Below are 115,343 nucleotides of genomic sequence, written 5' to 3' on the forward strand. Positions count from 1 at the left end.
CCCCTCTCCACCGCACGATTATCATTTTCAATAAGACTATTTTGAGTATTTTAACTGATTGACAAAATGCACTTTATCTTAACCTCTCACTGATAAGTTATTCTCGTGACAACTCCTCAGCAAGTAGCTGTTGCAGATGTACGACGTAACATATATATGTTTCGCCAAGTCGGTGTTCCCGTCCTTGGCATCGTGGAAAATATGAGCTATTTAATTTGTGGTGATTGTGGCGCACGCACGCCAATTTTTGGCAGTGGTGGGGGCGAACAACTCGCAGCAGAATTACAAGCGCCACTCCTGGGGCAAATTCCCATTGATCCCAATATTTGTAGCGGTGGTGATACTGGAAATCCCATTGCAATCAGCGATCGCACTTCGCCTGCAAGTGAGGTTTTCATACAAATTGCCACTGCACTTGAGGCAACTTTTACTAAATAATTTCAAAGCTCTCCATTAATTTTACGCCTGATGATTTCCATCTGGACTTGCATATCATCTTGACAAACCCCTCCCTATACAGGCTAAGGCTTGCTCTGTTGTTGGCAAAATAAACGCCACTCACTACTAAATATAAATAAGGTGGGCATTGCCCACCCTACTACTACAACGGACGGTAGACGCGATAATTGATTTCGGGGAAGATATTATCCATTAACTCGACTTTTTCCAACCAACCACTGTCAATTTTGCCGATTTTCACGTCTTCATAGAGCTTATTAAACCGCATTAGGTGCGATCGCGTCCGTCTAACCGCATAGGGTACCATTGTTCCCGTTCGCATAATAAATGCCCAGTCAGAAGATTGTGCTAATAACAATTCCCGCGCTGCTTGGTTCAAGGCTTTCACCCCCAATTCATCCTCTGGTTCCAGGTGGGAAATTTCAATCATTCGTTCAGCAGCTTTGTGCAAATGCGGATAAATCCACGCGTTTGTTTCATTCAACCAATATTCGTGGAAACCCTTGAAACCCCAACTCGACTGCGAAGGACGACAGACTTGCTGAGTTGGCTGATCCCGCAAATAGTCTGCTAAATGGGTCATTTGATATGTTCCTTGGTCATACCACGACTTGCGGAATAAATAATCAATAAACCAAGGACCTTCATACCACCAATGTCCAAATAACTCTGCGTCATAAGGCGAAACGATAATTGGTGGTCGCTGCATTAGAGCATAAAGATTCTCAGATTGCCGCTCTCGGTTATACATAAAGTTAGCAGCGTGTTCTGCTGCCTTTTCCTTAGCCCAATACGGATCATACAGTGCTTTATCTGACAGCCCTAAGCCACGCCCCGTAATTTTGTGATACTTAATACCCGTATTTTTCCGTTGACCATTGGGCATAATATAGGGCTTGATGTACTCATATTCTGCTTCCCAGCCCAAATCTTTGTAAAATTCTCGATATTCCGCCGCCCCAGGATAGCCCACTTCCGAAGACCATACCTGTTGGGAAGATTCATGATCTCGACCAAAGACAGCAACACCTGTTTCGGTATAAATTGGGGCATAAGTGCCAAAACGCGGCCGAGGACGGGCGTAAAGAATGCCATGCCCATCAGTGAGGAAGTAACGTAACCCAGCATCGGCTAGCATCCGGTCTAAACCTTCGTAGTAGGCGCATTCCGGCAACCAAATGCCTCTGGGTGCTTGGCCAAAGTTTTGTTCGTAATGTTCGCAAGCTACCTGAATTTGCGCCCACACTGCTTCTGGATACATTTTCATCAACGGTAAATAGCCGTGGGTAGCGCCGCAAGTGATGATTTCCAGGTTGTTACTGTCTTGGAACTTCTTAAAAGCTGTCACCAAATCGCCGTCGTAGCTTTCCCATAGCTGACGCGCTTCGCTAAACTCAGTAGCGTAATGTTCGGCTAAATAACGAAGATGCCCATTATTGATATTATGTTTTGCTTCTAGTTGTATAAGTTCTTCTAGTTGGGCTAAGTGTGCTTCATAGCGTTTTTGAAGTAGAGGATCACGAAGCATCGACACTAGAGGTGGTGTCATACTCATCGTGATTTTAAAGTCGATACCGTCTCGCTTTAAGCCTTCAAATACTTTCAATAAGGGGATGTAGGTTTCTGTGATGGCTTCATAGAGCCATTCTTCCTCCAGCACGTAGTCACTTTCTGGGTGACGAACGAAGGGCAGATGTGCGTGGAGTACAAGCGCGACGTAGCCGATAGCCATAGTGATTTTTGGGGTGATACTTGTAAGTTGAAGGTCGAGAGTTTTGGCTGAAATTAACAATATTTTAAGACTTTATGGGGATCGTAAGAATAGTTTTCAATTGAGTTAAATTCAGTGCTTGTAGGGGCATAAGCATGTTCATTGGTGTCAAATTAACGTAGAAGTCAGGTAAGAGAAAGCGTTCCAGAGTTGTCCTCATCCCCTAACCCCGAATCCCAACATGGGATTCGGGGTTAGGGAATTTGCTCCCCTCTCCCATTTTGGGCAGAGCCGGGTGGTTTCATCCAAAGAAAGAAAAAACTGGCATTAATTCCTCTCACCATTTCAAAATCAGTGAACCTACAGTGAGGTTTAAGGGACTGACAAGAAATAAATTATCCATCTTGTGGGGGGGGGCAACATGAGCGCCCTAAATCTGGGACGGGTGGGGACACCCATCCCACAAGAAAATTTGGGATGTTTTTTTACTTGTCATATCAAAGCGGGATAATTAGTTATAATTCCCACAGTCATTGCACCCCGCCGGCGGGGTGGGGTTTTTCGGGTTTAGTAAGTATTCAAGCGGACATGATATCACGAAGAAGCGCCCAGACGCAGAGAGAAAGTTTATTCTTAAAAAATCCCCCCAACTTTCTGGAAACGACAGTTGGGAGGAGCAAGTTTTAACTAAACTGTATGGTTTTATGAAGAATAAGCATCCATTGGCAGACAAGAACAAACAAAATTCCGATCGCCAAAGGCTGCATCGATGCGGCCAACAGCCGGCCAGAATTTATACTCACGAGTCCAAGATGCAGGATAGGCAGCTTGTTCACGAGAATAAGAATGATGCCATTCTCCGGTGATGAGATTTTCAGCTGTGTGGGGTGCGTTCTTCAAAACATTATCTTGGATATCAACCTTACCAACTTCTATTTCGGCAATTTCTTGGCGAATAGAAATCAACGCATCACAGAAACGATCTAACTCTTGCTTAGATTCACTTTCTGTAGGTTCCACCATGATTGTACCCCCTACAGGCCAGGAGACAGTGGGCGCATGGAAACCATAATCTATGAGACGCTTGGCAACATCATCAATTTCGATCGCGGCTGATTTTTTTAGCGATCGCAAATCTAAAATACATTCATGGGCAACTAGACCATTTTTTCCCTGATACAAAACCGGATAGTACGATTCCAGTTTCTTGGCGATGTAGTTAGCGTTGAGAATCGCCACCTTAGTTGCATGGGTTAAACCATCTGCACCCATCATTGCAATGTACATCCAAGAAATCACCAAGATACTCGCACTACCCCAAGGCGCAGCCGCCACAGCACCAATATGCTGGGTACTAGGGATTAGGGATTGGGGATTGGGAATTTCCTCTTTCCTAGTCCCCAGTCCCCAGCGATGCACTGAGCTTGTCGTTGGCGCAGCCTCTCGTAGAGAAGTGTCCCCAGTCCCTACCACAGCATGTCCAGGTAGAAACGGCACAAGATGAGATGCAACGCCAATCGGTCCCATACCAGGACCACCGCCGCCATGAGGAATACAGAAGGTTTTGTGCAGATTCAAGTGACAGACATCGGCGCCAATATCTCCAGGACGGCAAATTCCCACTTGGGCGTTCATATTTGCCCCATCCATGTACACTTGTCCACCGTGACTATGAACAACAGCGCAGATTTCTTGAATTGGCTCCTCAAAGACACCGTGAGTTGAGGGATATGTCACCATTAAGGCGGCTAATTCATTACTATGTTTTTCTGCCTTACTCTTCAGGTCATCAACATCAATATTACCTTGTGAATCACAGGCAACAGCCACCACCTTCATCCCACACATCACCGCACTTGCCGGATTTGTCCCGTGTGCCGAAGTGGGAATCAAACAAACATTACGGTGTGCTTCACCCCGATTTTCGTGATATTGGCGAATCACCAAAAGTCCGGCGTATTCGCCCTGAGAACCAGCATTTGGTTGCAGAGAAATTCCGGCAAAACCAGTAATTTCAGCTAACCATGCTTCAAGTTGCTCAAACAGGATTTGATAACCTTGCGTTTGCGACGCTGGAGCAAATGGATGAATCTTGCCAAATTCCTCCCAACTCACCGGAATCATTTCAGCAGTTGCATTCAACTTCATTGTGCAAGAACCCAAGGGAATCATCGATGTAGTTAGCGACAAGTCCTTGCTTTCCAGCTTGTGCAAATATCGCAACAACTCAGTTTCTGAGTGATAGCGGTTAAATATAGGATGGGTGAGATAGGTACTGGTACGGACAAAGGTTGAGTTTTGTAGAGATGATTTGCGCCGTGCTGCAATTAAGTCGCCAATTTCTTTAAAACCGAAAAATAGACTATCAGGCGCTGCAAAAATCTCCAACAGCTCTATTAAATCATCTGCTGTAGTTGTTTCATCTAGAGAAATACCAACAGCAGTGTCATCAAAAATTCGGAGGTTAATATTCCTTGCTTGACAAGCTTCGAGAATTACTTCCAAGCTGCGTGTTCCCAACTCCACCCGCAGTGTATCAAAGAAATGTTCAAAACTAATTTTATAACCCAGATGCTTTAGTCCTGCTGCCAACATTAAAGTTAGCTGGTGGATATTCTCTGCAATTTGCTTCAGTCCAGCAGGCCCATGATACACGGCGTACATACTCGCCATTACCGCCAGTAGCACCTGTGCAGTACAGATATTACTAGTAGCTTTTTCGCGGCGGATATGCTGTTCGCGGGTTTGCAAAGCGAGACGCAATGCTGGCTTCCCTTGAGCATCTTTTGATACTCCCACAATTCGCCCTGGAACCAGCCGTTTATACTCTTCCTTCGTAGCGAAGTATGCTGCATGAGGTCCCCCAAACCCCAAGGGAATACCGAACCTCTGAGTGCTTCCTACAGCAATATCAGCGCCAAATTCCCCAGGAGGAGTTAGTAAAGTTAAACTTAAAGGGTCTGCTGCTACCGTCACCAATGCACCCTTAGCATGGGCTTTTTCGATAAAAGCGCGGTAGTCGTAAATGGTGCCATCACTTGCAGGGTATTGCAGAACAGCCCCAAAAATTGGTTGATCAAAATCAAATGTCTGATGATCGCCGACAATGATCTTAATCCCTAATGGTTTAGCGCGTGTTTGCAACACATCGATAGTTTGGGGATGGCAATTACCAGAGACAAAATAGGCATTTGCCTGATTTTTGGAGACACCATAGCTTAGGCTCATCGCTTCAGCTGCTGCTGTAGCTTCATCAAGTAAGGAAGCATTGGCAATTTCCAAACCTGTGAGGTCGATAATCAGGGTTTGAAAATTCAGCAACGCTTCTAGTCGTCCTTGGGCAATTTCTGGCTGATAAGGAGTGTAGGCAGTATACCAACCTGGATTTTCTAGGATGTTACGCCCAATCACAGGTGGGGTGATGCAGTCGTAATATCCCATACCAATGTATGAGCGGAAAACCTGATTTTTAGCAGCAACTTTTTTTAACGATGCCAGTGCTGCATACTCACTTTCTGCATCTGGTAACTTTAGTGGTTGCTTTAGCCGAATTGTCTGTGGAACTGTTTGGTCGATCAGGGCGTCCAGGCTGGGAAACCCCAAAACCTTAAGCATAAGGTGGATGTCATCGGAGTTGGGGCCAATGTGTCTTGGCACAAAACTACTTAATTTTTGACTTTTTTCGTCTAGCACTTGCTGCTCATTAGACTTAAGAATAGGGGCGTTCAATACCACAAATTACTCTCCAGATGGTAGTAATTAATATTCTGCAATAAATACTCTTAAACTGGGGGCTACTAGTCCACCAAGTCAACAATGCTTGGTTCGTAGTGAGCGCTAAAGCGCTCAAGTCAAGGACTAAAGTCCTTACTACGAACTTATTCATCCATCAAAGTTGGTCTGGTGGACTACTGGGAACTGGGGATTGGGAAGATATTGTTATAGGTGAACAAGAGTAATTGTTAGTTACCTCCCCCACTCACCTACTCCTCAGTATTCCCTACTCCCCTTCTACTTGGGCGCGATACTCATCTGCTGTCAAGGCATCCTCAACTTCCCCAGGGTCATTGATACGCACTTTCAAAAACCACCCTTCCCCGTAGGGGTCTTCTGACACTTCTTCGGGAGAACTAATTAAGGCTTCATTCCGTTCTATAACTGTGCCTGTTACTGGTGAATTCAGTTCCTCAACGGCTTTCACTGATTCAATTGTGCCAAAATTTTCTCCTCTAGTTAGAGCATCGCCAATTTCTGGTAGTTCCAAAAAGACGATATCACCCAATTCATGTACGGCAAATTCAGTAATGCCAATGGTGGCAATTTCACCATCGAGTCGCACGTATTCATGAGAATCCAAGTATCTGAAATCTTGAGGATATTCAAAAGACATATCACTTCCTCTCCCTTATTAAAAAAATCATTGCCCCAATAGTCATCCAAGCCATATCTGGTAATGAACCTGACTGTAGATTGAATAACTCACAACATATTATTCCTTAAAAACCTTGGCGCTTGTTAGTTGGCGACACGATTTTTTGACTGATAAAAGGGACGTTTAACTACAACTGCTGGATAAGCTTTGCCGCGAATTTCGACTTCTAGCTGCTGACCAACGCTTGCTAGCTGGCTGGGAACGTAGGCTAAGGCAACGGGATAACCCAGTGTAGGCGACAGGGTGCCACTGGTAACTTCTCCCACAAGTTTACCTGCGGATAATACTTGATAGCCGTGACGGGCAATGTTGCGTCCTTGGGTTTGCAAACCGACTAATCGGCGTTGCACTCCAGCAGCTTTTTGCTGTGCTAAAACGTCCCGTCCAATAAAATCGCCTTTGGTATCTAAGTGAACTAGCCACCCCAAACCCGCTTCTAAGGGGGTGGTGGTGTCATCAATATCTTGTCCGTAAAGTGCCATGGCGGCTTCTAGACGCAGGGTATCTCTGGCACCAAGTCCACAAGGGATGACACCAGCTTGATGGAGACTTCGCCACAATTCTACTCCTACATCTGGATCTACCATCACCTCAAAGCCATCTTCTCCGGTGTAACCTGTGCGGGCAAGGAAGGCAGGTTTGCCTAGTAGGGTTGCTTCCAAATGTCCAAAGGCTTTGATTGGTTGTAAGTCTTCTTGCACTAATGGCTGAAGATATTTAATCGCTTTTGGCCCTTGCACGGCAATTAAGGCTTTATCTGGTGAAAGGTCTTGGAATTGCAGGTTATCCAGGTCAAGGTGTTGCAATAGCCATGCTTTATCTTTATCGGAGGTTGCCGCATTGACTATGATGAATGCCTTCTGTATACCAGTGGTGTCTTCACTTTGGTAATAAACAATGATGTCGTCAATAATTCCGGCTTGGGGATTTAACAATACGGTGTATTGTGCTTGACCGGCTTGCAACCGACTCAAGTCGGAAGGTACTAGTGGCTGGAGTTGGGAAATGAGGTTTTTACCTTGGAGGGTAAATTTGCCCATGTGGGAAATATCGAACATTCCGGCTGTATTTCTGACAGCCTCGTGTTCGCGGCTAATTCCACTAAATTGCACGGGCATTTCCCAGCCGCCAAAGCTGGTAAAGCGGGCTTTGAGTTTTACACCGAGTTGATATAAAGGGGTTCGCGCCAAAGATTGGGCGTTGTCTTCTTGATTAGCCACAGATAATTATTTTGCGTAGATGCGGAGCAACTTGCCGTTAGGCATCGCACCTCAACATCTATCATCCTACGAGATGCTTTCTAGTTTTACAGTCCTGTGTGTCAAATTGGGGATTGGGGACTTGTACTGAGCGTAAGCAAGCTACGCGTAGCGTCTCGTAGAGAAGCCGAAGTATTGGGCATTGGGGATTAGTTATTCTTCCTCATCTCCTTTCTTCTCTTCTGTGAGGTTTAATGGTTAATGGTGGAATTGTTGAGATTTATTAAGAAGAGATTATGAAATATTGGCAACTGTTAGCTAGCTTTGTCTTAGCTATGGTTCTTTTTTTGTTTCCCCTATCGGCACAAGCTGCAAGTTCTTCCAGTATTACCCGTTCTGTGGGGAATGATGAACTTAAGGGTAAAGATTACTCTGGTCAAAGTTTAGTTGGGACTGAGTTTACCAATCTAAAATTAGAGAATGCTAATTTTAGCAATGCTGACTTACGTGGTGGCGTGTTTAACGGTACGTTATTGGAAGGAGTAAATCTGCATGGTGCTGATTTTAGTGAAGGTATAGCCTATCTCAGCAGGTTTAAGAATGCTGATTTAAGTGATGCTGTGTTGACTGATGCAATGATGCTGCGTTCTACTTTTGATGTCGTGGATATCACAGGTGCAGATTTTACGAATGCAATTTTAGATGGGATACAAGTGAAAAAGCTTTGTGTTAAGGCAAGTGGTGTGAATTCTAAAACTGGTGTGGATACTCGCAAGTCTTTAGGATGTAAGTAGACTCTCACCCCTTCTTCGCTGGTGGAGAGCAGGGTGGTTTCATACGAAAAAAGAAAAATACATAAGCCTTAATTTCTCATGTAAAACCATAGATTTTGACCCCTCTCCAAACCTCTCCCCCTGTGGGGGAGAGGCTTTGAAACTTTTTCTCTGGTTGTATGAAACCACCCTGCTTCTTCGCTGGTGGAGAGGGGGATCTAAAACGTTTTGCTACCAAGAAAAGGACTTTTCAAACAACCTCTAAGACGCAGCAGAGATTAACTGACCAATACCCTTGAGAATTTGCAAAACGGCGTACAATTCCTTCGCGGATACAAAGGGAGCAAACACCCTTGACAAATCGTACTGTGGTGTATTGGTTTGCGTCACTTTCACAAATAAAATATCGTCTCCATTCGTTACGATCCCAAACACAGGTTTACTGGGGTTGGGGTTAGCTATCATATAAGCTAGGGCTTGCGGTACAGCCGACCAAACTGACAGTGTGGTTTTTTTCGACTCCAACACCATTACCCATAACTGGTCTTGTAGCACTAAAACGTCAATCCGTCCGCGCAGTATCTCCTCGCCATCATCCAGCACGACTTCCACGGATGATTCAGCCTTAATTCTGAAAGGAGGATCGTAAAATCCTGAGAGTGCAAGTATTGGTGACACCAACAACAATATAACTGTCCCTTCTAGTAAATCACCTCCGGCACGGTGATAAAGATACCTACGCCGCACAACATCCACAGAGGCTTTTTCGGCTTCCGTAATTTCAGACAATCCCTCATACCACTCTGGGAAAAATTGCTCGTCTTCAACACGGACAAAACCGAATCGATTTTCTGCATCCTGAAGAGTGGTAATCGCCTCTGTGATTGCTGTCGTTTGTGTCATTGCTTCTAGGTAAAAATTGGTTTAATACATTATCAACATCAGCGCATCTTTATATCCCCAATTGACGCCATCGCATTCTATTATAGACATCTCCGAAAAAGAATTTGACGTAGCAGTGCTACGTCAAAACAAGGGTTATGGGTAACGCATATTTAATTTCTGGAGATGTCTTATGATCATAAAATTCTAAATTCCTCCTCAAGGACACTGCAAAAACACCCTTGGGAGGATGGCGCTATTGAGTAAATCAGTATCCAATATATCAGGGACTAAGCAACATCCCCTACAAGGAGACTGATTGGATGAATTTGCAAGCAATATGGAAGTTATTCCAAGAGACATTCAAAGAATGGAGTGAGGATAAAGCCTCACGGTTAGCGGCGGCGTTAGCTTATTACACGATTTTTTCGATTGCACCATTGCTAATTATTGTAATTGCGATCGCAGGTGCAGTATTTGGCGAAGAAGCCGCAAGGGGTCAAATCGTCGGACAAATTCAAGGTTTAGTCGGGATAGATGGCGCAAAGTTCCTGGAAACAGCCATCAAAAACGCTAACAAACCACAAACAGGTGCGATCGCTTCGATCATTAGTGTTGTAGTTCTGCTATTGGGTGCGACAGGCTTATTTACTGAGTTGCAAGATGCTATGAATACGATTTGGGAAGTCAAACCCAAACCCGGACGTAGCATAAATAACATGATTCGCCTACGCTTTTTGTCCTTTGCAATGGTAATCGGCATTGGCTTTTTACTTTTAGTTTCTCTAGTAATTAGTACAGCATTAGCAACATTAGTAACCTACTTTAGCAACTTGTTACCAGGTGTAGATTTCATCTGGCAAATTGTCAATTTCATCCTCTCTTTTGCTATAACCACACTGCTATTCGGACTAATTTTTAAAGTTCTACCAGATGTCAAAATTGCTTGGAGTGATGTTTTAGTTGGAGCAGCTCTCACCTCAGTTTTGTTTTCTATTGGGAGATTTTTATTAGGACAATATTTAGGTAATGGCAGTTTTGGATCAACCTATGGTGCTGCTGGTTCCCTCGTGGTAATTTTAGCTTGGGTTAACTATGCCGCACAGATTCTTTTCTTCGGTGCAGAGTTTACCCAAGTTTATGCCAGAAGGTATGGAAGCGGCATAGTCCCAACTAAAAATGCTATACCTTTATCTGATAACACAAAATATAATGGCAAGGCTCCAACGGGACAAGCATCCACTAATAAAAAGCCATATTCTCACTTTATTAATCGCTTTTTCCAGTATTTTAGGAAGCCCAAGCGCTTAAAACAGAGAAGAAAAAATCAGCGATTTTAATCCTTGATTATCTGTATTTAGAAATAATCTTATACTGGATTTTTTCTAGAATTATATGTAAAAAGCGAGAAAATCAGTGCTAATGGAAAAATGGTTTTTTATCAATTGGCAAGCAATTTTTGTTCCTAGCATCAGCATCTTTGAGTTGATTATCCGTGGAACGCTTGTCTACTTAGCGCTATTTTCAGTGCTACGCCTGCTTCCTAGCCGACAACTCGGAACACTAGGAATAACTGATTTACTCGTCGTTGTCCTATTTGCTGAAGCGGCTCAAAATGCTATGGCAAGTAATTACACATCGATTACTGAAGGCGCTATCCTGGTAGGAACAGTGATTTTTTGGAGTTACTTGCTGAACTGGTTGGGCTACAAACTTCCCCAGTTCCAACGTTTCCTGAATCCGCCACCTCTGCTATTGATAAAAAATGGTCGGATGATTGAGCGCCATCTGCAACGAGAGTTAATTACAGATGATGAGTTGATGAGCAAGTTACGTCAGCAAGGTGTAGAATTTTTAGCTGATGTGAAGTTGGCATATATGGAATCTGACGGCAGGATTAGTATCATCACGTCAGATTCAAAAACTCCTTCCGTCCCTGAGCAAAAAATAGCGTTAAAAAACGATCTACATTAATTAGACTGTAAAATATGACGGTTGTATTCTGTGCCTAATTGTGATTGAGCGCTATACTTTGCCCGAAATGGCTAACCTCTGGAGTGAAGCCTATAAACTAAAAACTTGGCTGGAAGTCGAAATTGCTGTTTGTGAGGCTCAAGCTGAACTTGGTTACATTCCATCTGAAGCCGTTGAAGAAATTAAAGCCAAGGCAGATTTTGACCCAAAGCGGGTACTGGAAATTGAGGCTGTAGTCCGCCATGATGTCATTGCTTTCTTGACAAATGTCAATGAATATGTAGGTGATGCCGGACGCTATATTCACCTGGGTTTAACTAGTTCGGATGTTTTGGATACGGCTTTAGCACTGCAATTAGTTGCCAGCCTAGATATATTATTGCAGCGTCTGGAAGATTTGATTGAGGTAATTCGCCAAAAAGCACGGGAACATCGTCATACAGTGATGGCTGGCCGATCACATGGTATTCACGCTGAACCGATTACTTTTGGTTTCAAACTAGCTGGTTGGTTAGCAGAAGTGTTGCGACACCAAGAACGCCTGATAATACTCCGCCAAACCATTGCTGTGGGTAAAATTTCTGGTGCTGTGGGAACCTATGCCAATGTTGAACCCCGTATAGAAGCGATCGCTTGCCAGAAACTTGGACTCAAACCCGATATAGCCTCAACCCAAGTTATTTCCCGCGATCGCCACGCCGACTACGTGCAACAATTAGCTTTGGTAGCGGCATCCATCGAACGCTTTGCTGTAGAAATTCGCAATCTCCAAAAAACAGACATTTTGGAAGTTGAAGAATTTTTCGCCAAAGGTCAAAAAGGCTCCTCAGCCATGCCACACAAGCGCAACCCCATCCGTTCGGAACGACTGACGGGAATGGCGCGACTCGTCAGAAGTCATGCCGGTGCAGCTTTAGAAGACGTTGCTTTATGGCACGAGCGGGATATTTCCCACAGTTCTGTAGAACGGGTGATTTTGCCAGATGCTTGCACTTTGACACATTTTATGTTAATAGAAATAACCGACTTGGTGAAAAACCTCTTGGTCTATCCTGAGAACATGAAACGGAATCTCAACTGTTATGGCGGCGTTGTTTTCAGCCAAAAAGTGCTACTGGCTTTAATCGACAAGGGAAGCAACCGAGAAGAAGCTTATGCGATCGTCCAAGAAAGCGCACACGCTGCTTGGAACAAGCCAGAAGGCAACTTCCAGGACTTAATTAGCAAAGACCCACGTGTTACCCAAAAGTTGTCTCCAGCAGAACTAGAGGTTTGTTTTGACCCCCAGCAACATCTCCGGCATTTAGAAGAAGTTTACCAAAGATTAGGAATTTAGGATTAATTTGCTTGTAGTGAGCGCTTGAGCGCTTACTACTAACTTGTTAACCAAAAAATACGCAGATATTATCAAAAAATATATATAAAGATACCAACAACATTTAGTATTGCATTGCTAAAGAGTAAATGTTTAATGCTGGAATTATTCTTTGCACTGGGTAGTATAAATAACAGATATCTACTTATTTATTAGCGCTGCGAGTGCTTTGATGATTGAAATCCTAGCCACACTTTCTGCATCTGCGGCAGCAGGAATGAGAATAGGCATACCTTTGCTGATTATTGGACTATTGCAGGGTAGTAACTTGTGGTCACAAGTTCCAATTTTATCCCACATTTCTCCACCAATATTATTAGGCTGCCTCACCAGTTGGTCGTTAATTGAATTATTCGGCTCAAAAAAGCTATGGGGGCAAAGATCGCTCCAACTAGTTCAGTTATTCATGTCTCCCATCGCGGGCGCAATTATGGGGTTAGCAGTAGCTAACGCAACAGCAACGCCAAACTGGTTGATTGCCTTAATTGGGGGTTTGTTAGCTTTGGTACTCCAGCTAGTCCAAGTTGGTTGGTTCTATCGGTTACGTGGCTTACCATTGTGGGCAGTCTTTCTTCAAGATACCTTATGCGTTGCTCTAGTACTTTTTGCCTTTGGCGCTCCCTGGCAAGGAGGATTAATTGCTTTAATACTGCTTTGGTTTGCAGTTCGTAGTGCTAAACAGTGGTATGACTGGTATCGAGGGTGATTGGGGACTGGGGATGAGGGACTGGGGACTGGGTACTGGGGACTAGAGATTGGGGACTAGGGATTGGGGATTTTCTTCCCTTACCTCTCCTGCTCCCTCTCCGTCTTTCCTAGTACCCAGTACCAGTAGCCAATCCCCAGTCCCCAGTACCCAGTACCCAGTACCCAGTACCCAGTACCCAGTACCCAGTACCCAGTACCCAGTAACCTTTATTGCAAAATTCCAATCATGTGCAAAAAGCCGTGACCGGTAATCAACTCGATAATTAAGGCAATAAAACCGAGCATAGCAATCCGACCATTCCAAACTTCAGCGCTAGTTGTCAGACCCCATTCCCAACGCTCTTGAGGGTACATTTTCACCCTTTTTTTCATTTGGGCAGCTTGCGAAAGCTCTAAACTGGGGTTTTTCAGCGCATCAATCACTAATTCGGCAAGGGCATTAATAAATACTGGATGGGTGTTGGGAGCAGGTACGCGGCGGAAGTTGTGAATTCCTGATTCTTCGGCTACTTCCCGATACTCAATATCAATTTCTTGTAGTGTCTCAATATGCTCTGAGACAAAACTGATTGGCACCACAACCAAATCTTTCACACCTTGTGCGCCTAGTTCTTTCAGGGCATCTTCAGTATAGGGTTGGAGCCATTCTACTGGACCAACACGACTTTGGTAAGCTAGGGTGTGAGCATTGGGTCGATTGAGGGTCTGCATAATCAGAGCAGTACATTCCTCAATTTCTTGCTGGTAAGGGTCGCCGGCTTCTTCAACGTAGCTTTTAGGAACGCCGTGAGCGCTGAAGAATATATGAACCTCATCGGGGTTAGGATACTGTCCAAGTTCCTGGGCTATGAGTTCCGCTATTGCTTGGAGGTAGCCTGGTTGTTTGTACCAAGAAGGAATGACAGTGTAATCAATAGGTTGAAGTTTTGGATTTTCTTGCCACAGCTTTTCTATCAGCCGAAAACTAGAGCCACTGGTACTGATGGAAAATTGGGGATATAGTGGTAGTATTACCAGGTGTTCGATATTATCTTGGGTAATCTGTGCGATCGCTTCTTCTGTATAGGGATGCCAATAACGCATTCCCACGTACATACTAGCTTCTTGCCCCAAATAAGCCAATTGTTCTTTTAAAGCTTCGCCTTGCGCTTCTGTAATCCGCCGCAGTGGAGAACCACCACCGATTTGCTTATAATTTTCTTGAGATGTTCTGGTTCGCCGCGTGGCAATAAACCAGGCTACGGGCTTTTGCAACCAGCGAAATGGTAGGCGAATAATTTCCGGATCGGAAAATAGATTGTACAAAAACAGCCCGACATCCTCTAGCTTATCGGGACCACCGAGATTGAGTAATAAGACGCCTACACGACCCATAGCAGTTACTTTCCCCCAATCTTTTCAGGTTTTTTACTAATGTTAACAATATATCTTTATTAAATATAAAGCTTAATAGCAAGGAAATATGCAATGGCAACAATTTTAAGGGATTGGAGTTACCGATATCAGTGGTTGTATGATGGTATCTCCCGTTTAGCAGCCTTAAGTGTAGGTGGTGAAGCCCGTTTTCGGCAACTTGCTTTACAAGGCTTAATAATTGACTCAGATACTCAAGTTTTAGATTTATGTTGCGGCAGTGGTCAAACGACAGAATTTTTGGTAAAGTCTTCACAAAATGTAACAGGATTAGATGCTTCACCCAAGTCTTTGCAACGGGCGCGGCAAAATGTACCATTAGCTTCTTATGTGGAAGCTTTTGCCGAAGATATGCCATTTGCAGATAATCTGTTTGATGTGGTGCATACAAGCGTTGCATTACACGAGATGCAGCCTCAGCAATTACGAAAAATTATTAATGAAGTTTATCGGGTGCTGAAGCCAGGAGGGGTATTTACACTGGTGGATTTTCACGCTCCGACAAATCCGATATTTTGGCCTGGGGTATCAGTATTTTTGTTGTTGTTTGAGACAGAAACAGCTTGGGAATTGTTGAAAACTGATTTGGCTAAGTTGTTAAGTGAGACTGGGTTTGAAGTGGTTAAGCCAACTTTATATGCAGGTGGTAGTTTGCAAGTGATACAGGCGAAGAAGTGAAGGATAATTTGGGGAGCATCTCAGTTTTGCAAATGTACCCTAAATCTACCCCCCTTAGTCCCCCTTTATAAAGGGGGGAAACCAGAAATCTAGTTCCCTCACGCCACTTATAAAGGTGTTTGGCTAGAAGCTGCCTTATAAAGGGGGGAAACCAGAAATCTAGTTCCCTCACACCACTTGCTACAACGGGGGGAACCCCCGCAACGCAGTGGCTCCCCAATATATCGGGGAGGGTTAGGGTGGGGTAAAACTTACGCCGAAACTGTGCAAGTGGTAATTGTTATATTGAAATAATAGCTGTTTGCAATGGAGTGAAGTACAGACTCTCGTAGGGATACAAGTATGCTGTGTCCTTATCTGTACACCTAATTCTAATGAAAAATACTAGAAGAAATGAAATTTTGAGGTTGATAGATATGACACAGGAATTAATAGACCTCAGAACTTGTATCCAGGAAGGACGTTATGCAGATGCCTTAGCAATTGTAGATGAATTAGAAGGCATGAGTAAACAAGCTATTCTGCGAAATATCCAAGCTTATTTAAAGATTCTGCTGATTCATTTGATTAAGAACCAAGTAGAACAACGATTAACTGGTTCATGGGCAAATTCTATTCGTAATTCCATCCGAGAAATTAAAAAGCTGAATATCAAAGATAATAAAACCTCTTATTATATTAATTTAGGCGAATGGCAAAATTTGATAGAAGAGGAAGTGATTGAAGATGCGATCGCAGATGCGAGTGAGGAAGCGATGAACGGCAAATTTACTCGCTCTCAGTTGTCGGCGATGCTAGATAAAAACCAGATTTTAACTACAGCAAGTAGTTTACTAGCTTTAACATATACTTATTCGCCAAAGGAATTACCAGCGATTATGGATGATTATCTTAGTCAGTTAGCTGGTGGAGAAGATTGGATAAATCGAGAAAAATAAAGCGATGGCTCAGAGACTTCCAAGTCTATTTTGCTATTTTAAATTTATAAGTAAAATACAATTTTACTTGAAGTTTGTCAATTGCCTAAAATAAAATATTTAGACAGTTTAAGGAGAAATTAAATAATTCGTAATTAAGTTTTGTAACGGTTTTAAATCCTGTGAAAAACTACTTTTAGATAGCGATCGCTCTTTCTCTACAGGCGAAAACTTAGGTAGCAAACAAAGCCAATATTGCAGTAAACTGATTGGTAAACCGTAGTATTCGCATTATAGTACTGTACGGATAAGCAACAATCAAGTCTTCGTCAATTTAAGGTAGAGATGATGCAAGAAGTAACTCGCCGCAAATTTATTGCAACAGCCAGTCTAGCGACGGGTTTTGCCCTCGCAGTACAACCAATTTCTGCCGAAGCGATCACCACCGATGCTAAGGGGTTAGTAGCTGGTGCGGTGAAAATTCCCGTCAAAGATGGCGAAATCCCTGCTTACAGAGCCGCACCTGCTCGTGGTGAGAACTTCCCCATCGTCCTGGTAATTCAAGAAATCTTTGGTGTACATGAGCATATTCAGGATATCACTCGTCGCTTTGCCCACTTGGGGTATTTAGCGATCGCACCCGAATTATTCATCCGTCAAGGCGATGTCTCAAAGTTAAGTAGCATAGACGAAATTCGCCCAATTGTTGCCAAAGTTCCTGATGCCCAGGTGTTATCTGATCTTGATGCTACAGTAAACTGGGCAAAGAAATCAGCTAAGGGTAATGGCAATAAGTTAGGAATTACAGGCTTTTGTTGGGGCGGTCGCATTACCTGGTTATATGCAGCACACAATCCCCACGTTAAAGCAGGTGTAGCCTGGTACGGGCGACTCGTGGGCGATGCTACCGAACTTCAGCCGAAGTATCCCATCGATATTGCATCAGCGCTGACAGTCCCGATTCTCGGACTCTATGGTGGCAAAGATACGGGGATTCCCGTAGATACAGTAGAACAGATGCGCGTAGGCTTAAAGTCCAGCAGCAGCAAATCTGAAATCATCGTCTACCCCGATGCACCCCACGCATTTTTTGCCGATTATCGCCCCTCCTACCGCGAAAAAGAAGCCAAAGAAGGTTGGAAACGTCTTTTGGCATGGTTTAAGCAGCATGGCGTGTAGTATGGGATGAGGCAAATACAGACCTAACCCCCAGCCCCTTCCCTACAAGGGAAGGGGAGTAAAATTCAAAACCTCTTTTCCTTTCTCTGTGTTCTCTGTGCCTCTGTGGTTCGTTTATTTGGATAATTTATTTCTTGGAAGTCCCATATATGCCAATACAGTTCAGTTAAGGCGAAAACTCTTTATCAAAGTCAATTTTTTTAACGAACCGCAGAGGCACAGAGGAAACAGAGAGAAGAAAAAAATGCTTAACTGAACCGTATTGCCATATATGCAAAACATAGAAAAGCCCCCCATAACGGGAGGCTGAAAATTTAGCGGAGAAAACTTGTGAGACTACGCCGTAATCACAGCGATCGCTCCTCCGAATGCTGAGAAAATCGCGGAGACGAATGCTGTGGCAAAGAGCCACCAAGCGGCTGTAGCTGCGGCTTTGCGGGTTTCTTCTGCTTGCCGTTGTGCCTGAATTTTCACCTCTTCTAGGCGGCGTTGGGCTTCGTGCTGTATGCGTTCTGCACGTTGCAATACTGTGTTGCGTGCCCGTTCAATTTGGTCGATGATCCGGTTGGCATCTTCCTCGGAGATGTCCTCACGAGAACTCATAATTGCCACTAGGGTATCACGATCAAAAGAGGAGAGGCGATCGCGTAGGGCATCAAACCCCGCCTGGGGATCGTCAAAAAATGTGCGAACATCACGCTTGATGTTGTCATAGTTGAGTTCTGGGCGATCCAGGGAGTTGAGATAGTTACGGATGCGGGCAAAAACCCCGTCAATTGCATCTTGAATGCCTCGTTGGATGCTCCGTACTTGTTCGACAAATTGATCCCTTACGGATACCATGTTATCGGCAATCCGCGCCGCTTCTTCATCAGAAATATCTTCCCGAATTTTCAGCAGGGCGATGATCGTAGAACGATCAAAATGGGAAAGGCGATCGCTAAAACTTTCTACGCCCACTCGCGGATCGTGCAACAATAATTGCAAGTCGCGTTTGATACCTTCGGGATTTAGTTCTTCCTTACCAGTTTGGCGCAAATACTCTTCTAGATAACCTTTAAATGTTTCCATTCTTTGCTGGGTACGGCTAGCTAGGCGACGAGGCGCACGTACAAAGTTACGAATGGAAGTTTGGGTGGAATCAATGATTTCATTGACTTGTTGTTCACTCAAGTCTTGACGTTGACTGAGTAATTTCACCAGTGTATCCCTGTCTACCTGGGACAACCGACGGCGCAGTGCGACGGCTCCCTCTTGGGGATTTTCAAACAATTTGGTCAAATCTCGTTGAATACCTTCTGGATTCAGTTCTTGTTTCCCAGTATTCCGCAGATAATCTGCGATCGTGGTGGTAACAGAGTCATATTGCTCTTTAGCTTTATCCACTACAGCTTGGGGTGTGTGGCGAATATTATGCCATGACTCCTCAGTAGCATTGATGATTTGATTAACTTGGTCTTCACTCAAATCTTCGCGCTGACTCAACAATTGCACCAAGGTATCACGGTCAAAGCGAGATAACCGCGCCCGAATTGAGCTAATTCCAGCTTGGGGATCTTCCAGTAACTTTTTGAAGTCGGCGCGGATGGCATCAGGATTCAATTCTGATTTTCCGGTGTTACGCAGATATGATTCTACATTCAACCACAGGGTTTCTGCTTGATATTGTGCTTGTTCAGCTAGTCCTTTGGATTCTACCAAGACGCGATCGCGTTGTTTTTCCAATTCGTCGAGAATGCTGTCTACTTCATATAGCTGGACATCATTACGTTGCAGCAATATCTCCCGAATTTCCTGACGTTCAATGTGCGCCAATCGCAATGTCAGGGTTTCATAATCTGCGTCTGAGTCTTGCAACAGTGGTTTAAAATTCTTCTCAATGCCTTCGGCTGTCAAATCTGCCTTGGAAGTCACCAGCAAATAACTTTCTACAGCGCGTTGCAAGTCTTGGACTATCTCTCTTTCTTCGATCGCTCTCACTGTCACCAGCACTTCTTGGCGGACAAGTTCTAGCTGATTTGCAATGCGCTCAATTTGACCTTGAGTAAGCAATCCTCGTTGTTGCAAAATTTTGGCGAAATCATTGCGGGATAGGCGTTCTAGTTCCCTGCGGACGATTCCAGGGTCGGCGGCTGGGTCGTAGATGACATCATGAAATTCATCGGCAATTTTTTCTGTACTCAGTTGCCAAGCATAAGTATTGTACAGGTAGTTTTCCACATCAGCCCGAATTGGACTATAGGGTTGTGATGGTGTTGGCAACCCTAGCTTATCTGCTTGTTCGGTGACTTTATCTTTAGCGGTGGTGAGACTACCCAAGATTTTTTCCACATCCAAATCAGACAAATCTGTGCGTCCCAACACAATGCCGGTTAAGGCAGATAATCCCTGCTGGAGTGTACTTTGAATTGGCCCGGTAGCTGGCTTTTGGTCAGAACCTTTAGAATCACGCTTTTCTGCTAATAACCGCTCCAGCTTGGCGTTGAGTTCATCTGTTTTGTTTTGTCCGGGTGGGAGTGATTTGAGATAATCCATTAACTCACCCAAACGATCTTCCGTGGGTGGTTGTTGACTTACTACTTGCTGCCAAACTTTATACAAGGTATCAGCAATGCGGGTAACGTCTTTTTTGGAAAGATCGGTACGACTGCTGACTAACTCGATGAACTTCTGGCGATCGATGTTGCGGATATCTGGAGTCCCAGCGATCGCTTTTAATTGCGGATCGTTGAGTAAATTTTCAAAATCACTCCGAATTTTCGACACATCTAACTCTGGAGGACGGATTTTTTCTAAGTAATCTTCAATGTTCTCCCGGATACTCCCAGGGTCGATGGCGCTTCCTAGTTCTCGACGGATAGCGGCGGCGGCGGCTTCAGCTGTGGCGACTACTTGGTTATTGACAGCTTTCGCGCCGAGGGCGGCGGTAGCAGTCCCCATAATCGCCTGAAAGCCGGATGTTGCCGTATTGACGACTGAGCCAACTAAGGAGCCGACTGTGGTGGAACTTACCCAAACGAGGAGCAAAAAGTAAGCACCCCAAATCACCAAACCGAGAATTGCTCCTTTCCCTGGATCTGAAAATAACAGGCTTAATTTTACTGCGAGGAAAGTGGCGATTAAAAGTGCGATCGTCACCGTGACTAATGTCCAAATTCCTACTGCTGTGCCGATTTTGCGAATCGTACCGCCGAAACTTTCGACTTCCCCATTATCTGAATTCGAGTCAGATGAATGCCCCAGATAGGAAATACCGGCTGCAAGGGAGAGATTAGTTAGAACTAATTGGAAAGCAAAGGCTAGAATCACACCGGAGATTAAAGCCACAAAAAAGCGCGGCCCGGAAGTGAGAACCGATGCCTGTGCTGGTGTGATGTTTGAGGCATCTACTTGAGTCTGTGCCACCCACAATAGGGGTTTGTATAGTCCCAGCATGATTTCCGTACTTTGGAACATTGGATTTCCTTCTACTAAGTTTAAATTTGGGGGAATTAAGAATTTCTTGAGAAGCAACTCTTAGTATTTATGTTTTTACCTATGGCAATACCTAACCGTTTAGATCAGAATCGTAGAATTTACCTGTTTAAAGCATCTCTCCAAAGGCTGAAACCCTGATATGCGGAAGATATAACTTTTACTATCTTTTGGTGAAAAGCTTAATTAAATTGATACTTAAGATTAAGTCTGTACCCTTTATTTTTAATTTTTAATTGCTTGTTTATAGCGATTTATCAAAACTTAATTTCATATAGGAATCCTATTTTATTTTCGGGAGCATCCCAATTTTGCCAAAAGGCATAAGACTAGCAGAAAAACCCTGTACCAACCTCTTTCCTTGGCGGTTCGTTATTTCATTATTGGCCTAAGCCAAAATCCCGGATAAAAATAAACTTGCACATTTGGGATGCTCCCCAATACGGTTCAGTTACAGCAGTTTTCATGTATTTGAACCACATCTGTCGTAAGGGCACAGCATTGCTGTGCCCCTACCGCGTGGTCTATTTACCTGAAAATAGCTGTAAGCATTTTTTTCTTCTCTCTGTTCCCTCTGTGCCTCTGCGGTACCCTGCGGGAAGCCGTTCGCGTAGCGTCTCGTAGAGAAGCGTCTACGTTAAAAAATTTGACTTTGATAAAGAGTTTTAGCCTTAACTGAACCGTATTGGGATGCTCCCTTATTTTCTCTTTACCGAGAGGCTTAGATCCCCGACTTCTTGAAGAAGTCGGGGATCTTTTTGTTCATAGCTCATTTAGGTTAGTGGCTAAAAAAGCCACCTAGTTTTAGGTGACTGAATCTATGATCAAAATTTGACAAAAATTACTGAAATTTTAAACAGCGATTATTCATCAATACAACTGGGAATACCCAAAACGGCACAGGGGAAATTAGAACCTAGTGCTTCAATCATCGGATGATTGACAGAGTTGCAACCTAAAAATAGGATATCGGCAGATTCTAATGCAACAACTTTGTGAAGTTCTGTGGAAATGCAGCCAAACCGCAAATGAGATTTGAAAGAACCCTGCCATTCTTCAGCCAGACTTCGGGCTTGCCAGAGAATTCTATCTGCTTGTTGTAGGGGAGTTACCACAGTCTGCAATTTGGGTTGAGTTAATACCAGTGTGACAGACTTTGATACTTCACTAACCTGACATTCTAATGGCGGCTGTTGTTGTGGAAAGCTCAAGATATTTGGATACTGACTGCTTTGATTATCTTCTAGCACATAAACGGCTTGAACTGTAACTTGGGCATTAGTAGCTAAACGGGTTTGATGGGCAATCCAGAAAGCAATATCTAATGCCGTATGACTGTTAGGAGATGCGTTGTATGCAACAATTAAGTTAACTGCTTTTGAGCTTTGAGGTTTTTTAGAAAAAGGTTTTTTTGGTTCTGGCAGCAGTACCATTTGGTCAATTAAGTCATTTCGACCTGTGGCACTTTGCAGACGTGCTAACATTGGTTTGATTTGCACAGCTTTACTTCTCCCAATTAAATGAGTTAGCAATGAGAAGCTGGGGGACAAATTTTAGATTTTGGACTTCGGCTTACCTTGGCTCCGGCTCCATCGAGCGAAGTCGAGATGCTCGGCACAAGTCGCTCAGTCGAAGGATTTTGGATTTTAGATTGAGTGACGATAACCAAAATCTCAAATCTTAAATCGGTCAAGGAAACCCCAATAATAACTGTATTACAGCCAAAATCTTGGGGGTTCCTTCCATTGCCTACGGAGTTAGCTGACGGGCTAAGACTGGAAGGTGTCTCTCGTAAGATTAGCCCCAAACATTGGTTCCTCCGTTCCAAATCCAGCTTTCATGAATTTGAATTAGGCTACCCACTAAAAAAAATGATAATCTAATTTACTCGTCTTGGGCAAAATATCGGTCAAGGAAATTCAGGGCGTGGTTGCGGAGTTCAAAATATTCTTTTGAATTTCGCATGGCGGCGCGATCGCGTGGATGCTCAAAAGGAACTTCTAAAATCTCTCCTATACTAGCAGATGGGCCATTGGTCATCAAGACGATGCGATCGGACATATAAATCGCTTCATCTACATCGTGGGTAATCATCATCACTGCTTGACGATTATTTTCCCAAATATCCAATACCTGGCGCTGCAATTTACCGCGAGTTAGCGCATCTAATGCCCCAAAAGGTTCATCCATCAGCAACATTTTCGGACGAATTGCTAAAGCTCTGGCAATACCTACTCGTTGTTTCATCCCTCCAGAAATTTCATCAGGATATTTGTCAGCCGCCGCCGTCAAGTTTACCATTGCTAAGTGTTGATTGACAATGCTAATTTTCTCAGCCTTATTAGCATTTTTTAGCACTTCATCCACAGCTAAACGGATATTTTCTCGCGCTGTTAACCAAGGTAACAGCGAATAGTTTTGAAATACCATCATCCTTTCGGCTCCCGGCTGACGAATTTCTTTTCCATCTAGCCTGACTGAGCCGGAAGTAGCTTTTTCTAAACCAGCTACTATCTTTAGTAGGGTTGATTTCCCACAACCTGAGTGACCAATTACAGAAATATATTCATCTTCACCAATGGTGAGATTAACCCCATCTAAAACGACAAAGTTATCTTTATCAGGTGTCGGATAAGACTTGACTAAATTTTCAATTTCTAAAAATCCGGTGCGGGGCAGAACTTCGGTCTGGGTATTAATTGGTAATGAGGTATATTCCATCATCAAATGCTCCGCAAATAATTAAGGCATCAATCAATATTTGAACTTAGGATTTAAGACATGAAAAAGCGAGTCGGTGCGTTAGCCCTGATGGGAAAACTATTCAGATAGCCTACCGGATCGCTAGGGTCGAAGCCTTTCTTATCTATAAATACTTCTGGTGGTTCGACCTTGTAATCATCCTTAGGACATTGGATGCCCATTTCTGATGCTATCTGCCGATATAAATCTGTTCTCCACCCTTGTTCTGCTACTTTCTCGGCATTTTTGGGGAATTTATGAATTTGTCCCCAACGCGCTGCTTGTGTCATTAACCAGATACTTCTCGATCTCCATAAAAATGTTGAGTGTTCTCCTGGCTGTTGGGGAATGTTGTTAGGGATATCGAAGAAAATTGTGGTGTCAGCAGCTTTGATGGTGCGATCTTTGCCGTCAAAGCCGCCATAGTTGTAGTTACCGAGAATTCCCGGACTTGTAAACTTTGCAATTGGGGCATCTTTCTTTTTTGGTCTAGCACCTGTAAAAGAACGCTCTGTAAGCAGTTCGGCTACTTCTTGGCGATTTTCTACTTTGCTGCAATATTGACAAGCTTCAATCATTGCTTTGACTAGAGAACGATAGGTTTTGGGATATTTGTTGATGAAAGATTCCATCACTCCCAAGAGTCGATCTGGATGTCCCAACCAGACTTCTTTACCTTGGGCGAAGGTAAAGCCGATGTTTTCGTTACCTGTTATTGCTCGTGTATTCCAAGGTTCTGCAACCATGTAAGCTTGCATTGCACCAATCCGCACGTTTGTCACCATTTGGGGTGGCGGAACAATAATGATCCGAAACTCCTTAAGCGGATCAACACCTGCGGCGGCGGACACATAACGGACAAAGTATTCGTAAATGGCGGAACTGAGAACAACCGCCCAAACTTTGCCTTCTGGCGGCTGCTTGTCAAAGTAGCCTCGGAAATCGCGCCCAAAGGCTTCTAAAGCACCATCGCCATATTTTTCTTGATACTCATACCACGGACGTAGCCCAAAATCCCACATGGCTTTGTTCATGGTCATGGCATTACCGTGGCGGTGGATGGTCATGGCTGCACACAAGGGGGCGTGGCGTGCGCCTTCGGCACCAATTCTGGCGTTGGTGACGGCACCGGATACTACGGGTGAAGCATCTAGACGACCAAATATTAAACCGTCGCGGGAGGTGGCCCAACTAGCTTCGCGGTTGAGTGTGACGTTTAAACCGTATTTGCGGAAGAAGCCTTTTTTCCAGGCGATCGCAAATGGCGCACAATCATTAACGGGAACGTAACCAACGGTAATATCTGATTTTTCTAAATCTTGGGATCTAATTACTGGTTGTACAGCTAAGGCTTCTTCAGTTAGTCCTTTGGCGGATCGATCTCCTGAAATCGCACAAGAGGACAACGCTATGCCTGTTGTGGATGCTCCTATTCCTTTGATAAAATCTCGTCGAGTCCAGTTATTATCACCCATTTTTGTTGCTCCATTGGTGATTAATTACTCCTGCTTCCGGTGCAGAGTCTGATTAAATCTTGCTGTTTTGATAGCAGCCAAATTTTGTTAGTTGGAAGTTTTAGGGCGATGGGTGACTAATTCTTGGATTTTGCCCACGGCGTAATCTAGAATTAACCCAGTTAAGCCAATTACAAACACAGCTAAAAACACTGAACTCAGGTTTAAACGACTCCATTCATCCCAAACAAAAAAGCCGATACCAATACCGCCGGTGAGCATTTCTACGGCAACGATTACTAGCCAAGCTATGCCTAAACTAATTCGTAAACCTGTAAAAATATACGGTAAACTTGCAGGCCAAATGATTTTTGTAATTCGTCTCCAACGTGGCATTTCCAGCACTCGTGCCACATCTAAATAATCTTGGGGAACGCTAGAAACTCCTAATGCGGTATTAATAATTGTCGGCCATAAGGAGGTAATAAAAATCACAAAAATGGCGGAAGGTTCTGCTAAATTGAAAATTGCTAAGGCGATGGGTAGCCAAGCTAGGGGCGATACAGGTTTAAAAATTTGAATGATCGGATTGAGCGCTAGCATTGCCGATCTAGACATCCCAATGAGAAACCCCAGAGGAATCGCTACTACCGCCCCTAGTAAAAACCCCAGTAATACCCGGCGCAGACTTGCGATCAACAACCAACCAATTCCTAAATTGCCTGGGCCTCTTTGGTAGAAGGGATTTAAGATATAGTCTAGATTAGCAATGAGCGCTTCTGGTGGGGTGGGCATCAATTCATGGTTGGCAAGTGCAATAATCCACCACAACACAATTATTCCCAAGAAGCCCAATACAGGTAGAATGAAGACATCTCTAAGGATGACAGGTTTTGCCTTTTTCCAAGTGGCTTGCCCAGCGATCGCTGCGATCGCTGCTAAATTTAGTTGAAATATCATTTAAAACCTCAACAGATTTAAGTGCAGGTACAAAAAACTTGAGCAGTACCAGCCTTGGACAAGACTTAGCAATTCACTGTCAAAGTACAACTGTCCCAAAGCTGACCGCATCTTTATGTAAACATTCCCTTTGGGAAAAGCAGCCCAATTCGTGCTGTTTCTTCTGGTATTACCCATAGTTGCGTTGGATGGAGTGTCATAATTTTTGCCTCAACCTGCTACTTCTTTTCTGCCCACTCTCACGATCATTTCAATAACTGCACACTGTTCTCAAACTTAATTGACCATCTAGTTGTGGGTGTGACCCCTGACTAATTCCCCAAAACACCATAAATTTAGGGTATAAATTTAGGGTATTTAATTAAGGATACCGTATTTCTTGACGGCAGTTGCTACAAGTCTGGAAACCCGACGCCAGCCAGTAGCTTATGGGGGAAACCACCCTAGGTGCAACAAGAGTGGCGCCCCTTAAAAAGAGGGATTTTGATCCGGTTCCCCCCTTTTTCAGCTACGGTGTACACACATCTCTGTACAAAACCAAAATCGTCGTAGATCCCCCTAAATTCCCCGATAAATTGGGGGACTTTGATTCTAGTCCCTCCCTTTTTTAAGGGGAGCCAGCGCGGTCTTGGGGTCTCCCCAAGTAGAGCGACTGGCGTGGGTTAGGGGGGATCTAAAGCTGTGGGGCAACTTTAAAAGACTTGTGTGTACACCGTAGCCTTTTTAAAACATCCTCTTAGGTCGCTGTTAAAAAAGTGGCAGAGGGCAAAAAATATATTTTCTTCCTCCTGCCCTCTCCCTTTCTTCGGTAATTATTCTTTATTAATTATTTTTAATATTTTAATTATCTGCTTAACAGTCTTAACTGTCTACTTAAGTGTCTTAACAGTCTTAACTGTCTACTCAAGTGATTTAAATGCCCACTTAAATATTTACTTAACTGTCTTATCCGCTATTGCATTTTCTTCATAAAGCTGAGATTATTTGAAAGATAAGTTAAGCACGTTGGTTCTAAAAAAGCTAGCTTCTTTTTTAATCGAAAAATTAACTTTTGGTTATAACAAATAGATTAATACATTTATATCTATTGCATTTATTAATTACGAATTATCTTATTTGGAGATTAAAACCTCGTGACAAACCAGGTATATAGCCAATCAGTTCTGACATTTGATGGTCAAAATGATTACATAGATTTTGGCAAAAATGATTTTGCTGGTGTTTTTGCCCAGGGAAGTTCAGCCTTTACAATTTCAGGATGGGTGAATCCTCATAAACTAACAAATAAAGCCAGTACTTATGGCACGCGCAATGTTTTTTTCGCGCGTTCTTCAGATCGATATAGTGATAATTTTGAGTTCGGCATTAGTGAATCAGGGAGCCTAGATGTATACATTGATGAAACTGTTGAAAAGAAAATTAAAAGTTTTGGCAATGGAGAATTAACTGTCGGACAATGGCACTTCTTTGCCATTGTTTTTAATAAAGGTCAAGTGAGTATATATCTTGATGACCATGAGTATTTTGGTTATTTTACAGGTGACTCTTTAAACAAAGCAACTAGTTCTGTGACTCTGGGCGCGACTTTACACAACAACATATATTTCACAGGTCAATTAGCTAACATTAGCATCTGGAATTACCCCTGTCCCCCAGTGGAAATCCAGAGCCATCGCTATCAGCCTCTAGTGGGAAATGAACAAGGATTAGTCGCTTACTGGGCATTAAACGAAGGACAAGGAACAACTGTAAAAGACCAGACTGTAAATGGCCATGATGGAAACTTGCGTGGCAATCCTAATTGGGATTTAGCACAAATTCCATTTGGAATTACACAATCATCGAACGACAGTGAGAGACAAGATCGGGCAGCGAGTAGTTCTGAGAATGGAGATTCTACGGAAACTTTGGTGCTGGTGGAAGAGAGTCAGTTGATTCCAGAAGTTCTCCCCGTTGAAGTAATTGCTGTCAGTGAAGCCGAGTTGCAGCAAATATCTGTTGAGGTTCCCCCAATTGTAGAAACTGGCATCCCAACCCAGACGAAAACTGTGGTAGGAGTAGCGAGGGACGAGCGTCACCCAAAGACAAAAAAAGGGACAACAAGACAGAGCGAAAAAGCTGCGAACATTCAAACTACCCAACCAAAAGAGGAGAAATCTGAAACAGCCAAAATTAGCCAAAGTCAAGTTGCAGTCAATACCCAAGAGCAAACATTAACTCAGGAGCGATCGCAAAAAACTATGAATACTAAAGCCAATCCCAAATATAAAATACTTGCCATTGATGGAGGCGGTATTCGAGGCATTATCCCAGCCATGATATTAGCAGAAATTGAAAAGCGGACACAAAAGCAGATTTTTAGTTTGTTCGATTTAATTTCTGGCACTTCCAGTGGTGGAATTCTAGCACTCGGATTAACCAAACCCCGATTAAATTTAGACTTAGACGCAACTGATAGTTCGCCCGTCGCCCAATACAGCGCTGACAATCTCCTCCAAATATATCTTGAGTATGGGGCTGAGATATTTTACGAGCCATTCTGGGAACAAATACTTGGTCAACTAGAGGATATATTCGTCCAACCAAAATATTCTTCTGAAGGCAGAGAAGAAATTATCAGGCAATATTTTGGCGACACTCCTCTAGAAAATAATCTCAAAGAAGTTTTCGTAACTAGCTACGACATCGAGCAGCGAATTCCCATATTCTTTACTAACAAACTCGAAAAGCAACAGACAGAATCGAAAAGGTTTCGCAAGTTATGCTCAGGTTTTACCCTCACAGATGCGGCATTGGCAACTAGTGCAACTCCGACTTATTTTGCTCCCTATCGCGTTGGTAGCTCCCATAATACCAACGGCTTCTATACTTTAGTCGATGGCGGAGTAGTCGCTAATAATCCAGCTAATTTGGCTATTTTAGAAGCGCAAATTAGTAGGCAAGAAAACCAACAAGTTCTGAATATAGAGGATATCTTAGTAGTATCCTTGGGTGCCGGTTCCCTAACTAGTGTCTACCCTTATGAAGAAGTTAAAAAATGGGGGCTATTGCAATGGGCAAAACCTCTGTTAGATATTGTGCTTGACGGTGGCAGTGAAGTAGTAGCTGGACAATTAGAACGGTTGTTTGAGGCTAATAATAAAGGTAATAAAAGTTCTTATTATCGATTTCAAACATTCTTAAAAAGTGAACTCGAAACCATAGATAATGCCAAGCCAGAAAATGTCCGGCAGTTACAAGCTTTAGCTAACACACTGATTCAAGAAAAAAGTCAAGAAATCGATGAATTGTGTAGTATTTTATCAACCTAAATCTGAGAGGATGTTTGAAAAGTGTTTTGCGGTTACTTTAGGTACTTTTAGATCCCCCCTAACCCCCCTTAAAAAGGGGGGAACCGGAATCAAAGTCCCCCTTTTTAAGGGGGATTTAGGGGGATCTAAAACTTTTGATACCGACAATAAGACTTTTCAAATATCCTTTGAGCTTTTCTTAATCAGAACGGAGTGGAGCCAGTAATTTTCAATAGGTCGAAATGGGGTCTTTAAGTAAGGCATCTTATCGGATCGTCGCCATTCCTGGGGAAGGGATTGGGCTAGAAGTTGTGGAAGCTTCCTTAAAAATTCTGCAACACGTCGCTAAAATTGAAGGGTTTACTTTGCAGGTAGACTATGGCTGGCTTGGTCCAACTGCCTTTGAGCAACTGGGTAGTTATTTCCCTCAAGCCACCGTCGAACTGTGCGATGGAGCCGATGGAATTGTATTTGGTGCGGTTACTCAAGGCGGACTGCTAGAACTCCGAAAACACTTCGACTTTTTTTGCAATCTTCGTCCAATCCGTAGCTTTAAAAGTCTCCTGCATAAATCTAGCCTTCGACCAGAGAAAATTCAAGGACTCGATATTCTCATCGTTCGAGAACTAGTTAGTGGGATTTATTTTGGACCATCTGGACGATGCTCAGACGATCAAGGAGCTTATGGGTATCATACGATGCGCTATTACGATGAAGAGATTCGTCGAATTGCTCGCAAAGCCTTAGAGCAAGCCCAAGCCCGCCGGGGGTTACTCACCGTAGCCCACAAAGAAAACGCCTTGCCTCATTTGCCTTGGACTCGTTTAGTTCAAGAAGAAGCTACACAGTTTTCTGGGGTTGTGGTTGAAGCCATACTCGTAGATAACTTAGCTATGCTTATGGTTCTCAATCCCCAGAGGTTTGATGTAATTTTGGCGGGGAATCTATTTGGAGATATTCTGAGCGATATTGGCGGTGCATTAGTTGGCTCAATTGGCTTGTTAGGATCAGCGAGTCTTAATGCTAATGGATTTGGGCTGTACGAAGGGATTCACGGTACAGCCCCAGACATTGCAGGTTTAGGAATTGCTAATCCTCTTGGCACCCTTGGAGCCTGTATTTTAATGCTTCAACAATGGGGAGAAATACAGGCTGCCCAACGGATGATTGGAGCGCAAGACCGAATTTTAGCTCAGGGATACCGAACAGCTGATTTGTTTACCGAAGGAGAAGAAATTTTAGTTAACACTGCAACCTTAGTTGACCTTTTCCTTGAAGAACTTTCAGTTGTGGAATATTGTCAATTAGGAGTGCTTCATGAGTCACAGAAATAACATTTTGCATCTGGGAGATGATATCAATACCGATGATATTATTCCGGCAAATCGGGCGACAAGAGATGACCCTGATAACTTAAAACACTATGCTTTAGAACATATTATTGGTGCAGGTGAACTGTTAAAATACAATGTGATTGAAGCAGGAGAAAATTTCGGCTGTGGTTCCAGTCGAGAAATTGCCCCCATTGCCCTCCAAGCGGCTGGAATTGAAAAGATTCGGGCGCGATCGTTTGCGGAGATTTTTTATCGTAATAGCATCAATATTGGACTGTCCCTAGAAATTTTGGGGGAAAAACAGGAGAATCCTGTAGTTGATGCGATCGCAGCCGCCGGTGGGCTAATGTCTTTTAATCAGCTGCGTCGTCAGGGACAGATTACCATTCCTCCCAGCCTGACCCCAACCCGACCGATGACTTTAGTCGAAAAACTCTTGGCCAAAGCCTCCGGCAATTCCTACGTCCAGCCGGGAGAAGTGGTTTTTGCCCAGGTCGATTTAGCATTATCACATGATGCTGTGGCCGCGCCTGTGGCGAAGACATTTTATCAAGAGTATGGAGAAGGTGCAAAGTTATGGGACTCTCAAAAGCTGGTTTTAGTAGCAGATCACTTTATCCAAGTCAACGACATCCGTGCTGATGACAAAGCTCATGTCATGTATGAACAGATGGTTGAGTTTGCTAAAGTTCAAGGATGCCACTTATTTGATGTGGTTTCCCCAGGGGAAGCAGCAGGCATCTGTCACGTTTTACTCCCAGAAAAAGGCTTTATCCGACCAGGAATGGTGATTGCTGGTACAGATTCCCATACCTGCACCTACGGGGCATTGGGAGCCTTTTCCACGGGGGTAGGAACCACCGATATGGCTAATATTTATGCTACTGGAGATATGTGGATTCGTGTTCCTCCAACTCTAGTATTTGAGTTGTCTGGAACCTTGCCAGCTAAAATCAGTGCCAAAGATATTATCCTATTTATCCTGGGAAAAATCGGCTGTGCTGGTGCTAGCAGTAAGGTAATGGAGTTTAGAGGGTCAATCCTTGCACAACTGCCCTTTGATGAACGGTTGACTTTAGCCAATATGTCTGTAGAGTGTGGTGCAATCTGTGGCTTGATTGTTCCTGATGAAGTGACCCGTGACTATTTAAAAAACCGAGTTTCCCAAGAATTTGCAGAGATATTCGGCGATGCTGATGCTGAGTACGAAATGATTTATCAATTTGACCTCAGTGATTTAGAAGCGCAAGTCGCACGTCCCCCGAAACCGGATCAAGTAGTTGCCATTAGTCAATTAGAAGACATTCCAATTACTAAAGCTTTTATTGGCTCTTGTACTGGGGGTAAACTCTACGACTTGGCTCAGGCAGCCGAAGTTTTGCACGGTCGCCACCTGGCAGACGGTGTAAACTTATTTATTGTACCTGCAACTATTGAAATCCGAGAACAAGCCCAAGAGTTAGGCTATCTCGACATTTTTGAACAAGCAGGGGCACAGATTCTCAAGACAGGTTGTGGGGCTTGTATCAATTCTGGACTTGGGGTTTTGGCAAAAGAAGAAACAGGGATTTATGCAACCAATCGCAATTTTAAAGGACGCAGTGGCGATCCAACGGGCAAAAATTATTTGGCCTCACCAAGAACAGTGGCTATATCTGCTGTAAATGGAAAAATTAGCGATCGCTTTGATTGAATTGAGCATTGGGGATTGGAACCCCAACCAAATCTAATTATCATATCGGGGTAAATAGATATCGAACTCAAAAAATATTAACCCAATCTGAGCGCGAATGACTCTTATTTAGTTTAGTCTAGTTTTGAGATCGGTTTCTTTATTTACAAAGACTCCATTCTCGTACCTTTAGTAATGTTTTAACCAACAAAGGATTTTAGGTAATTCAAATGGACGAAATCGTTAAGAAACTTGCTGGTCTAGGTCTTCCTGGCGTAATTCTCGTGATTCTAACAGTCATGTCAGGGGGAAGTTCCGCCGCCGTTGCAGCTGCTATCACAGCTTTAGGAGGGCCATTTGGCATCGTCGGAGGTATAGCAATACTTGGTCTAATAACGGTTGTTGGGGATACTGTAGCCGGATACGGAATTGAAGCTGTTCTCAAGGCCATTTATACGGAACGTAGTAAAACCGAATCGGTAAGATTCCTCCTCAAAGAAATTAAAGATTTACCCATTTCAGAGGAGCTAAAACTAAAACTGAAAAATGAACTTAGCCCAGAAATCAATATTGATGCGGAAGAGGTTCAGCCGCCAAAAATAATTGAAATTGTCGAAGAATAGTTTCAATTTTACTGAGTTGAAGTTCCAGGCAAAATACGACATAAATTAAGCGCGATCGCGCTTAATTTATGTCAAATCATCAAATGGCCTCTGAGTCCGGTTTCACCGGATTAACCCCTCAAAGGCCATCATTAGAATGGCACTAAGAAAACCCCAAAAGCTCGTGTCCCCTCGTTCCCAGCCTCCAGGCTGGGAATGTATTCTGAATGGGCTACTGCCTCTGGTCAAGTCACTGGAGGCGGCAGCCCTCCCAGAATGGGTTCCCAGCCTCTAGGCTGGGAAGCAGTGAGGACAAGCGTTGTATCTTAACTTAGTGCCATTTGTCCATCATTCCCAATCATCCATTCTAGAGTACGGGCAGTTCTCCTCTTCCCTTCTGCTCTCTGCAAGAATTGCCTTCATTGATCAAATTACTTTATAAAATCTTTATTCCTTAACTACTAATAACTTTATTGATGAAAAAAACCATTATCACTAACTCTACTCAGTCTCTTGATGATTCTTCTGTTTTAACTGAGCAGGAGCTACATCAAATATTATTTGAATGGAATGATACAAGGGCAGATTATCCTCAGCATCTATGTATACATCAGTTATTTGAAGCACAAGTAGAAAAAACTCCAGACAGTATTGCTGTTGTCTTCAAGGAAGAACAATTAACTTACCAAGAGTTGAACTACCGAGCCAACCAAATAGCACATTATCTACAAAGCTTAGGTGTAAAACCAGAGGTGCTGGTAGGAATTTGCGTTGAGCGTTCGTCGGAGGCATCGCTAGAGATGATCGTAGGACTGCTGGGAATTCTGAAAGCTGGTGGCGCTTATGTACCGCTAGACCCAGCCTATCCCAAAGAGCGTCTCAACTTCATGCTGTCAGATTCACAAGTGCCGGTGCTGTTGACACAGCAAAAGTTCGTTGAAGGGTTTGCTGCAAGCGGGGCGAAGTTGGTTTGTCTGGATAGTGACTGGGAATCAGTTAACCAACACAGCCAAGAGAATTCTACTAGCAACGTCACGGCTGAAAATCTGGCTTACGTTATCTACACCTCCGGTTCTACAGGAACACCAAAAGGGGTTGCCATACCACATCGGGCTGTCAATCGGCTAGTATGCAACAGCAACTACATCAAGTTTGCGTCGAGCGATTGCGTTGCTCAAACTTCAAATACTTCATTTGATGCAGCTACTTTCGAGATATGGGGATCTCTCTTGCACGGGGCTAGGCTGGTGATAATTCCTCAAAATGTTGTGCTTTCGCCCCAGTATTTCGCAGCGTACATCTGCGAGCAAAAGATTAGTGTATTATTTTTGACACCAGCCTTATTTAATCAGTTAGCCAGCATTGTCCCTGAAGCATTTAAAGACTTGCATCACTTACTAATTGGAGGCGATGTTCTTGATGTCAAGTCTGTTAAAGCAGTTTTTAAGAATGGTTCGCCACGGCGATTGCTGAATGCTTATGGCCCCACTGAGAGTACAACATTTGCTTGTTGGTATCTAGTCCAGGATATTCCCGAAGGGGCTACAAACATACCCATTGGTCGCCCGCTTTCCAATACACAAATCTATATACTGGACTCCCAACTTCAACCTGTTCCCATTGGTACTGCTGGTGAATTATATATTGGCGGCGACGGTCTAGCACGAGGCTACTTAAACCGTCCAGAATTAACTGAGTCAAAATTTATCCCTAATCCCTTTGAGGAAGGGGGCACGAAGCTGTACAAAACTGGTGACTTAGCCCATTATCTACCTGACGGCAACATTGAGTTTATTGGGCGAGTCGATCATCAGGTGAAGATTCGGGGCTTCCGCATTGAATTAGGAGAAATTGAGGCGCTTTTAAGTCAACATTCAGATGTCCGGGAGGCAGTGGTGATTGCCCGTGAAGATATCCCCGGCGATCAGCGCCTTGTGGCTTATATTGTCCCTAACCAAAATGATGCAAGTGCCACTACTTTAAAACACTTCCTTGAAGAAAAATTGCCCCACTACATGGTGCCAGCAGCATTTGTATTTCTCGACTCGCTGCCACTCACTCCTAATGGTAAAGTGGATCGTCGGCATCTTCCAGCTTGCGATCGCACCCGCCCCGATCTCCAAGAAACCTTTGTCGCACCTTGTAACCCAACTGAAGAGACTTTAGCAGTTATCTGGACTGAGTTACTGGCACTTGAGCAAATTGGAGTCAATGATAATTTTTTCTATCTAGGTGGTCATTCCCTCATCGCCACTCAGATCCTTTCTCGTGTACGCGAAGTTTTTCAAGTCGAGTTGTCCTTTCACCACATCTTTGAAAAACCTACCATAGCTGGTTTAGCTGAACTAATCCAACAGCACAGCCGCCTAAAACAGAATTTGCCGGTTAACTCCATCCAAAAAATTCTGCGTGAAGGACTCTTGCCAGTTTCCTTTGCTCAAGAGCGAGTGTACTTCATCCAACAATTGGCTCCTGAAAGTAGTGCCTACCAATTCCAGGCAACTATGAGATTTAAAGGTCAACTCAATGTGGCGATATTACAACAGTCCCTCAACGAAATTGTGCTACGTCATGAAATCTTTCGCACGACTTATCCGGCGGTGAATGGACGGCTATTTCAGGTAATCCACCCAGCCCAACCAATCAGCTTCAGAGTAGTTGACCTCCAGACACTCCCTAAATCTGAGCGGGAAGTAGAGGTGCAGCAACTAATTGAGGCAGAAGTGCAAAAGCCCTTTGATCTGAATCAATTACCTTTGGTTAGATGGGTTTTGTTCAGGTTGAGCGACCAAGAAAATTTGTTGATCCACGTTGAGCATCACATAACTCATGATGGTTGGTCATTCAATCTATTCCTGGGTGAACTGTTGCAACTTTATCAAGCATTCTCACTCGGAGATCCTTCCCCGCTTAGTCAACCACTGCTTCAGTTGGTGGATTTTGCCCATTGGCAGCGACAGTGGGTTAAAAGCCAGGAAGCCCAGCGACAATTAGCCTATTGGCAGCAGAAGTTATCTGGTAGTTCACCGTTGTTGGAATTACCCAGCGTTCGCCCACGACCGACAGAGCAAACTTACAATGGCGATCAAATTAGGGTGGAACTTCCCATCCACTTGTGCGAATCTCTGCGAGTTCTGAGTCGTCAAGAGGGTGTCACCTTATTTATGACGATGCTGGGAGCAATGCTAGTAATATTACACCGATATACTGGGCAGGATGACTTGAGCGTAGGCACTGCTGTTGCTAATCGGCGGATGCACGAAGTAGAAAAGTTAATTGGCATGATTGTCAATAACTTGGTTCTACGCACTGATTTATCTGGCAATCCCACATTTAGAGAATTACTTGGCCGTGTGCGCCAAGTGACTTTGGAAGCATACACCAACGAAGATTTACCCTTCGATCAGGTGGTGGAGGTTCTCAAACCAATACGGAATTTGAGTTACAATCCCCTATTTCAAGTGATGTTTAGCTTCCATGATTCTCCCATGCCAGACTTGAGTCTGTCAGGTTTGGATATCAGCTTGCGTGAACCGATCAGTAATAAATCAGCAAAGTTTGATTTAGATTTCCTGGTTATCCCACGTTCTGAGCAACGTGTGCAGAACGGTTGTAAAACGGGAGCGAAGGGAATCACCCTAGTCTTAGAATACAACAGCGATCTCTTCGATGTTGCCACAATTCAAGGAATGCTAGAGCAGTATCAAACTGTACTAGAGGGGATTGTTGCTAACCCACAGCAGCGAGTTTCGGAATTACCACTGCTAACGCAGACTCAGCAGCAATTATTGCTGGAGTGGAATCAGACTCAGAAAGAGTATCTAAATAAAGAGTGTATCCAGAAGTTATTTGCAGATCAGGTGGACTTAACTCCCGATGCTGTAGCTGTTCAGCAAGAAGGTCAACAGCTAACTTACCGCGAATTGAGCGATCGCGCCAATCAACTTGCACATTATTTGCAAAGTTTGGGAGTCAAACCAGAAACCCTAGTTGGTATCTGCATTGACCGTTCCTTAGAGATGATTGTCGCCTTACTCGGCATTCTCAAAGCCGGGGGTGCATACATTCCCCTTGACCCTACCTATCCTCAAGAGCGGTTGGCTGATATTCTCGAAGATACCCAACTGAGCATTTTGCTGACTCAAGAAAGATTCCAATCTAAAGTACCAGATTATGTTGGAAAAACAATCTGTTTAGATCGAGACTGGTTACAAATTGCTCAACACAGTCCAGCCAACCCGATTAGCGAAGTTCAGCCCCATAACCTCGCCTACATTATTTACACCTCTGGTTCCACGGGTAAACCCAAAGGGGTGATGATTGAAGTGCGATCGCTGATCAATTTTATCATCACCGCCACCCACGAATATGGAATTAAGGCTGGCGACAAGATTCTGCAATTTGCATCTATCTGTTTTGATACATCTGTTGAAGAAATCTTACCTTGTCTTTCAGTCGGTGCAACATTAGTGTTACGAACCGAAGAAATGTTGCACTCCAGCGATGAATTTTGGCGGTGTTGCCGAGAATGGCAGTTAACTGTTTTGGATCTTCCCACAGCCTACTGGCATCACTTAGTTGCCGAACTTAGCCCTGAAGACTCCCGAATTCCCAAAAGTCTGAGAATGGTGATTATTGGCGGCGAAGAAGCTCAACTTGAAAAAGTGAAGCGCTGGCACACTAGTATGGCTCATCTCTCCCATCCACCCCAATTAATTAATAGTTACGGGCCAACGGAAGCAACGGTTATAACCACCTTACACCGCTTAACCCCAGCAGCCAACTCTGTGGCGATCGGACGACCAATAAGCAATGCTCAGGTTTATATTCTGGATCAATATCTGCAACCAGTGCCTATAGGAGTTCCCGCAGAACTGCACATTGGCGGAGCCGGATTAGCTAGAGGGTATTGGCAACGTCCAGAGTTAACCGAGTCAAAATTCATCTCCAATCCCTTTGAGGATAGCGCAGCGTTAGCGAGTCCGCGTTCCCATAGCGTCTCACAGAGAGCGTCGGCAGGAGGCGGGAGACTGTACAAAACTGGCGACTTAGGCCGTTATCTACTTGATGGCAACATTGAGTTGATGGGGCGAATCGATAATCAGGTGAAGATTCGGGGCTTCCGCATCGAGTTGGGAGAAATCGAGATGGTCTTGAGTCAACATCCGCAGGTTTTGCAAGCTGTCGTTATTGCTTGTGAAGATATTCCCGGACAAAAACGGCTAGTGGCTTATGTTGTACCTAAAGAGTCACAACCAAGCATTGATGAATTGCGGCATTTTCTCAAGCAAAAGCTGCCTAATTATATGCTTCCCTCGGCTTTTGTACTGCTGAAAGCACTACCAATGACTCCGAACCAGAAGGTAGATTATCGCGCCCTCCCAGCCACCCAATTCTTCCGCAGTGTAGAAGATAACTTTGTTGCACCGCAAACCCCTACAGAAGAGAGATTAGCGGCGATTTGGTCGGAAATCTTAAAATTAAAACAAGTCGGCATCCACGATAACTTCTTTGAATTGGGCGGCGACTCCATCCTCAGCATTCAGGTAATTTCCAGAGCCAATCAAGCGGGTATCCAAATTGCCCCTAAACAGCTATTTCAATACCAAACCATTGCTGAATTAGCTGCCGTGGCTGGCATCACTCGCCAAGTTACAGCCGAACAAGGGTTAGTGACTGGCAAGGTGGTGCTGACACCCATCCAACAGTGGTTTTTTGAGCAGAATTTGTCCGAACCTGATTACTTTAACCAGTCAGTAATGCTAGAAGTACCGCCAGACTTGCAACCAGAGCGATTACAGCAAGTTGTACAAGAATTGTTACTCCATCATGATGCTTTGCGATCGCGCTTTGCACATCTCCCAAAGGGAGAATCGCAGATTAACGCTCTAGAAAACCTCTCTCCAAACCTCTCCCCTTCAAGGGGAGAGGCTTTGAATTCTCCCCCTTCCCTTGTAGGGAAGGAGGCTGGGGGGTTAGGTTTTCCACACGACATGAAAAGTCAGATCCAGGAACCTGTACCATTTAGCATTATTGATTTGTCGCACCTATCGGCAGAAGAACAACAAACAGCAATAAAAGCGGTGGATGCTGAACTTCAGGCTAGTTTAAATCTGTCTACTGGAGCGATGGCTACGCCCAACCCAGGCATCGCACGAGTAGCACTGTTTCAATTAGGCAATAATCAACCTGGTCGGTTACTGTTCATCATCCATCACTTAGCAGTAGATGGCATTTCGTGGCGGATTTTGCTTGAAGATTTGGCTACTGGTTATCAGCAAATCAGCCGTGGCGAAGCTATTAAATTACCACCTAAGACAACTTCTTGGCAATATTGGGGCGATCGCCTGACAGAATACGCCCAATCATCAGATGAGTTGAATTACTGGCTAAGTGAGTCTAATTTGAAAGTTACCGCCTTACCAGTAGATGATCCTTCAGGTCAAGAAAATAACACTATAGCCTCAACAGATTCTGTCTCACTTTCTTTAACTGAAGAACATACCCGCGCCCTCTTGCAGGATGTACCCTCGGTCTACAACACTCAAATTAACGATGTGCTGTTGACTGCTTTAGTGCAAAGCTTTGCCCAATGGACGGGAGAACGTTCCCTACTCATTGATTTAGAGGGACATGGACGGGAAGACTTATTTGAAGATGTGGATTTGTCGCGGACTGTGGGCTGGTTTACCACCTTATTCCCCGTTCATTTACAGCTAGAAGTAGAAGAGGTTGCTCATCCAGGAGAGGTTTTAAAGTTAATTAAAGAACAACTGCGGCGCATCCCCAACCGGGGCATCGGCTATGGACTATTGCGATATTTGCACCAGGATCACACAATCCGCACGAAACTACAAGCGCTACCCCAAGCGGAAGTAAGTTTTAACTACCTTGGTCAGTTCGATCAGGTGCTTCAGGCATCTGCTGTGTTGGGTTTGGCTGAAGAATTTAAAGCTGAACAGAGTTTACTGAATAGACGCAGCCACCTATTAGGGGTAAGCGGATTCATTCATGCCGAAAGGCTGGAAATGACTTGGACTTACAGCGAGAAAGTTCATAAACGAGACACCATTGAGGGTTTAGCCTTTGGGTTTATGGAGGCATTGCGATCGCTCATTACCCACTGTCAATCCCCTGATGCTGGAGGTCATACACCCTCAGACTTCTCAGCAGCCAGACTCAGCCAAAAACAGCTTGACAAATTCCTAGCCAAAATCAAAACGAAGTAGTCATTGGTCATTGGTTATTCTCTTTGTCTCCCCAATCCCCAATCCCCAATACTTCGGCTTACCTCGGCTTCGCCCTTCTCCTATCGGAGACGCTGCGCGAACGGCTACGCTCAGGACAGGCTCGGCACAAGTCGCGGTAGTTGAGCGTAGTCGAAACTCAGTACAAGTCCCCAATCCCCAATCCCCATTGTCATGAACAATATCGAAGACCTTTATGAACTTTCGCCAATGCAGCAAGGGATGCTCTTTCATACCCTTTATGCACCAGAGTCAGAAGTTTATTTTGAGCAGTTGCTTTGCATCCTCAAAGGAGAATTAAATTTTCTTGCCTTTGAGCAAGCTTGGCAACAGGTTGTGGCGCGGCATCCAGTTTTACGCAGTTCCTTTTATTGGGAAGAAATAGAAAAGCCTTTGCAAATGGTGAGTAAGCAAGTGGATCTCTCGTGGGAAGAACTGGACTGGCGGAATTTCACGCCCGATGAACAACAACAGCATTTAGAGGATTTTTTGTCAGGCGATCGCCAAAAAGGATTTGATCTATCTCAAGCTCCTCTAATGCGCTTCACCGTCATCCAGCTAGAGGAATATACTTACCAATTTATTTGGACTCATCATCATATCCTTTTTGATGGCTGGTCGATGCAGATTATCCTCAAAGAAGTTTTCGCTTTTTATGAGGCTAATCAGCAAGGCGAATATTTACGTCTGATCCCCTCTATTCCCTATAGAAAATATATTAATTGGTTACAGCAACAGGATATTCTTCAAGCAAAAAACTTCTGGCAACAAAACCTCCAGGGATTTGAAAATCCTACCTCTTTAATAGGGAACAGGAAACAAGAACAAGGAATATACAACGAGCAAACTTTTCAATTATCTCAAACGGTAACTGAGAAATTGCAATATGCAGCAGGGCAGCATCATTTAACTCTGAATAATTTGGTGCAAGGAGCATGGGCATTATTACTTTCCCGCTACAGTGGGGAAAGTGATGTAGTGTTTGGTGCAACTGTATCTGGTCGTCCACCAACACTTGTGGGAGTGGATTCGATAGTGGGGCTACTAATTAACACTCTCCCCATCCGGGTGCAAGTCAGTGGAAAAGCAAAATTATTAACCTGGCTCAAGCACTTACAAAGTCAAGCATTTGAACAGGAACAGTATACCTATTATTCCCTAGCAGAAATTCAGCGTTTGAGTGATGTTCCCCCAGGAATACCTCTATTTGAGAGCCTTTTAGTGTTTGAAAATTATCCGCTAGATTCTACTCAACAGGACACCAAAAAAACTTTAGAAATTAGTCATCTTCGTTGCTTTGAACGCACGAATTATCCACTAACGGTTGTGGTTAATCCTCAATCACAATTGTGTGGAAGGATTATCTATGATACCAGTCGTTTTGATGAACAGACAATTGGGCGGATGATTGGACATTTCCAAATATTGCTAGCAGGAATGGCAACTAATTTAGAACAAGATATTTGCCAATTATCTCTGCTCACTGTAACCGAACAGGAAGAATTAATTCTACAAGAAAATAGTCAAAACTTAGATTCTATTCATTATAAATGTATTCATAGTTTATTTGAAGAACAGGTAGAAAAAACTCCCGATGCAGTAGCACTTGTATATGAAAAACAACATTTAACTTATCGGGAGTTGAATAACCGTGCCAATCAATTAGCCCATTATTTACAAGCGCTGGGAGTTAAACCCGAAGTACGGGTGGGAATTTGTGTCGAGCGTTCGCTAAAAATGGTAATAGGAATACTGGCTATCCTCAAAGCTGGTGGGGCATACATTCCGCTAGATCCGGCTGATCCAACAGATCGACTGGCGTTGATGGTGGAAGATGTACAAGCACCGATTTTATTAACGCAGACTGATTTGCAAGATAAACTCCCAATCCATAATCAAACTGTGGTGAATATTGACTCAGATTGGGAAATAATTGCTCAACAAAAAGAAGACAATTTGCTCAGTGAAGTTAATCCAGAAAACTTAGCTTATATCATTTATACCTCTGGCTCCACGGGAACACCAAAGGGAACGCAAGTTACGCATCGTAGCATTATTGGTTTTATGTTTGGGGTTGATTATATTCACCTTGATGCAGAACAAATTTGGCTGCAACATTCATCGATTTCTTGGGATGCACTAACCCTAGAACTTTGGCCGCCCTTACTTTATGGTGGGCGTTGTGTGCTTTACCCAGGCAAAATTCCGATACCTGAAGACTTAAGCAACATCATCCAAGAACAAGGAATTAACACCCTGTTTCTGACTACTGCTTTATTCAATCTTATGATTGACACAATGCCACAAGGGTTGTTAGGGATTAAACAACTGCTGTTTGGGGGAGAATCCGTTTCTGTACCTCATGTTCGTCGCGCCTTAGAACTACTACCGGGAACAAAATTAATTCATGCTTATGGCCCTTCAGAATGTACAGTATTTACCTGTTGTTACCCGATTCCTCAACAACTTGCTGAAAATGTACAGTCAATTCCCATTGGTAAACCCATCGGTGACAGAAACGTTTACCTACTAGATAAAGATTTACACAGAGTTCCCATTGGCGTTCCTGGGGAACTTTGTGTGGGTGGGGCGAGTGTTGCTAGAGGTTACTTAAATCAACCAACATTAACCAGTGAAAAATTTATTCCTAATCCGTTTATTGAGGACGATACACTTTACAAAACTGGAGATTTAATCCGTCGTCTTCCTGATGGAAATCTGGAATTTCTGGGTAGAATTGATACACAGGTTAAAATTCGCGGTTTCCGCATTGAGTTAGGAGAAATTGAGGCAGCTTTAATTCAACACCCTGAGATCAAACAAGTTGTGGTCATTGGACGGGAAAATGAACTTGGAAACAAGTATTTAGTTGCCTATCTCGTTGTCAAAGATCATCCATCAACTCCTAGCACTCTGCGAAACTTCCTCAAGACAAAGTTACCTGACTACATGATTCCCGAAGCGTTCATCTTTCTGGAGGTATTTCCTCTAACACCTAATGGTAAAATCAATCGCTGTGCTTTGCCCGCTCCAGATATTGACCAAAGAAATCTAGAGGTTAATTTTGTTGCTCCTGGCACGTCTACCGAACAAGAATTAGCTACGATTTGGGTTGAAGTTCTCAAATTAAAACAGGTGGGAATTCATGATGACTTTTTCGAGTTAGGCGGACATTCTTTACTAGCTACCCAAGTTATTTCTCGATTAAGAGAAGCCTTTTCTCTAGATTTTACTCTGCGTTATTTGTTTGAAAATCCGACCATTGCTGAACTCGCTCAAAAAGTTATTAGTCAGCAGATTGAACAAGCAGAAAATGATGCCATAGCACAAATTTTAGGGGAAGTTGATCAGTTATCAGAGGAGGAAGTAACACAACAATTACTTTCGGAACGCAACACAAAGTAACAATTCGTCCTCATTTTTGATGGTGTAGACGAATAATTCTCAAAACGCCCGCGTGTTAAATGTCTGAAATTAGAAAATCGCCTCAACCACTAATTACTCTTGAACAATCATCTAATCCTAAAGTTCAAGAACCAAGTCAATAATTACTGCTGAACAATTATCTAATCCTAAAAACTCAGATCAGGCTCAACTAATTATGACTACGGAACAATCATTTAATCCTGAAACTCAAGAATCAGAATCGGCTAAAAATCCTAATGTAATTAAGAAAAAACGATTAGTAATTTGCTGCGATGGTACTTGGAATGAACTGACAAGTTCCTATCCTACTAACGTCGTCAAATTTGCACGTTCAGTGAAATATACAGCTGACGATCAAACGCCGCAACTGGTCTTCTATTTATCAGGATGTGGCACAGAAAACGATCATTTAATTGACCGGATAGGTGGAGGTGCTTTTGGATGGGGAATTGACAAAATCATTCAAGATGCCTATCGATTATTATGTATGAACTATGACGCAGATGCTCAAGATGAAATTTACTTAATTGGCTTTAGTCGCGGAGCCTATATTGTTCGTTGTTTAGCTGGCATGATTTATAAGTGCGGTTTATTAAGACGTTCCAAAATACGAGATATTCCTAAAGCTTATGAGCTTTATCGTGACTTTAACGTTAACCCAAATGGTTCAAAAGCTCAAAAATTCCGTCAATATAATTCCAAAAACATAGAAAATCTAGACCCTAAAAAAGGCTATCTGAAGTATCGTGTACCCATCCAAATGTTAGGATGCTGGGATACAGTTGGAGCGTTAGGTATTCCTGATATAACATCTTGGCTACCGATTGCTAAACTCTGGAATCAAAAATATCAATTTTATGATGCTACACTGAGTCCCATTGTTGAAAATGCCTTTCATGCAGTAGCCATCGATGAAAAACGCAGAGTATTTCCCTCGGCTTCAATGGAGAAAAATGAAAAAAATCCTGACCAAGTAGTAGAAGAAGTGTTGTTTGTGGGTGAACACGGCTGTATTGGTGGAGGAACAAAAGAATATCGAGGGTTATCAGATTACCCCTTTCAATGGATGCTCAATAAAGCTAAAAAATTGGGGTTAGAGTTTTATATAAACGAGACTGATGATGAATTTCAGATTAAGCCAGATCCAAACACTCAATTTAATAATAGTGTTAGTGGATTTTATGCGTTGGGTGGTGATGAATGGCGACCAATAAAATCTTCAACAGTTGCCATTCATTATAGTGTCATAAAACGACTAAAAGCTTGTCCCGATTATCGTCCCAGAAATCTCAATTCTCTGCTCAAGGATTTGCTACCACCTGAATAGTCAATACGCTTGGGTTAAGCAAAGCACAACCCAACAAAGCCCTGAAAATGTTGGGTTTCGTTCCTCAGAGTAATAAAAGAGCGATATTAGGATGTGCAAAGCGATCATTTCTTAATTAAAAAAATATTATGAGTGATATACTAAAACGCCTAGAAGCCCTTTCACCAGAAAAGCGTGAATTAGTCCTACAAAAACTGAAAAAGCAACAGCAATCTTCACTCCTCACACCCGTATCGCGGGCACAACCTCTTCCTCTCTCTTTTGCTCAACAAAGACTCTGGTTTCTCGACCAACTAGAAGGCGAAAATTGTGTCTATAACGTCCCGTTTTTCTGGCAGATTAACGGATTTATTAATATAGCTGCGTTAGAACAAGCTATTAAAGAAATTGTTAAACGTCATGAAGTCTTACGCACCAGCTTTTGTGTTGTTGATGAGTCGCCAATACAGGTGATTCACACTCATCTTCAACTGACAATGCAAATGCTAGATTGGCGACAATTGACTGAAGAAAACCAGTTAAGCAAAGCCACGCAGTTAGCGACAGAAGAATTGCAACAGCCCTTCGATTTATCAAACCCACCTTTGCTACGGGTAAAGTTGTTGCAACTGAGTGACCAATCTTATTTACTGTTGATCGTCATCCATCATATTGTTTGTGATGGCTGGTCAATTGACATATTCCGCCGTGAATTGTTCAGCCTTTATAAGGCATTTTGCACCGGCGAATCTTCTGCTTTAACTGAATTACCGCTTCAATATGCCGATTTCGCACACTGGCAAAGACGATGGCTACAGGGAAAGGTACTCGAAACCCAACTCAATTACTGGCAAAAACAATTAGCCACAGTCCCGCCTCTGTTGGAATTGCCCACAGATAAAACCCGCCCATCAGTTCAAAGTTTCAGAGGGCGTAGCGAGTTTTTGCAACTCAATCAGGATTTAACACAGAAGTTGAAGCGTTTGAGTCAGGAGTCTGGTACTACTCTGTTTATGACAATGCTTGCGGTATTTGCGCTGTTACTTTCGCGCTACAGTGGTCAGGAGGATATTATTGTTGGTTCTGCGATCGCTAATCGCAACCGTCGTGAGACTGAAGCATTAATTGGCTTTTTTGTCAATACCCTAGCATTACGTACCAATCTACAAGGGAATCCAACTTTCTTAGAATTACTTGAACGAGTCAAGCAAGTAACCCTGGATGCCTATGACCATCAAGATTTACCCTTTGAGAAGTTAGTTGATGAATTGGGTTTAGAGCGATCGCTTTCTCATCATCCCCTATTTCAAGTCGCCTTTGGCTTGCAAAATGAAACCCAGCAGCAACTAGAAATCAATGGATTAACCCTTACCCGTTTCACGTGGGAAAACACCACAACTCTGTTTGATTTGTCGCTGATTTTTCGGGAAACGCCCCAAGGGTTAACAGGAGAATGGGAATATGCCACGGATTTATTTGAGGCTAAAACCATTCAACGGATGGCGAGACATTTTGCAGTTTTACTTCAGGGAATTGTCGATAATCCTCAACAACCCATCAATACCCTATCGTTGATCGCAGAGGACGAACGTCAACAACTCCAAAACTGGAATCAAACTCAAACTGATTATCCTCTCAATCAAACTTTGGTGGAACTGTTTGAAACTCAAGTTGCCAAAAATCCTCATAATCTCGCTTTGGTGTTTGAATCCCAAAGCCTAAGTTATGAACAACTTAATCAAAAAGCTAACCAACTAGCTCATTATTTAATTCAAAACCATCAAATTCAGCCAGAAAGCTTAATTGGGATCTGCGTTGAACGGTCTTTAGAAATGATTATTGGTGTACTCGGTATCTTGAAAGCAGGTGCGGCTTATGTACCGATTGATCCCAATTATCCCAAAGAACGGATTGAGTTCATGCTAAAAGATTCTGGGACATCGGTATTGCTAACTCAAAGTTTTTTATTAGAGCAATTACCTTTAGCTAAACTAAAACACCAGGTCATTTGTTTGAATGAAAAAACTTTTGCCCAAGAATTAATAGATAATCCCAATCCTCAAAGTACTCCTGATAATTTAGCTTATATAATTTATACCTCTGGTTCAACAGGACGACCCAAAGGGGTAATGATTGAGCATCGCGCAATTGTCAATCTTAGTTTAGCCTGGGCTGAAACTTTTCAAGTTAAACACCATAGCTGTTGGCTTCAATTTGGTTCTTTTAGTTTCGATTTGTCTATTGGTGAAATTGCCACTGCTTTATCCGCAGGTGCTTGTTTATATTTAGCCCATAAAGAAACTTTGTTACCTAGTCAGGCTTTGGTGGACTTGTTGTGCGATCGCAAAATTTCCCATTTAACTTTACCTCCTTCCGTCTTATCTGTATTACCTCAAGCCTCATTACCTGATTTGCAAGCCGTAATCGTTGGTGGTGAAGCTTGTGCAGCAGAATTGGTGGCACAGTGGGGAACAAAACGGCGTTTTTTTAACTGCTATGGTCCAACGGAATCGACGGTTATCGCCAGTATATCTAGTTGTGAACAAAATGGTAAAAAACCCTCTATCGGTAAACCTATAGCTAATATCCGCATCTATATTTTAGATGCTCACCATCGACTGTCACCACCTGGCATTCCTGGAGAATTGTGTATCGCAGGAGTAGGTTTAGCACGAGGCTATCTCAATCGTCTCGATTTAACTGCCGAAAAATTTATTGAAGTTGAATTATTTGGCAAAACTGAGCGAATTTACAAAACTGGCGATCTGGCAAGATGGAGAGATGATGGCAACCTTGAGTATCTAGGTCGTGTTGATGCTCAAGTTAAATTACGGGGCTTTCGGATTGAACTTGGTGAAATTGAATCGCTATTAGTGCAACACTCTTTAGTTAAAGAAGCGGTTGTTATTTTATATAAAACTGATAATAATCCCCGGTTAGTAGCATATCTGACGGCGGCAGAAAAATCCTTCAATCTAGAGAGTCAACTTAAAGAGTACCTGAAAATTCGCCTCCCAAATTATATGATTCCTAGCCAAATTATGGTGTTGGATCAGTTACCCCTTACATCTAACGGTAAGCTAGATCGCAGAGCATTGCCAGAACCAAATACAGCCACTTCCACGAATATTCAAATGCCCGTGACACCAACTGAAGAACTGTTAGCTAGCTTATGGCAAACTCTCCTGAAAGCTAAGTTTGTTAGTCGCCAAGATAACTTCTTTGAATTGGGCGGACATTCGTTGTTAGCAACCCAATTGGTTGCCCGCATTCGTGACATTTTTGGGGTAGAAGTGTCTGTCCGCAAGGTATTTGAGCAGAGCATTTTGTCTGAGTTGGCAACAGAAATTGACAAAGCGGCTTCGTGTGTCGCTTTACCCCCCATAACACCACAACCTGAAAATGCTCCGAAAACTCTGTCCTTTGCCCAATCAAGACTCTGGTTTTTAGCCCAACTTGAAGGCGCTGGAACCTCCGTTACCTACAATATGTCAACAGCCGTGCAACTTGACGGTGACTTGAATATAGAAGCTTTACGTGCAAGTTTTAGGTATCTCCTCGATCGCCATATCATTCTGCGTACTTATTTCCCTGCAATGAAAGGAGAGGCGCAAGTGGTCATCCAAAATCTAGAGGATATAGAAGTACTTACCATGCCTGCGGCGGGCTGCGCCTACGCAGATTTACGAGAACTTGCTCCCCAAACTCAAGCAGAAACCGTACAACGGTTATCAGATACCCATGCTCAAGAACCCTTTAACTTAAATACCGGCCCTTTGTTCAAAGCAAAACTGCTGCAACTTAGCGAACAGAAAAATGTGCTGCTCATTAATATGCACCACATTATTAGTGATGGCTGGTCAATGGGAGTATTTAAGCGCGAATGGGAACAGGCTTATTCGGCTTTCGCTGCGGGGCATGCTCCGAATTTGTCACCATTGCCGATTCAGTATAGTGATTATGCAGCTTGGCAGCGCAGTTGGTTACAAGGGGAGATTTTAGAAAGTCAGGAAAATTACTGGAAACAACAACTAGGCGATGCTCCGCGATTGCTGGATTTGCCTACCGATCATCCCCGTCCAGCCCAACAAAGTTACCAAGGTGGGCGTGAGGAATATTGTTTGAGCCGTGAACTGACTCAGAGACTTAAAGCTATTAGTCAAAAGCACGGAGTTACTTTGTTTATGACTCTGTTAACAGCTTTTAATATTCTGTTATATCGTTATAGCCGTCAAGAGGATTTATGTGTTGGTAGTGCGATCGCTAACCGCACCCATAGCAACACAGAATCATTAATCGGCTTTTTTGTCAATACTTTAGTATTGCGGAGCAAAATCAAGCCAGAGCAAAGTTTTAGTGAGTTACTCCCACAAACCCGCCAAACTTGCTTAGATGCCTACGCTCATCAAGATATTCCCTTTGAGTATTTGGTAGAACAACTGCAACCAGAGCGCAGTCTGAGCCATAATCCCTTATTCCAAGTGATGATGGTGTTGCAAAATTCTCAAGAAGCCGGGAAAAATCTTAGTTTACCAGGGCTTGATATTCAATACTTAGAGCAAAGTTTCCCGTTTGCTAAGTTTGACTTGATGCTGAATCTTTGCGAAAGGGGCGGCGAACTCCATTGTATGTGGGAATATGCCACAGATTTATTTGCAGCAGAAACGATTGGGCGCATGGCGGGACACTTTGAAGTCTTGCTGGAAGCGATATACTTACAGCAGAACTCTCAAAACCCCCAACTGCCGATCGGTAAGCTGCCCTTGATGACAACAGCAGAAATCCAACAGTTGCGAACCTGGAATCAAACCAACACCGATTATCCCAAAAACCAAACACTAGTTACTCTGTTTGAAGAACGTGCAGCGCAAACGCCCGATAAAATAGCAGTGGTATTTGAAGACCAAAGTCTGAGTTATCAACAGCTCAATCAAACAGCCAACCAATTAGCTCATTACCTAATTCAAAATTACCAAATTCAGCCAGAAACCCTAATTGGTATCTGCGTTGAGCGATCGCTAGAGATGATTATTGGTATACTCGGTATCCTCAAAGCAGGTGGAGCATACTTACCCATTGATCCTAATTATCCCCAAGAGCGGATTAAGTTCATGCTAGAAGATGCTGGGATATCGGTGTTACTGACGCAAAGTTTCCTATTAGACCAATTATTTTTAGCCAACCGAGAAAACCTCTATCAGGTAATTTGTTTGGATCAGCAAACTTTTGGTTCGGCGTTAACAAATAATCCCCATCCTCAAAGTACCCCTGATAATTTAGCTTATGTAATCTATACTTCGGGTTCGACGGGACAACCCAAGGGTGTAATGATTGAGCATCGAGGGCTGACAAATCTGACATTTGCGATCGACAACGTTTTGCAAATTCAACCCCAAAGCCGTTTGCTTCAGTTTGCTTCTTTTAGTTTTGATGCCTCAGTTTGGGAAATTGCTACTACTCTGGCCGCAGGTGCTTGTTTATATCTTGCCAAGAAAGAAACATTATTACCCAGCCAAGACTTAATGAACTTCTTAACAGAACATAAAATTTCCCATATTACATTACCCCCTTCAGCCTTATCCTTATTACCTGAAGCTGCTTTACCCGATTGTCAAACCATAGTTGTTGCTGGCGAAGCTTGTCCAACAGAATTAGTTACCCAATGGGCAACTAGAGGACATTTTTTCAATGCTTATGGCCCCACAGAATCTACGGTTTGTGCAAGTATCGCTGTTTGTCAACCCAATGGCAAAAAACCAACCATTGGTAAACCCTTGCCTAATATCCGCATCTATATTTTAGATACACACCATCAACCGTTACCCCCAGGCATACCTGGAGAATTGTGCATCGCTGGCGTTGGTTTAGCCAGAGGCTATCTCAACCGTCCCGATTTAACCGCCGAAAAATTCCTAGAAGTAGAATTATTTGGTCAAACTGAACGAATTTATCGAACTGGCGATCTAGCCCGTTGGCTACCTGATGGTAATCTGCAATACTTGGGTCGTATGGATTACCAAGTCAAAATCCGTGGTTTCCGCATCGAATTAGGTGAGATTGAAGCAACTTTAGTTAAACACCCAAAAATTCAGCAAGCTGTTGTCATTACAAGAGAAGAAACTGATCTTGATCAACGTCTAGTGGCTTATGTTGTTCCAAGAGGAACAGAGGATAACTATCTTCAAGTTGATCCAGCAATGTTCGCCGAATGGCGGGAATTTATAGCTAAAAATCTGCCTAATTATATGATTCCTAGCCATTTCACTATATTAGAAAAACTGCCGCTCACACCAAATGGAAAAGTAGACCGTAAAGCTTTACCTGTGCCAAATGTAATCGTTTTATCAACAGACGTTGAATTGCCTATAACAGCGACAGAAAAATTGCTAGCCGAATTATGGGCAAAACTGCTTAAATATGAAGTAATCGCCCGCTATGACAACTTCTTTAATTTAGGAGGTCATTCTTTATTAGCAACCCAACTGATTGCCCGCATCCGTGATAAATTCAAAGTGGAACTACCTCTGCATAAGATATTTGAATTTCCCACCCTTAGTGAATTAGCGAATTATCTCGATACCTGCATTTGGGTTAATTCCACTGACGAAAGTATGCAGCCTCTCAACTCAGATGAAGAGGAAATTGAACTTTAAAGTACTACGATTTAAAACACATCCTCAAGTAAACTTTATCTTTAACTTAACCTATGATTGCCCTATCTGATTCCGTCTTTCTCACTCCCGAAGAATACCTTCAACTAGAAGAAAAAAGCAACATCAAACACGAATATCTTGATGGTCAAGTTTACGCAATGGCGGGAACAACTGACACCCATAACACGATTGTCGGAAACCTATTTATTTTGATTCGTAACCACTTCCGAGGGTCAGATTGTCGAGTTTACTTTGCCGATATTAAAGCCAGGATTGAAAAACGGAACCGTTTTTATTACCCCGATATTCTCGTAACCTGCGACCCTAAAGACAAAGAAACCCCCACCTATAAACGCTTTACTAAACTTATTATCGAAATTCTATCCGATTCCACCGAAGCCTTTGACCGAGGTGACAAATTCAACGACTATCAAACCCTTGATAGCCTAGAGGAATACGTTTTGGTTAACACCAAGCAGCAACGATTTGAAACTTTCCGCCGTAATGACCAAGGCTTATGGGTGCTACAAACCTATACACCCGAAGACGAAACCTTTGAACTCCAAAGTATTAATCTAATCGCCTCCTTTACCGACCTTTACCAGGATGTAGAATTGGAAGCAATCGCTCCAAGACCAGAACTATAGCGGTTCTCGAATGGATGCAATACACTTTGACCTCTCTCCAAACCTCTCTCCTTTTAGGAGAGAGGCTTTGAATCTTGCTCCCCAACGCTAGTAGGGAAGGGGCTGGGGGTTAGGTCTGTATTGCACTCAACAGAGAAGCGCTATAAGTTAAAATTTTTAAACCCTCTCAAACCCTTACTAGGGTAAGCAAGTTCGTAATAAGGACTTTAGTCCTTATTTTCTAAGCACTAAAGTGCTTACTACAAACCCGGAAAACTAGCTTTAAAAAGTACTATTTACTGTTAAAACTTATTCCTAATATCGACAATCAACTTTGATTGTATCTGACTAAAATTATGACTAAAAATCAGGAAGTGGTTGGTTTAATGCTGCGTTTGCAGAACATAGGATGCCGAATTTGGGCTGAAGATGATAAGTTACGAATTCGTACTAGTAAAAATGCCTTAACTTCTGAACTCAAGCAGGAAATTCAAACCAATAAAGCAGATATATTAGCATTTTTAAATTCCGCTAGAGCCATATCTGTCATAGCAGAAGAAATTCCGACCTTACCAAATGATGCCCCCAAACCCCTTTCCTTTGCTCAACAACGCCTCTGGGTTTTAGCGCAACTTCAAGCCTCGTCAGCTAGTTACAATATGCCGATCGCTTTACAACTGGATGGAAACCTCAATATTGATGCTCTCCATTCTAGTTTGGCTTATCTGCTTAACCGGCATGACAGTCTGAGAATGTATTTTCCCACAGTGGCGGGACAACCCCAGGTTGCGATCCAAAATTTAGATGACATCGAAGTTTTAACTGTACAAAACTGGCGAAACCTTGATGAACATCCGCAATACCCAAACATCCAACATTTTATCGATGCTTATGCTCAAGAACCCTTTGATTTAAATACTGGCCCTTTGTTTAAAGCGAAACTGCTGCAACTGAGCAATGCCTACGACGGGCTACGCCTACGCAAATACGTGTTGTTGATCAATATACACCACATTATTAGTGATGGTTGGTCAATGGGGGTGTTTGTCCGTGAGTTACGACAAGTTTATACCGCCTTTGCCCAAGGTCAAACCCCAAAGCTTTCTCCCTTGCCTATTCAATACAGTGATTACGCAAACTGGCAACGAAATTGGTTACAAGGAGAAGTATTAGAAACCCAGATTAATTACTGGAAAGATCAACTCCAGGATGCCCCCCCATTACTGGAGTTACCTACCGATTATCCCCGTCCAGCATTGCAAAACTACCGAGGCGATCGCGATCGCTATTCCCTACCGCCTGACTTAACTCTTGCCATTAAAACTTTAAGTCAACAGCAAGGCGTAAGTTTGTTTATGACTTTGTTAGCGGCTTTCAGCATTCTGCTTTCTCGTTACAGTCGCCAAGAAGACTTATGTATTGGTTCTCCTATTGCTAACCGCACCCACAGCCACACCGAAGGATTAATCGGCTTCTTTGTCAATACCTTGATACTGCGTAATCAAATCAATCCTGAGCAAAGCTTTATCGAGTTCTTGCAACAAACTCGCCAAACTTGTTTAGATGCATACTCTCATCAAGACATTCCCTTTGAGTATCTGGTAGAAAAATTGCAACCAGAACGCAGTATGAGCCATAACCCCTTATTCCAGGTGATGTTAGCACTGGAAAATAATGAAATTCCCGATCTAAATTTACCAGGGCTAGAGATTCAATGGCTTCCTTTAACCTATCCATTTGCTAAGTTTGACCTAACACTTCTGGTCAGCGAATCTGATAAACAGTTAAATTTAACTTGGGAATACGCCACCGATCTTTTTGATCGGAGTACTATACAAAGGATGGCGGAACAGTTTGAAGTTTTGCTTCAGGGAATTGTTGATAACTCTGGACAACCTATCAATACTTTGCCTTTGATGACAGCGCCCGAACTTCTGCAACTACAACGCTGGAATCAAACTCAAACCGACTATCCCCACGATAAAACTCTAGTTGATATATTTGAACAACAAGCTGCTAAAAACCCGAATAATCTGGCTTTGGTGTTTGAATCCCAAAGCCTAACTTACCAAGAGCTTAATCAAAAGGCAAACCAACTCGCTCATTATCTAATTCAAAATTACCAAATTCAGCCAGACACTTTAATTGGTATCTCCGTTGAACGATCTTTAGAAATGATTATTGGTGTACTCGGTATCATGAAAGCAGGTGGTGCATACCTGCCGATTGACCCTAATTATCCACAAGAGCGTATTGGGTTCATGTTAGAAGATTCTGGGATATCAGTGTTGCTAACCCAAAGTTTTCTTAAAGATCAATTCCCTCTAGCTAACCTCAAAAAACCCTGTCAGGTAATTTGTTTGGATAAAGAAACTTTTACCGAAGCGTTAAAAGAAAATCCCAGTCCCCAAAGTACGCCTAATGATTTGGCTTATGCGATCTATACTTCTGGTTCGACGGGACAACCCAAGGGGGTGATGATTGAGCATGGAGGACTGATCAATTTGACTTTAGCGATCGATAAAGCTTTGCAAATTCAACCTCAAAGCCGATTGCTTCAGTTTGCTTCTTTCAGCTTCGATGCCTCAGTTTGGGAAATTGGTACTGCTCTTGCCACAGGCGCTTGTTTGTATCTGGCAAAGAAAGAAACCTTATTGCCTAGTCAAGTTTTGGTTAACTTCTTAGCAAATCATCAAATTTCCCATATCACCTTACCTCCTTCAGCCTTATCCCTATTACCTCAAGCTGCTTTACCCGATTGCCAAACCATAGTCGTTGCCGGTGAAGCTTGCCCAACAGAATTAGTGGCGCAATGGGCAAAAGGAAGAAGTTTCTTCAATGCCTATGGTCCCACAGAATCTACGGTTTGTGCGAGTATTGCTCTCTGTCATCCTAATGGAAAAAAACCGCCCATTGGTCAACCATTATCTAATATCCGTATTTACATTTTAGATGCTTACAATCAGCCATTACCGCCTGGAATACCTGGGGAATTATGCATTGCTGGAGTGGGTTTGGCACGAGGCTATCTCAACCGTCCAGATTTAACCGCCCAAAAATTTATCAAAATTGAATTATTCGGTAAAACTGAGCGAATTTACAAAACTGGCGATTTAGTAAGATGGGGGTTTGATGGAAATCTTGAATATTTTGGTCGCATAGACGATCAGATTAAATTACGGGGCTTTAGAATTGAACTCGGTGAAATTGAATCGGTTTTGTTGCAATATCCATCAGTTAAAGAAGCAATTGTCACCTTATATAAAACTGAAAGCAATCAGTGTTTAATTGCATATCTAACGGGCATCAGCAATGATTTGTCTACCCATTTGAAAAATTATCTTAAATCCCGTCTGCCAGATTATATGATACCTGCTAAAATCATCATACTGGATGAGTTGCCTTTAACTCGCAATGGCAAAATTGACCGGAAAGCATTACCCATTTCAAATAGTGCAATTGAGCGCTTATATGAACCCCCGAATAACGAAGTTGAAGAACAACTTGTGCAAGTGTGGTCTAGTGTCCTCGAACGTCAAAAAATTGGAATTCATGATAACTTTTTCGACTTGGGCGGTCATTCTTTATTAGCGATCAAACTGCTTAATAATATTCAAGAGGTGTTTGAGCAACAACTTTCTTTAAGCAGTTTATTTCAGAATCCTACTATTGCTCAACTAGCAGAACAACTTTGTAATCATGAGGTTCAACAATCAAATCCTAATTTACTTTTACTCCAACCTCAAGGAGATGGAACCCCTCTATTTTTTCTTCCTGGCGCAAACGGACACGGCTTCTATTTTCGAGATTTGGCAATCAATTTAGGAAATGAACATCCAGTATATGGACTCGAAACTCCAGGACGAGATGGACTTAGCCCACTTCCTGAATCAGTAGCAGATCATGCGACTCAATTGATTGATCTATTACGTCAAAAGCAAGGTAAGAGTCCATATATATTAGCAGGATACTCTTCAGGTTGTGCCGTTGCTTTTGAAATGGCTTCCCAACTCGAACAGCAAGGTGAAAAGGTTAGTTTACTAGCTATTTTAGACGCTGGATTAGTTTCTAAGTCTGAGTATTTTACTGATAGAGCAGAGCTTGATTGGATTTGGCAATTGATTCGACGAATTGAAGTCTTAAAGGGAGTTGATTTGGGACTGCAATATGACGATTTAGCTGCTCAAGCCAATGACAGACTGAGGTGGGATTTAGCAGCAGATTATCTATACCGACATAAGGTTTTACCGGAACACTCCACCCTTTATTTACTCAAAACTAATATGAAAGTGATGAAAGTGCTAACGCTCAATTACGCGAATTATCAGCCTAGGCATCAAATTTCTGCCCCCATTGTTTTATTCCGCGCTCAAGAAGTTCAGGAGATTGTTTTGCAAGAACTCCAAGCTTTTTCTGATTACGATCTACCCGATTGGGGATGGCAAGCCTATACTCAAAAGCCTATTAAGGTGATTTCTGTACCTGGAAACCACGGTCTGATGCTTTATGAACCCAATGTAAAACTATTAACTAAACAATTACAAGCTTTGATGGGAGATGGAGCAGAGTAGAGTATTCTGAATTCTGACTCCTGAATTCTGACTCCTTCTTTATTCCACCCTAAAATAATTTTGCAAGAGGTCTAATGGAAACCATTCCGATCAAAATTTCCGATGAAACCCTGCGAGATGGAGAACAACAAGCAGGCATTTTCTTCTCTTACCCAACAAAACAAAAGCTCGCCCATTTAATTGCTCAAACGGGAGTCGATGGACTCGCCATTATGCCCCGTGTTTGTGAGCAAGAAGAAGAGCTAGTCAAATCATTGATATCAGAAGGATTGGATAGTCTGATCACTGCTTCTACTTTGATGGGAAAGCAGTACATTGATCAAGCCAAGATGTACGGAGTTAAGCGCATCATCCTTTTCTACGGACTTTCTGATCGACTACTGTTTCTAAGAGATCCTCAGATCCGTTTGTTAAAGGAATTTAAAGGAAAAACCATTGATGACGATATTCCAGCAAAAGTAATCGATAGAATTCGCCAAAACGCTATTGATCTAATTGTCGAAAATTTGCGCTATGCTACTGCGATCGCTGGACTCACCGTAGACTTTGCCGCCGAGGATGCCTCAAGAGCCGATTTTGACTTTTTAGTGCAATGTATCCGCTCATGCAGTGCTGATATCGAACACTTTATGCTCTGTGATACAGTCGGAGTCTTGAGTCCAGAAAAGAGCTATGTCTGGATTAACAACCTGCTCCAATGTACAACAGGGGTTGCTTTCGGGGTACACTACCACAATGATATGGGCTTGGCTCTCGAAAATACTCTCCAGTCCGTCATGGCTGGAGCGACTTTAGTATCGGGTACATTTTGCGGCATTGGGGAACGAGCCGGAAATGTTGCCATCGAGCAGGTATTAAATGGGTTGCGAGTCCGTTTCGGAATTGAAGTCAAGGGGATTAATTATGATGCGATCGCACCTGTAACTGATTACATTGAGCAATTGGGAGTTCGTCCAGCTGCACCTTACTCTCAAACTGCTCAACGCCACGAATCAGGTATCCATATCAATTCTTTATTTTGCGACCCTCAAAGCTATGCTGCTTTCCCCTACAACACCATAGAGGTTCTCTTTGGCAAATGGAGTGGAGTGAGTAATTTTCAATATCTATTTGAAAAACAACTGCAAAATCCTCAACCAAGAAAGCAATATGAAAAAATGCGCTCAGTGATTAAATCTCTTTCTGTTGAGCAAGAACGCTACTTTACAGCTAAAGAGGTATTGGATTTATGGCAAAATGGGGCTTTTAAATAATCAATACTTTCACACATAAAAAACATTTATCCCGAATATTAATCGCTAAAATCATTATATACAGCAATCCTAAATGAGTCGTGAAAATCTCCGATTCCTCTCTCTGCGTTCTCTGCGCCTCTGCGGTTAATTTATTTTTACAACTGATTTAGGACTGCTATATAGCGCTTCTCTGTTGAGTGCAACACAGACCTAACCCCCAGCCCCTTCCCTACAAGGGAAGGGGAGTAAGATCAAAGCCTCTCTCTTCTTAGGAGAGAGGTTTGGAGAGAGGTCAAAATGTATTACATCCAAGCGAGAACTACTATAGTAAGCATTTCGTATTTGTGACTAAGTGTTATATGCAACAGTTTTTCCCCAGACTAAAGCGAAGCCTCCTGATTTTGATACTGATGTCTTTGTTGATATTGGTAATGGTGAAAATTGTCCAAAGTGCTTCATCATCAAGTAATTCCTTTCCTCAGAATTGGCAAGGTAAATGGAGCGGCACAATGTTCAACCGCTCTGTCAAAGGGCAATCTCAAACTGTACCAATGACACTCATAATTCAACCAATCTCCAATAATCCCAAACGCTATACTTGGCAAATCACTTATGGAGTAGGGGCGAAAAAGCTGGTACGTAATTATGAGTTGGTTGTTAAAGATCGTGGTGCTGGTCATTTTGTGATTGATGAGAAAGATGGAACTCTAATTGATGCGTGGTGGGTTGGAGACACGCTCTACAGTCAATTCCGAGTTGGAAATCGTTTACTCAATTCACAATATCAACGACAAAGGGATCGCCTCCGCTATAAACTTGTTACCTATCAGCCGCTAAGTTCACCGCCAGCCAAGGATTCCCAGCAAAAAGTTTCTTTCGAGAGCTACCAAATCGGGGCTGTTCAGTCTGCTGAACTAGCGATCGCCAGCGAATAATTTTCCTTAGTAGCGATCGTTGGATCGTGCTACAAGTTTATGCTTAACACTATTTTATAACTTTGTGCAGAGAATAATCGAGACTAAATAATCGAAGTTACATATTGTGAAGATACCCACATAAACTATCAAAAAATATCAATGGGCAAAACCCTATCCGTATAAGGGGTTAATTTTTTCTATCGAGACTAATATAAGAACCTTAACTGTCTTAACTGTCTTAACTGTCTTAAAAAAGATTTTCTAACCGTCTTAACTGTCCTTGCGTCTAGATGAAATTAGTGATAAGTATTAAATTGCTAAAGAAAGTTTCCCTGGAGGAAATATTATGTCTACTAACGTAGTAAAAGCATCATACCTTTAATTATTTACGCCAACTTACTACTAATTAACAAAATCTATTTGTCTAAAATATTCATGAATATTTGTAAATCAAAATAGCAATATCTAACGATTGGGCAATTGCTTCACTACGCTGCCGCTTCCTTTGCAATGATAAATATCCTCTGGCAAAATTGGGATAGTCCCTTTCTCCATATTGTTAAAATACCTGCCTAAAGCATCATAAAAATATTAACTGGCAAAACCCTACCTGTACAAAGAGCTAGTTTTTTTGAGAGTAATATAAAAATATTAATTGTCTTAACTGTCCTTGCTTCTAGATGAAATTAGTGATACATATTAAATTGTTAAAGCAAATTTACCTGGAGGTAATAGGATGTCTAGCAATACAGTAAAAGCATCTAATCTGCAAGCAGTGCCATTCTTCGCACGCTTCTTAGAAGAACAACCGGAAGATTCAGATCCCCCTAATATCTACACCTTTAAGTTTCCTTCAGATTTTGAAGATCGCTAGACTATAGCGCTCTTCAAATGAAATTAAAGGAGTAATGGTTATCAAATAACTGAAAACTACTTCTTAATAAGGCGATCACTTCCATTTAAGGGGATATTATTATATGAGAATATGGAAGCGATCGCCTCTACTTTATATCCCCGAATTACCCAATAATTCGGAGATATGAATAAAAATTTATTTAGCTAATTATTAACATCTACCTCCTACAAATTAAAACCAGAAAATTTTATGCACCTATCGCGTGACGTTGTATTATTAATCACCCATAGTGGTGATTTCTTCACAATAGATAGAGTGGCAGAAGCCTTGTCAAAGAAAGGGGTACAACCATTCCGCCTCGACACTGATAAGTTTCCCCTAGAAGTGCAATTAACAGCACACTTTGACAAATCCAAAAGCTATCACAAGCTGGAATATGGCACCCACTCTATCAGCACAGAGCAGGTGCAAGCTGTATGGATACGGCGGATATGGGAGCCAGAATTGAGTAAAGAATTGGCTCCAAAGTACCGAGAAGCCTGCATTAGAGAATCACTTGCAACCTTAGATGGTTTTTGGGACAGTCTTAAAGAAGCTAGGTGGGTAGATAATCTAGAGCGGATAAATACTGCACATAACAAACTGCGCCAACTGCGGGTAGCATCTGAGGTAGGTTTTGTCATTCCCCAGACTCTGATCACTAACAAAGCTGAGTCAGCACGGGAGTTTTTTCACCAAGTCAACGGAAAAATGGTGAGTAAGTTATTAACTGCTCTTTCCCACAGTATGGAAGCTAACTCCTCGTTCTTTCTTTACACCAGTACCGTTAAAGAAGAAGACTTGCAAGATGCCGAGTCACTGCGCTATTGCCCAATGGTTTTTCAAGAGCAAATCCCTAAACAACAGGAATTGCGGGTGGTGTATGTGAATGGCCATGTATTTGTCGGGGCGTTAGAAGCGTCTGTTTATGCAGCAGCCAAAGTTGATTGGCGTAAACCTGGTGTTGAGGTTGGTGCATGGCAACACCATCAGCTTCCTGATCAAGTAATTCATCGTCTCCAAGCCTTTATGGGTAAATTTGGGCTGTTGTTTGGAGCCTTAGATTTTATTCTCACACCATCAGGAGAATATGTCTTTTTAGAAGTTAACCCCATAGGAGAGTGGGGAATGCTGGAGAGAGATTTAGACTTGCCGATTGCCAGTGCGATCGCAGACGCACTTATTCCCTAGAAAGCAGTTAATTTAGGGTATTTTAGGCATATATCTCGATATAATTTGTCACGAAAAACATGACGCGATCGCCTAACACACTTTCCTAAAATCTAAAATCTAAAATCGAATGACAGTATTAATCATTACTTTCAGCCAAGACAACGAAAGCATTCCTCTAGTAATCAAAGAAATTGAGGCTAGAGGAAAGAAAGCATTTCGTTTTGACACAGATAGATATCCCACCGAAATTAAGTTGGATATTTACCAAGGCGATTCTGAGCGGGTAATTATTACTGATGGGAAACAGAAGCTAGATTTGAGTGAAGTGTCCTCAGTTTGGTATCGGCGGATGCGCTACGGGGCAAAAATTCCCGGCACGATGGACAAGCAATTTAGAGACGCTTCGGTTGAAGAAACTCGCCGTACTGTCAGGGGGGTGATTGCCAGCCTGAAAGCATTCCACTTTGATAAAATGTCAAATGTCGATATAACCAATAATAAACAACTACAGTTACAAGTCGCGCGAGAGGTTGGCCTTGTGACTCCGCGCACTCTGACTTCAAACAATCCAGAGGCAGTAAAGCAATTTGCTCAGGAGTGTCAGGAGCAAGGTATAGTCACCAAAATGCTTTCTTCCTTTGCCATCTATGACGATCGGGGACGAGAAAACGTTGTGTTCACTAGTCCAATTACAGATGACGATCTGGACAATCTTGAAGGACTGCGTTTTTGTCCGATGACGTTTCAGGAAAATGTGCCAAAGGCGCTGGAGTTGCGGACTACTATTGTCGGACACCGCGTATTTACTGCGGCAGTAGATTCCCAGAGTTTGGAGGGATCTACTTACGATTGGCGCAAAGAAGGGAGAGCCTTAAGTAAGAATTGGCAACCCTACGACTTGCCAGAAGATTTTGAGAAAAAGCTTCTCCAGCTAATGGCTTATTTTGGCTTAAACTATGGAGCGATCGATATTATCGTCACACCCGATGGCCGGCACGTATTCCTTGAGGTTAACCCAGTTGGGGAATTTTTCTGGATGGAGATATTTTCACCACACTACCCGATTTCTAGTGCGATCGCTGAAATTTTGCTGACTAATAAAAATTAGGAACTGGAGTAGCAATAAAATTATTTCCTATTTTCCGATCTTCCACCCTGTAGGTACTGCGTTGGAGTACTCGCAGAATACCCGAAGCAAAGGTGTCTACATCCCCTACCTCTTTTAATGTTTGGTAGTGGGATTTTATTGTGAATAGCTTTCAATTTTTCTCGGCTTTAGTTATTTGAACTCAGAAATCATGTTTTAATCAAAAGTGTCAGGATTTTAGGTAATTATCATGGACGAAATTGTGAAAAAACTAGCTGGGCTGGGTCTTCCTGGCGTAATTTTGGTGGTTCTAACAGCCGCATCAGGGGGTAGTTCCGTCGCCGTTGCTGCTACTCTCACAATGTTAGGAGGACCCTTTGGCATCGTCGGAGCTATAGCCTTACTCGGTCTAATAACCGTTGTGGGGGATATTGTTGCGGGATATGGAATAGAAGCCATTCTTCAGTCCATCTATGCAGAACGTAGCAAAACCGAATCTCTGAAATTTCTCCTGAAAGAAATTAAAGATTTACCCATTACAGAGGATCTAAAACTCAAACTTAAAAATCAACTTTCCCCCGAAATTATTACTTATTGTGAAGAAGTTAAGTCCCTAAAAACAATTGAAATAGTCGCGGTGATTATTCAACTTCAATGGTATTAAGTTAAGCGATTATTTAACTCAAATAAAAACCACTATATTTTTAGAAAATGCAAGCTCAAGTTTTTCGCGATCAACCCTCAACTAATCCTCTTGTGGTTTTTACCAGATTCTGGCAAGATGTCAGAGCGATCGCTGGGTCTTACTGGTATCCAACAGAGCCAGAAGGCAGAGCATTCTCAGACGTGATTCGCGCCTGGGGAATGCTGATTCTCCTAATTTTATTAATAATTGCGATCGTGGGTGTAACGGCTTCAAGCAGCTTCTTAAATCGCTATGTACTCAATATCGTCATTGAAGAGAGAGATATTTCTAAATATCTGGGTACGTTATGGATTTCTATACTTGTGATTGTGGTGGAAACACTTCTGATTGCATCTTCTAAATTCGTCAGAAAAAAAATTGCTCTTGATTGGTACAAATGGCTCAATAATCACACCTTAGAAAAGTATTTTAGCAAGCGTGCTTATTATAAAATAAATTTCAAATCCGATATTGATAACCCAGATCAACGTCTATCCCAAGAAATCGAACCCATTACCAGCAATGCTCTCAGCTTTTCAGCTACTTTCCTAGAGAAAATCCTCCAACTAACAAGTTTTTTAGTAATTATTTGGACAATTTCTCCACAGATTGCAATAATCCTAGTTGTTTATACAATCACAGGTAATTTAATTGCTGTTTATTTGAATCAACAAGCCAATAAGATTAATAAAGAGGAACTTGAAGTTAAAGCTGACTACAGATATGCACTGACTCATGTTCGGAATCACGCGGAATCAATCGCTTTTTTTCAGGGAGAAAATCAAGAAGCAAATATAATTCAACGCAGATTTAGTAAGATCGAGAAAAATGCCGAACGGAGGCTGAATTGGGAGATAAATCAGGATATTTTTCACAGAGCGTATCAATCTGCTATTACTGTGTTTTCGATGTTTATACTTACACCTTTATTTATTCAAGATAAAATTGATTTTGGAGAAATTAACCAAATTAGTTTAGCTTGCTTCATGTTTTCTAATGCTCTGGGACAATTAATCAGTGAATTCGGAGCTTCTGGAAGATTTTCTAGTTATGTTGAACGCTTATCTCAGCTGTCGGATGCGTTGGAAACTGTTACGAAAGAACCAGAAAAAGTCAGTACGATTAAAACAATCGAAGAAAACCGTCTGGCTTTTGAGCATGTCACCTTACAAACGCCAAACTATGAGCAGGTGATCGTCGAAGATTTATCACTGTCTGTTCAGCCTGGAGAAGGTTTATTGATTGTTGGGCCGAGTGGTCGAGGTAAAAGTTCTCTATTAAGAGCGATCGCAGGTTTGTGGAATGCAGGAAGTGGTCGTCTGTTGCGACCTCCTTTAGAAGAAGTGTTGTTTTTGCCCCAACGTCCCTATATAATTTTGGGAACTTTGCGCGAACAGTTACTCTATCCTCATACAACTCGTCAAATGAGCGATGCAGAACTCAAAGAAGTTTTGCAACAAGTTAACCTCGAAAACGTGGTGACAAAAGTTGGCGGCTTTGATGCCGAACTCCCTTGGGAGAATATATTATCATTGGGAGAACAACAACGCCTTGCCTTCGCACGATTGTTAGTTACTCTTCCTAGCTTCACGATATTAGATGAAGCAACAAGTGCTTTGGATTTAAATAACGAAAAAAGTTTATATCAGAAGTTAAAACAAAGTCAAACAACTTTTATCAGCGTGGGACATCGTGAGAGTCTATTTAATTATCATCAATGGGTTCTGGAACTTTCACAAGATTCTAGTTGGCAACTTGTAACTGTGCAGGATTATCAGCTTCAAAAAGCAACTGCTACTAATTCATCCAAAAATGGTCAAATTAAAATTGATTCTTTCCCCAATAATCAATCATCAAGTAAACCAGAAATGGGAACAATTGAAAAGCTCTCTCATCAGGAAATGAACACATTAACAGACTATTCCCTTGGCATCATCAGAAGCAAGGCTAGCGGAGGAAAGTCCATAACTACTAAAGATGGCTTGACATACCACTATGACAAAGATCCAAAGGTGTTGAAATGGGTGAGAGTTTAGGGCGTGTTTTCAAAGTCTTAGATCCCCCCAACCCCCCTTAAAAAAGGCTTGCTCAGAGTCTCTTAAAGTCCACCTTTTTAAGGGGTGACGCAGATAATATAGGTTCAAAGCGGGTGCTAGAAAAAATCGGAATGCGACTGATAGAAGCACGAGGTAAGGTATTGATATGGGAATTATCCAAAACAGAAATCATAGAGTAATTGTCTCTGCTCACACTTCTTAAAATCAGAATTATGCTAACTAAACAGCAAAGACAACTAATTACTTACGAAACTATTTCAATTTATCAACGAACCTATCAATTACCAGTTCTAAAAAATCAGGGTGTAAAAACAGTTCAAAAAAAAATTAGAGAACGTCAACAATTAATTAAAGAAGGTGTTAGATATCATCATCAGCTTGGGGGGATAATTAAGCGAAAAGAAGAAATTAGCCAGGGAGAAATTTTTGACGAAATTAAATTATTCATTAAAGACTATAGTCATCTTATTGATTTTCTAGAAAGTTATAAAGATACTTATCATAATTTTTTGTTAAATCTTACGGAAGACTTAAAGAATTTATTTAAACAAAAATATTTGGAAATAAAAAGTTTAGAAAATCAAAGAAGAAAATTAGAACTTAAAAATCATAAAACTCCGAAAATACTTGATGAACTAAGATGGGAGAAGCAAGAAAACTTTAAAGCAGTTTTACTGTTGAGCAATTCTTATTTTTTAATGCTAGAAAAAATAAGATTGCTTGGTGAAGGGATTAAACAACTTACAGAAGATACCAAAATTCAAAAAGAAATTGTCCAGCAAATAGTTAAAGATTTAGAAGTATATCAAGAACTTTACGAATATCAAATAAAAGCCTATAAGATTCGTCAAGAAATAGCAAAGATTTCCCAGACTGCAATCAATTTTGAAAATTCTTTACAAGATTACTTTAGTCCCTTTCAATCTTTAATAGATGAAGTTGTAAAAGTAGATGAATATTTCTATGCAACTGTCGGAGATATTAAAAATCTAGGGGATAATATTTTAAAGTATCAGTCAAATTTATTTAACCTGGAAAAAAGTGAGGTAATTTCTGAAAGTTTTCTCGATTTCATGGTGACAAGTTATGAGAAAAAAGCTAGATTAAAAGATGCTTTTATTCAATCTCAATTATTAGATTGGCAAATCAATAATTTTGATTTGAGCGAAAATGGCGTGTTTTTAGACAAGGGTATTGATTTAATATCAAACTATATATCCAAGCAGTTCAGCGAGCAAAGAAAACTGCTAGGCATAACAGAAGTAAATATTGTTTCTAGAGCGCCTTTATCTGCTGTTGAAGAAACAGGATTAATGGGACTGACTAATAACAATATTACCTTGATAAATAAATCTCTCAACAATACAAATATTGATTATACCCAATTGCGCGATCTTCTAGCACAGCATAAGTGGAAAGAAGCTGACATTGAAACCACTAAACTAATGCTCAAAGTCATGAGTAAGAATTATTGGAATGAAGTTTACAAGGAAGATATTGATAATTTCTCTTGTCAAGACCTCCACAGCATTGATCAACTTTGGGAACAATATAGTTATGGTTATTTCGGCTTCAGTATTCAGCAAACTATCTGGAGCGAAATGGGTGGTCAAGTAGATTATGAAACAGAAAAGAGACTCGGCGATCGCCTTGGTTGGCGAAAAGAGGGAAATTGGTTAGACTATGAGCAACTAACTTTTAAATTGTCTCCTCTGACACCAATGGGACACCTACCAGCCAATTGGTTACAATATGACCAAGATAGCTTTGATTTATCCTCAAAATCATCTACAGAACACCTTTCAATGGGAGCTTGGCGGGTAAGTTCTTGGTTAGTTTGGCAGATGCACTTATTCTTTTCTCGTGCGAAAAGTTGTAACTAAACTTTAATAATTAGTTAATCATATATTTGTTAACAATAGGAAAAATTAGAGTTAAAGCTAATTTGAGGATAAACATGGATAATAGTAAGCATTCTGATATAGAAATAGAAATTTTACTTCTAGGAAAATGGCGTTTTGATACGTATTCAGAAAAAATTACTATTGAATTTAGAGATGATATGACTTATGAGCAAACCAGGGTTCAAATGCTTCTTTTCTCTAAACCTAAAGAATTGCTAACAGGTAATAAATTTACTGGTGTGTGGTACGTAAGAGAAAAGAAATTGCATTTAAATGTTAAAACTATGCCAAAATCATTTTTTAATTTTAAGGTACCACTAGCTTTTAAGATTTCTCTTGCAGATATTGTAGCTACTTTAAGTTCTGTATTGATGCCAGAAAATTATGAAGTTATTAGAATTAATAGTTCTAAATTTCTAATAAAGGATAATGAGGAATCAGTTATTGGGACAAAATTAAACAATACTAGGAACTGGTAAAGCTTGTAAAATCATTCTGCGATCGCTCCATAACTTTGACCACACAATCAAAATCGCACCTTAACCCCAAATCTCAACAAGTACAGTATATTCTCAATAGAGTTTACATTAATCTCATAAGGGACTGAGATTCTTGAAAAGTAATGAGTAATGAGTAATAAGTAATGAGTAATGAGTAATGAGTAATGAGTAATGAGTAATGAGTAATGAGTAATGAGTAATGGGTATTTACTCATTACTTAGTCACAGCAGTTAAAACTGCCGTGAGCTACGACGAGGGGCTGAAGCCTCTGAGCTTGTCAGCAAATCGTGTTATTTGTTGTCAGTCCCCTAGATATTTATTTAGATAAACTAATAATTAGGTATACATATTTCTGAAAGACTGTATAATACTTAAACTACGTTAACTCGACCGAGAAAGTGTGCTATGCTATATAGATAGCATAGATACTTGCCAATGAAATTATTTAATCGTAAGGAAAGGATTTCATGAGCAACATACAACTGTACTTTGCCAAAGCCTCAACCTTCTCTCAACGCACCCGCGTAGTCTTATTGGAAAAAGGCATAGACTTCACGCCGATAGAAATTGACTTACAGAATAAACCAGATGGGTACACGCAGATTTCGCGCTACGGAAAAGTCCCGGCGATCAAACATGGGGATATTGAAATCTACGAGTCTGCGATCATCAATGAATATTTAGATGAAGTTTTTCCAGAACCACCTTTATTACCCCGCGATCCCGCCAAGAAAGCGATCGCCCGGATTTGGATAGACTACGCCAATACTCGCTTTGTACCTGCGTTTAACAAATTTCTGCGCGGTAAAGATACCCAAGAACAAGAACAAGGACGAAAAGAGTTCACGGAAGCACTCTTGTATCTTGAAGAAGAAGGATTAGGCAAACTGTCTAATGGTAATTACTGGTTAGGAGATCAGTTTAGCCTGGTTGATATCAGCTTCTATCCCTGGTTTGAACGTTTACCACTCCTAGAACACTTCCGCAAATTCACACTACCGGCAGAAACAACTGGTTTGCAGACATGGTGGAATTTGGTACGCGATCGCCAGTCAATTCAATCAGTAGCAAATCCTGTAGACTTTTATTTGCAAAGATTTGCCAAAGTTCTCGGTGAACCTGTTCCCGTTGGTGCAGTTCAAAAATAAGGGATGTGGCGATCAAAAACTCTTGAGTATTGACCATTAATAATTAACCAAAATCCAAAATTGGATGACCTATGAGCTTAAATAACCAAGTTCTAGACAGACAGATTTCCCAATATCTGCCATACGTAGAGGCTAACCTCACTTACTTAACCCCGATGGCAGAAAAACCTTTCAACTATACTTATGAACCCCCAGCAGGGATTCCCCGCACCAATGGAACTTATCAAACGCACAAACTGCCAATTTATAATGCTCGTTCGATCTCCAAGAACATTTCATTAGATAGAGAAGGATTTGCATTTACTAAACATTACAGCAGCGTCCGCGACTTTTACGATGAAGACGAAATACGCCGCGTTTATTACCCAGAAGCCGAGCAATTATTAAAACAGGTGACAGGTGCAACGAAGGTAGTGATATTCGATCACACCCTTCGTAACGCTGGTCAGTCAAAGCCAGGTGAGAATAATATTAAAGAACCTGCCAAGCGCATACACAACGACTTCACCGCCAAATCAGGCTATACTCGCGCCCGTTTGGAATTAGCAGCACAGGGTATAGATGGTGATGAAATTGATACACTATTGCAACAAAGATTTGCCATCATCAACCTTTGGCGAGCGATCGCCCAACCAATCCAAGAGTCACCCTTAGCAGTGTGTGATGCCCAAAGTATTATATCAACAGACCTTGTAGCTGGCGATCTCGTGTACCGCGATCGCGTTGGTGAAACCTACGCAGTTACATATAATCCCGAACATAAATGGTTCTACTTCCCGCAAATGCAAAGGGACGAGGCACTATTTATCAAGTGTTTCGACTCCGCAGAAGATGGACACGCGCGTTTTGCAGCCCATACAGCCTTTGAAGACCCCACCAGCCCAACAGACGCGCCTCCACGAGAAAGCATCGAACTACGGACATTTGTTTTTTACCCTGCATAGGTACAATGTATGGGGTATAGAAGTAATTAACAATGCCCCATACACCAACCCAGTTAAATGAGTAATGAGTAATGAGTAATGAGTAATACCCATTACTTATTACTTATTACTCATTACTTCAAGATCAAAGACAGTTGGAGTCGGGGATTTAAACTCCAACTCAACTGATACTAGGTGTAATGGTTGGGGTCTTAAACCCTTTAATTTACGATAAATTATCTGGGTTTTCCTCCAATCAATCTTTACTGCCAAACATAGATCAGGACAAACAAAATAATCCAGATAATATCGACGAAGTGCCAGAACAACGAAGTTGCATTTACGCCGAAGTGACCTGTGTCGTAGTTTCCTGGTAGGAAAGAACGGATCAAAATTATCAACTGCAACAGAATGCCAGTGAAAACGTGCAAACCGTGGAAACCTGTTAGTAGATAGAATGTACTACCAAATACCCCGGAGGTGAAGCCAAAGGCGAGGCCGTTCCATTCAATCGCTTGGCCAACTAAAAAGTAAGTTCCCATCGCCATTGTCGCCAAGAGAAACAGGCGAAATTTCACTAAGTCATGGCGTTGAAGGGCGCGTTCTGCTAAGTAAATTACAAAGCTACTAGCGACCAGAATTACTGTGTTGATTGCCGGTTCTTTTACTTCTAATCCAGAAACACCTGCTGGTAGCCAGTTCGGGGTTGTTGTTTTGTAAATAGCATATCCGGCGAAAAAACTCAAGAAAATGACGCTTTCAGATAGTAGGAAGACAATGAAGCCAAACATTTTGTTGCCTTCTTCGTCGTGGCTATGTTCTGCGGCTGTGTGGGGCAATTCGTGGGAATTGATATAGCTGTCCATTTTGGTTTTTGAGAGGGGAGTTTGAAACGCAAAGGTACGCAAGGGGAAGCGCAGAGGCGCGCGGAGGGTTTTTGCGTCTTCCCGATAGTTTGCGTTTATTCTGGGAGGTTGGATGTTAGGGGTTCTGATTTGCCGTAACCGTAGGGTTCGGAGATGATGATGGGAATTTCTTCAAAGTTTTCTACTGGAGGTGGTGAAGAAACCATCCACTCTAGTCCAATTGCCCGCCAAGGGTTAGCAGGTGCTTTCTCGCCTTGCATCCAAGAAATCACCATGTTGAATATGAAGGGCAAGGTGGACATTCCCAAGAGGAATCCGCCGAGACTAGCGATGATATTCCAAAATTGATACTCTGGAGCGTAGGAAGCAACTCGACGTAACATCCCTTGCAATCCTAAGGGGTGCATGGGCAAAAAGTTGAGGTTGGTGCCGATGAATGCTAACCAGAAGTGGATTTTACCCCAGCTTTCGGAGTACATCCGCCCAGTCATTTTGGGGAACCAGTGATAGATGGCGGCAAATAAGCCCATCGTCACGGTGCCATAAAGGACGTAGTGGAAGTGTCCTACTACAAAGTAGGTATTATTAACGTGGACATCAACCGGCACTGAAGAAAGCATGATGCCTGTGATGCCGGCGAAGACAAACATGACTAATCCGCCCAAGGCAAACAGCATTGGGGTATTTAGCCGCAGTTTACCGCCCCAAATAGTTGCTACCCAAGCAAATACTTTAATTCCTGTGGGTACAGATACAAACATCGTCGTCAGCATGAAAAGCAACCGCATCCAGCCTGATGTACCACTGACGTACATGTGGTGTACCCAAACGATGCCGCTTACTCCTGCAATCAAGATGGATGAAACGGCAACTACTTTGTAACCAAATAGGGGTTTACGTGAATAAACTGGAAAGATTTCTGAGAAAATGCCGAAGATGGGCAAAATAATCACGTAAACGGCGGGGTGGGAGTAGAACCAGAAGTAATGCTGGAACATCACTGGATTCCCACCCTTAGCGGGGTCGAAAAAGGCGGTGCCAGCTGTGAGGTCAAGTAGCAGCATCACCGCGCCTGCTGTCAGTGCTGGAAGTCCGAAAAGTTGGATGATTTGGGCGCTAAATACTGCCCAGACAAACAAGGGCATCCGAAAGAAGCCCATACCTGGTGCCCGCATCTTGACGATAGTGGTGACAAAGTTCACTGCCCCCATAATTGAGGATACGCCGGATATTGCCACCGCTAGCAGCCAGATAACTTGACCATTAATCAAGTTACCTGTAGGATTCTGAAGACTAACTGGCGGGTAAGACCACCAACCGGCTTGGGCTGGCCCACCAGGGACAAAGAAGCTACCCATCATCAAAATCCCAACTACTGGCACCATCCAAAAGGCGACGGCGTTGAGGCGGGGAAATGCCATATCTCGCGCCCCAATCATCAGGGGCACTAGATAGTTGGCAAAACCAACCAGTGAGGGAAATGTCCACAAAAACAGCATCACAGTGCCGTGCATGGTGAACATCCCGTTGTAGACGGTGCGATCGACTAAATCTGATTCGGGTGTCATCAGTTCTCCCCGCATCACCATCGCAAAGATACCGCCGACGAGAAAGAAGAAGAATGAGGTAACGAGATACTGGATACCAATAACTTTATGGTCGGTACTAAAGCTGAAGTATTCTTTCCAGTTACCCGGAGATTCGTGTTTGGGCTTCTCGTTGGGGAGAAGGATGCCTTCAATCGGAACATTAGTCATACTTACTTTCCTTTCAACCAGGTGAATTGACTAGAGGAGGTGCAGCAGGTGGAACTGTAACCCAACCAGTTTGAACTGATTGATGGGATGTTTGAGCATACTCAGAAGCCGCTTGATTCTTTGCTGGGGATGGCTTTTGGGTTGCAGCTTGTGCTAGCCACTGCTGATAATCTTCAGGAGATTCGACGATGACATTCGCTTGCATCGTGGCAAAATATGTACCGCTATATTGGGAATCGGTCAATCGGTATTTGCCGGGGCGGATGGGAGTAAATTCAAAGTCGATGGCCTGGTTGGGAATAATATCCTGCTTGAGGCGGAATGCAGGAATATAGAAGCCGTGGAGAACGTCTTGTGATTTTAGCGCTAAACGTATTCGGCGATCGCTCGGTAAATGCAATTCGGTACTGGTGACATCTCTCTCTGGGTAATGAAAAACCCACGCCCACTGTTTAGCTAATACGTCGATTTTCTCAACGGGTTCTGCTAAGGCGTTAGCTGGTTCTGCATGAGCCGATTGCATTGCTAGCGGATTATGCAAGTGAACTAATTCCGATGGGCCTTGAATCCCCATTTGTTCGTAAACTTGGTAGCTGTAGTTCGCAATCCACAACACTAACAGAATTGGGATTGCTGTCCAGATAACTTCTAGGGTGACATTGCCATGAATTGGGGGACCGTCGGTGAAGTCATCTTTGACTGCCCGATGGAAGATCACAGAATACATTAAAGTACTTGTGACTCCCAAGAAGATGAAGGCACCAAGGGTTACTAAGAAGCTAATCAAATCATCAACTAGTTGGGATTCGGCTGCTGCTTGGGGGGGAAGCCAGGAGTAAGACTGCTTACCGATCCAGAGACTGATAACAGTCACTGCGATCGCGCCTGTAAGCAGCGTCAAAATATTTAAAATCTTCTGGATTTTCATAGTCCTTGATTATTGGGCACTTGTACTGAGCGTTCGCGTAGCCTCTCGTAGAGAAGTATTGGGCATTGGAAATTGATGACAAATGACAAATGACTAATTACTAATGCCTAATCGCAGCAAATTATCTGCTGTATTGTGTACGCCAAACTCGGCAGCCATTTGCGCCCCTAGTGTCCCGTGGACGTACAGAATGAACATGATTGCTATGCCTGCCAACAGATAGATCCATTGCACTTCTCTATCTGTCTGTTTATATTCTTGTTTAGCCCAAACGAAGCGCTGCCATGCTCTCCAGATGGTCATACCAACAATCAGGGCTAATAAAAACACACCACCCACACCATGCCAAAGCATAGTTTCCATTGCCTGCAATCCCCAGGCGCTTTTCATCTCAGCTGGTGGTGTTGCCAACAGCATTTCGTAAAAACCTGCTCCCACCGTGAAAAATGTGATGATGCTGGCAGCTAACATGTTGTACCAGCCAACAGCAAATAAGTTGTCACGTTCCACAGTAATTGCCAAAAATTTGAAGACCCATTTTTCAAAGGGGAACAGAACACCAACGATATCAAAGGTCATCCCAATGATGAACAAACCTATTGTCAGATGCACTAAGTTGGGATGAATGGGAATTGTGTAAGGTAATCCGTTTGCGCCTAAAGAGCCGCTCAATTGGTTAATCAATTCTGAGTTCATCGCAACAAACCATCCTTTACTGCTTCCACAACTGGTACGGTGTGTAATCCATACACCCAAACAAGTTCATCTCCGAGGTATACCTGTAAGCCAACTATCAGGGTTAAAATTAGTCCGGCTCCCAAATAATAAATTGGTACTTTTTGCGGGTTACGGGCACGAATTACATAGCGCCAAGCTGTAATTGCCGTGATGATTCCCGAAAGTGACCAACCAATTAGGGTATGCAAATTCAGCACCGATTTAGCTAGGCTGTAAGGCTGTGCTAAACCCGCTTCAAATTGACCAAAAATGATCGCGACGAATATTGCGATCGTGGCAACTAACATATTCCACCAACTCACCTCAAAAAGGCCAGCTTTACCAGTAAAATAGCCAATTACATCACAGACAAAGGAAAACAACACCATCGCAATTACGAAGTGGACAACGATGGGATGAACCGTATCTGGATAAGGTAAATTGTGGTCGTTCAAAGATATAAAATACTCAAGCATTGTTTCTCCTGGACATATCTACCGCACTTTGGCCAATCAATTTCGGATTTTAGATTTATTCCGTCCCTGACGAGATATAAACCAAAAGAGCCTAATCCAAAATCTCAAATCGCTAGTCAAACTTCAATAGTTGATGGATACTCACTAACATCACCACAAGTATCCATCCATAATTGACCGAAATCTGTTCAATATCTGCACGGTGCAATATGCTTAATCATGTCTTAGCTTTTTGTAGCCAAATCCGATTAAATTGCCTACATAGAATAATTTTGATTTTGATTCATTTCCTCATGCCAATAGTCTGCAACAGCAATTCTGGATGGAGCTAAATCAAATTGCTGTCGTTTGTTGATTCGCTTAACCTATCTTTTAGCTTAAGTAAATTTTTATGAATTGTCAAAATAATAAATATTAAAATTTTAAAGGTTATTTGTCTCACAAATGAATATTTACAAAATGTATTTATTTTTGCATTAATTTAAATACGAAAAAACCTGAATAACAGTTTTGTCTGTAAAGTATTTCACAATCATAAAATATTTGTTTGTGACGGAAATAACAAAAATATTTAATCTTGATTTTTTGATATATAGCAATCCGATTTGATGTTTGAAAAAATCTAAGTATGTGTAGTGTTACAGCTTCCGTAATGCACCAAAATCTTTAGGTGGTGCGTTAGCCTACGGCATAAGACACCCTATTGGCGTGACAAGGCTAAAATGCAAAAAAATTGTCGGTTGGGGAGCCACTGCGTTGCGCGGGTTCCCCGCGTTGTAGCAAGTGGCGTTGGACGCTTTGCCAAAGCCAACATCCTGATATATGCAATCCTAAATGAGTTGTGAAAATTTGGGATGTCCAGATCCCCGACTTCTCGAAGAAGTCGGGGATCTAATTTTTCACCAATGATTTAGGATTGCTATATCATATCGATGGTGCAACTGGGGGTTGCATTGTGGTGTTGCAAACCTTGTTGTTTGTCATAGCAATGATTTTTGCACCTAAGCATGGGTTATTGGTAAGAGCAAAAAAGCAAGAAAATACTGACTGATTCAGTATTAAATAGCCTTTGCTATTTACATCACCCACCCACATTTTGCAGGTGTGAGGGCGAAATAAGTGTCGTTTAAAATTGTGGTAATTGGTACTTCTTTAGGCGGATTATCAGCATTAAAAATCGTCCTGGGCAATTTACCAGTAGATTTCCCTGTGCCGATCGCGATCGTGCAACACCGTCACAAACAGTCTAATAACACACTCCAGGATTTATTACAAGAATCCACTTTATTGAAAATTCGAGAAGTAGAAGACAAGGACGAAATACTATCGGGATATATCTACATAGCTCCAGCAGATTACCATTTACTGGTTGAACCAGGTCACTTTGCCCTTTCCACTGATGGGCCTGTTTCTTATGCCCGACCATCTATTGATGTGCTGTTTGAGTCGGCAGCCGACGTCTACACGGAACAAGTTATTGGTATAATATTGACAGGAGCAAACCATGATGGTATGCAAGGTTTTAAGAAAATAAAAGCACGGGGAGGAATTACTATTGTACAAGAACCTGCCACAGCCGAGAGCGACGTTATGCCAGAGGCAGCAATTTCTGCTGTTACAGTAGACTGGATTTTGACACTCTCAAACATTGCTTCCCAGATGGTCAAGCTTTGTCATTCATCACCGAAATAAACTGATGCAGATGGAACCCCAAGTAAACATCCTCCTAGTGGATGATAAACTAGAAAATTTGCTGGCACTAGAAGCAATCCTAGAAAAACTAGGGGAGAATCTCGTAAGAGCTACTTCTGGGGAAGAAGCTTTGCGGTGTCTGCTGCATCAAGACTTTGCAGTGATTTTGCTGGATGTGCAAATGCCTGGGATGGATGGCTTTGAAACTGCTACCTTGATTCGGAATCGGGGGCGATCGCGCCACACTCCAATTATTTTTCTCACCGCCTTTAGCACCAGCGACCAAATGCTGTTTAAAGGCTATGCCTTGGGCGCTGTTGATTATTTGCTCAAACCACTAGACCCCAATATCTTGACTTCTAAAGTCACAGTATTTGTAGAATTATTTAAGAAAACAGAAGCCGTCAAGCAACAAGCCGCGCAACTAGTAGCTGTCAATACAGAACTCAGGCAGAGTGAAGAACGATTCCGATCGCTAAGTACCTGCTCACCTGTTGGCATTTTTGAAACTGATACTGAAGGCGGCTGTAAGTATACTAATCCCCGCTATCAGGCAATTTGTGGTTTAAAAGCGGCAGAGAGTTTAGAAAAAAGATGGCTGGAATCTGTTCATCCAGAAGATCGAGAACGTGCGATCGCTAGTTGGTCTGCTTACATTTGTGAAGGTCGGGACTATTCGGAAGAATTTCGCTTTCAGACTACTGATTCTAGCATCCGTTGGGTTCAAGTTCGCTCATCACCGATGCTTTCCAGTCAAGGAGAATTGCTGGGTTATGTAGGTACCCTTGAAGATATTACTGAACGCAAGCAAGCAGAAGAAGTCCGCGCTCAAGTGATTCGAGAACAGACAGCAAGACAGGAAGCAGAGGCCGCAAATCGGATGAAAGATGAGTTTCTGGCTGTTCTCTCCCACGAACTCCGCACACCCCTAACCTCGATGCTGGGGTGGTCAAAAATCCTCCGCGCCAAGAAACTTGACGAAAAAGCCACTTCCCGCGCCTTGGAAGCGATCGAACGCAACGCCATATCTCAGATGCAACTAATTGAGGATATCTTAGATGTATCCCGGATTATCCGTGGTCAGTTGCGGTTAAATGTATCTGCGGTGAATCTGCTCTCAGTCATGGAGGCAGCTTTAGAGGCAGTGCGTCCCCTAGCAGAACCAAAAGATATTAAGTTAAATACTTTTTTGGATGCTTCGGTAGGTTCAGTTTATGGCGATCCAGCCCGTCTACAACAAGTTGTCTGGAATTTACTAACTAATGCCATTAAGTTTACCCCTAAAGGTGGCAGGGTAGAAGTAAGGCTATCAACCTATTTTGGATTTTCGATTTCAGACTTCGGCTTACCTCGGCTTTGCCCTTCTCCTATCGGAGACGCTGCGCGAACGGCTACGCTCAGGACAGGCTCGGCACAAGTCGCTCAGTCGAACGATTTTGGATTGGGAGCTGATAGTGAAAACTTAGACTCTTCAAACACTAATGAAAGCAGTAATCTAAAATCCCAAATTCAAAATTCAAAATCTCAGTACGCCCAAATTCAAGTTATCGATACAGGTATTGGTATAAGTTCCGAGTTTTTACCCAAAGTATTTGAGCGTTTTCGGCAAGCAGACAGTACCACAACGCGATCGCACAATGGATTAGGACTAGGACTAGCGATCGTCTGTCATCTAGTGGAACTGCACAAAGGTACAATCTTTGCCCAAAGTTTAGGTACTGGAGAGGGAGCAACCTTTACAGTAAGACTGCCACTTCTACAAAACAATAGAGGTAATAGAGAAGCCACAGGACAAATTTCCTCACCTATGGCTTCTACGCCCCTTGCTGGATTAAAGGTTTTAGTTGTAGATGATGAAGCAGATACCCGTAATTTTCTCAGTTTTATGTTTGAGGAATATGGGGCTTTTGCCACTGCGGTAGCATCAGTTGATGAAGCGCTAGCAGTACTTGAACAAGCAAAACCAGATATTCTAATTAGCGACATCGGTATGTCAGAGCAAGATGGTTATACACTGATTCGGAAACTACGCTCTTTGGAACCAGAAAAAGGTGGACGCATCCCAGCGATCGCTTTAACAGCATACACGCGAGAAGAAGACCGCTTAGAAGCCCTTGCAGCAGGGTTTCAGCAGCATTTATCTAAGCCAATTGACCCTAATAAATTGATTGCTATGGTTGCAAATGTATTAAAACTGGGGAGTGGGGAGTAGGGGGGATGAGGGGGAAATCAATTCAAAATTCAAAATTCAAGAACTTCCGCCTCATGCCTCCTGCCTCCTCTTTCCCAATGCCCAATACAACTCTTGGAGAGGCTGCGCCAACGGCTTCTCTACGAGACGCTACGCGTAGCTTGCTTCCCCGTTCGCGTAGCGTCCCGTAGGGAAGGGGTACGCTCAGTACAAGTGCCCAATGCCCAATGCCCAATCAAGATCAAGTTAGAGCGTATTTTTTCAGTTCGTCTAGAGAAACCACTTCCAAAGCTCTAGCATGGGTTGCTGAAAGTATGACGGGTGGCGCAACGCCAGCTTCGAGAGCTTCTTGCCAGCGAGAAGCACACAAACACCAGCGATCGCCAGGCTTTAATCCAGGAAAATTAAAATCAGGAACAGCTGTACTGAGGTCGTTTCCACGTGATTTGGTGAACTCCAGAAATTCTGATGTCACTTGGGCACATACGACATGCGACCCGAAATCCTGACCACCTGTACGACAAAAACCGTCGCGGTAAAACCCAGTCACGGGAGAATTACAGCAAACCTCTAGGTTTCCATCGATTACATTTTTAGCGTCTGTCATCGTTAATTCGTTGTACTTGATTTTCCCACTTGATATAAGCTTATATTTATTGTCAATTCCCTGGTTGAATTAAAACCGCGATCTCTCATTAATTCCGAAAAGCAGGGAAGTCTAGAATCACTTAAACCTCATCTAAATTGAGAACCGTAGTTTTTGCCCTCACCCTAAATCCCTCTCCCAGACATGGGAGAGGGACTTTGAAATTCTGCCTCCCCGAATCCCATATAGGGGAGAAGGGGTTGGGGGATCAGGGCAAATCCTTTTGAGCAGGGAAAAGCTACAGGTTTCAAGATAGATATGGTTTATATAAAATCTCAAAAGAATATTTAAGAGCGATCGCACTCAGTTTAAATAAAAACCCCTGGCTAACTACCAGGGGTAATGCAAGTCAGTACTTTTTCGCATGGAATGTATCCTACTCCAACACCATAGCAACCCTCTAATTTACAGATATGCCATTTTGCCAAACAAAAGCCCCCAGTGGTAAGTTGAGGGTTAATTTTTTCTAGACTCCAAGTTTTAAAGACTTCAGCGTATTGCGACGTCGTTGTTTGCTTCTAGATAAGTAAAACTAATAGATTATATCCGCTTTACTGAAGTAACAAAACTTGATTAAAAATTGTAAAGCAGTGTAGAGTAGTTTCACAGGCAAAGACGAAACCGCCTGATTCATAAATAACCGCAATTATAAAACCATGACAGCAACCTTACAACGTCGTGAAAGCGCCAACGTATGGGATCGATTCTGCGAATGGATCACCAGCACCAATAACCGCATCTACATCGGTTGGTTCGGGGTAGTAATGATCCCCACCCTGTTAGCAGCCACAGCTTGCTTCGTAATCGCCTTCATCGCCGCACCTCCAGTAGACATCGATGGTATCCGTGAACCAGTAGCAGGTTCCTTGATCTACGGAAACAACATCATCTCTGGTGCAGTAGTACCTTCCTCCAACGCTATCGGCTTGCACTTCTACCCAATTTGGGAAGCAGCTTCCTTAGATGAGTGGTTGTACAACGGCGGTCCTTACCAATTGGTAATTTTCCACTTCCTCATCGGCATCTTCTGCTACATGGGTCGTGAGTGGGAACTATCTTACCGCTTAGGTATGCGCCCTTGGATTGCGATCGCCTATTCTGCACCAGTTGCAGCAGCTAGCGCAGTCTTCTTGGTATACCCCATCGGACAAGGTTCCTTCTCAGATGGTATGCCTTTGGGAATAAGCGGAACATTCAACTTCATGATCGTGTTCCAAGCAGAACACAACATCTTGATGCACCCCTTCCACCAACTCGGTGTAGCAGGTGTATTCGGCGGAAGTTTGTTCTCTGCAATGCACGGTTCTTTGGTTACATCTTCCTTAGTTCGTGAAACCACCGAAACCGAGTCCCTTAACTACGGTTACAAATTCGGTCAAGAAGAAGAAACCTACAACATCGTTGCAGCCCACGGCTACTTCGGTCGTCTAATCTTCCAATACGCTTCCTTCAACAACAGCCGCTCACTGCACTTCTTCTTAGCAGCGTGGCCTGTAATCGGTATCTGGTTCACCGCCTTGGGTGTCAGCACAATGGCGTTCAACTTGAACGGTTTCAACTTCAACCAATCAATCATTGACTCTGAAGGTCGTGTAATTGCAACTTGGGCAGATGTAATCAACCGGGCTAACCTGGGTATGGAAGTAATGCACGAGCGCAACGCTCACAACTTCCCCCTAGATTTGGCTGCTGGTGACTTTGCTCCTGTGGCTCTAACCGCTCCTGCTATCAACGGTTAATTACTGAAAGTTTAACTAAATCAAAAAGCGCTCTCCGAAAGGGGGGCGCTTTTTAGTTTGGGAAGTATTTGGTAAATTGCTTAAAAGCTGATATTTAAAGCGTTTCTGGTGCTTTACATAAGTTTACGTAGTTCGGTTTAATTGTGTTCGTAGTGAGGGCTTCAGCCCTCATAAGAGGACTAAAGTCCTCACTACAAACCTTGAATTATTCACGCCGCTCTACTTATAATTTTGTAAGAACGTTCACCATCGTGAAAAGTCATAATTTTTTGTTGTAAATTGTCCATAAAATTCAGAACAACTTGTTGAAGATGATATTTGCGTAGAGATTCTACCTGAGTTTTGTCAAAACCAATATTGATAAGTAAGTCACTTAAACGTGTTTCAACACCATAAATTGCTGTAAGCAAATCATTTAAAGCAATGACAATCTCTTTGAGATTTATTGCCTCTATACCGTACAAATGTCCAATCCATTATCTCCTCATAATTCCTCTAACAATTATAAGTAGTAGAATATTACGTCCATACTGCAATCATAACCACAACTTGAGGTGTGGGAAGTTTGCTTGATATTTGGGTTCAAGAACCAATCAAAAATTACATAAAAATGTCATCATAGTTAAGGTAAAAACATTCTGGAGACAAGACAACGGTTTACGCACGCCCTTTAGCACGGTTAATTGAACAATTGCAACGTCTACCGGGAGTTGGCCCCAAAAGTGCCCAACGACTGGCTTTGCATATTTTGAAGCGACCAGAAGCAGAAGTAGAAGCTTTGGCACAAGCTTTAATTGAGGCAAAAAAACAGATAGGCTTGTGTTCCGTTTGCTTTCACTTATCTGCTGAACCTGTTTGTGAAATTTGCCGCAATCCCAACCGTGACAACAACACTATCTGTGTTGTAGCAGATCCCCGCGATGTGATTGCGCTGGAAAAAACCCGCGAATACAAAGGGAAGTATCACGTTTTGGGTGGGGTGATTTCGCCAATTGATGGAATTGGACCAGATCAGTTGACTATAGTAGCTTTACAGCGTCGGGTGAGTCAGCAAAAACCTCAAGAAGTAATTCTCGCAATTAGTCCGAGTGTAGAAGGAGAGACAACAACACTGTATATCGGTCAGCTACTAAAACCATTTACCAAGGTGACGCGGATTGCTTTTGGTTTACCTGTGGGTGGCGATTTAGAGTACGCAGATGAGGTAACTTTGGCGAGGGCGTTGGAAGGACGCCGAGAGTTAGAGTGACTACCCAAACCTAAGACGGACCTAGCTCTCCCAATTCATCGGCAACAGCCTGTCTTATCTTGGCAGTTCTATTCTTCTGACATTCCCTCCTTTTGTCAGGAGTCGTGGTTCCCAAGACCCCAATCTTTTACCCTGAGCGAAGCCGAAGGGTTTTCTTGCAACATATACCTATTAGCTTGGTTTTCGGTTATGGCATTGATGGTGAAAAATGCGGTCTTGAGGGTTTCCCTCTTCCTTTGGGAGACGCTACGCGAACAAAGAGCGATTTGGAACCCGGAAGGTCAAGACTAAGTAATTTTATCAGAAAATTTTCCCGTTTCGTCATAGATAAACGTATTTGTTTTTGCTGACACCAAAAAACAATACTGGATGCAATCCTCACTTCGTGACGCTGTTCGCTAACATCCCCCACTCACAATCCCCACGTTATGAGTACATTGTTCGCGTTGTCTCGCAGAGAAGGTGGGGGCTTTTGCGACGCTTAAGGCTGAAAAGCTCACAGCATAGTGGTTGTAACTAATCAGCCTTTTGCAGGTGTTGCCTTGCTTAGTGAGCTAAGTAATGCAACCAGAGAGCATATTTTTTGCCGCTCAACGACCGGTCATTTGCTCCAGCTTTTCGGGGTATCTAGCCCCTTGCACCGCGATCTTTGAGGCGGCGTCATTGATGTCACGCAGATCATTGGGCGTGAGTTCGACTGAGACAGCCCCGATGTTTTCGTCCAAGCGATGCAGCTTCGTGGTGCCTGGGATCGGAACAATCCACGGCTTCTGGGCTAGCAGCCAGGCGATCGCAATCTGAGCAGGTGTCGCCTGCTTCTGTTCTGCAATGCCGCCAAGCAGATTAATCAGTGCTTGATTCGCCTTGAGCGCCTCCTTAGTGAAGCGAGGCAGGGTGCTGCGGAAGTCGGAGCTATCGAAGGTCGTGCTTTCGTCCATCTTGCCAGTGAGAAAGCCCTTGCCCAGAGGACTGTACGGGACAAAGCCGATTCCGAGTTCTTCAAGGGTCGGTATTACTTCTTTTTCAGGAGTCCTCGTCCACAGCGAGTATTCGCTCTGGAGAGCAGTGACCGGTTGAACTGCGTGGGCGCGACGGATCGTTTGCACTCCTGCTTCGGAGAGTCCAAAGTGCTTCACCTTACCTGACTGAATCAGTTCCTTCACCGCTCCTGCCACGTCTTCGATTGGCACGTTCGGGTCAACCCGGTGCTGATAGAGTAAGTCAATTGTCTCGATCTTGAGGCGCTTGAGCGAACCTTCGACGGCCTGCTTGATATGCTCCGGTCGGCTATTCAGTCCGGGCGCACCCTTCATCCCACGGGGATCGGAATTAGGACTAATGTCGAATCCAAATTTGGTGGCAATGACTACTTGCCCACGAAAGGGAGCGAGGGCTTCGCCCACAAGCTCTTCGTTTGTGAACGGGCCATAAACCTCGGCGGTGTCAAAGAATGTAACGCCGCGATCGACGGCAGCCCCCAGAAGGGCGGTCATTTCCTGTATGTCTTTGGGTGGGCCATAAGAAAAGCTCATGCCCATACAGCCCAGACCGATCGCCGAGACTTCTAAGTTGCTGTTTCCAAGTTTGCGCTTTTGCATTGTTTGAACTCCTGTTCTTGAATTAAAGGTCGGAATTGTCTTGCTCTACGATCAGTCGTCGCTGACCATTTAGTCCACGGTCTTGCTGTCGAGTTCTGAATGGCGATCTGCGTCATAGCCGTGGATTTGATGATGATGCTTCTTACGCGATCGCTAGAACGAACCGTCTGTTGATTTCGATAGCTCTTCATGGGCGCGCGTCGCCTGCAACCGTTCCTCGACAGCCGGCGCGATCGCCGCGAGGGCGTCACTGCCGGCAACGAACAGCTTCGGCGGATTCTCCATTCCGGCGATTTTGACCAGAGCATCCCCCAACTTTGCCGGGTCACCCTGCTGCATGCCGTTGTAGGCCGACCACGTTTCCTGGACGTTGCCCTCGGCAGCATAGTCTTCGATGGCGTTGGTGGGCCATCTGACATTCTGGTCGTCCAGAAGATCCGTGCGGAAGAAGCCTGGTTCGACGAGCGTCATCTTGATGCCGAACCCCTCCACCTCGACCGCAACCGACAGCGAGATGCCCTCGACCGCGAACTTCGATGCGGCGTAGGCGGCACAGTGCTTAAACCCGACAACGCCAGCAACGGAGCTGATGTTGATGATGTGACCCGACCTCTGCTGACGCATAATCGGCAGCGCGGCACGCATGAGGTACACCACACCATAGAAGTTCGTCGCGAACTGGCGTTCGATCTCGGCTGTGGTCATCTCTTCAAAATTACCAAGCAGGCTGTAGCCCGCATTGTTAACCAAAACGTCGATACGACCGAACTGCTTCACCGCCTCCTCAACGGCTGTTTTCGCCTGTACCTCGTCGGAAACGTCCAACTGGACAAATGCAAGATTCTCGCTTGCAACATCGCGCAAGGCATTACGCACTTTATCGAGGTTTCTTCCGGTCGCGACTACACGATCGCCGGAGTGCAATGCCGCCTTGACGATTCCGGTGCCAATACCGCTACCAGCGCCTGTGATCAACCAGACTTTGCTCATAATTATTTTCCTTTTACTCGAATTTAATTAAGCCCTGTATTGTTTATTGCTCGTTATCATCGCCATTACTCCGTCGCCACTTCATTCAGGCATTTCAAGGCATTCAGTGTTCGGGGATATCCCACCCAGGGCAACAATTGTGTAATCAGATCCAGCAGTATGTCTTTGCCGTTTCCGACATTCAGGTTGCCTTGAATATGCCCCTTTACCTGTGATTCAACCCCGCCCAGAGCAATGAGGATAGACAGTGTGATGAGTTCCCTGACTCTTATCTCTACGCCATTGCGGGTGTAATAATCGCCAAAGCAATTGGTAGACAGAAACTTTTGAATGTGCAGCTGGTCTTTAGGCGATCGCTCATACATTTGATCGATCGTCTCGCCGAACACCGCTTTCTGTATTGCCAGCCCTTTGTCGTAGCGTGTTTCTGGGCTGGTGGTCGATTGCCCTTCTAAAGGTAATTGAATGCCCCTGCTGGACATCACTTCATTAGTGGCATGAACGAAGTCAAATGCTTTCGCCATACCCACGTAGGGTACTGACTGATACAGGATCTCTTTGATTTCAATCGGCGTTACTCCGACATTGAGAGCAGCGTCCACCATAACCCTGTATTCGCTGACTGCTTGGCTGCCAATGATAGATGCCAGAATCAGCATCACCCTTGTCTTTGTATCCAGCTTGCTCTCAGCAATTACTTCGTCGAAGGCGAAGTTGTCAAAGACTTCGATCAGTTCCGGGTCAGTTACTTTCAGGGTCGATTTGTGGTTTGGAAACAGTTCTTCATGGTTTTTATGTGCCGCTTCACTTATCCTCACAGATTCCTTCTGCTGTGTATTTGTCATCCGCACCTCCTTATTTGGGTTAAAGTTCTATGGTCGGCGATTCCGTCTATAATCCCGTGCGCTTTTCCAACTCTTCTGGATAGCGATCGCCTTCAACTGGAATTTGCGCCAATGCCTCGTCGATGCTCTTCAACTCGTCCTGCGTCAGTTCGATATCTGCTGCCCCAATATTTTCTTCCAAGCGGCTCAGTTTGGTTGTGCCGGGAATGGGCACAATCCACGGTTTTTGCGCCAGTATCCAGGACAGGGCGATTTGCGCTGCTGTAGCTTTCTTCTGGTTTGCCACCTCTTTCAACAAATCCACCAAGGACTGGTTAGTGTCAAGAGCCTCCGGCTTAAACCGGGGAACAATACTGCGGAAGTCGGATTTGTCGAATTTTGCGTCCTTGCTGATACTGCCTGTCAGGAAGCCTTTACCCAGAGGGCTAAATGGCACAAAACCGATCCCTAGCTCTTCTAGGGCAGGCAACAGGGCTTCTTCCGGTCGCCGCCACCACAGGGAGTACTCACTCTGAACGGCAGTTAACGGTTGGACTGCGTGCGCCCGGCGCACGGTCTGTACACCCGCTTCTGAAAGCCCCCAATGTTTGATTTTGCCTTCACCGATCAAATCCTTGATGGTTCCAGCTACGTCTTCGATCGGCACTTGGGTATCCACGCGGTGCTGATAGTACAAATCGATCACGTCGGTCTTTAAGCGTTTCAGCGAACCTTCTACAGATTCCCTGATTCCGAATGGCTGACTGTCCTGCACCTGTTTGCCGTCTTTTAACTTGATGCCGAACTTCGTGGCAATGACGATGCGATCGCGGTAGGGTTTGAGCGCTTCGCCCAGCAATTCTTCGTTGGTGAAAGGTCCATACATTTCGGCGGTATCGAAGAGGGTAACGCCGCGCTCCACGGCAGCTTGCAGTAGAGAAATGCTTTCTTGTTTGTCGAGCGTGTTGCTGTAGGCATAGTTCAGCCCCATGCAGCCCAGCCCGATCGCCGAGACTTCCAAGTTGCTGTTTCCAAGTTTACGTTTTTGCATGATACTTCTCCTTTATTAGCTTTGGAACGTTCAGTTCTTTGAAGGTGCTTCTACACCCGAGAAGACCAGCACTGCGTCTGGGAGGCGCGCTCCACGGATCTGGATCGCCGAAACAGACCGGTTCAGTTCGGCAAGTTCGGCAGGTGTGAATCGAACGGCAGCCGCGCCGATGTTCTCGATCAGATGCGGCATCTGTGTCGTGCCGGGGATGGGCACGACCCACGGCTTCTGCGCCATCAGCCATGCCAGCGAGATTTGGGCGGGAGTGGCTTGTTTTCGCACGGACCAGCTTTTCACCAAGTCAACGAGCGCCAGGTTGTGAGGCAGATTCTCCGGCGAGAACCGGGACTCAATGCCGCGAATGTCACCGTCAGCGAACCGCGTATTTGCGTCAATGGCACCGGTCAGAAAACCCACACCAAGCGGACTCCACGGGACGAAGCCAATGCCCAGTTCTTGGCAGAGCGGGATGACTACATCTTCTGGCCCACGCCACAGCAACGAGTACTCGTTCTGAACGGCGCTAATGGGCAGCACGGCATGAGCGCGGCGCAATGTGTTCGGCCCCATCTCGGATAGGCCCCAGTGCAAAACCTTGCCTTGCGCCATCAGATCCTTGACCGTGCCGGCGACATCTTCGATTGGCACCTGCGGGTCGACTCGGTGCTGGTAGAGGAGATCGATGCGGTCGGTGCGAAGGCGCTTGAGCATCCCCTCGACGGCCAATTTGATATGGTCGGGGCGGCTGTTGAGTCCCGGACGGCGCTTGCCCGTTTCGAGATCGATGTTCCAGCCGAACTTGGATGCGATCGCAACCTTGTCTCGGAACGGCGCTACGCCTTCGCCGAGTATCCGTTCCACCTCATGAGGGCCATAAGCCTCCGCCGCGTCGCAAAAGGTGATACCACGGTCAAAGGCTGTCCGAATGATGTTCAACATCTCAGACCGAGTGGGGATAGTCGTTTGGTAGGTGCGGCTCATGTTTTGAACGCCGAGTCCGAGGGTCGAAACTTCCAAAGAGCCGAGTCTGCGACGCGCCATTTGCTGTGACTCATTGGCGTTTTGTTCTGCGGCAGCTTGTCCGGCTTGCTGGGCGTGCGCGGTCGTGTCCCGGCGAGCCAGCACCGACGCTGCGGCCAGTCCCAGTCCCGCGCCGAGCAACTGGCGACGATTCGGCATAGCAGGGCTGTCTTCTCTCCTGGGGTCGTTTCGTGCTTTGTTCATGTCTGTGACTCTTTCTTTGGGCTGTAGCGCCCCAGTTATCTGGAATAAAACCGTTCCGCGTGTAGCCCTTTGTTGTCTTCAGCAGCTTAAGTGTTGCGTTTGGCAGTTCCTAACATTCTCACCATATTGGGATCGCGATGGTCGAAGAAGCTGCTCGTCTTCGTATCCAGCGAGATAATTGCATTCATATCTTCGGGACTTAGCTCAAAATCAAAAATGTTGAAGTTCTCAACCATCCTTTCCTTGCGAACGGATTTTGGAATTGCAACCACTCCTCTTTGTGTTAGCCAGCGCAGAATCACCTGAGCAACAGTTTTCTGGTATTTCCCGGCGATCGAAAGTAGTAGTTCATTGCTGAAAATGTTGTTCTTACCTTCCGCAAAGGGTCCCCAGGATTCGATCTGAACCTTGTTTTCCTGTAAAAATTTTTGGCTTTCAATTTGCTGGTGGAAGGGATGAGTTTCGATCTGGTTAACCGCCGGAACCACTTCGTTATGAATGATCAGGTCTATGAGCCGATCGGGATAGAAGTTGCTGACACCGATGGCTTTGGTGCGACCCTCTCGATACAACTCTTGCATTGCCCGCCACGCACCGTAAACGTCGCCGTAAGGCTGGTGGATCAGATATAAGTCTAGGTAATCCAATCTCAGCTTGTCTAACGATCGCTGGAAAGCCTGCTTAGTGCTTTCGTAACCCGCGTCCTGAATCCAGAGTTTGGTGGTGATAAAAATCTCGTCTCGCGCCACACCGCTCTTTTGGATGGCTTTGGCAACGGCTTCTTCGTTGCCGTAAGAAGCTGCCGTGTCAATCAGACGGTAGCCAATTTTAATCGCGTCCGAGACGCTTCTTTCGCACTCTTCCAGATCAGTCATTTGGAAGACACCGAATCCCAAAATGGGCATTTCCAACCCGTTGTTCAAGACAACCTTCTGCATAATTTCTCCTTTTACCGCAGCTTGACCCGATATCGGCGAGAATGGCAGCCGTAGCTCAGTTCTGTACAGCTAAGGTCAAGAACCGAAACTTCCAGATGGCTATTGCCAAGTTTGCACTTTTGCATTGTTACTCCTTCGAGGTTCCACCTCGGTTATGCAGATTTCAGGGATGCCATATCAATACAGAAGCGGTATTTCACATCAGACTTGAGCAGGCGATCGTAAGCTTCGTTGACCTTCTGGATAGGAATGACTTCGACATCGGCGGTGATGTTATGCTTGCCGCAAAAGTCGAGCATCTCTTGGGTTTCGGCAATACCGCCGATCATAGACCCGGAAAGACTGCGGCGGGCCATGATCAGGCTGAATGCCGAGATATCCAGAGGCGTTGCGGGAGACGACCACTTCCACTTGTCCACGGGCTTGCCGTCGAGTACCTCCTGAGTGGCGATATAAGTCATCGCTGTTGGCGGTGAAAGTGGTGAAGTCGTGCGTTTAGGGTTTGATCGTGTTGGCGACGAACATCACTGCACCGTTTGCCCACCGTCGATGACCATAGCGTGCCCAACGACGAAGGCAGCCGCGTCCGAGCATAGCCAAACGACGGCCGCAGCGATCTCCTCAGGCTTGCCCATCCGTCCGACCGGCTCCTCCGCAATCACCTGCGCGCGCCCTTCGTCCGTGCCGCCGGTGAAACGACCCATCATTGGGGTGTCGATGTAGCCGGGACAGACGGCGTTGACGCGGATGTTCTGCGCGGCGTAGTCGAGGGCTGCTGCCTTGGTCAGTCCGATCACGCCATGTTTCGCGGCGGTGTACGCGGGGCTGCCCTTGATGCCGATGATTCCCGCGCCCGATGACGTATTCACGATCGCACCGCGTCCCTGCTTGAGGATCAACGGGATCTCGTGCTTCATGCACAGGAAAACGCCGCGGAGGTTGATGTCGATAATCCGGTTCCACTCCTCCTCCTCGTACTCCGCGGTCGGAGCTGCCTTCCTCGGCTCGATGCCCGCGTTGTTGAAGGCGAAGTCCAGCCGCCCGAAAGCCTCAACGGTCTTGTTCAGCGCCGCCTTCACGTCCTCAGCCCGCGTTACATCGCACCTGACGGCGATCGCCCGCCCGCCGAGTTCCTCGATCATGCGTGCCGTTTCTTGATTGCCCTGTTCTGAAATATCAGCAACCACCACATTAGCGCCCTCACTGGCAAACGCCAGCGCCGTAGCTCGACCGATACCGCTCGCTGCTCCGGTCACAAACGCAACCTTTCCTCTGTAGTTTCCATTCTCGTTCGTCCTCACTATTTTTCTCCTTCGATTCTTCGCCTAACAAGGTCTTATACCAATTCGCAATTCGCAATTCGCAATTAAGAAACTTAGATGGAGCAAGACTTTCCTGATTTACATCTGTTGCCTCATTTTGGAGAATTGGTCTTAAAACCACCGGATGTGGTGATTAGCTGGAGTATTGTTCGTCGCTGACATGCTCCAGCCAGTCCACGGTCTTGCCGTCAAGCTGTTCCTGAATGGCTATGTGCGTCATAGCTGTGGTTGCCGTGGCACCGTGCCAATGCTTCTCACCTGGCGAGAACCAGATCGCGTCCCCCGGTCGAATTTGCTCGATCGCGCCGCCCCAGCGCTGTGCCAGGCCGCAGCCAGCCGTCACGATTAGGGTTTGTCCCAACGGATGAGTATGCCATGCTGTCCGAGCGCCAGGCTCGAACGTGACACTGGCACCAAGTGTGCGGGCTGGATCGTGCGCCTCGAACAGGGGGTCAATGCGGACAGTGCCGGTAAAATACTCAGCCGATCCTTTGGCGGAAGGCTGTGAGCCACTTCTTTATAATGTCCATTTCCTTAATTCCTTTCACTTGATGCCATTTGGGTGGCTGTCCCAATCGTAGAGATTGAGCATTTATCGCTTCTCTATCAATAGGGATGAATTTTTTCAGAAGCAAGGTTAGCCTTGATGGCATTTTGGTTGTCAGTAGGTGAGTTCCTTACCCAATCAAAACTGAGTTTTCTCTTGAATAAAAATCCAGATGCTTGCAAGAAGCCGAAATTGTTTTTCATTGCTTTAGCTTCATCTTAGGCATTTTCGAGGACAAGCAATAAAACGATCGTCTAAGATTGTTGTACAATCCTGCAAACTTAGAAATGAACGCTGCCAAAACGAGTGAAAAGTCCGATATCAATTTAATGAACGACCCGCAGGCAAAGCGCGAGGTAGACAGAGCGCAAGCCAACAGAGACGAACTGACTGAGCGGATTGCCAACGCGATTCGTCATGATGGGACGATTGAACCGCTCAAAGGTTTGCACTTCAACCGCGCCTCTTCGCCTTCGGAATGCCTTCATAGTGTCTCTATCCCTGCCTTTTGTGCGATCGCTCAGGGCAGCAAAGAAGTTCTTCTGGGTAGCGATCGCTATCAGTATGACCCGATGCATTATCTGCTTGCTACGGTCGAACTGCCGATTGTCAGCCAAATTCTGGAAGCGTCAAAGGCGCAACCGTATCTTAGCCTTCGCCTCGATCTTGACCCCACTCTCGTTGGCTCAGTGATGGTCGAGGCAGGGTATACCTCATCGCGCAGCAGTGTTGGTGTGAAAGCGATCGACGTAAGTCCCTTGAATGCAAATCTTTTGGACGCTGTGGTGCGGCTCGTCAGGCTTCTAGATTGCCCTACAGAAGCTCATGTTCTCGCACCACTGATTAAGCGGGAAATTATTTACCGACTCCTAATAGGAGAGCAAGGTAATCGGCTCCGTCATATTGCGGTTCTCGGTGGCTATACCTACCACATCGCCAGAGCCGTCGAGCGACTTCGTAAAGACTTTAACGAGCCGATCAAGATTGAAAACATCGCCCGAGAAATGGGAATGAGTGTTTCGGGCTTTCACCATCACTTTAAGTCTGTCACTGCAATGAGTCCCTTGCAGTTCCAAAAGCAACTGCGGCTCCAGGAAGCTCGCCGTTTGATGCTAGGGGAAAACCTTGACGCTACCAGTGCTGCCTACCGAGTGGGTTATGACGATGCCTCGCACTTCAACCGAGAGTACAAGCGGCTCTTTGGTGCCCCACCGATGCGCGATGTGGAGCGGCTGCGAGAGGCTGCTAGGGAGACTGCTAGTAGTCTGTCCCATTAGTTTTGCTAGGTTTGTAGTGAGCGATTTATCGCTCAAATCAAGGACTAAAGTCCTTACTACGAACTTTTATAACCCTTCAGAATTAATGAGACAGACCACTAATTCAATATTATTCTAAAAATAAAACAGGATTCAGAAATCAGAATCCTATTTGCTAAAGCTGTAAATTTGTTGTGTCTCCAAGCGATCGCTAATCGATGAAGGCAGTGTACCATCGGAGAACATCTGCCGATCCAGTTGGACTTGTAAATTACTCAAAGGATCGCAACCAGAAGAAATCAGAAATTCTAGTTTCTGGATGTATGGCAAAGTTGCCAGTTCATCGAGAATTTGGAAGATTGCTTGTATATAAGGATGACCACTTTGTTGATACCAATCACAGCTAGCAACTTTTGGCTGATCAAAACCCAAGTGTACTGTTAAAGATGGCTCGTCAAATATAGCGATCGCTAAGGGACGCGCTTCTTCCTGCAATAATAAATCATTACTTCTGGCTAAGTGGCGCAGTTTTTCTAAACGTTCATAGCGTTCCGTCACAACTTCTGGTTGATCTTGCCAGTGGATTGCTACTGTTACTAGATAAGTTTGTAACAACAGATGACCCAGCTTTTTTGCCTTTGTCGCTAGATAATAGGAATTGTACTCAGTTGCCTCAATTAACAATGGCAGGCGATCGACTACTTCCAATCCATAACCCTTGACTCCAGCAATTTTGCGGGGATTATTGGTAATCAGGCGAATCTTTTTAATACCCAAGTCCATGAGCATTTGTGCCCCCATCCCGTAGTCTCGCAAGTCGGCGGGAAATCCCAAACGCTCATTTGCCTCTACTGTATCCAGCCCCATATCCTGCAACGAGTAGGCTTTCAGCTTATTAATCAAGCCGATTCCTCGTCCTTCTTGGCGCAGGTATACAACTACACCTTGACCAGCAGCCTCAATCATTTTCAGTGCTGCTTGTAACTGCATCCGACAGTCGCATCGCAAAGAACCCAAAGCATCACCGGTTAAGCATTCTGAGTGCATCCGTACCATCACAGGCTCATCTTTGAAGTTAGCTGGATCGCCCTTGACAATTGCAACGTGTTCTGTATTATCCACAGTATGGCGATAGGCATAAATTTCAAACTGACCGAATTCACTAGGCAGCTTGGTAACGACTTCACGATACACTAGGCGATCGTGCTGTAGGCGATAACTGATTAAATCCGCAATACTAATAATTTTTAAGTTGTGAAGTTTAGCGTATTCAACTAGCTGCTGCAACCGCGCCATTGAACCGTCAGGGTTTTGAATTTCACAAATTACCCCCGCCGGGTATAGCCCTGCTAGTCGAGATAAGTCTACAGCCGCTTCCGTATGTCCTGCGCGTTTGAGTACGCCTCCCTCTTTAGCCCGAATGGGAAAAATATGACCAGGACGACGTAAATCTGTCGGTTTTGTCGCTGGGTTAAGAGTAACCTGGATAGTACGGGCACGGTCTTCTGCTGAGATGCCCGTGCTTACGCCTAATTCGGGACCTGCATCAATACTGACAGTGAAGGCCGTTTGATTAGTATCTGTAATGTTGCTTACCATCAAGGGTAAGTCTAACTCGTCTAGGCGATCGCCTGTCATTGCCAAACAAATCAGTCCTCTAGCTTCCACCGCCATGAAATTAATCGTGTCGGGTGTGGCAAATTGGGCAGCACAAATTAAGTCGCCTTCATTTTCTCTATTTTCATCATCTACCACTACAATCACACGACCAGCTTTTAGGTCTGCTAAGGCGGCATCAATGGAATCAAATTTAAAAGCTTGTGTAGTATTAGGCTGTGACACAGAAAGATTTCCAGCTACCAACGTAAATTTTTTTAACAATTTCCTCTTTTAGATTGTAGCTCCTTTATAAGGCAGAGAAGTAGACTAGCAATGATTTGATAAAGTGGCAAAAATTTTTGCCATTCTCAAGTGCAGCGACAGTAAAACATGACTGCGATGAGGGGGATGAGTAAGAATAATAAAGAATTGTTTGTTTGCTCCCCCTACTCCCTCATCTCCCCCTACTCCCTCATTTCCCGGTTTGGGGCGTTTTGTACCCTGTGCATCTAGTCGCTGATATTGTTGATAGCTGAGAACGAGTTAACCATTCATGGGATAAGGATTTTAGATCATGGGCAAATTTAGACGCGTACCCGTTGGGATTGTTGGCGCGTCGGGCTATGGCGGAGTACAGTTAGTACGACTACTGATGGATCATCCAGAAGTGGAATTGGTTTATTTAGGTGGTGAGAGCAGTATTGGGAAATCCTTGGGGGATCTCTACCCGCATCTGGCTCATGCAGCGAACCTGCCAATAGAGGCGGTAGAACCAGAAATAATTGCTCATCGCTGTGAAATAGTTTTCCTGGCTTTACCAAATGGTCTGGCTTGCCAAATTGTGCCAAAACTGTTGGAAAAAGGATGTAAAGTACTAGATTTGAGTGCAGACTACCGGTTTAGTGATTTGACAACTTATACAAATTGGTATGGTACAGAAAGAAGCGATCGCACAATTGCAGCGACAGCAGTTTATGGATTACCAGAACTTTATCGCGATCGCATTGCTGAAGCTGAACTCATTGGCTGTCCTGGTTCCTTTCCCACTGCGAGTCTCCTTGCACTTTCGCCACTCTTAAAGCAAGGTTTAATCGTACCAGAAACAGCTATTATCGATGCAAAGTCTGGCACATCTAGCAGTGGACGGCAACCTCAAACTAACTTATTACTAGCTGAAGCCGACAACTCTATAGCAGCTTTCAACATTGGTCGTCACCGTCATACCCCAGAAATTGAGCAAATTTGCAGTGACTTAGCTGGTCACGAACTCATGATCCAATTTACACCGCATCTTATCCCAATGGTACGTGGTATTTTGGCAACGGTATATGCCACAATGCGCGATCCTGGTCTAGTGCGAGATGACTTAATCACAATTTTTTCAGCCTTCTACCGCAACTCTCCTTGGGTGAAAATCTGCGGTAGCGGCATTTACCCCCAAACCAAGTGGGCTAACGGCACTAATCTTTGTTATATCGGTGTAGAAGTTGACCCGCGCACAGGTCGCGTAATTGTCATGTCAGCAATTGACAATCTAATTAAAGGACAAGCAGGCCAAGCGATTCAGTGTCTAAACCTAATGATGGGCTGGGATGAAACTTTGGGATTGCCCAAACTTGGTTTCTATCCGTAATTGGGGATTGGGGATTGGGGACTTGTACTGAGCGTTCGCGAACAGCGTCTCGTAGAGAAGCCGAAGTATTGGGTATTGGGAAGAATTCTGCCCCCAGTCCCTAGTCCCCAGTCCCTACTTCGGCCCTAACCCCACAGCACCAGCATAAACGGCGCGATCGCCTAGTTCATCTTCAATTCGTAGCAAGCGATTATATTTTGCTACGCGTTCGCTGCGACAAAGGGAACCTGTTTTGATTTGACCGGCACGGGTTGCTACAGCTAAATCAGCGATCGTTGTGTCTTCTGTTTCACCAGAACGATGGCTAATTACGGAACGGATACTGTTACGAGTTGCCAAATCAATGGTTTCTAAGGTTTCGGTAAGAGAACCAATTTGATTGAGTTTAATCAAAATGGCATTAGCGGCTTTTTCCTGGATGCCTCTTTGCAAACGAGTGGCGTTGGTAACAAACAAATCATCCCCTACCAATTGCACCCGCGAACCTAACTTCTGGGTCAGGAATTGCCAACTTTGCCAATCTTCTTCGTGCAAGCCATCTTCAATTGACACAATTGGGTATTGGTCAACCAATTGTCCTAAATAATCAATAAACTCAGCCGGAGTGTGAGGTTTACCATCGTAAACATACTGTCCATTCTTGTAAAACTCGCTAGCCGCCACATCCAAGGCCAAAGCGACTTCTTCCCCTGGCTTATAACCAGCTTTCTTAATGGCAGCAACCAGCAATTCCAAAGCCACCTGATTAGATTCTAGGTTAGGGGCAAAACCGCCTTCATCGCCTACACCAGTCAGCAAACCCTTCTCATCTAATACTTGACTCAGAGTAGCAAACACCTCTGCACCCCAGCGCAACGCTTCCCGAAAGGAAGTTGCGCCAATTGGGACAATCATAAACTCTTGAAAATCTACGTTATTTGAGGCGTGTGCGCCACCGTTAATCACGTTCATCAACGGTACTGGGAGTAAATTCGCTAAAGGACCACCCAAATAGCGATACAGAGGAATTGCTAGAGATTCGGCACCAGCTTTAGCAGCTGCTAAGGAAACCCCCAAAATCGCATTAGCCCCCAAATTGGATTTGTTGGCAGAACCATCTATAGCGATCATTGTGCGATCTAACAGTTCTTGGTTGAGGGCATCTAAACCTAACAATTGTGGTGCAAGCGCTTCTCTGACGTTTTGTACTGCCTTGAGTACGCCTTTGCCCCCATAACGGCTTTTATCGCCATCACGCAGTTCATGAGCCTCAAAAGTGCCAGTGGAGGCACCACTGGGAACCTGTGCTAGTCCGACAACACCATTGGCTAAATGTACTTCGGCTTCAATTGTTGGTCTACCGCGTGAATCAAGAATTTCACGGGCGGCGATCGCTTCAATGGTAGTATCTAGAAATTTACTCATCTGTACTTTATCCTTTGTTCGAGTGTGTTACGCATCCAGTCCAGTTGCCTAACCCAATCGTTAGCTTATGCTGTTAAGAGACTTTATTGGCTGAGATTAAAGAATATTTCCACAGATGAGGTTAAAAAGCTTCTCATAGATCAACAACCGGATTTAGATTTTGTCCAAATGCGATCGCGTCTACTAAGGTTTGTAGAATATTGGCAGATAACAATACTGAACTGAGTAGAGAGAGAAGGTCACTATGCGATTACTACACACAATGCTCCGAGTGGGCAACCTTGAAGAGTCCTTAAAATTCTACTGTGAAATTCTCGGAATGAAATTACTCCGCCGAAAAGATTATCCAGGGGGAGAATTTACCCTAGCTTTCGTTGGCTACGGTGATGAAAGCGAAGAGGCAGTGATCGAACTAACCTATAACTGGGGAGTGGAAAAGTACGAATTGGGTAATGCTTACGGTCACATTGCCCTTGGCGTTGATGATATTTACGCTACGTGTGAAGAAATCCGCAATCAGGGCGGTAAAGTCGTGCGCGAACCAGGACCGATGAAACATGGTTCCACAGTAATTGCTTTTGTGGAAGATCCAGATGGGTATAAAATTGAACTAATTCAACTAAAAACTCAAGAATCAGCAGTCAAACAGGAATCACAAGAACAACTTGTAAGTCACTAATTATTATACGGATTTGCAAAAAATAAATTATCCGCCAGTCTTTTCCCACACCAACTTTTATGGGTAAATAAGTTCGTAGTCAGGACTTTAGTCCTTGGCTTGAGCGCTGAAGCGCTCACTACGAACCCAGAGATATCTTGAAAAGTTGAACCAGTACACCCGTAGGGGCACGGCATGCCGTGCCCCTACACCTTGCGATATAACGTTGTACCGCAATCTGAATGGGAACCGCTATAAAAGTGTAGGTGTAGCCTGTCGTAGACATCGCTCCAGCCGCAGGATCTGGCAAAGTCTGCTCATAACAGTATTTTCGTCTTAAATTAGGAAATAGGTAATCGATTATAACTATCACCAATTACCAATCCCAAATTGCCACCGGAGATACACGCGGATATACACCGATAATGTTTGGATAATTATCTAAGGAGTAGGGTTACAACCACTCCCCAATACTTCGGCTTCTCTACGAGACGCTGTTCGCGTTCGCTCAGTACAAGTCCCTAATATCCAATCCGCACTCCCTAAACTAAAAATCAAAATTCCAAAATTCTAAAGATGCAACCTACAGATCCAAATAAATTTACTGATAAAGCCTGGGAAGCAATTGTTAAGTCTCAGGATATAGTACGTGCTTATCAACAACAGCAACTAGATGTTGAACATTTAATTATTGCCCTGTTAGAAGAACCGACGAGTTTAGCAATACGCATCCTGGCTCGATCGGAAGTCGATCCAATCCGCTTGCAACAGCAACTAGAAGCCTTTACCCAACGTCAGCCGAAAGTTGGTAAAAGCGATCAGCTTTACCTTAGCCGCAATTTAGATGTTTTACTAGACCGAGCCGAGGAAGCGAAAGTCAGGATGAAAGACTCCTACATTTCGGTGGAACACATACTTTTGGCCTTTGCTGAAGACGATCGCATTGGACGAAAGATCCTCAAAGGCTTTAGTGCCGATGCCGCTAAACTAGAAGCGACGATCAAAGCTGTTCGCGGTAGTCAAAAGGTGACAGATCAAACCCCAGAATCCCGCTATGAAGCCTTACAAAAATTTGGTAGAGATTTGACAGAACAGGCAAAAGCTGGCAAACTCGACCCAGTAATTGGGCGGGATGACGAAATTCGGCGGGTAATTCAAGTCTTGTCTCGTCGTAGCAAAAATAACCCCGTATTGATTGGTGAACCTGGGGTAGGTAAAACTGCGATCGCAGAAGCTTTGGCACAGCGTATGGTAAATGGTGATGTTCCCGAATCTCTGAAAAACCGCAAACTCATTTCTTTAGATATGGGTAGTTTGATTGCTGGGGCAAAATTACGAGGTGAATTTGAAGAACGCCTAAAAGCAGTTCTCAAGGAAGTTACTGAATCTAACGGTGACATTGTTCTATTTATTGACGAACTACATACCGTAGTCGGCGCAGGTTCCACTCAACAAGGGGCGATGGATGCGGGAAATCTGCTCAAGCCAATGCTGGCGCGGGGAGAACTGCGTTGCATTGGTGCCACTACCCTCGACGAGTTCCGCAAACACATTGAGAAAGATGCTGCCCTAGAACGCCGCTTTCAACAAGTATTTGTCGATCAGCCAACTGTGGAAAATACTATTTCCATTCTGCGGGGGTTGAAAGAACGTTATGAAGTTCATCACAACGTCAAAATTTCTGATTCAGCTTTGGTAGCAGCAGCAACCCTGTCAGCGCGTTATATTAGCGATCGCTTCTTACCAGATAAAGCCATTGACTTAGTAGATGAAGCCGCAGCCCAGTTGAAAATGGAGATCACCTCCAAACCAGCCGAATTAGAAACTATCGATCGCCGCCTCATGCAGTTAGAAATGGAAAAGCTGTCATTAGCTGGTGAAGAAAAGAGTACTCCCCAAACGAGAGAGCGTTTGGAGCGAATTGAGCAAGAAATCGTCAATTTAACCGGAAAACAGCAAATATTTAATGAACAATGGCAAGGTGAAAAGCAGATATTGGAGGCGATAAGCGCCTTAAAGAAAGAAGAAGATGCGCTGCGAGTGCAAATTGAACAGGCGGAACGAGCTTATGACTTGAATAAAGCTGCCCAATTGAAGTATGGCAAATTAGAAGGAGTACAACGCGATCGCGAAGCCAAAGAAGCGAGCCTTTTAGAAATTCAAAACCAAGGTTCCACCTTATTGCGAGAACAAGTCACCGAAGCCGACATCGCCGAAATCGTCGCCAAATGGACAGGAATCCCCGTCAATCGCCTGTTGGAATCGGAACGGCAAAAATTGCTGCAATTAGAAAGTCATTTACATCAACGAGTCATTGGGCAAGAAGAGGCAGTAGAAGCAGTAGCCGCCGCAATTCGTCGCGCCCGTGCGGGGATGAAAGATCCCTCTCGTCCCATTGGTTCATTTTTGTTCATGGGACCTACAGGCGTGGGCAAAACCGAACTCGCCCGTGCTTTAGCTCAGTTTCTCTTTGATTCTGATGATGCCTTGGTGCGCTTGGATATGTCTGAGTATATGGAAAAACACTCAGTTTCTCGCCTTGTGGGAGCGCCTCCAGGATATGTAGGATATGAAGAAGGCGGTCAACTTTCCGAGGCGGTTCGCCGCCGTCCCTATTCGGTGGTGCTGTTGGATGAAGTGGAAAAAGCCCACCCCGATGTGTTCAATATTTTATTGCAAGTCTTAGATGATGGGAGAATTACTGACTCTCAAGGAAGAACTGTAGATTTTCGCAACAGCGTTATTGTCATGACCAGTAACATAGGTAGCGAACATATTTTGGATGTATCTGGTGATGATTCCAAATATGAAACGATGCGGAAGCGGGTAATGGATGGGTTGCGATCGCATTTCCGCCCCGAATTTCTCAACCGCGTCGATGATATTATTCTCTTCCATACCCTCAGTCGCACAGAAATGCGGCATATCATCCGTATTCAACTCAAGCGGGTAGAAAATCTTCTGCGCGAGCAAAAAATCTTCTTTGAGATATCGCAATCCGCCTGCGATCACCTTGTCGAATCAGGCTATGACCCAGTTTACGGTGCCCGCCCACTCAAACGGGCAATTCAGCGAGAAATAGAAAACCCCCTCGCCACCAAATTATTGGAAAATACTTTTATCTCTGGAGACACGATAATCATTGACAAAAACGAAACCGGTCTGTCTTTTAATAAAAAAATGCTTGCGAAGGTATCAGTACCACAGATTGCTACATAGCACCTGGCGAATTGGGTGAAAGACAGTTGTCATTGGTGTTAACTTCAGCTATAAATCCTTTAAAACCTCGTTTCCAGCCTCAGGCTGGAAACGCTCTTCATTGGGGCAGTTCAATCAGATTTGCACCGATGATTTTATCCCCTCTACCCAATTATCGGCATCCCCACATCCGATTAAAATAATCACCAATGGCTAATAGTTAATAACTAAAGATAAAATGGTGAAGCCTCAAAGGACAAATTTTGTCCATCGCCTAGAACTTTACCTGCCACCATGTCTGTTAATTCCAAGTTATACGAAGGCAAAGCGAAAATTCTCTATACAACGGACGATCCCGAAGTCTTGTTGGCTGATTTTAAGGACGACGCCACGGCGTTTAACGCCCAAAAGCGTGGCAGCATCCAAGGAAAAGGAAAAATAAATTGTAGCATTTCCAGCCAACTTTTTAAACAGTTGGAGGCTTATGGTATAAAAACTCACTTTATCGATAGCCCTGCCCCGAATCAGATGCGGGTGAGGGCAGTAAAGATTTTACCCTTAGAAGTAGTGATCAGAAATATTGCTGCTGGCAGTTTGTGTCAGCAAACAGGTTTACCAGTGGGTACAATTCTGAAACAGCCTTTGGTTGAGTTTTATTACAAAAACGATCAGTTAGGAGATCCTTTGTTGACACGCGATCGCCTATACCTACTAGAACTAGCTACTGCGGAACAAGTAGACGCAATTACACATCTTGCATTGCAAATCAATGAATTTCTCCATAAATTTTGGCAGAGGTGCGGCATTATCCTAGTAGACTTCAAACTAGAGTTTGGTTTGGACTCACAACAGCAGTTGCTCTTGGCAGATGAAATTAGCCCCGACACCTGCCGCTTGTGGGATACCACCGAAAAAGACTCAAACCGCCGGGTAATGGACAAAGACCGCTTTCGCCGAGACTTAGGAAATGTAGAGGATGCCTACCAGGAGGTTTTACAAAGAGTGTTAAAAGCAGTAGAAACTACAAGTTAAACAGCTAGAAACCAAAAGGTCAGAAGGAATTATATTTGACTTTTGCCTTTTGCCTTTTGCCTAGTAAAGTAAAAAAGCAAAAGAAAAAAATTATGTTTTGAGTTTTACCTTTGGCATAAGGGCATTATTGCCTTGTGATGGTGTGTGTGGTCGTGAAGAGGAATATAAGTAAAATGCGTTTATCTCCCGTATTGCTGGCAGTAGTAGCAATTGCAGTCCCTTTGGGCGGCTCATTGAGTGCAAAAGCCGAAACCGCCAACAGTTCAAAACAGACAACAGAAGTTTTGACATTAGAAACAAATCAGCAGCCAGAAAAGGACACTGGTCAAAGCAACTCTAGTAAAAGTCTAGAATCTCTATCTCAACCCACAGAGGTTAAAGAGGCGCAAAATATACAATCCCGTGTTGTCGCAATTTACCCTGCCAATCCCGCAGCGATGCTTGCGGCAGTCCACGCCCAGGCGACCCCAGAGGTAGTAGTGCCAACCTCCACAAAGCTAAGAACTGCACAAACCCCTCAAATCAATCCCAGCCCTACTCAACAGCCGTCTCCCGCTCCAGACATCCCCCCTCCAGCTAGTCAACAACCAACGCCTTCCCCAACTTTTGAAACTACTCCACTCCCGGAGAACGTCAATCCACCGACAACGGAACCTTTATTACCCACAAATCCTAAACCATCAGCCACTCCAGACATTCCATTCCCAGGTAGTCAACAACGAACACCTGCCCCAAGCCCCGGCGCTACTCCCAATCCGCAGAATGTTAACCCGCCGACAACTCCGGGAAATACTCAACCCAACACAACCCCAGAAGCCAACGACCCCCGCGTACTAGTATCAGAAGTAGTAGTTAGATCCCAGGCTGGGCAACTATCGCCAGAACTAGAAAACCAAGTTTACAAAGTAATTCGTACCCAACCAGGACGAACCACAACCCGCAGTCAACTGCAAGAAGATATTAACGCCATCTTTGGTACTGGCTTCTTCTCCAACGTTCAAGCAGCGCCAGAAGATACCCCCTTGGGAGTGCGGGTGAGCTTTGTTGTCCAGCCTAACCCCGTCCTAACCAAGGTAGAAGTGCAAGCCAATCCTGGCACTGGTGTTACTTCTGTACTACCAGCTAATACTGCCGATGAAGTATTTCGGGAGCAGTATGGCAAAATCCTCAACTTGCGTGACTTGCAAGAAGGCATCAAGCAATTAAACAAGCGATATCAAGACCAAGGTTACGTGCTAGCCAACGTGATTGGAGCGCCACAAGTCTCTGAAAACGGAATTGTTACCTTGCAAGTAGCAGAAGGGGTAGTAGAAAACATTAGAGTCAGGTTCCGCAATAAAGATGGTCAGGAGACAGACGAGAAGGGACAACCAATTCGGGGACGGACACAAGAATACATCATTACACGAGAATTGGAGTTAAAGCCAGGACAAGTATTCAACCGCAACACAGTCCAAAAAGACCTACAGCGAGTGTATGCAGTGGGACTGTTTGAGGATGTGAATGTGTCCCTTGACCCTGGTAGTGACCCCAGTAAGGTAGATGTAGTAGTGAATGTAGCCGAACGCAGCAGTGGTTCCATTGCAGCCGGCGCAGGGATTAGTTCTGCTAGCGGACTTTTTGGCACAGTTAGCTATCAACAGCAAAACCTGAATGGTAGAAACCAAAAACTGGGCGCAGAAGTACAGGTGGGACAACGGGAACTGCTGTTTGATCTGCGCTTCACAGACCCCTGGATCGCCGGAGATCCCTACCGGACTTCCTATACAACTAATATTTTTCGCCGCAGTTCCGTTTCGTTGATTTTTGATGGCAAAGATCGGGATATTAGGACGTTTGATCCAGCTAATCCTACTAATACAGATTCTCAGGATCGCCCCCGCATTCTCCGTATAGGTGGTGGTGTAACTTTTACCCGTCCCCTGTCCTCCAATCCTTACAAAACTTCCGTCTGGACTGCCTCAGCGGGTTTACAGTATCAACGAGTTTCCGCCCGTGATGCCGATGGCAATCTCATAAAAACAGGAGGACTGTTCGATAGTAATGGAAATCCCATCGACCAAAATGGAAATCTGCTCACCCCCAATGCAAATGGTGTCATAACACCAATCACCAGTCAATTAACCAAGTCTCCAGAAGGTCAAGACGATTTACTACTATTGCAACTAGGCGTACAGCGCGATCTTCGTAATAACCCTTTGCAACCCACCAAAGGTTCTTATCTGCGCCTCGGGGTTGATCAGTCAGTCCCTATAGGACTGGGCAACATTTTACTCACCAGATTACGGGGTAGCTATAGCCAATATTTACCCATCAAGTTGATTAGCCTTTCCAAAGGGGCACAAACTCTAGCATTTAACTTCCAAGCAGGAACAGTTCTCGGTGACTTGCCTCCCTACGAAGCTTTTACCCTTGGGGGTAGCAACTCCGTCCGAGGTTATGACGAAGGAACATTAGGTAGTGGACGTAGTTATGTGCAAGCATCAGTTGAGTATCGGTTCCCAGTTTTTTCAGTAGTCAGTGGTGCATTATTTTTTGATGCTGGTAGTGATCTGGGAACTAGTACTCAAGCAGCTGAATTGTTGAACAAAAACGGCACGGGCTTTGGCTATGGTCTTGGGGTTCGCGTCCAGTCTCCACTGGGGCCAATTCGGATTGATTACGGTATCAGCGATGACGGTGATAGCCGGATTAATTTCGGGATTGGCGAAAGATTTTAATTTGTCATTAGTCATTAGTCATTGGTCACTTGTACTGAGCGTAGTCGAAGTATTAGTGAATCACAAAGGACAAAGGACAACTGACAAAGGACAAATGACAATTAACTTTTTTGGATTAGCTTGCTAATTGTTACATTTACCTCAATACTGTTCCGATAAAGGGATTAATGACATTTTTAGGGGAATATCAGGAATTTTACCAAAACAGACGATGAACAATACTAAAGGAAATATATTGACTTTTTGGCTATGCAACAACACACTCTAGCAGCCGAAATCACCCAAATAGGGGTGGGACTGCATAGCGGTGTGATTACCCAGGTGCGGATACTACCAGCTGAGGCGGGAAGTGGACGCTACTTTGTGCGGGTGGATTTACCGGATTTGCCGATGATTCCAGCCCAAGTTGCGGCTGTTAGTCACACTGTTCTCTCAACTCAGTTGGGTAAGGGTGAGATATCTGTTCGCACGGTAGAGCATTTGTTGGCAGCACTTTCGGGTATGGGCGTGGATAATGCCCGGATTGAAATTGATGGTCCAGAAGTCCCGCTTTTGGATGGTTCAGCAAGGTTGTGGACAACCAACATTGCCCAAGTTGGCTTAGTATCACAACCCATTAAAAACCAAGCTACCTTGGTTGTTACAGAACCAATCTGGGTATATCAAGAGGATGCCTTTGTATGTGCCCTCCCATCACCAGAAACCCGCTTTAGTTACGGTATTGATTTTGACCTGCCCGCCATTGGTAATCAATGGCATAGTTGGTCACTAACGGCTGAACTAGGAAAAGCTTCTGCTAGCTTTGCGGCAGAAATTGCTCCTGCCCGTACTTTTGGGTTACTGCATCAAATTGAACACTTACAAAAAACAGGGTTAATTAAAGGTGGTAGTTTAGATAATGCACTCATTTGTGGACCAGAAGGCTGGCTAAATCCACCATTGAGATTTGCAAATGAACCAGTCCGTCATAAAATCTTGGATTTAGTAGGAGACTTAAGTTTACTAGGAACTTTTCCTATTGCTCATTTCTTAGCGTATAAAGCCAGTCATAATTTACACATTCAACTGGCTCAAAGAATTTTAGATTTTGGACTTCGGCTTACCTCGGCTTTGCCCTTCGGCTACGCTCAGGACAGGCTCGGCACAAGTCGCTCAGTCGAACGATTTTAGATTTTGGATTTGATCTAAAGTTTAAACTCCAGGATTATATTAAGGCTTTGGATATACGCCTGCCTACTCAACTTTCAGATGAAAAATCAACTACAAGGCCAATGTCAATTCTCACTGAACTTAATACCATCGATCCGACTACACCTGCATCTACCGAACCACAGGTTATAAATGAAACTACAATCAGCTCGGAGATTAAAACAACCTTCACATCTGAAGAAATTCAGAAATTGCTACCCCACCGCTACCCATTTTTACTTGTAGACAAAATAATTGACTACGTTCCAGGTAAAAAGGCTATTGGTGTTAAAAATGTTACTATCAACGAACCCCATTTCCAAGGACATTTCCCTGAACGTCCACTGATGCCAGGGGTACTAATTGTGGAAGCAATGGCACAAGTTGGGGGCATTGTCCTAACTCAAATGTCTTCGGTAGAAGGCGGGCTGTTTGTCTTCGCTGGTATCGATAAAGTTCGCTTTCGCCGCCAGGTCGTACCGGGAGATCAACTAGTAATGACGGTGGAACTGTTATGGGTAAAACAACGTCGTTTCGGTAAGATGCAAGGTCGTGCCGAAGTTGATGGTCAACTTGCTTGTGAAGGGGAATTAATGTTTTCTCTAGTTAGCTAAAAGTTTGCTTTCGTGGTATGGGCATAGCCGTGAAATGCCTCTACTGAATCCTGAAAAGGATAACAGTAAAAAAATCCACTACAGCACCTGATAATTTCTTGATTTTGGACGCCCTCTCTACGAGACGCACTCACAAACACACTTAACTTGCTTTGCCCGACACTTTCATTCACTGAAATACTTCACCCTCAACAACACCAGTCGCCTCGATGGGATGGCAGTTGTATAACTCTCTTAAGCAGAGTTACACGCTGCCTCAGAAACCCGCCCCGGCCCTGGCTTATCAAGACAGTTCTGGAGATTCACCCTTGAAAACGCTAATTCATCCAACTGCTGTAATTCATCCGAAATCGGAACTCCACCATACAGTGCAAGTCGGTGCCTATGCTGTGATTGGAGCGCATGTCAAAGTGGGACCTGAAACAATCATCGGCGCTCATGCAGTGCTAGAGGGTCCTTGTGAAATCGGGGCGCAAAATCAGATTTTTACAGGTGCGGCCATCGGTATGGAACCCCAGGATCTCAAGTTTGTGGGGGAACCAACCTGGGTCAAAATTGGTGATAACAATTTGATTCGTGAGTACGTTACCATTAACCGCGCTACTGGTGCCGGTGAAGCGACGGTAATTGGTGATGGCAATCTGCTCATGGCTTATGTCCATGTGGCTCATAACTGCGTCATTGAAGACCAAGTAGTGATTGCTAACTCTGTAGCCTTGGCTGGTCATGTTCATATAGAGTCACGCGCTAGGCTGAGTGGAGTTTTAGGTGTCCATCAATTTGTGCGTATTGGTAAACACGCAATGGTGGGCGGGATGGCACGTATTGACCGCGATGTAGCCCCATATATGTTGGTGGAAGGAAATCCGGCGCGGGTGCGAACCCTCAACCTTGTGGGACTGAAACGGTCTGGTATGGACTCAGCAGATTTGATGATGCTGAAAAAAGCTTTCCGCATTCTCTACCGTTCTGATTTGTCTTTTAAGGATGCTTTGGAACAGTTGGAATTGTTAGGGGATAGCGAAGAATTGCAGCATCTGCGCCGCTTTCTGCTACTTTCTCAGATGCCTGGAAGACGTGGCTTGATTCCCGGTAAAGGGAAAAAAAGCGTGAGTGATGAATCGTGAATTATAAGTTAGGAGTTAGGAGTTAGGAGTTGATGACTTAAATTTTTAACTCCTCACTCCTAACTCTTAATTATTCATTCCTAACTCATAATTTTTACTAATTACTAATTATCAAATGCGGATTTTTATCAGCACTGGCGAAGTATCTGGCGATTTGCAAGGGTCGCTGCTAATTACGGCACTGAAGCGTCAAGCTGTGGCGATTGGGTTGGAATTAGAGATTTTGGCACTGGGTGGCGAAAAAATGGCAGAGGCTGGGGCTATTCTGCTGGGGAATACCAGTAGTATTGGCTCAATGGGTATTCTAGAAGGGCTGCCCTATATTTTACCGACTCTTCAGGTGCAACGTCAGGCGATCGCTTCCCTAAAGCAAAATCCACCTGATTTAGTGGTGCTGATCGATTACATGAGTCCGAATCTGGGAATTGGGACTTACATGAAACAGCACTTACCACACGTGCCGGTGGTATATTACATCGCTCCCCAAGAGTGGGCTTGGTCGATCAATGTGCGTAACACTAACCGGATTGTCGGCTTTACAGATAAGCTGTTGGCAATTTTTCCACAAGAAGCCCGTTATTTTCGAGAGAAAGGGGCAGAAGTTAGTTGGGTAGGGCATCCTTTAGTTGACCGAATGCAAGACGCTCCTAGTCGGGAAGTAGCCCGTGCAACACTGGGGATTGCACCAGAAGAAATTGCGATCGCACTTCTCCCCGCTTCTCGCCGCCAAGAACTAAAATATCTTTTACCAATAATTTTTCAAGCTGCCCAAACTATTCAAGCTAAATTACCTGAAGTTCGTTTTTGGATTCCCCTATCGCTGGAAGTCTATAGACAGCCAATTGAGGAGGCTATTGAGCGTTACGGTTTACGGGCTACAGTTCTATCAGGTCAACAAATGGAAGTTTTTGCTGCGGCTGATTTAGCCATTAGCAAATCTGGTACTGTCAACCTGGAACTTGCTCTGTTAAATGTGCCACAAGTTGTAGTTTATCGCCTCAGTCGTCTAACTGCTTGGATAGCTCGGAAAATCCTCAAAGGTTCTATAGCCTTTGCATCACCACCCAATTTAGTAGTGATGAAGGCAATTGTCCCAGAATTATTACAAGAGCAAGCCACACCAGAGAATATTGTCCAAACGGCGATGGATCTGCTACTTAATTACAGTCGCAGAGAGCAAACTCTAGCAGATTATGAAGAAATGCGGCGGTGTTTGGGAGAAGTTGGGGTTTGCGATCGCGTTGCTCAAGAAATTTTGCAAATGCTACCGGGGAGTGGGGAGTAGAGAATGGGGACTGGGAAAATTCTGTATATTTAATACGTGATACCCAATCCCCAATCCCTTTAGAGGTGTCATGGCTGATGAGATGAGAAAACAAAGAGCGATCGCAGTTGATTTATTTGCTGGCGCGGGCGGTATGACTCTTGGCTTTGAACAAGCTGGTTTTGATGTGTTGGCGTCTGTGGAAATTGACCCGATCCACTGTGCAACACATGAGTTTAACTTCCCTGATTGCTCAGTGTTATGTAAAAGTGTTGTGGATACAACCGGGGAAGAAATTAGGAATCGGTCTAAAATTGGCGATCGTGAAATTGATGTGGTAATTTCTGGCTCTCCATGTCAAGGATTTTCCCTAATTGGTAAACGGGTTGTTGATGATCCCCGAAACTCTTTGGTGTTTCACTTTCATCGGCTGGTTTTGGAGCTAAAACCGAAGTTTTTTGTGATGGAAAATGTTCGAGGAATCACAGTTGGTGAACATAAACAAATCCTCCAAAACTTGATTAGCGAGTTTAAAGTTTACGGCTATAAAGTAGAAGAAAATTACCAAATTCTCAACGCCGGAAATTACGGAGTCCCACAGTCTCGTGAGAGATTGTTTCTCATCGGTGCAAGGGAAGATGTAGAGTTACCGAAATACCCTCAGCCCATTACTAAACAAGCATTAGTAAATAATTTAAATTCTAAAAAAATATCTGACATTCCATTGAGTCCTACAGTATGGGATGCAATTAGAGATTTACCTGAAATAGAAAAATATCCTGAGTTATTAATAAGAGATTGGGTTGTAGCAGAATACGAAAAGCCTAGTAAATATGCTCTTGTGCTTCGCGGATTAAAATGTCTAAACGATGATTATTCTTACAAACGAGAATATGATTTGCGAATACTTTCTTCAAGTTTAAGAACAAAACATTCTGGGGAAACTATTCAACGTTTTCAGGAGACTCAACAAGGCGAGAGAGAAAAAATTAGTCGTTTTCATAAGCTACATCCTGCTGGTGTCTGTAATACTTTAAGAGCCGGAACAGATAAGTATAGGGGTTCTTTCACATCTCCTAGACCAATTCATCCAATTACGCCACGCTGTATCACAGTGAGGGAAGCAGCGAGATTGCATTCTTACCCCGATTGGTTTAGATTTCATGTAACCAAATGGCACGGATTTAGGCAAGTTGGTAATTCTGTACCACCGCTACTAGCAAAGGCTGTAGCATCAGAAATTATTCGCAGTTTGAATATTTCGCCTTTTAAGCCGAGTTTGCGATACAAATTGGGAGAGGAGAAGCTATTACAATTTAATATGTCGCAAGCAGCACAATATTATCAGCGTGACTTGAATAGCATCTAGAATTCCCATGCATCTCGTTCTTGGCGAATAAAGTTATCCACTTCTTCCGTTGTGGGAAAATTGCCTTTAGCAGATCCGATGAAGCTAGTTAGAGGTTTTTCAGAATGCTTTGTGAGTGACTCCTGAAGTACTATACTCGTTACAAATCTGGGACTAGTATCAGTGTCGAGCAAAGGACATTCTTCTAAGTATAGCCTTGTAGCTTCTTTAAGATTAGCAAGAGCTTCTTCAATTGTTTTACCTCAACTGTGCCGACTTCAGGACATTCAGCAACATACGTATCTTCTTCTTTGTGAAGAATGGCAGTTAATGTTTTAGTGTTCATAAGCTTTACAGCGCTTCCCGCTATTATGCAATACAGTTTTCTCCTTGCCCCTCTTTTAGCATAGCTTTCAGCTTTGAGGATGTACCTCATAGCTGCCGTAAGTGCTGTATTTTGATACGGATGGTTGAGCGATGCCTAGGTTGGCAAGCTACGCACTGTTTTCTCTAGTTTAGCTTTGAGGTGCGATCGCTTGTGCATCTCCCTGTTTAGCAAGTTCTAAAAGATTCGGCTGTGTCATAACCAATAAATCCGAAAAACCGAGAAAATATCTTCATATCTCAGGGTTCCCCATTTATAGACAAAAGCAACATTTTTATAATTTTTCCAGCCCTATATTTAAAATTCCGTTGAATTTATTAGATTTCTTGCAAGAACCCCGGTTATAGACTCTTTATCCACTTCTATACATGAGGCAAATTAAATACTAACGTTCCTTTGTAATCACAGAACTACCATTACTAATACTTACTTTTTGAATAAAAGCTTCACTACAAGATGCTAAAATATCAGCGCTTATTTTATTAGCAATAAATTCAAAGTCTTGGTTTGTTAATTCCCGTGCAGTATTACCACTTAAATTAATAAAAATAGTTAAAACTTGAGGGTCGCTAGAAGACTCTTCATTATCTACTGCTTCTACTTCTGCCATACCCAAATAAAACTCTTTACTCCAAGCTGGAAACTCCTTACCTGTCTGTTGTCCATAAACTTTTACTCTCTCAACAGATGCAGCCGCCAAAGCTATTAACCCTTTGCGGATAAATGCAACTAAAATTTGCTGATTTGGTACTTGGGCAGATTCTAGAATTACCTCTAAGCAAGCATCTTGTAAGGCAACTTTTGCAGTGATCCCCTTGGGGTGTAGATGGCGGTTCATCAGAGATGCGATCGCTTCTGCATCTCCCTGTTTTGCAAGTTTGAGAATATTTGGCTGTGTCATAACCAGTAAAAGAAAAAATCTTGGAAAATAAACTTATATTCTCAGGATTCCCTCTTGACAGCCTGAAATAACATTATGATGCAAAATATCAGCTAACCTGGGCTAAAATGTCTATTATAAAGATAGTTGTTTACAGACTTTTACAAAAAATATCTTTTACCTGTCTCAACATCAAAAACTGTTGTTTTTGTCCTTGCCAAATTAACAGGATTAATATTAATCAGTTTAATTCCAATTTAAAATATGAAGTTTTATCGAGATCACGCTTGGCCTTCGACATTGGAAGAAGCTATAGCTATCCAAGAAAAGCTGCGATATCAAGTAATTACGTCCGATCAACTGCAAGAACCTATTCAGTACGTTGCTGGTGTAGATATGGGTTTTGAAGCTGATGGAACAATTAGCCGTGCAGCTGTTGCAGTATTGAGTTTTCCTGATTTGCAAGTAATCGAGACAAGCCTAGCACACCGTCCTACGACCTTTCCTTATATTCCTGGGTTCCTCTCATTTCGAGAAATTCCAGCCGTCCTCGATGCCCTGGAGAAAATTAAAACAATACCAGATATCATCCTGTGTGATGGGAATGGAATTGCTCATCCCCGCAGATTAGGTATAGCTAGCCATTTAGGGTTACTTGTGGATGTACCGACAATTGGTGTAGCTAAGTCTAGGTTGCTAGGTAAGCATGAAGAATTGGCAGAAACTAAAGGTAACTGGCAACCACTGATACATGAAGGTGAAACCATTGGGGCTGTTTTGCGATCGCGCACAGGAGTAAAACCTCTCTACATCTCCAGTGGTCATCGAGTTAGTTTACCCACAGCAATTGACTATGTATTACGCTGCACGCCCAAATATCGGCTGCCAGAAACTACACGCATTGCTGATAAACTAGCGTCAGCGAAATAAAGCTTGTTGAAGTTTTTTCTAAATACTTGCTTCCACCGACTCAATCATGTTAGGAATCGCACAGAAAGAAGTTGAAGTAACTAAATACGAGTTCCGAAGTTAGAACCATGAACGCACTAACTTTACAGTGGCACGATGCAGGTCAAGATAAAACTCAGAACATTTACGAACAACAGCCAAGTCAAAATCATGGCACTGTCCGCATCGGTCGCGATCCCCTCCGGTGCGATATTGTTCTGAGTCACCCCACTGTCTCTGGACTGCACGTTGAAATATTTTTTCATCACCAGCAACAGCGCTTTTATATTAGGAATTTGCGATTGCAAAATCCCCCCATTGTCGATGGACGGCAATTAGTTCAAGGTGAAATGCCTTTAACTGAAGGCACTAGTATCTCTTTGGGACACATAAAACTCAATGTTACTGGCATTTCCACAGGCAGCATTCCAGCAACAATTTTGCTGCCACCAGATCCACCAGTCCATATCGGACATCACCACCATCCACGAACACCGCCAGGAGTTTATGGCCTAGAATGCCCCAAATGTCATAAAGTTTCCCCAGGAGAGAATCTACAAATTGGCTGTCATTGGTGTGGCACATCTTTAGCTGCGGCGATGAGTATTTTGGTAGTTAGGAATTAGGAATTAGGAGTTAGGAGTTAGGAGTTAGGAGTTAGGAGTGAGGAGTTATTATTTTTCTACCCAGTGCCCAATGCCCCATAACCAATGACAAATGAACAAATCCAATTAAGTTGGGAAGAACCAGCGACGGGTGAACGGCGAGAACCAAGGTTGAATATACCGATCGCTTTTGGTCGAGAATTTGCCCGTTTACCTGCTGAACTTGGGGGAGTGCGCGTTTCTCGGATGCTGCTTAACAGTAACGAAGTTTCTCGCTACCATGCCCTAATTGACTGGGAACAAGACCATCTAGTAGTGATTGACCAAGGCAGCGTTAACGGTGTCTATGTTAATGGTCAACCACAAACGCGCAGTATCTTAGCTAATGGCGATACGTTGCAAATTGGCCCCTATTTAATAACGGTGACATTTGCCGCTAGCGCCCCTGCACCAGATACTAGCCCTCCTTCAACGATTCACTTCAACGCAAATACCAATGTTCCAGACCCCAGGTTGCCTGTATTCCAACCGCTAACGCCTTCGGTAAGTAATTTCCCACCATTAGCGTTTCAGGCACAAAAGGTCGCCCTGCAAGCACTTCATGCTACGGGATTTCCGGTAGATGAATCTGATTATCTGGCGATCGGGGCGGGATTGGGTAGTTTTTTATGGGCTGATTTGCTGCGAATTAGTGGTGTACGTGCTGATAAAATTGTAGCTTTGGGATTAGAGGCGGAACCTTATGCTCGTTACAAGCGCCTTTGTTTGAATTCGCAAATTCCCTTATATGAAAGACTGCGTTCTAATTCTGACTCTTGTCCTGATAATATTTGGGGCTGGCCTAGTTATGCCTTGCGTGAAGCTTGGCACGATTTCACCAAGGGACAGATAAATTCAGCATTCAAATATTTATGGCAAGTCTTTGCTGAACCAACATTTGCCGAAACTTATACTCCCCGTGCGGGTAACGTCTTTGATTCCATAGATAGGGAGACGAAGCGCATTGGCTGGAATCAAATTTATCGTTATGGGCGAGTTAGGGGAATTCGCAAAACTGATGATGGCAGATATTGCATAGCCTATTCTCGCGCCCCAGGAAGTTATGCTTTTTTAGTTACTCGTTATTTACATTTAGCTACTGGGTATCCAGCAATTCAATTTCTGCCAGATTTGCAAGCTTATAGGGAAAAATATCAAGATTTTAAATCTGTTGTCAATGCTTATGAAGCTCACGATCATGTTTATGAGCAACTAGAGCAACAAGGTGGTACCGTATTGATTCGGGGGCGGGGGATTGTGGCTTCGCGGATTGTGCAGCGCATTTATGAAGCTAGAAAAAGAAATCGGAATATTGCAGTTTTGCATTTAATGCGATCGCCTAAACCCCAAGGTAACAAATTTCAAAGAGCCACCCGCCTAGTCAAAAATCATTACGAATTTCAACCCTTTAACTGGCCGAAAGCCTGTTGGGGCGGCGAACTCCGGGTAATGTTAGAAAAAGCCAGTCCCGATGAACGCAAACGTTTACTAGCAGACTGGGGTGGAACTACCACCGCCGACCGCCAGGACTGGCAGCAAATTACTGCCCAAGGCTTAAGCGAAGGTTGGTATCAAATTACCTTCGGAGAGGTGCTGGATGTAGAACGAGATGCCCAAAACCGGACTATTACCCGTATCCGAGAGCAAAGCTTTGGGGAAATGAAATTGCTAGCTGACTTTATTGTTGATGCTACTGGACTGGATGCCAAGGTAGATACCAATCCCCTCATAGCAGATTTGGTAAAACATTACAACCTCCCAGTGAATCATCTGGGGCGATTGACTGTAGCGAACAATTTTGAATTAGTAGAAATGCGTAGTGAGAGAGGTCAAATGTATGCGGCTGGGGCGATTACTTTAGGTGGCCCTTATGCAGCAGTTGATAGTTTCTTGGGCTTGCAGTACGCCGCATTAGTCGCCGTTGATGGACTCGCCGCCGCCCGTGCTACTGGAGTTCAAAGGTTAAATGTTATAAGTTCCTTTGGACAGTGGTTGAAGTGGGTATTAAATCAGTCGCCTTAATATTAGGGGGCAGCAACCCACCTTGATCGCAACACTAACGATCGAAGCGCTCGCACCTGTTTGTGGTTTGTTAGCATTTTTGATGGCTGTTTCCAGGAACTTTGCGCCATCTATCCCGACTAAACCTTGAATTTGTCCGACGATTTGACCCCTTGCGGCTTCTTCGCCAAATACTGCACCTGCGATCGCAATTACAATAATTAGCAATGGTGCAATCGAAAAAATCGTGTAATAAGCTAACGCCGCCGCTAACCGTGAGGCTTTATCCTCACTCCATTCTTTGAATGTCTCTTGGAATAACTTCCATATTGCTTGCAAATTCATCCAATCAGTCTTCTTATAAGGGATGTTGCTTAGTCCCTGATATATTGGATACTGATTTCATCAGTAGAGGCATCCTCCCAAGGGAGTTTGTGTAGCATCCTTGGGGAGGAATTTAGAATTTTATAGTGAGATGACAATGCGATGTCTACGACGGGCTACGCCTAGGCGTTAATTGGCGATAAGAAAGATGCACTGATGTTGATAATGTAGCAAAGCAACTATTACCTAGAAGCAATGACACAAACGGCAGCAATTACAGAAGCAATTACCACTCTTCAGGATGCAGAAAATCGATTCGGTTTTGTCCGTGTTGAAGACGAGCAATTTTTCCCAGAGTGGTATGAGGGATTGTCTGAAATTACGGAAGCCGAAAAAGCCTCTGTGGATGTTGTGCGGCGTAGGTATCTTTATCACCGTGCCGGAGGTGATTTACTAGAAGGGACAGTTATATTGTTGTTGGTGTCACCAATACTTGCACTCTCAGGATTTTACGATCCTCCTTTCAGAATTAAGGCTGAATCATCCGTGGAAGTCGTGCTGGATGATGGCGAGGAGATACTGCGCGGACGGATTGACGTTTTAGTGCTACAAGAGCAGTTGTGGGTGATGGTGTTGGAGTCGAAAAAAACCACGCTGTCAGTTTGGGCGGCTGTACCGCAAGCCCTAGCTTATATGATGGCTAACCCCAACCCCAGTAAACCTGTGTTTGGGATGGTGACGAATGGAGATGATATTTTATTTGTGAAAGTGACGCAAACAAAT

Annotated in this window: 83 protein-coding genes, 2 pseudogenes and 1 riboswitch (1 of these 86 running past the window's edge); of the genes and pseudogenes, 51 read left to right on the forward strand and 34 right to left on the reverse strand. The window is 43.8% G+C overall.

What is annotated here, in order from left to right:
- Positions 1–105 precede the first annotated feature (105 nt).
- Complete coding sequence (locus V7K50_RS16120) at positions 106–438, forward strand: P-loop NTPase (protein ID WP_334961645.1); 333 nt, start codon at positions 106–108, stop codon at positions 436–438.
- 163 nt (positions 439–601) lie between these two features.
- Here V7K50_RS16120 and V7K50_RS16125 read toward each other — a convergent pair whose 3' ends face one another.
- From V7K50_RS16125 to gcvT, 4 genes are all read right to left on the reverse strand, one after another.
- Positions 602–2,191, reverse strand: coding sequence for a glycoside hydrolase family 57 protein (locus V7K50_RS16125; protein ID WP_334961647.1), 1,590 nt, complete (start codon positions 2,189–2,191; stop codon positions 602–604).
- A 681-nt stretch (positions 2,192–2,872) separates the two neighbouring features.
- Positions 2,873–5,905, reverse strand: a complete 3,033-nt coding sequence (gene gcvP / locus V7K50_RS16130; RefSeq protein WP_334961649.1) for an aminomethyl-transferring glycine dehydrogenase — start codon at positions 5,903–5,905, stop codon at positions 2,873–2,875.
- A gap of 265 nt (positions 5,906–6,170) precedes the next feature.
- Entirely contained in the window at positions 6,171–6,560 is a 390-nt protein-coding gene (gene gcvH / locus V7K50_RS16135) for a glycine cleavage system protein GcvH (protein WP_334802402.1), read from the reverse strand.
- 125 nt (positions 6,561–6,685) lie between these two features.
- The gene (gcvT, locus tag V7K50_RS16140) at positions 6,686–7,822 is read right to left on the reverse strand and encodes a glycine cleavage system aminomethyltransferase GcvT (protein WP_334961651.1); all 1,137 of its coding nucleotides are present in this window, start codon (positions 7,820–7,822) and stop codon (positions 6,686–6,688) included.
- 275 nt (positions 7,823–8,097) lie between these two features.
- Here gcvT and V7K50_RS16145 point away from each other — a divergent pair, with 275 nt between their 5' ends.
- Complete coding sequence (locus V7K50_RS16145) at positions 8,098–8,595, forward strand: pentapeptide repeat-containing protein (protein ID WP_334961653.1); 498 nt, start codon at positions 8,098–8,100, stop codon at positions 8,593–8,595.
- A 240-nt stretch (positions 8,596–8,835) separates the two neighbouring features.
- On the opposite strand, the gene V7K50_RS16150 is transcribed toward V7K50_RS16145, so the two are convergent.
- Positions 8,836–9,477 carry a type I restriction endonuclease gene (locus V7K50_RS16150; RefSeq protein ID WP_334961655.1) on the reverse strand — a complete coding sequence of 214 codons (642 nt, stop codon included), beginning with the start codon at positions 9,475–9,477 and terminating at the stop codon, positions 8,836–8,838.
- 302 nt (positions 9,478–9,779) lie between these two features.
- On the opposite strand from V7K50_RS16150, the gene V7K50_RS16155 reads away from it, so the two are divergent.
- The 4 genes from V7K50_RS16155 (at position 9,780) to V7K50_RS16170 (ending at position 13,511) form a co-directional block, all read left to right on the forward strand.
- On the forward strand, positions 9,780–10,796 hold the full coding sequence (locus V7K50_RS16155) for a YihY/virulence factor BrkB family protein (protein ID WP_334961656.1): 1,017 nt from the start codon (positions 9,780–9,782) through the stop codon (positions 10,794–10,796).
- Between the two features lie 82 nt (positions 10,797–10,878).
- Positions 10,879–11,430, forward strand: a complete 552-nt coding sequence (locus tag V7K50_RS16160) for a DUF421 domain-containing protein (RefSeq protein ID WP_334961658.1) — start codon at positions 10,879–10,881, stop codon at positions 11,428–11,430.
- A 40-nt stretch (positions 11,431–11,470) separates the two neighbouring features.
- Positions 11,471–12,766, forward strand: a complete 1,296-nt coding sequence (purB, locus tag V7K50_RS16165) for an adenylosuccinate lyase (protein WP_334961660.1) — start codon at positions 11,471–11,473, stop codon at positions 12,764–12,766.
- A 211-nt stretch (positions 12,767–12,977) separates the two neighbouring features.
- Positions 12,978–13,511, forward strand: coding sequence for a DUF4126 domain-containing protein (locus tag V7K50_RS16170; protein WP_334961662.1), 534 nt, complete (start codon positions 12,978–12,980; stop codon positions 13,509–13,511).
- 209 nt (positions 13,512–13,720) lie between these two features.
- Here V7K50_RS16170 and hemH read toward each other — a convergent pair whose 3' ends face one another.
- On the reverse strand, positions 13,721–14,887 hold the full coding sequence (hemH, locus tag V7K50_RS16175; protein ID WP_334961664.1) for a ferrochelatase: 1,167 nt from the start codon (positions 14,885–14,887) through the stop codon (positions 13,721–13,723).
- Between the two features lie 93 nt (positions 14,888–14,980).
- Between hemH and V7K50_RS16180 the strand changes: the two genes are divergently transcribed.
- The 3 genes from V7K50_RS16180 to V7K50_RS16190 all read left to right on the forward strand — a co-directional run bounded on the left by V7K50_RS16180 (position 14,981) and on the right by V7K50_RS16190 (position 17,700).
- Positions 14,981–15,604, forward strand: coding sequence for a class I SAM-dependent methyltransferase (locus V7K50_RS16180; protein WP_334961666.1), 624 nt, complete (start codon positions 14,981–14,983; stop codon positions 15,602–15,604).
- A gap of 416 nt (positions 15,605–16,020) precedes the next feature.
- Positions 16,021–16,542 (forward strand): DUF29 family protein, encoded by a 522-nt coding sequence (locus tag V7K50_RS16185; protein WP_334961668.1) that lies wholly within the window; start codon positions 16,021–16,023, stop codon positions 16,540–16,542.
- A 327-nt stretch (positions 16,543–16,869) separates the two neighbouring features.
- On the forward strand, positions 16,870–17,700 hold the full coding sequence (locus V7K50_RS16190) for a dienelactone hydrolase family protein (RefSeq protein WP_334962013.1): 831 nt from the start codon (positions 16,870–16,872) through the stop codon (positions 17,698–17,700).
- Between the two features lie 336 nt (positions 17,701–18,036).
- On the opposite strand, the gene V7K50_RS16195 is transcribed toward V7K50_RS16190, so the two are convergent.
- The 5 genes from V7K50_RS16195 to ntrB all read right to left on the reverse strand — a co-directional run bounded on the left by V7K50_RS16195 (position 18,037) and on the right by ntrB (position 26,330).
- Positions 18,037–21,156: an MFS transporter gene (locus tag V7K50_RS16195; protein ID WP_334961670.1), complete on the reverse strand. Its 3,120-nt coding sequence runs from the start codon at positions 21,154–21,156 to the stop codon at positions 18,037–18,039.
- A gap of 881 nt (positions 21,157–22,037) precedes the next feature.
- Positions 22,038–22,658 carry a universal stress protein gene (locus V7K50_RS16200; protein WP_334962015.1) on the reverse strand — a complete coding sequence of 207 codons (621 nt, stop codon included), beginning with the start codon at positions 22,656–22,658 and terminating at the stop codon, positions 22,038–22,040.
- A gap of 247 nt (positions 22,659–22,905) precedes the next feature.
- Positions 22,906–23,041: riboswitch (cyclic di-AMP (ydaO/yuaA leader) on the reverse strand.
- Positions 23,042–23,058: 17 nt separating this feature from the next.
- The gene (locus V7K50_RS16205; protein ID WP_334962017.1) at positions 23,059–23,895 is read right to left on the reverse strand and encodes an ABC transporter ATP-binding protein; all 837 of its coding nucleotides are present in this window, start codon (positions 23,893–23,895) and stop codon (positions 23,059–23,061) included.
- Positions 23,896–23,948: 53 nt separating this feature from the next.
- Positions 23,949–25,391 carry an ABC transporter substrate-binding protein gene (locus V7K50_RS16210; protein ID WP_334961672.1) on the reverse strand — a complete coding sequence of 481 codons (1,443 nt, stop codon included), beginning with the start codon at positions 25,389–25,391 and terminating at the stop codon, positions 23,949–23,951.
- An 87-nt stretch (positions 25,392–25,478) separates the two neighbouring features.
- Complete coding sequence (ntrB, locus tag V7K50_RS16215) at positions 25,479–26,330, reverse strand: nitrate ABC transporter permease (protein ID WP_334961674.1); 852 nt, start codon at positions 26,328–26,330, stop codon at positions 25,479–25,481.
- Between the two features lie 1,133 nt (positions 26,331–27,463).
- Here ntrB and V7K50_RS16220 point away from each other — a divergent pair.
- From V7K50_RS16220 to V7K50_RS16320, 21 genes are all read left to right on the forward strand, one after another.
- A complete protein-coding gene (locus V7K50_RS16220) occupies positions 27,464–29,641 on the forward strand; it encodes a patatin-like phospholipase family protein (protein ID WP_334961676.1) in 2,178 nt (725 codons plus the stop codon).
- Positions 29,642–29,862: 221 nt separating this feature from the next.
- A complete protein-coding gene (locus V7K50_RS16225) occupies positions 29,863–30,954 on the forward strand; it encodes an isocitrate/isopropylmalate dehydrogenase family protein (protein ID WP_334961678.1) in 1,092 nt (363 codons plus the stop codon).
- Positions 30,938–32,647, forward strand: coding sequence for an aconitase/3-isopropylmalate dehydratase large subunit family protein (locus V7K50_RS16230; protein ID WP_334961680.1), 1,710 nt, complete (start codon positions 30,938–30,940; stop codon positions 32,645–32,647). Before V7K50_RS16225 ends, V7K50_RS16230 begins: the two co-directional genes overlap by 17 nt.
- A 209-nt stretch (positions 32,648–32,856) precedes the next feature.
- Positions 32,857–33,249, forward strand: a complete 393-nt coding sequence (locus tag V7K50_RS16235) for a hypothetical protein (protein WP_334961682.1) — start codon at positions 32,857–32,859, stop codon at positions 33,247–33,249.
- 452 nt (positions 33,250–33,701) lie between these two features.
- On the forward strand, positions 33,702–40,457 hold the full coding sequence (locus tag V7K50_RS16240; RefSeq protein WP_442944609.1) for an amino acid adenylation domain-containing protein: 6,756 nt from the start codon (positions 33,702–33,704) through the stop codon (positions 40,455–40,457).
- A gap of 192 nt (positions 40,458–40,649) precedes the next feature.
- Positions 40,650–43,880 carry a non-ribosomal peptide synthetase gene (locus tag V7K50_RS16245; protein WP_334961685.1) on the forward strand — a complete coding sequence of 1,077 codons (3,231 nt, stop codon included), beginning with the start codon at positions 40,650–40,652 and terminating at the stop codon, positions 43,878–43,880.
- Between the two features lie 196 nt (positions 43,881–44,076).
- Positions 44,077–45,228: a DUF2235 domain-containing protein gene (locus V7K50_RS16250; RefSeq protein ID WP_334961687.1), complete on the forward strand. Its 1,152-nt coding sequence runs from the start codon at positions 44,077–44,079 to the stop codon at positions 45,226–45,228.
- A gap of 128 nt (positions 45,229–45,356) precedes the next feature.
- Entirely contained in the window at positions 45,357–51,860 is a 6,504-nt protein-coding gene (locus tag V7K50_RS16255; protein ID WP_334961689.1) for an amino acid adenylation domain-containing protein, read from the forward strand.
- Between the two features lie 53 nt (positions 51,861–51,913).
- Positions 51,914–52,507 (forward strand): Uma2 family endonuclease, encoded by a 594-nt coding sequence (locus tag V7K50_RS16260; protein ID WP_334961691.1) that lies wholly within the window; start codon positions 51,914–51,916, stop codon positions 52,505–52,507.
- Positions 52,508–52,842: 335 nt separating this feature from the next.
- The gene (locus V7K50_RS16265; protein WP_334961693.1) at positions 52,843–57,057 is read left to right on the forward strand and encodes a non-ribosomal peptide synthetase; all 4,215 of its coding nucleotides are present in this window, start codon (positions 52,843–52,845) and stop codon (positions 57,055–57,057) included.
- A gap of 74 nt (positions 57,058–57,131) precedes the next feature.
- Positions 57,132–58,310, forward strand: coding sequence for a 2-isopropylmalate synthase (locus V7K50_RS16270; RefSeq protein WP_334961695.1), 1,179 nt, complete (start codon positions 57,132–57,134; stop codon positions 58,308–58,310).
- Between the two features lie 392 nt (positions 58,311–58,702).
- Positions 58,703–59,227 (forward strand): hypothetical protein, encoded by a 525-nt coding sequence (locus V7K50_RS16275; protein ID WP_334961696.1) that lies wholly within the window; start codon positions 58,703–58,705, stop codon positions 59,225–59,227.
- A 718-nt stretch (positions 59,228–59,945) separates the two neighbouring features.
- Positions 59,946–60,083, forward strand: a complete 138-nt coding sequence (locus V7K50_RS16280) for a microviridin/marinostatin family tricyclic proteinase inhibitor (RefSeq protein WP_334961698.1) — start codon at positions 59,946–59,948, stop codon at positions 60,081–60,083.
- Between the two features lie 231 nt (positions 60,084–60,314).
- The gene (locus tag V7K50_RS16285; protein WP_334961700.1) at positions 60,315–61,295 is read left to right on the forward strand and encodes an MvdC family ATP-grasp ribosomal peptide maturase; all 981 of its coding nucleotides are present in this window, start codon (positions 60,315–60,317) and stop codon (positions 61,293–61,295) included.
- A 109-nt stretch (positions 61,296–61,404) separates the two neighbouring features.
- Positions 61,405–62,385, forward strand: a complete 981-nt coding sequence (locus V7K50_RS16290; RefSeq protein ID WP_334961702.1) for an MvdD family ATP-grasp ribosomal peptide maturase — start codon at positions 61,405–61,407, stop codon at positions 62,383–62,385.
- Positions 62,386–62,614: 229 nt separating this feature from the next.
- Positions 62,615–63,028 carry a hypothetical protein gene (locus V7K50_RS16295; protein ID WP_334961704.1) on the forward strand — a complete coding sequence of 138 codons (414 nt, stop codon included), beginning with the start codon at positions 62,615–62,617 and terminating at the stop codon, positions 63,026–63,028.
- Between the two features lie 47 nt (positions 63,029–63,075).
- Positions 63,076–65,085, forward strand: a complete 2,010-nt coding sequence (locus V7K50_RS16300) for an ABC transporter ATP-binding protein/permease (protein ID WP_334961706.1) — start codon at positions 63,076–63,078, stop codon at positions 65,083–65,085.
- Positions 65,086–65,318: 233 nt separating this feature from the next.
- Complete coding sequence (locus V7K50_RS16305; RefSeq protein WP_334961708.1) at positions 65,319–66,989, forward strand: GUN4 domain-containing protein; 1,671 nt, start codon at positions 65,319–65,321, stop codon at positions 66,987–66,989.
- A 74-nt stretch (positions 66,990–67,063) separates the two neighbouring features.
- Complete coding sequence (locus V7K50_RS16310; protein WP_334961710.1) at positions 67,064–67,489, forward strand: hypothetical protein; 426 nt, start codon at positions 67,064–67,066, stop codon at positions 67,487–67,489.
- A 489-nt stretch (positions 67,490–67,978) separates the two neighbouring features.
- On the forward strand, positions 67,979–68,659 hold the full coding sequence (locus V7K50_RS16315) for a glutathione S-transferase family protein (RefSeq protein WP_334961712.1): 681 nt from the start codon (positions 67,979–67,981) through the stop codon (positions 68,657–68,659).
- A gap of 71 nt (positions 68,660–68,730) precedes the next feature.
- Positions 68,731–69,603 (forward strand): CmcJ/NvfI family oxidoreductase, encoded by an 873-nt coding sequence (locus V7K50_RS16320; protein ID WP_334961714.1) that lies wholly within the window; start codon positions 68,731–68,733, stop codon positions 69,601–69,603.
- A 242-nt stretch (positions 69,604–69,845) separates the two neighbouring features.
- On the opposite strand, the gene V7K50_RS16325 is transcribed toward V7K50_RS16320, so the two are convergent.
- The 5 genes from V7K50_RS16325 to V7K50_RS16345 all read right to left on the reverse strand — a co-directional run bounded on the left by V7K50_RS16325 (position 69,846) and on the right by V7K50_RS16345 (position 74,326).
- Positions 69,846–70,448, reverse strand: coding sequence for a cytochrome c oxidase subunit 3 (locus tag V7K50_RS16325; RefSeq protein WP_334961716.1), 603 nt, complete (start codon positions 70,446–70,448; stop codon positions 69,846–69,848).
- A gap of 95 nt (positions 70,449–70,543) precedes the next feature.
- Positions 70,544–72,205, reverse strand: a complete 1,662-nt coding sequence (gene ctaD / locus V7K50_RS16330; RefSeq protein WP_334961718.1) for a cytochrome c oxidase subunit I — start codon at positions 72,203–72,205, stop codon at positions 70,544–70,546.
- A 13-nt stretch (positions 72,206–72,218) separates the two neighbouring features.
- Complete coding sequence (locus V7K50_RS16335) at positions 72,219–73,133, reverse strand: cytochrome c oxidase subunit II (RefSeq protein WP_334961720.1); 915 nt, start codon at positions 73,131–73,133, stop codon at positions 72,219–72,221.
- Between the two features lie 93 nt (positions 73,134–73,226).
- Positions 73,227–73,829, reverse strand: coding sequence for a DUF2231 domain-containing protein (locus V7K50_RS16340; RefSeq protein ID WP_334961722.1), 603 nt, complete (start codon positions 73,827–73,829; stop codon positions 73,227–73,229).
- Positions 73,826–74,326, reverse strand: a complete 501-nt coding sequence (locus V7K50_RS16345; RefSeq protein WP_334961724.1) for a DUF2231 domain-containing protein — start codon at positions 74,324–74,326, stop codon at positions 73,826–73,828. The genes V7K50_RS16340 and V7K50_RS16345 overlap by 4 nt, the downstream gene beginning before the upstream one ends.
- A gap of 922 nt (positions 74,327–75,248) precedes the next feature.
- Here V7K50_RS16345 and V7K50_RS16350 point away from each other — a divergent pair.
- From V7K50_RS16350 to V7K50_RS16360, 3 genes and pseudogenes are all read left to right on the forward strand, one after another.
- Positions 75,249–75,377, forward strand: a pseudogene (locus tag V7K50_RS16350) (metal ABC transporter permease); the annotation flags it as partial.
- Positions 75,378–75,445: 68 nt separating this feature from the next.
- Entirely contained in the window at positions 75,446–76,018 is a 573-nt protein-coding gene (locus tag V7K50_RS16355; RefSeq protein WP_334961726.1) for a chemotaxis protein CheB, read from the forward strand.
- 4 nt (positions 76,019–76,022) lie between these two features.
- Entirely contained in the window at positions 76,023–78,230 is a 2,208-nt protein-coding gene (locus V7K50_RS16360; protein ID WP_334961728.1) for a hybrid sensor histidine kinase/response regulator, read from the forward strand.
- A gap of 220 nt (positions 78,231–78,450) precedes the next feature.
- Here V7K50_RS16360 and V7K50_RS16365 read toward each other — a convergent pair whose 3' ends face one another.
- Positions 78,451–78,816: a DUF2237 family protein gene (locus V7K50_RS16365; protein ID WP_334961730.1), complete on the reverse strand. Its 366-nt coding sequence runs from the start codon at positions 78,814–78,816 to the stop codon at positions 78,451–78,453.
- A gap of 695 nt (positions 78,817–79,511) precedes the next feature.
- On the opposite strand from V7K50_RS16365, the gene psbA reads away from it, so the two are divergent.
- Positions 79,512–80,594, forward strand: coding sequence for a photosystem II q(b) protein (gene psbA, locus V7K50_RS16370; RefSeq protein WP_334821866.1), 1,083 nt, complete (start codon positions 79,512–79,514; stop codon positions 80,592–80,594).
- A gap of 209 nt (positions 80,595–80,803) precedes the next feature.
- Here psbA and V7K50_RS16375 read toward each other — a convergent pair whose 3' ends face one another.
- Positions 80,804–81,058: a hypothetical protein gene (locus tag V7K50_RS16375; protein WP_334961732.1), complete on the reverse strand. Its 255-nt coding sequence runs from the start codon at positions 81,056–81,058 to the stop codon at positions 80,804–80,806.
- Between the two features lie 227 nt (positions 81,059–81,285).
- On the opposite strand from V7K50_RS16375, the gene recR reads away from it, so the two are divergent.
- Positions 81,286–81,843 (forward strand): recombination mediator RecR, encoded by a 558-nt coding sequence (gene recR / locus V7K50_RS16380; RefSeq protein ID WP_334961734.1) that lies wholly within the window; start codon positions 81,286–81,288, stop codon positions 81,841–81,843.
- Positions 81,844–82,433: 590 nt separating this feature from the next.
- On the opposite strand, the gene V7K50_RS16385 is transcribed toward recR, so the two are convergent.
- From V7K50_RS16385 to V7K50_RS16430, 10 genes are all read right to left on the reverse strand, one after another.
- On the reverse strand, positions 82,434–83,441 hold the full coding sequence (locus V7K50_RS16385) for an aldo/keto reductase (RefSeq protein ID WP_334961736.1): 1,008 nt from the start codon (positions 83,439–83,441) through the stop codon (positions 82,434–82,436).
- A gap of 153 nt (positions 83,442–83,594) precedes the next feature.
- Positions 83,595–84,431: an SDR family NAD(P)-dependent oxidoreductase gene (locus V7K50_RS16390; RefSeq protein WP_334961738.1), complete on the reverse strand. Its 837-nt coding sequence runs from the start codon at positions 84,429–84,431 to the stop codon at positions 83,595–83,597.
- Between the two features lie 65 nt (positions 84,432–84,496).
- A complete protein-coding gene (locus V7K50_RS16395; protein ID WP_334961740.1) occupies positions 84,497–85,276 on the reverse strand; it encodes a carboxymuconolactone decarboxylase family protein in 780 nt (259 codons plus the stop codon).
- Between the two features lie 46 nt (positions 85,277–85,322).
- Positions 85,323–86,306: an aldo/keto reductase gene (locus tag V7K50_RS16400; protein ID WP_334961742.1), complete on the reverse strand. Its 984-nt coding sequence runs from the start codon at positions 86,304–86,306 to the stop codon at positions 85,323–85,325.
- 30 nt (positions 86,307–86,336) lie between these two features.
- Entirely contained in the window at positions 86,337–87,485 is a 1,149-nt protein-coding gene (locus V7K50_RS16405; RefSeq protein ID WP_334961744.1) for an aldo/keto reductase, read from the reverse strand.
- Between the two features lie 131 nt (positions 87,486–87,616).
- Positions 87,617–88,468 carry an aldo/keto reductase gene (locus tag V7K50_RS16410; protein WP_334961746.1) on the reverse strand — a complete coding sequence of 284 codons (852 nt, stop codon included), beginning with the start codon at positions 88,466–88,468 and terminating at the stop codon, positions 87,617–87,619.
- Positions 88,469–88,620: 152 nt separating this feature from the next.
- On the reverse strand, positions 88,621–88,929 hold the full coding sequence (locus tag V7K50_RS16415) for a hypothetical protein (protein ID WP_334961747.1): 309 nt from the start codon (positions 88,927–88,929) through the stop codon (positions 88,621–88,623).
- Positions 88,930–88,992: 63 nt separating this feature from the next.
- A complete protein-coding gene (locus V7K50_RS16420; protein ID WP_334961749.1) occupies positions 88,993–89,769 on the reverse strand; it encodes an SDR family oxidoreductase in 777 nt (258 codons plus the stop codon).
- Between the two features lie 154 nt (positions 89,770–89,923).
- Complete coding sequence (locus V7K50_RS16425; RefSeq protein WP_442944612.1) at positions 89,924–90,247, reverse strand: (R)-mandelonitrile lyase; 324 nt, start codon at positions 90,245–90,247, stop codon at positions 89,924–89,926.
- 149 nt (positions 90,248–90,396) lie between these two features.
- Positions 90,397–90,540: a hypothetical protein gene (locus V7K50_RS16430; protein WP_334961753.1), complete on the reverse strand. Its 144-nt coding sequence runs from the start codon at positions 90,538–90,540 to the stop codon at positions 90,397–90,399.
- 126 nt (positions 90,541–90,666) lie between these two features.
- On the opposite strand from V7K50_RS16430, the gene V7K50_RS16435 reads away from it, so the two are divergent.
- Complete coding sequence (locus V7K50_RS16435) at positions 90,667–91,614, forward strand: AraC family transcriptional regulator (protein WP_442944610.1); 948 nt, start codon at positions 90,667–90,669, stop codon at positions 91,612–91,614.
- Positions 91,615–91,761: 147 nt separating this feature from the next.
- Here the strand turns inward: V7K50_RS16435 and ribBA are convergent, their stop codons facing one another.
- Entirely contained in the window at positions 91,762–93,435 is a 1,674-nt protein-coding gene (gene ribBA / locus V7K50_RS16440; protein WP_334961755.1) for a bifunctional 3,4-dihydroxy-2-butanone-4-phosphate synthase/GTP cyclohydrolase II, read from the reverse strand.
- A gap of 331 nt (positions 93,436–93,766) precedes the next feature.
- On the opposite strand from ribBA, the gene argC reads away from it, so the two are divergent.
- On the forward strand, positions 93,767–94,825 hold the full coding sequence (argC, locus tag V7K50_RS16445; protein WP_334961757.1) for an N-acetyl-gamma-glutamyl-phosphate reductase: 1,059 nt from the start codon (positions 93,767–93,769) through the stop codon (positions 94,823–94,825).
- 114 nt (positions 94,826–94,939) lie between these two features.
- On the opposite strand, the gene eno is transcribed toward argC, so the two are convergent.
- Positions 94,940–96,229, reverse strand: a complete 1,290-nt coding sequence (eno, locus tag V7K50_RS16450) for a phosphopyruvate hydratase (protein WP_334961758.1) — start codon at positions 96,227–96,229, stop codon at positions 94,940–94,942.
- A 24-nt stretch (positions 96,230–96,253) separates the two neighbouring features.
- On the opposite strand from eno, the gene V7K50_RS16455 reads away from it, so the two are divergent.
- From V7K50_RS16455 to V7K50_RS16500, 10 genes are all read left to right on the forward strand, one after another.
- On the forward strand, positions 96,254–96,454 hold the full coding sequence (locus V7K50_RS16455) for a hypothetical protein (protein ID WP_334961760.1): 201 nt from the start codon (positions 96,254–96,256) through the stop codon (positions 96,452–96,454).
- Between the two features lie 19 nt (positions 96,455–96,473).
- A complete protein-coding gene (gloA, locus tag V7K50_RS16460) occupies positions 96,474–96,908 on the forward strand; it encodes a lactoylglutathione lyase (RefSeq protein ID WP_334961762.1) in 435 nt (144 codons plus the stop codon).
- A 555-nt stretch (positions 96,909–97,463) separates the two neighbouring features.
- Positions 97,464–100,106: an ATP-dependent chaperone ClpB gene (clpB, locus tag V7K50_RS16465; protein WP_334961764.1), complete on the forward strand. Its 2,643-nt coding sequence runs from the start codon at positions 97,464–97,466 to the stop codon at positions 100,104–100,106.
- Between the two features lie 273 nt (positions 100,107–100,379).
- A complete protein-coding gene (gene purC, locus V7K50_RS16470) occupies positions 100,380–101,117 on the forward strand; it encodes a phosphoribosylaminoimidazolesuccinocarboxamide synthase (protein ID WP_334961766.1) in 738 nt (245 codons plus the stop codon).
- A 173-nt stretch (positions 101,118–101,290) separates the two neighbouring features.
- A complete protein-coding gene (locus V7K50_RS16475) occupies positions 101,291–103,837 on the forward strand; it encodes a BamA/TamA family outer membrane protein (RefSeq protein WP_334961768.1) in 2,547 nt (848 codons plus the stop codon).
- A gap of 249 nt (positions 103,838–104,086) precedes the next feature.
- A complete protein-coding gene (gene lpxC, locus V7K50_RS16480) occupies positions 104,087–105,007 on the forward strand; it encodes a UDP-3-O-acyl-N-acetylglucosamine deacetylase (protein WP_334961770.1) in 921 nt (306 codons plus the stop codon).
- 101 nt (positions 105,008–105,108) lie between these two features.
- Positions 105,109–105,639: a 3-hydroxyacyl-ACP dehydratase FabZ gene (fabZ, locus tag V7K50_RS16485; protein ID WP_334961772.1), complete on the forward strand. Its 531-nt coding sequence runs from the start codon at positions 105,109–105,111 to the stop codon at positions 105,637–105,639.
- A gap of 308 nt (positions 105,640–105,947) precedes the next feature.
- Positions 105,948–106,766 carry an acyl-ACP--UDP-N-acetylglucosamine O-acyltransferase gene (gene lpxA, locus V7K50_RS16490; RefSeq protein WP_334961774.1) on the forward strand — a complete coding sequence of 273 codons (819 nt, stop codon included), beginning with the start codon at positions 105,948–105,950 and terminating at the stop codon, positions 106,764–106,766.
- A gap of 115 nt (positions 106,767–106,881) precedes the next feature.
- On the forward strand, positions 106,882–108,051 hold the full coding sequence (lpxB, locus tag V7K50_RS16495) for a lipid-A-disaccharide synthase (protein WP_334961776.1): 1,170 nt from the start codon (positions 106,882–106,884) through the stop codon (positions 108,049–108,051).
- Positions 108,052–108,121: 70 nt separating this feature from the next.
- The gene (locus V7K50_RS16500; protein ID WP_334961778.1) at positions 108,122–109,399 is read left to right on the forward strand and encodes a DNA cytosine methyltransferase; all 1,278 of its coding nucleotides are present in this window, start codon (positions 108,122–108,124) and stop codon (positions 109,397–109,399) included.
- On the opposite strand, the gene V7K50_RS16505 is transcribed toward V7K50_RS16500, so the two are convergent.
- The 3 genes from V7K50_RS16505 to V7K50_RS16515 all read right to left on the reverse strand — a co-directional run bounded on the left by V7K50_RS16505 (position 109,396) and on the right by V7K50_RS16515 (position 110,664).
- Positions 109,396–109,572: a hypothetical protein gene (locus V7K50_RS16505; protein ID WP_334961780.1), complete on the reverse strand. Its 177-nt coding sequence runs from the start codon at positions 109,570–109,572 to the stop codon at positions 109,396–109,398. The two genes, V7K50_RS16500 and V7K50_RS16505, sit on opposite strands and share 4 nt — an antisense overlap.
- An 11-nt stretch (positions 109,573–109,583) precedes the next feature.
- Positions 109,584–109,724, reverse strand: coding sequence for a hypothetical protein (locus V7K50_RS16510; RefSeq protein ID WP_334961782.1), 141 nt, complete (start codon positions 109,722–109,724; stop codon positions 109,584–109,586).
- Positions 109,725–110,148: 424 nt separating this feature from the next.
- On the reverse strand, positions 110,149–110,664 hold the full coding sequence (locus V7K50_RS16515; RefSeq protein WP_334961784.1) for a hypothetical protein: 516 nt from the start codon (positions 110,662–110,664) through the stop codon (positions 110,149–110,151).
- 243 nt (positions 110,665–110,907) lie between these two features.
- On the opposite strand from V7K50_RS16515, the gene nfi reads away from it, so the two are divergent.
- From nfi to V7K50_RS16530, 3 genes are all read left to right on the forward strand, one after another.
- The gene (gene nfi / locus V7K50_RS16520) at positions 110,908–111,573 is read left to right on the forward strand and encodes a deoxyribonuclease V (protein ID WP_334961786.1); all 666 of its coding nucleotides are present in this window, start codon (positions 110,908–110,910) and stop codon (positions 111,571–111,573) included.
- Positions 111,574–111,680: 107 nt separating this feature from the next.
- Positions 111,681–112,217, forward strand: coding sequence for an FHA domain-containing protein (locus V7K50_RS16525; protein ID WP_334961788.1), 537 nt, complete (start codon positions 111,681–111,683; stop codon positions 112,215–112,217).
- Between the two features lie 84 nt (positions 112,218–112,301).
- Positions 112,302–114,257 (forward strand): FHA domain-containing protein, encoded by a 1,956-nt coding sequence (locus V7K50_RS16530; protein ID WP_334961790.1) that lies wholly within the window; start codon positions 112,302–112,304, stop codon positions 114,255–114,257.
- 24 nt (positions 114,258–114,281) lie between these two features.
- Here the strand turns inward: V7K50_RS16530 and V7K50_RS16535 are convergent.
- Positions 114,282–114,581: pseudogene (locus V7K50_RS16535) on the reverse strand (YihY/virulence factor BrkB family protein); the annotation flags it as partial.
- Between the two features lie 234 nt (positions 114,582–114,815).
- Here V7K50_RS16535 and V7K50_RS16540 point away from each other — a divergent pair.
- On the forward strand, positions 114,816–115,343 hold the 5' portion of the coding sequence (locus V7K50_RS16540; protein WP_334961791.1) for a type I restriction endonuclease. It continues 114 nt past the right edge of the window; only the first 528 of its 642 coding nucleotides appear in the window; the start codon lies at positions 114,816–114,818; its stop codon lies beyond the right edge, outside the window.

This window comes from Nostoc sp. (assembly GCF_036917135.1).
Classification (GTDB): domain Bacteria; phylum Cyanobacteriota; class Cyanobacteriia; order Cyanobacteriales; family Nostocaceae; genus Nostoc.

What these genes read in the sequence shown, in the direction of transcription:
- V7K50_RS16265 (WP_334961693.1), top strand. Translation starts at nt 52,843, where the DNA reads ATGACTAAAAATCAGGAAGTGGTTGGTTTAATGCTGCGTTTGCAGAAC.
- gcvH (WP_334802402.1), bottom strand. Translation starts at nt 6,560, where the DNA reads ATGTCTTTTGAATATCCTCAAGATTTCAGATACTTGGATTCTCATGAA.
- eno (WP_334961758.1), bottom strand. Translation starts at nt 96,229, where the DNA reads ATGAGTAAATTTCTAGATACTACCATTGAAGCGATCGCCGCCCGTGAA.
- psbA (WP_334821866.1), top strand. Translation starts at nt 79,512, where the DNA reads ATGACAGCAACCTTACAACGTCGTGAAAGCGCCAACGTATGGGATCGA.
- V7K50_RS16285 (WP_334961700.1), top strand. Translation starts at nt 60,315, where the DNA reads ATGCACCTATCGCGTGACGTTGTATTATTAATCACCCATAGTGGTGAT.
- V7K50_RS16125 (WP_334961647.1), bottom strand. Translation starts at nt 2,191, where the DNA reads ATGGCTATCGGCTACGTCGCGCTTGTACTCCACGCACATCTGCCCTTC.
- V7K50_RS16230 (WP_334961680.1), top strand. Translation starts at nt 30,938, where the DNA reads ATGAGTCACAGAAATAACATTTTGCATCTGGGAGATGATATCAATACC.
- hemH (WP_334961664.1), bottom strand. Translation starts at nt 14,887, where the DNA reads ATGGGTCGTGTAGGCGTCTTATTACTCAATCTCGGTGGTCCCGATAAG.
- V7K50_RS16290 (WP_334961702.1), top strand. Translation starts at nt 61,405, where the DNA reads ATGACAGTATTAATCATTACTTTCAGCCAAGACAACGAAAGCATTCCT.
- V7K50_RS16515 (WP_334961784.1), bottom strand. Translation starts at nt 110,664, where the DNA reads ATGACACAGCCAAATATTCTCAAACTTGCAAAACAGGGAGATGCAGAA.
- lpxC (WP_334961770.1), top strand. Translation starts at nt 104,087, where the DNA reads ATGCAACAACACACTCTAGCAGCCGAAATCACCCAAATAGGGGTGGGA.
- V7K50_RS16245 (WP_334961685.1), top strand. Translation starts at nt 40,650, where the DNA reads ATGAACAATATCGAAGACCTTTATGAACTTTCGCCAATGCAGCAAGGG.
- V7K50_RS16475 (WP_334961768.1), top strand. Translation starts at nt 101,291, where the DNA reads ATGCGTTTATCTCCCGTATTGCTGGCAGTAGTAGCAATTGCAGTCCCT.
- V7K50_RS16160 (WP_334961658.1), top strand. Translation starts at nt 10,879, where the DNA reads ATGGAAAAATGGTTTTTTATCAATTGGCAAGCAATTTTTGTTCCTAGC.
- purC (WP_334961766.1), top strand. Translation starts at nt 100,380, where the DNA reads ATGTCTGTTAATTCCAAGTTATACGAAGGCAAAGCGAAAATTCTCTAT.
- V7K50_RS16180 (WP_334961666.1), top strand. Translation starts at nt 14,981, where the DNA reads ATGGCAACAATTTTAAGGGATTGGAGTTACCGATATCAGTGGTTGTAT.
- V7K50_RS16400 (WP_334961742.1), bottom strand. Translation starts at nt 86,306, where the DNA reads ATGCAAAAACGTAAACTTGGAAACAGCAACTTGGAAGTCTCGGCGATC.
- V7K50_RS16190 (WP_334962013.1), top strand. Translation starts at nt 16,870, where the DNA reads ATGCAAGAAGTAACTCGCCGCAAATTTATTGCAACAGCCAGTCTAGCG.
- gloA (WP_334961762.1), top strand. Translation starts at nt 96,474, where the DNA reads ATGCGATTACTACACACAATGCTCCGAGTGGGCAACCTTGAAGAGTCC.
- V7K50_RS16430 (WP_334961753.1), bottom strand. Translation starts at nt 90,540, where the DNA reads ATGAAAAACAATTTCGGCTTCTTGCAAGCATCTGGATTTTTATTCAAG.
- nfi (WP_334961786.1), top strand. Translation starts at nt 110,908, where the DNA reads ATGAAGTTTTATCGAGATCACGCTTGGCCTTCGACATTGGAAGAAGCT.
- V7K50_RS16205 (WP_334962017.1), bottom strand. Translation starts at nt 23,895, where the DNA reads ATGGAATATACCTCATTACCAATTAATACCCAGACCGAAGTTCTGCCC.
- V7K50_RS16510 (WP_334961782.1), bottom strand. Translation starts at nt 109,724, where the DNA reads ATGAACACTAAAACATTAACTGCCATTCTTCACAAAGAAGAAGATACG.
- V7K50_RS16155 (WP_334961656.1), top strand. Translation starts at nt 9,780, where the DNA reads ATGAATTTGCAAGCAATATGGAAGTTATTCCAAGAGACATTCAAAGAA.
- lpxB (WP_334961776.1), top strand. Translation starts at nt 106,882, where the DNA reads ATGCGGATTTTTATCAGCACTGGCGAAGTATCTGGCGATTTGCAAGGG.
- ctaD (WP_334961718.1), bottom strand. Translation starts at nt 72,205, where the DNA reads ATGACTAATGTTCCGATTGAAGGCATCCTTCTCCCCAACGAGAAGCCC.
- V7K50_RS16315 (WP_334961712.1), top strand. Translation starts at nt 67,979, where the DNA reads ATGAGCAACATACAACTGTACTTTGCCAAAGCCTCAACCTTCTCTCAA.
- V7K50_RS16435 (WP_442944610.1), top strand. Translation starts at nt 90,667, where the DNA reads ATGAACGACCCGCAGGCAAAGCGCGAGGTAGACAGAGCGCAAGCCAAC.
- V7K50_RS16255 (WP_334961689.1), top strand. Translation starts at nt 45,357, where the DNA reads ATGAGTGATATACTAAAACGCCTAGAAGCCCTTTCACCAGAAAAGCGT.
- V7K50_RS16185 (WP_334961668.1), top strand. Translation starts at nt 16,021, where the DNA reads ATGACACAGGAATTAATAGACCTCAGAACTTGTATCCAGGAAGGACGT.
- V7K50_RS16345 (WP_334961724.1), bottom strand. Translation starts at nt 74,326, where the DNA reads ATGCTTGAGTATTTTATATCTTTGAACGACCACAATTTACCTTATCCA.
- V7K50_RS16310 (WP_334961710.1), top strand. Translation starts at nt 67,064, where the DNA reads ATGGATAATAGTAAGCATTCTGATATAGAAATAGAAATTTTACTTCTA.
- V7K50_RS16225 (WP_334961678.1), top strand. Translation starts at nt 29,863, where the DNA reads ATGGGGTCTTTAAGTAAGGCATCTTATCGGATCGTCGCCATTCCTGGG.
- ntrB (WP_334961674.1), bottom strand. Translation starts at nt 26,330, where the DNA reads ATGATATTTCAACTAAATTTAGCAGCGATCGCAGCGATCGCTGGGCAA.
- V7K50_RS16395 (WP_334961740.1), bottom strand. Translation starts at nt 85,276, where the DNA reads ATGACAAATACACAGCAGAAGGAATCTGTGAGGATAAGTGAAGCGGCA.
- V7K50_RS16365 (WP_334961730.1), bottom strand. Translation starts at nt 78,816, where the DNA reads ATGACAGACGCTAAAAATGTAATCGATGGAAACCTAGAGGTTTGCTGT.
- V7K50_RS16270 (WP_334961695.1), top strand. Translation starts at nt 57,132, where the DNA reads ATGGAAACCATTCCGATCAAAATTTCCGATGAAACCCTGCGAGATGGA.
- V7K50_RS16260 (WP_334961691.1), top strand. Translation starts at nt 51,914, where the DNA reads ATGATTGCCCTATCTGATTCCGTCTTTCTCACTCCCGAAGAATACCTT.
- V7K50_RS16410 (WP_334961746.1), bottom strand. Translation starts at nt 88,468, where the DNA reads ATGCAGAAGGTTGTCTTGAACAACGGGTTGGAAATGCCCATTTTGGGA.
- V7K50_RS16305 (WP_334961708.1), top strand. Translation starts at nt 65,319, where the DNA reads ATGCTAACTAAACAGCAAAGACAACTAATTACTTACGAAACTATTTCA.
- V7K50_RS16300 (WP_334961706.1), top strand. Translation starts at nt 63,076, where the DNA reads ATGCAAGCTCAAGTTTTTCGCGATCAACCCTCAACTAATCCTCTTGTG.
- V7K50_RS16250 (WP_334961687.1), top strand. Translation starts at nt 44,077, where the DNA reads ATGACTACGGAACAATCATTTAATCCTGAAACTCAAGAATCAGAATCG.
- V7K50_RS16530 (WP_334961790.1), top strand. Translation starts at nt 112,302, where the DNA reads ATGACAAATGAACAAATCCAATTAAGTTGGGAAGAACCAGCGACGGGT.
- V7K50_RS16145 (WP_334961653.1), top strand. Translation starts at nt 8,098, where the DNA reads ATGAAATATTGGCAACTGTTAGCTAGCTTTGTCTTAGCTATGGTTCTT.
- V7K50_RS16390 (WP_334961738.1), bottom strand. Translation starts at nt 84,431, where the DNA reads ATGAGCAAAGTCTGGTTGATCACAGGCGCTGGTAGCGGTATTGGCACC.
- V7K50_RS16340 (WP_334961722.1), bottom strand. Translation starts at nt 73,829, where the DNA reads ATGAACTCAGAATTGATTAACCAATTGAGCGGCTCTTTAGGCGCAAAC.
- V7K50_RS16275 (WP_334961696.1), top strand. Translation starts at nt 58,703, where the DNA reads ATGTCTTTGTTGATATTGGTAATGGTGAAAATTGTCCAAAGTGCTTCA.
- V7K50_RS16210 (WP_334961672.1), bottom strand. Translation starts at nt 25,391, where the DNA reads ATGGGTGATAATAACTGGACTCGACGAGATTTTATCAAAGGAATAGGA.
- V7K50_RS16280 (WP_334961698.1), top strand. Translation starts at nt 59,946, where the DNA reads ATGTCTAGCAATACAGTAAAAGCATCTAATCTGCAAGCAGTGCCATTC.
- V7K50_RS16360 (WP_334961728.1), top strand. Translation starts at nt 76,023, where the DNA reads ATGCAGATGGAACCCCAAGTAAACATCCTCCTAGTGGATGATAAACTA.
- V7K50_RS16525 (WP_334961788.1), top strand. Translation starts at nt 111,681, where the DNA reads ATGAACGCACTAACTTTACAGTGGCACGATGCAGGTCAAGATAAAACT.
- V7K50_RS16170 (WP_334961662.1), top strand. Translation starts at nt 12,978, where the DNA reads ATGATTGAAATCCTAGCCACACTTTCTGCATCTGCGGCAGCAGGAATG.
- V7K50_RS16325 (WP_334961716.1), bottom strand. Translation starts at nt 70,448, where the DNA reads ATGGACAGCTATATCAATTCCCACGAATTGCCCCACACAGCCGCAGAA.
- fabZ (WP_334961772.1), top strand. Translation starts at nt 105,109, where the DNA reads ATGTCAATTCTCACTGAACTTAATACCATCGATCCGACTACACCTGCA.
- V7K50_RS16235 (WP_334961682.1), top strand. Translation starts at nt 32,857, where the DNA reads ATGGACGAAATCGTTAAGAAACTTGCTGGTCTAGGTCTTCCTGGCGTA.
- V7K50_RS16320 (WP_334961714.1), top strand. Translation starts at nt 68,731, where the DNA reads ATGAGCTTAAATAACCAAGTTCTAGACAGACAGATTTCCCAATATCTG.
- V7K50_RS16150 (WP_334961655.1), bottom strand. Translation starts at nt 9,477, where the DNA reads ATGACACAAACGACAGCAATCACAGAGGCGATTACCACTCTTCAGGAT.
- V7K50_RS16405 (WP_334961744.1), bottom strand. Translation starts at nt 87,485, where the DNA reads ATGCCGAATCGTCGCCAGTTGCTCGGCGCGGGACTGGGACTGGCCGCA.
- clpB (WP_334961764.1), top strand. Translation starts at nt 97,464, where the DNA reads ATGCAACCTACAGATCCAAATAAATTTACTGATAAAGCCTGGGAAGCA.
- V7K50_RS16195 (WP_334961670.1), bottom strand. Translation starts at nt 21,156, where the DNA reads ATGTTCCAAAGTACGGAAATCATGCTGGGACTATACAAACCCCTATTG.
- V7K50_RS16200 (WP_334962015.1), bottom strand. Translation starts at nt 22,658, where the DNA reads ATGTTAGCACGTCTGCAAAGTGCCACAGGTCGAAATGACTTAATTGAC.
- V7K50_RS16335 (WP_334961720.1), bottom strand. Translation starts at nt 73,133, where the DNA reads ATGAAAATCCAGAAGATTTTAAATATTTTGACGCTGCTTACAGGCGCG.
- V7K50_RS16295 (WP_334961704.1), top strand. Translation starts at nt 62,615, where the DNA reads ATGGACGAAATTGTGAAAAAACTAGCTGGGCTGGGTCTTCCTGGCGTA.
- V7K50_RS16500 (WP_334961778.1), top strand. Translation starts at nt 108,122, where the DNA reads ATGGCTGATGAGATGAGAAAACAAAGAGCGATCGCAGTTGATTTATTT.
- V7K50_RS16385 (WP_334961736.1), bottom strand. Translation starts at nt 83,441, where the DNA reads ATGCAAAAGCGCAAACTTGGAAACAGCAACTTAGAAGTCTCGGCGATC.
- argC (WP_334961757.1), top strand. Translation starts at nt 93,767, where the DNA reads ATGGGCAAATTTAGACGCGTACCCGTTGGGATTGTTGGCGCGTCGGGC.
- V7K50_RS16415 (WP_334961747.1), bottom strand. Translation starts at nt 88,929, where the DNA reads ATGACTTATATCGCCACTCAGGAGGTACTCGACGGCAAGCCCGTGGAC.